The 113,796-nt window shown below is 72.2% G+C and carries 91 protein-coding genes, 1 tRNA gene, 1 other RNA gene and 3 pseudogenes (1 of these 96 running past the window's edge); 34 read left to right on the top strand and 62 right to left on the bottom strand.

The window, feature by feature from the left end:
* Positions 1 to 781: the 5' portion of an RDD family protein gene (locus ACIQGQ_RS07190; protein ID WP_402391720.1), read on the bottom strand. Its footprint begins 857 nt before the window's first position; 781 of the gene's 1,638 nt are visible here — the first part of the coding sequence; the start codon lies at positions 779 to 781; its stop codon lies beyond the left edge, outside the window.
* A gap of 211 nt (positions 782 to 992) precedes the next feature.
* Between ACIQGQ_RS07190 and ACIQGQ_RS07195 the strand changes: the two genes are divergently transcribed.
* Complete coding sequence (locus ACIQGQ_RS07195) at positions 993 to 1,469, top strand: SsgA family sporulation/cell division regulator (protein ID WP_402391722.1); 477 nt, start codon at positions 993 to 995, stop codon at positions 1,467 to 1,469.
* 53 nt (positions 1,470 to 1,522) lie between these two features.
* Here the strand turns inward: ACIQGQ_RS07195 and ACIQGQ_RS07200 are convergent, their stop codons facing one another.
* Positions 1,523 to 2,890 carry an FAD-binding oxidoreductase gene (locus tag ACIQGQ_RS07200; RefSeq protein ID WP_402391725.1) on the bottom strand — a complete coding sequence of 456 codons (1,368 nt, stop codon included), beginning with the start codon at positions 2,888 to 2,890 and terminating at the stop codon, positions 1,523 to 1,525.
* Positions 2,891 to 2,987: 97 nt separating this feature from the next.
* Here ACIQGQ_RS07200 and ACIQGQ_RS07205 point away from each other — a divergent pair, with 97 nt between their 5' ends.
* Positions 2,988 to 4,502 carry a tetratricopeptide repeat protein gene (locus ACIQGQ_RS07205; protein ID WP_402391728.1) on the top strand — a complete coding sequence of 505 codons (1,515 nt, stop codon included), beginning with the start codon at positions 2,988 to 2,990 and terminating at the stop codon, positions 4,500 to 4,502.
* Between the two features lie 176 nt (positions 4,503 to 4,678).
* Here the strand turns inward: ACIQGQ_RS07205 and hppD are convergent, their stop codons facing one another.
* Entirely contained in the window at positions 4,679 to 5,824 is a 1,146-nt protein-coding gene (hppD, locus tag ACIQGQ_RS07210) for a 4-hydroxyphenylpyruvate dioxygenase (RefSeq protein WP_402391731.1), read from the bottom strand.
* A gap of 135 nt (positions 5,825 to 5,959) precedes the next feature.
* On the opposite strand from hppD, the gene ACIQGQ_RS07215 reads away from it, so the two are divergent.
* From ACIQGQ_RS07215 to ACIQGQ_RS07250, 8 genes are all read left to right on the top strand, one after another.
* On the top strand, positions 5,960 to 6,433 hold the full coding sequence (locus ACIQGQ_RS07215) for an Lrp/AsnC family transcriptional regulator (protein ID WP_402391734.1): 474 nt from the start codon (positions 5,960 to 5,962) through the stop codon (positions 6,431 to 6,433).
* Positions 6,434 to 6,448: 15 nt separating this feature from the next.
* Positions 6,449 to 7,096 (top strand): ABC transporter permease, encoded by a 648-nt coding sequence (locus tag ACIQGQ_RS07220; RefSeq protein ID WP_352273710.1) that lies wholly within the window; start codon positions 6,449 to 6,451, stop codon positions 7,094 to 7,096.
* On the top strand, positions 7,089 to 8,396 hold the full coding sequence (locus ACIQGQ_RS07225) for an ABC transporter ATP-binding protein (protein WP_402391737.1): 1,308 nt from the start codon (positions 7,089 to 7,091) through the stop codon (positions 8,394 to 8,396). The genes ACIQGQ_RS07220 and ACIQGQ_RS07225 overlap by 8 nt, the downstream gene beginning before the upstream one ends.
* Positions 8,393 to 9,295, top strand: a complete 903-nt coding sequence (locus tag ACIQGQ_RS07230; RefSeq protein WP_402391740.1) for an ABC transporter permease — start codon at positions 8,393 to 8,395, stop codon at positions 9,293 to 9,295. Before ACIQGQ_RS07225 ends, ACIQGQ_RS07230 begins: the two co-directional genes overlap by 4 nt.
* Positions 9,292 to 10,287, top strand: a complete 996-nt coding sequence (locus ACIQGQ_RS07235; RefSeq protein ID WP_402391743.1) for a glycine betaine ABC transporter substrate-binding protein — start codon at positions 9,292 to 9,294, stop codon at positions 10,285 to 10,287. Before ACIQGQ_RS07230 ends, ACIQGQ_RS07235 begins: the two co-directional genes overlap by 4 nt.
* Before the next feature lie 118 nt (positions 10,288 to 10,405).
* Positions 10,406 to 11,014, top strand: coding sequence for a helix-turn-helix domain-containing protein (locus ACIQGQ_RS07240; RefSeq protein WP_402391746.1), 609 nt, complete (start codon positions 10,406 to 10,408; stop codon positions 11,012 to 11,014).
* 41 nt (positions 11,015 to 11,055) lie between these two features.
* Positions 11,056 to 11,253, top strand: coding sequence for a hypothetical protein (locus ACIQGQ_RS07245; protein ID WP_402391749.1), 198 nt, complete (start codon positions 11,056 to 11,058; stop codon positions 11,251 to 11,253).
* Entirely contained in the window at positions 11,250 to 12,584 is a 1,335-nt protein-coding gene (locus tag ACIQGQ_RS07250) for an MFS transporter (RefSeq protein ID WP_402391752.1), read from the top strand. Before ACIQGQ_RS07245 ends, ACIQGQ_RS07250 begins: the two co-directional genes overlap by 4 nt.
* Here ACIQGQ_RS07250 and ACIQGQ_RS07255 read toward each other — a convergent pair.
* From ACIQGQ_RS07255 to ACIQGQ_RS07275, 5 genes are all read right to left on the bottom strand, one after another.
* Positions 12,540 to 13,328 carry a S16 family serine protease gene (locus tag ACIQGQ_RS07255; protein ID WP_402391755.1) on the bottom strand — a complete coding sequence of 263 codons (789 nt, stop codon included), beginning with the start codon at positions 13,326 to 13,328 and terminating at the stop codon, positions 12,540 to 12,542. The genes ACIQGQ_RS07250 and ACIQGQ_RS07255 overlap by 45 nt on opposite strands.
* A 131-nt stretch (positions 13,329 to 13,459) precedes the next feature.
* Entirely contained in the window at positions 13,460 to 14,101 is a 642-nt protein-coding gene (locus ACIQGQ_RS07260; protein WP_366296345.1) for a helix-turn-helix domain-containing protein, read from the bottom strand.
* Positions 14,102 to 14,445: 344 nt separating this feature from the next.
* Positions 14,446 to 16,470 carry a hypothetical protein gene (locus tag ACIQGQ_RS07265; RefSeq protein ID WP_402391758.1) on the bottom strand — a complete coding sequence of 675 codons (2,025 nt, stop codon included), beginning with the start codon at positions 16,468 to 16,470 and terminating at the stop codon, positions 14,446 to 14,448.
* A 113-nt stretch (positions 16,471 to 16,583) separates the two neighbouring features.
* Positions 16,584 to 18,227 carry a hypothetical protein gene (locus tag ACIQGQ_RS07270; RefSeq protein WP_402391761.1) on the bottom strand — a complete coding sequence of 548 codons (1,644 nt, stop codon included), beginning with the start codon at positions 18,225 to 18,227 and terminating at the stop codon, positions 16,584 to 16,586.
* Between the two features lie 248 nt (positions 18,228 to 18,475).
* On the bottom strand, positions 18,476 to 18,607 hold the full coding sequence (locus ACIQGQ_RS07275; RefSeq protein WP_402391763.1) for a hypothetical protein: 132 nt from the start codon (positions 18,605 to 18,607) through the stop codon (positions 18,476 to 18,478).
* Here ACIQGQ_RS07275 and ACIQGQ_RS07280 point away from each other — a divergent pair.
* Positions 18,606 to 19,136: a hypothetical protein gene (locus ACIQGQ_RS07280; protein ID WP_402391765.1), complete on the top strand. Its 531-nt coding sequence runs from the start codon at positions 18,606 to 18,608 to the stop codon at positions 19,134 to 19,136. The genes ACIQGQ_RS07275 and ACIQGQ_RS07280 overlap by 2 nt on opposite strands.
* Positions 19,137 to 19,224: 88 nt before the next feature.
* On the opposite strand, the gene ACIQGQ_RS07285 is transcribed toward ACIQGQ_RS07280, so the two are convergent.
* A complete protein-coding gene (locus ACIQGQ_RS07285) occupies positions 19,225 to 21,006 on the bottom strand; it encodes a DEAD/DEAH box helicase (RefSeq protein WP_402391768.1) in 1,782 nt (593 codons plus the stop codon).
* Between the two features lie 216 nt (positions 21,007 to 21,222).
* Positions 21,223 to 22,704 carry an MFS transporter gene (locus ACIQGQ_RS07290; protein ID WP_402391771.1) on the bottom strand — a complete coding sequence of 494 codons (1,482 nt, stop codon included), beginning with the start codon at positions 22,702 to 22,704 and terminating at the stop codon, positions 21,223 to 21,225.
* A gap of 186 nt (positions 22,705 to 22,890) precedes the next feature.
* Here ACIQGQ_RS07290 and ACIQGQ_RS07295 point away from each other — a divergent pair.
* Positions 22,891 to 22,962, top strand: a tRNA-Cys gene (locus tag ACIQGQ_RS07295).
* Between the two features lie 164 nt (positions 22,963 to 23,126).
* On the opposite strand, the gene ACIQGQ_RS07300 is transcribed toward ACIQGQ_RS07295, so the two are convergent.
* Both ACIQGQ_RS07300 and ACIQGQ_RS07305 read right to left on the bottom strand, forming a co-directional pair.
* On the bottom strand, positions 23,127 to 23,705 hold the full coding sequence (locus ACIQGQ_RS07300) for an AAA family ATPase (protein WP_402391773.1): 579 nt from the start codon (positions 23,703 to 23,705) through the stop codon (positions 23,127 to 23,129).
* A 186-nt stretch (positions 23,706 to 23,891) separates the two neighbouring features.
* Positions 23,892 to 24,317: a hypothetical protein gene (locus tag ACIQGQ_RS07305; RefSeq protein ID WP_402391775.1), complete on the bottom strand. Its 426-nt coding sequence runs from the start codon at positions 24,315 to 24,317 to the stop codon at positions 23,892 to 23,894.
* Positions 24,318 to 24,548: 231 nt separating this feature from the next.
* On the opposite strand from ACIQGQ_RS07305, the pseudogene ACIQGQ_RS07310 reads away from it, so the two are divergent.
* Positions 24,549 to 24,821, top strand: a pseudogene (locus ACIQGQ_RS07310) (transposase family protein); the annotation flags it as partial.
* 218 nt (positions 24,822 to 25,039) lie between these two features.
* Here ACIQGQ_RS07310 and ACIQGQ_RS07315 read toward each other — a convergent pair.
* The 5 genes and pseudogenes from ACIQGQ_RS07315 to mycP all read right to left on the bottom strand — a co-directional run bounded on the left by ACIQGQ_RS07315 (position 25,040) and on the right by mycP (position 29,297).
* Positions 25,040 to 25,800 (bottom strand): annotated as a pseudogene (locus ACIQGQ_RS07315) (transposase).
* Positions 25,801 to 25,826: 26 nt separating this feature from the next.
* Entirely contained in the window at positions 25,827 to 26,249 is a 423-nt protein-coding gene (locus ACIQGQ_RS07320; RefSeq protein ID WP_402391778.1) for a DUF5959 family protein, read from the bottom strand.
* 300 nt (positions 26,250 to 26,549) lie between these two features.
* Positions 26,550 to 27,342, bottom strand: a pseudogene (locus ACIQGQ_RS07325) (IS5 family transposase).
* A 130-nt stretch (positions 27,343 to 27,472) separates the two neighbouring features.
* Positions 27,473 to 28,042: a hypothetical protein gene (locus tag ACIQGQ_RS07330; RefSeq protein ID WP_402391781.1), complete on the bottom strand. Its 570-nt coding sequence runs from the start codon at positions 28,040 to 28,042 to the stop codon at positions 27,473 to 27,475.
* A 106-nt stretch (positions 28,043 to 28,148) separates the two neighbouring features.
* A complete protein-coding gene (gene mycP / locus ACIQGQ_RS07335) occupies positions 28,149 to 29,297 on the bottom strand; it encodes a type VII secretion-associated serine protease mycosin (RefSeq protein WP_402391784.1) in 1,149 nt (382 codons plus the stop codon).
* Positions 29,298 to 30,180: 883 nt separating this feature from the next.
* Here mycP and ACIQGQ_RS07340 point away from each other — a divergent pair.
* A complete protein-coding gene (locus tag ACIQGQ_RS07340; protein WP_402391787.1) occupies positions 30,181 to 30,558 on the top strand; it encodes a hypothetical protein in 378 nt (125 codons plus the stop codon).
* A gap of 267 nt (positions 30,559 to 30,825) precedes the next feature.
* Here ACIQGQ_RS07340 and ACIQGQ_RS07345 read toward each other — a convergent pair whose 3' ends face one another.
* From ACIQGQ_RS07345 to ACIQGQ_RS07405, 13 genes are all read right to left on the bottom strand, one after another.
* The gene (locus ACIQGQ_RS07345) at positions 30,826 to 31,374 is read right to left on the bottom strand and encodes a hypothetical protein (RefSeq protein ID WP_402391789.1); all 549 of its coding nucleotides are present in this window, start codon (positions 31,372 to 31,374) and stop codon (positions 30,826 to 30,828) included.
* A gap of 325 nt (positions 31,375 to 31,699) precedes the next feature.
* On the bottom strand, positions 31,700 to 32,650 hold the full coding sequence (locus ACIQGQ_RS07350; protein WP_402391792.1) for a hypothetical protein: 951 nt from the start codon (positions 32,648 to 32,650) through the stop codon (positions 31,700 to 31,702).
* An 11-nt stretch (positions 32,651 to 32,661) separates the two neighbouring features.
* Positions 32,662 to 34,491, bottom strand: a complete 1,830-nt coding sequence (locus tag ACIQGQ_RS07355; RefSeq protein ID WP_402391795.1) for an alpha/beta hydrolase — start codon at positions 34,489 to 34,491, stop codon at positions 32,662 to 32,664.
* A 7-nt stretch (positions 34,492 to 34,498) separates the two neighbouring features.
* Positions 34,499 to 34,957 carry a hypothetical protein gene (locus ACIQGQ_RS07360; protein ID WP_402391798.1) on the bottom strand — a complete coding sequence of 153 codons (459 nt, stop codon included), beginning with the start codon at positions 34,955 to 34,957 and terminating at the stop codon, positions 34,499 to 34,501.
* Between the two features lie 476 nt (positions 34,958 to 35,433).
* Entirely contained in the window at positions 35,434 to 37,767 is a 2,334-nt protein-coding gene (locus ACIQGQ_RS07365) for a xanthine dehydrogenase family protein molybdopterin-binding subunit (protein ID WP_402391800.1), read from the bottom strand.
* Positions 37,764 to 39,602 carry a 2Fe-2S iron-sulfur cluster-binding protein gene (locus tag ACIQGQ_RS07370; RefSeq protein ID WP_402391803.1) on the bottom strand — a complete coding sequence of 613 codons (1,839 nt, stop codon included), beginning with the start codon at positions 39,600 to 39,602 and terminating at the stop codon, positions 37,764 to 37,766. Before ACIQGQ_RS07370 ends, ACIQGQ_RS07365 begins: the two co-directional genes overlap by 4 nt.
* The gene (locus ACIQGQ_RS07375; protein ID WP_402391805.1) at positions 39,599 to 40,495 is read right to left on the bottom strand and encodes an FAD binding domain-containing protein; all 897 of its coding nucleotides are present in this window, start codon (positions 40,493 to 40,495) and stop codon (positions 39,599 to 39,601) included. The genes ACIQGQ_RS07370 and ACIQGQ_RS07375 overlap by 4 nt, the downstream gene beginning before the upstream one ends.
* A 345-nt stretch (positions 40,496 to 40,840) precedes the next feature.
* Complete coding sequence (locus ACIQGQ_RS07380) at positions 40,841 to 42,505, bottom strand: beta-N-acetylhexosaminidase (RefSeq protein WP_402391808.1); 1,665 nt, start codon at positions 42,503 to 42,505, stop codon at positions 40,841 to 40,843.
* A 3-nt stretch (positions 42,506 to 42,508) separates the two neighbouring features.
* On the bottom strand, positions 42,509 to 43,348 hold the full coding sequence (locus ACIQGQ_RS07385) for a carbohydrate ABC transporter permease (RefSeq protein WP_402392011.1): 840 nt from the start codon (positions 43,346 to 43,348) through the stop codon (positions 42,509 to 42,511).
* Positions 43,349 to 43,353: 5 nt separating this feature from the next.
* A complete protein-coding gene (locus ACIQGQ_RS07390; protein WP_402391810.1) occupies positions 43,354 to 44,289 on the bottom strand; it encodes a carbohydrate ABC transporter permease in 936 nt (311 codons plus the stop codon).
* 2 nt (positions 44,290 to 44,291) lie between these two features.
* Positions 44,292 to 45,596, bottom strand: a complete 1,305-nt coding sequence (locus ACIQGQ_RS07395) for an extracellular solute-binding protein (RefSeq protein ID WP_402391813.1) — start codon at positions 45,594 to 45,596, stop codon at positions 44,292 to 44,294.
* 251 nt (positions 45,597 to 45,847) lie between these two features.
* Complete coding sequence (locus tag ACIQGQ_RS07400) at positions 45,848 to 46,135, bottom strand: DUF3039 domain-containing protein (RefSeq protein WP_026250415.1); 288 nt, start codon at positions 46,133 to 46,135, stop codon at positions 45,848 to 45,850.
* 30 nt (positions 46,136 to 46,165) lie between these two features.
* Complete coding sequence (locus ACIQGQ_RS07405) at positions 46,166 to 46,726, bottom strand: YqgE/AlgH family protein (RefSeq protein WP_402391816.1); 561 nt, start codon at positions 46,724 to 46,726, stop codon at positions 46,166 to 46,168.
* A 276-nt stretch (positions 46,727 to 47,002) separates the two neighbouring features.
* On the opposite strand from ACIQGQ_RS07405, the gene murA reads away from it, so the two are divergent.
* Positions 47,003 to 48,343, top strand: coding sequence for a UDP-N-acetylglucosamine 1-carboxyvinyltransferase (murA, locus tag ACIQGQ_RS07410; RefSeq protein WP_352273685.1), 1,341 nt, complete (start codon positions 47,003 to 47,005; stop codon positions 48,341 to 48,343).
* A 223-nt stretch (positions 48,344 to 48,566) separates the two neighbouring features.
* Here murA and ACIQGQ_RS07415 read toward each other — a convergent pair whose 3' ends face one another.
* The 8 genes from ACIQGQ_RS07415 to ACIQGQ_RS07450 form a co-directional block, all read right to left on the bottom strand.
* The gene (locus tag ACIQGQ_RS07415) at positions 48,567 to 48,848 is read right to left on the bottom strand and encodes an HU family DNA-binding protein (protein ID WP_003968811.1); all 282 of its coding nucleotides are present in this window, start codon (positions 48,846 to 48,848) and stop codon (positions 48,567 to 48,569) included.
* 344 nt (positions 48,849 to 49,192) lie between these two features.
* The gene (locus ACIQGQ_RS07420; RefSeq protein WP_402391819.1) at positions 49,193 to 50,629 is read right to left on the bottom strand and encodes an NAD-dependent malic enzyme; all 1,437 of its coding nucleotides are present in this window, start codon (positions 50,627 to 50,629) and stop codon (positions 49,193 to 49,195) included.
* Between the two features lie 475 nt (positions 50,630 to 51,104).
* Positions 51,105 to 53,492 carry a HelD family protein gene (locus ACIQGQ_RS07425; RefSeq protein ID WP_402391822.1) on the bottom strand — a complete coding sequence of 796 codons (2,388 nt, stop codon included), beginning with the start codon at positions 53,490 to 53,492 and terminating at the stop codon, positions 51,105 to 51,107.
* Positions 53,493 to 53,670: 178 nt separating this feature from the next.
* Complete coding sequence (locus tag ACIQGQ_RS07430) at positions 53,671 to 54,279, bottom strand: CGNR zinc finger domain-containing protein (RefSeq protein WP_402392014.1); 609 nt, start codon at positions 54,277 to 54,279, stop codon at positions 53,671 to 53,673.
* A 95-nt stretch (positions 54,280 to 54,374) separates the two neighbouring features.
* Positions 54,375 to 54,941 carry a GNAT family N-acetyltransferase gene (locus ACIQGQ_RS07435; protein ID WP_402391825.1) on the bottom strand — a complete coding sequence of 189 codons (567 nt, stop codon included), beginning with the start codon at positions 54,939 to 54,941 and terminating at the stop codon, positions 54,375 to 54,377.
* Positions 54,942 to 54,999: 58 nt separating this feature from the next.
* Positions 55,000 to 55,371 (bottom strand): DUF4259 domain-containing protein, encoded by a 372-nt coding sequence (locus ACIQGQ_RS07440; RefSeq protein ID WP_402391827.1) that lies wholly within the window; start codon positions 55,369 to 55,371, stop codon positions 55,000 to 55,002.
* 80 nt (positions 55,372 to 55,451) lie between these two features.
* Positions 55,452 to 56,573 carry a uroporphyrinogen-III synthase gene (locus tag ACIQGQ_RS07445; protein ID WP_402391830.1) on the bottom strand — a complete coding sequence of 374 codons (1,122 nt, stop codon included), beginning with the start codon at positions 56,571 to 56,573 and terminating at the stop codon, positions 55,452 to 55,454.
* 160 nt (positions 56,574 to 56,733) lie between these two features.
* Positions 56,734 to 57,744: a LysR family transcriptional regulator gene (locus tag ACIQGQ_RS07450; protein ID WP_402391832.1), complete on the bottom strand. Its 1,011-nt coding sequence runs from the start codon at positions 57,742 to 57,744 to the stop codon at positions 56,734 to 56,736.
* 105 nt (positions 57,745 to 57,849) lie between these two features.
* Here ACIQGQ_RS07450 and ACIQGQ_RS07455 point away from each other — a divergent pair, with 105 nt between their 5' ends.
* The gene (locus ACIQGQ_RS07455; RefSeq protein ID WP_402391835.1) at positions 57,850 to 59,136 is read left to right on the top strand and encodes an MFS transporter; all 1,287 of its coding nucleotides are present in this window, start codon (positions 57,850 to 57,852) and stop codon (positions 59,134 to 59,136) included.
* Positions 59,137 to 59,158: 22 nt separating this feature from the next.
* Here ACIQGQ_RS07455 and ACIQGQ_RS07460 read toward each other — a convergent pair whose 3' ends face one another.
* Positions 59,159 to 60,373, bottom strand: a complete 1,215-nt coding sequence (locus tag ACIQGQ_RS07460; RefSeq protein ID WP_402391838.1) for a beta-ketoacyl-[acyl-carrier-protein] synthase family protein — start codon at positions 60,371 to 60,373, stop codon at positions 59,159 to 59,161.
* 158 nt (positions 60,374 to 60,531) lie between these two features.
* Complete coding sequence (locus ACIQGQ_RS07465) at positions 60,532 to 61,224, bottom strand: TetR/AcrR family transcriptional regulator (protein ID WP_402391841.1); 693 nt, start codon at positions 61,222 to 61,224, stop codon at positions 60,532 to 60,534.
* Between the two features lie 179 nt (positions 61,225 to 61,403).
* Here ACIQGQ_RS07465 and ACIQGQ_RS07470 point away from each other — a divergent pair, with 179 nt between their 5' ends.
* The 3 genes from ACIQGQ_RS07470 (at position 61,404) to ACIQGQ_RS07480 (ending at position 65,440) form a co-directional block, all read left to right on the top strand.
* Positions 61,404 to 62,918 (top strand): APC family permease, encoded by a 1,515-nt coding sequence (locus ACIQGQ_RS07470; protein ID WP_402391844.1) that lies wholly within the window; start codon positions 61,404 to 61,406, stop codon positions 62,916 to 62,918.
* Entirely contained in the window at positions 62,918 to 64,018 is a 1,101-nt protein-coding gene (locus tag ACIQGQ_RS07475; protein WP_402391847.1) for an alcohol dehydrogenase catalytic domain-containing protein, read from the top strand. The genes ACIQGQ_RS07470 and ACIQGQ_RS07475 overlap by 1 nt, the downstream gene beginning before the upstream one ends.
* Before the next feature lie 87 nt (positions 64,019 to 64,105).
* On the top strand, positions 64,106 to 65,440 hold the full coding sequence (locus ACIQGQ_RS07480) for an NAD-dependent succinate-semialdehyde dehydrogenase (RefSeq protein ID WP_402391850.1): 1,335 nt from the start codon (positions 64,106 to 64,108) through the stop codon (positions 65,438 to 65,440).
* 57 nt (positions 65,441 to 65,497) lie between these two features.
* On the opposite strand, the gene ACIQGQ_RS07485 is transcribed toward ACIQGQ_RS07480, so the two are convergent.
* A complete protein-coding gene (locus ACIQGQ_RS07485; RefSeq protein WP_352273672.1) occupies positions 65,498 to 65,977 on the bottom strand; it encodes a TrmO family methyltransferase in 480 nt (159 codons plus the stop codon).
* Positions 65,978 to 65,993: 16 nt separating this feature from the next.
* On the bottom strand, positions 65,994 to 67,298 hold the full coding sequence (locus ACIQGQ_RS07490) for a Tat pathway signal protein (protein WP_402391853.1): 1,305 nt from the start codon (positions 67,296 to 67,298) through the stop codon (positions 65,994 to 65,996).
* A 130-nt stretch (positions 67,299 to 67,428) separates the two neighbouring features.
* On the opposite strand from ACIQGQ_RS07490, the gene ACIQGQ_RS07495 reads away from it, so the two are divergent.
* A complete protein-coding gene (locus ACIQGQ_RS07495; RefSeq protein ID WP_402391855.1) occupies positions 67,429 to 67,611 on the top strand; it encodes a hypothetical protein in 183 nt (60 codons plus the stop codon).
* Positions 67,608 to 67,952: a DUF6415 family natural product biosynthesis protein gene (locus tag ACIQGQ_RS07500; protein WP_402391857.1), complete on the top strand. Its 345-nt coding sequence runs from the start codon at positions 67,608 to 67,610 to the stop codon at positions 67,950 to 67,952. Before ACIQGQ_RS07495 ends, ACIQGQ_RS07500 begins: the two co-directional genes overlap by 4 nt.
* Before the next feature lie 212 nt (positions 67,953 to 68,164).
* Here ACIQGQ_RS07500 and ACIQGQ_RS07505 read toward each other — a convergent pair whose 3' ends face one another.
* The 7 genes from ACIQGQ_RS07505 to ftsE all read right to left on the bottom strand — a co-directional run bounded on the left by ACIQGQ_RS07505 (position 68,165) and on the right by ftsE (position 73,753).
* Positions 68,165 to 68,938 carry a glycosyltransferase family 2 protein gene (locus ACIQGQ_RS07505; RefSeq protein WP_402391859.1) on the bottom strand — a complete coding sequence of 258 codons (774 nt, stop codon included), beginning with the start codon at positions 68,936 to 68,938 and terminating at the stop codon, positions 68,165 to 68,167.
* 272 nt (positions 68,939 to 69,210) lie between these two features.
* Positions 69,211 to 69,735, bottom strand: a complete 525-nt coding sequence (locus ACIQGQ_RS07510) for a DUF1877 family protein (protein ID WP_402391862.1) — start codon at positions 69,733 to 69,735, stop codon at positions 69,211 to 69,213.
* Positions 69,736 to 69,873: 138 nt separating this feature from the next.
* Positions 69,874 to 70,243, bottom strand: a transfer-messenger RNA (tmRNA) gene (gene ssrA / locus ACIQGQ_RS07515).
* Positions 70,244 to 70,362: 119 nt separating this feature from the next.
* Positions 70,363 to 70,851, bottom strand: a complete 489-nt coding sequence (gene smpB / locus ACIQGQ_RS07520) for an SsrA-binding protein SmpB (RefSeq protein ID WP_352273665.1) — start codon at positions 70,849 to 70,851, stop codon at positions 70,363 to 70,365.
* An 18-nt stretch (positions 70,852 to 70,869) separates the two neighbouring features.
* Positions 70,870 to 72,054: a S41 family peptidase gene (locus ACIQGQ_RS07525; RefSeq protein WP_402391866.1), complete on the bottom strand. Its 1,185-nt coding sequence runs from the start codon at positions 72,052 to 72,054 to the stop codon at positions 70,870 to 70,872.
* Between the two features lie 68 nt (positions 72,055 to 72,122).
* Positions 72,123 to 73,040: a permease-like cell division protein FtsX gene (ftsX, locus tag ACIQGQ_RS07530; RefSeq protein WP_352273663.1), complete on the bottom strand. Its 918-nt coding sequence runs from the start codon at positions 73,038 to 73,040 to the stop codon at positions 72,123 to 72,125.
* 23 nt (positions 73,041 to 73,063) lie between these two features.
* Positions 73,064 to 73,753 carry a cell division ATP-binding protein FtsE gene (ftsE, locus tag ACIQGQ_RS07535; RefSeq protein WP_148838248.1) on the bottom strand — a complete coding sequence of 230 codons (690 nt, stop codon included), beginning with the start codon at positions 73,751 to 73,753 and terminating at the stop codon, positions 73,064 to 73,066.
* Between the two features lie 270 nt (positions 73,754 to 74,023).
* Here ftsE and ACIQGQ_RS07540 point away from each other — a divergent pair, with 270 nt between their 5' ends.
* A complete protein-coding gene (locus ACIQGQ_RS07540) occupies positions 74,024 to 74,224 on the top strand; it encodes a hypothetical protein (protein WP_366296415.1) in 201 nt (66 codons plus the stop codon).
* A gap of 113 nt (positions 74,225 to 74,337) precedes the next feature.
* Here ACIQGQ_RS07540 and ACIQGQ_RS07545 read toward each other — a convergent pair whose 3' ends face one another.
* From ACIQGQ_RS07545 to ACIQGQ_RS07560, 4 genes are all read right to left on the bottom strand, one after another.
* Positions 74,338 to 75,228, bottom strand: coding sequence for an LPXTG cell wall anchor domain-containing protein (locus tag ACIQGQ_RS07545; protein WP_402391870.1), 891 nt, complete (start codon positions 75,226 to 75,228; stop codon positions 74,338 to 74,340).
* Between the two features lie 364 nt (positions 75,229 to 75,592).
* The gene (gene prfB / locus ACIQGQ_RS07550; RefSeq protein ID WP_352273660.1) at positions 75,593 to 76,699 is read right to left on the bottom strand and encodes a peptide chain release factor 2; all 1,107 of its coding nucleotides are present in this window, start codon (positions 76,697 to 76,699) and stop codon (positions 75,593 to 75,595) included.
* A gap of 101 nt (positions 76,700 to 76,800) precedes the next feature.
* Complete coding sequence (locus ACIQGQ_RS07555; protein ID WP_402391873.1) at positions 76,801 to 78,039, bottom strand: serine/threonine-protein kinase; 1,239 nt, start codon at positions 78,037 to 78,039, stop codon at positions 76,801 to 76,803.
* 231 nt (positions 78,040 to 78,270) lie between these two features.
* Entirely contained in the window at positions 78,271 to 79,941 is a 1,671-nt protein-coding gene (locus ACIQGQ_RS07560) for a serine/threonine-protein kinase (protein ID WP_402391876.1), read from the bottom strand.
* Positions 79,942 to 80,493: 552 nt separating this feature from the next.
* Here ACIQGQ_RS07560 and ACIQGQ_RS07565 point away from each other — a divergent pair.
* From ACIQGQ_RS07565 to ACIQGQ_RS07580, 4 genes are all read left to right on the top strand, one after another.
* On the top strand, positions 80,494 to 83,859 hold the full coding sequence (locus tag ACIQGQ_RS07565) for an FHA domain-containing protein (RefSeq protein WP_402391879.1): 3,366 nt from the start codon (positions 80,494 to 80,496) through the stop codon (positions 83,857 to 83,859).
* A 194-nt stretch (positions 83,860 to 84,053) separates the two neighbouring features.
* The gene (locus tag ACIQGQ_RS07570; RefSeq protein ID WP_402391882.1) at positions 84,054 to 85,409 is read left to right on the top strand and encodes an ABC transporter substrate-binding protein; all 1,356 of its coding nucleotides are present in this window, start codon (positions 84,054 to 84,056) and stop codon (positions 85,407 to 85,409) included.
* A 4-nt stretch (positions 85,410 to 85,413) separates the two neighbouring features.
* Positions 85,414 to 86,811, top strand: a complete 1,398-nt coding sequence (locus ACIQGQ_RS07575; RefSeq protein ID WP_402391885.1) for a carbohydrate ABC transporter permease — start codon at positions 85,414 to 85,416, stop codon at positions 86,809 to 86,811.
* Entirely contained in the window at positions 86,808 to 87,731 is a 924-nt protein-coding gene (locus ACIQGQ_RS07580; RefSeq protein WP_402391888.1) for a carbohydrate ABC transporter permease, read from the top strand. The genes ACIQGQ_RS07575 and ACIQGQ_RS07580 overlap by 4 nt, the downstream gene beginning before the upstream one ends.
* A 72-nt stretch (positions 87,732 to 87,803) precedes the next feature.
* Here ACIQGQ_RS07580 and ACIQGQ_RS07585 read toward each other — a convergent pair whose 3' ends face one another.
* From ACIQGQ_RS07585 to ACIQGQ_RS07600, 4 genes are all read right to left on the bottom strand, one after another.
* On the bottom strand, positions 87,804 to 88,178 hold the full coding sequence (locus ACIQGQ_RS07585; protein WP_402391890.1) for a hypothetical protein: 375 nt from the start codon (positions 88,176 to 88,178) through the stop codon (positions 87,804 to 87,806).
* A gap of 85 nt (positions 88,179 to 88,263) precedes the next feature.
* Positions 88,264 to 89,781: a methyltransferase domain-containing protein gene (locus ACIQGQ_RS07590; protein WP_402391892.1), complete on the bottom strand. Its 1,518-nt coding sequence runs from the start codon at positions 89,779 to 89,781 to the stop codon at positions 88,264 to 88,266.
* A gap of 50 nt (positions 89,782 to 89,831) precedes the next feature.
* Positions 89,832 to 91,073: a glycosyltransferase family 39 protein gene (locus ACIQGQ_RS07595; protein ID WP_402391895.1), complete on the bottom strand. Its 1,242-nt coding sequence runs from the start codon at positions 91,071 to 91,073 to the stop codon at positions 89,832 to 89,834.
* A 237-nt stretch (positions 91,074 to 91,310) separates the two neighbouring features.
* Positions 91,311 to 93,278 carry a glycosyltransferase family 2 protein gene (locus ACIQGQ_RS07600; protein WP_402392016.1) on the bottom strand — a complete coding sequence of 656 codons (1,968 nt, stop codon included), beginning with the start codon at positions 93,276 to 93,278 and terminating at the stop codon, positions 91,311 to 91,313.
* A 299-nt stretch (positions 93,279 to 93,577) separates the two neighbouring features.
* Here ACIQGQ_RS07600 and ACIQGQ_RS07605 point away from each other — a divergent pair, with 299 nt between their 5' ends.
* The gene (locus tag ACIQGQ_RS07605) at positions 93,578 to 97,075 is read left to right on the top strand and encodes a CDP-glycerol glycerophosphotransferase family protein (protein WP_402391897.1); all 3,498 of its coding nucleotides are present in this window, start codon (positions 93,578 to 93,580) and stop codon (positions 97,073 to 97,075) included.
* 47 nt (positions 97,076 to 97,122) lie between these two features.
* Here the strand turns inward: ACIQGQ_RS07605 and ACIQGQ_RS07610 are convergent, their stop codons facing one another.
* Positions 97,123 to 98,382, bottom strand: a complete 1,260-nt coding sequence (locus ACIQGQ_RS07610) for a prealbumin-like fold domain-containing protein (RefSeq protein ID WP_402391900.1) — start codon at positions 98,380 to 98,382, stop codon at positions 97,123 to 97,125.
* 131 nt (positions 98,383 to 98,513) lie between these two features.
* Complete coding sequence (locus tag ACIQGQ_RS07615) at positions 98,514 to 99,119, bottom strand: TetR/AcrR family transcriptional regulator (protein WP_392279380.1); 606 nt, start codon at positions 99,117 to 99,119, stop codon at positions 98,514 to 98,516.
* A gap of 135 nt (positions 99,120 to 99,254) precedes the next feature.
* Between ACIQGQ_RS07615 and ACIQGQ_RS07620 the strand changes: the two genes are divergently transcribed.
* From ACIQGQ_RS07620 to ACIQGQ_RS07640, 5 genes are all read left to right on the top strand, one after another.
* Complete coding sequence (locus tag ACIQGQ_RS07620) at positions 99,255 to 100,199, top strand: ABC transporter permease (RefSeq protein ID WP_402391903.1); 945 nt, start codon at positions 99,255 to 99,257, stop codon at positions 100,197 to 100,199.
* Positions 100,192 to 100,992 (top strand): ABC transporter ATP-binding protein, encoded by an 801-nt coding sequence (locus ACIQGQ_RS07625; RefSeq protein ID WP_402391905.1) that lies wholly within the window; start codon positions 100,192 to 100,194, stop codon positions 100,990 to 100,992. The genes ACIQGQ_RS07620 and ACIQGQ_RS07625 overlap by 8 nt, the downstream gene beginning before the upstream one ends.
* Positions 100,993 to 101,186: 194 nt before the next feature.
* On the top strand, positions 101,187 to 102,200 hold the full coding sequence (locus ACIQGQ_RS07630) for a serine/threonine-protein kinase (protein WP_402391908.1): 1,014 nt from the start codon (positions 101,187 to 101,189) through the stop codon (positions 102,198 to 102,200).
* Positions 102,201 to 102,288: 88 nt separating this feature from the next.
* Positions 102,289 to 104,040 (top strand): protein kinase, encoded by a 1,752-nt coding sequence (locus tag ACIQGQ_RS07635; protein WP_402391910.1) that lies wholly within the window; start codon positions 102,289 to 102,291, stop codon positions 104,038 to 104,040.
* A gap of 184 nt (positions 104,041 to 104,224) precedes the next feature.
* Positions 104,225 to 105,361, top strand: coding sequence for an FHA domain-containing protein (locus ACIQGQ_RS07640; protein WP_402391913.1), 1,137 nt, complete (start codon positions 104,225 to 104,227; stop codon positions 105,359 to 105,361).
* Between the two features lie 65 nt (positions 105,362 to 105,426).
* Here ACIQGQ_RS07640 and ACIQGQ_RS07645 read toward each other — a convergent pair whose 3' ends face one another.
* Entirely contained in the window at positions 105,427 to 110,421 is a 4,995-nt protein-coding gene (locus ACIQGQ_RS07645; RefSeq protein ID WP_402391915.1) for an NAD-glutamate dehydrogenase, read from the bottom strand.
* 421 nt (positions 110,422 to 110,842) lie between these two features.
* Between ACIQGQ_RS07645 and ACIQGQ_RS07650 the strand changes: the two genes are divergently transcribed.
* Entirely contained in the window at positions 110,843 to 111,412 is a 570-nt protein-coding gene (locus ACIQGQ_RS07650; RefSeq protein WP_352273643.1) for a DJ-1/PfpI family protein, read from the top strand.
* 39 nt (positions 111,413 to 111,451) lie between these two features.
* Here the strand turns inward: ACIQGQ_RS07650 and ACIQGQ_RS07655 are convergent, their stop codons facing one another.
* The gene (locus tag ACIQGQ_RS07655) at positions 111,452 to 112,123 is read right to left on the bottom strand and encodes an HAD family hydrolase (RefSeq protein ID WP_402391919.1); all 672 of its coding nucleotides are present in this window, start codon (positions 112,121 to 112,123) and stop codon (positions 111,452 to 111,454) included.
* Positions 112,124 to 112,237: 114 nt separating this feature from the next.
* Positions 112,238 to 112,744: a DUF6912 family protein gene (locus ACIQGQ_RS07660; protein WP_402391921.1), complete on the bottom strand. Its 507-nt coding sequence runs from the start codon at positions 112,742 to 112,744 to the stop codon at positions 112,238 to 112,240.
* 291 nt (positions 112,745 to 113,035) lie between these two features.
* Here ACIQGQ_RS07660 and ACIQGQ_RS07665 point away from each other — a divergent pair, with 291 nt between their 5' ends.
* Positions 113,036 to 113,464 (top strand): Rv3235 family protein, encoded by a 429-nt coding sequence (locus tag ACIQGQ_RS07665; RefSeq protein WP_402391924.1) that lies wholly within the window; start codon positions 113,036 to 113,038, stop codon positions 113,462 to 113,464.
* Positions 113,465 to 113,796: the final 332 nt, after the last annotated feature.

Genomic DNA, 113,796 nt, shown 5'->3' on the forward strand with positions numbered 1-113,796 from the left:
CCGCGCCCGGGGGGACGGCGCGGATCGACATCGTCCCGTCCGAGGAGGCCGGTTCGGCGTCCCGGCGGGCGGGCCGGGTCATCCGGATCGCCACCGTGTGCTCGGGCGCCTGGGCCGCGGCCGGTCCGGGGGCCGGTTCCGGGGCCGGCTCCGGCGCGGGGGCCGGGGCCGGTACGACGGGCGGGGTGGGCCCGGCCGCCGCGGCGGGGGCGGGCGCGGGCGCCGGGGCGGGGGCGGGCGCCGGGGCGGGGGCGGGGGCGGGCGCCGGGGCGGCGGGCCGCCGGGGGTCGACCGGCGCCGCGGGGCCGTCAGGGGCGCCCGGGGCCACGGGGGTTGCGGGGGTCGCGGGTGCGCCCGGGGCCGGGGAGTCCGCCGTGCCGCCCCAGGAGACCCGGCGGTCGCGTTCCCCGCCGAAGCCGGTCTGCCGGGAGGCGTCGGCCTGCCAGGCGGTGGCCGGTTCCGGGCGGTTGTTCCCGGACGGCCCCTCGTCCAGGAAGACCGGACCGGTCTCCTCCACCGGCGCCGGGGCCGGCTCGGCCGTCCGCGCGGCGGACCCGGCGGCGGGTCCGGCAGCGGGCTCCGGCGCGGCGGGCCCGGGCTCGGGATCGGGCGCCTCGGGTGGTGTCTCAGGCATCGGTTCGCCCTGCTGGGGGGCGGGACGGCTCGTGCCGGGCACCCACGAGGCACCGTTCCAGTACCGGACATATCCAGGGATGGACGGATCGGGGTAGTACCCCTCGCGGGGGCGTTCTTCACCGGGTGCCGGGGTTGGGGCGCTCATCACCGTGGTCCCGTATCTCTTCGAGGCCTGATTGCAGTGGGTCCACATCTACCAGACACCCGCGTACCGCTGGGCCACTCCGGGGCTTTGGCCGCTCTCCGGCCGCCCGGAAATTTTTTCCGGAAGTCGCGTAATGGATCGCGGGAAGGGCGCTCTCTCCCTGTGCGGGCCGGTCAGAGGACCGGCCCACCGGCACCGGAAGGACGTACTCATGCACACCGTCGTGGAACGCGAACTGGAACTCAAGCTGGTCCTGTCGCCCGAGCGGAGCATCCCCGTACCCGCCCGGCTGATGTACCGCGCGGCGGACCCGTACGCCGTGCACGTCACCTTCCACATCGGCTCCGACTGCCCGGTCCACTGGACGTTCGCCCGCGATCTGCTGGTCGAGGGGGTCTTCCGGCCCTGCGGCCACGGGGACGTGCGGATCTGGCCGACCAAGGTCGACCGGCGCAACGTCATCTTCGTCGCGCTGACCTCGCCCGACGGCGACGCCCTGCTGGAGATGCCGTCGGCCCAGGTGGCCGCCTGGGTGGAGCGGACGCTGCGGGTGGTCCCGCCCGGCACGGAGGCGGAGCTGCTCGGGCTGGACGAGGCCCTCGCCGAGCTCCTCGCCCCGCTGCCGGCCGACGACCTGTGGATGCGCGACCCGTGGGCCTCGGACGAGTCGCAGGACGGCGAGGCGTGAGGAGCCGGCGGCGGGGGGCGGACGGTGCGCGGGGTTCCGCCCCTGCGGGCCCGTCAGAACACCTTGCCCGGGTTGAGCAGGCCCAGCGGGTCGAACGCCTGCTTGATGCCCCGGTGCAGTTCGACGCCGACCTCGCCGAGTTCGCGCGCGAGCCACTCCTTCTTCAGGACGCCGACGCCGTGCTCCCCGGTGATCGTGCCGCCGAGTTCCAGGCCGAGCGCCATGATCTCGTCGAAGGACTCGCGGGCCCGCCGGGACTCGTCGGCGTCGGTGTGGTCGAAGCAGACGACGGGGTGGGTGTTGCCGTCGCCCGCGTGGGCGCAGACGCCGATGGTGAGGCCGTACTTCCCGGCGATGGCGGCGGTCCCCTCCAGCATGGCGCCGAGCCGCGAGCGGGGTACGCAGACGTCGTCGATCATCGTGGCCGAGCTGACGGTCTCCAGCGCGGTGAGCGACATCCGTCGTGCCTGGAGCAGCAGTTCGGACTCGGCGGTGTCCTCCGCCGGGACCACCTCGGTGGCGCCCGCCGCGGCGCAGAGTTCGGCGACGGCGGCCAGGTCGGCCGTGGGGTCGGGGGTGTCGAAGGCGGCGAGCAGCAACGCCTCGGTGGTGTCGGGGAGGCCCATGCCGGCCATCCGGTTGACGGCCTGGATCGTCGTGCGATCCATCAGTTCGAGGAGTGACGGAGTGTGACCGCGCTCCATGATCCGGCAGACCGCGTCGCAGGCGGTGGCCGAGCTCGGGAACTCCGCGGCCAGGACCAGCTGGCGCGGCGGCCTGGGCTTCAGCGCGAGCACGGCCCGGACGACGATGCCGAGGCTGCCCTCGGAGCCGACGAAGAGCCGGGTGAGGTCGTATCCGGCGACGCCCTTGGCCGTGCGGCGGCCGGTGGTGAGCAGGCGCCCGTCGGCGAGCACGACCTCCAGACCGAGCACGTACTCGGCGGTGACCCCGTACTTCACGCAGCACAGGCCGCCGGACGCGGTGCCGATGTTGCCGCCGATGGTGCACATCTCCCAGCTGGAGGGGTCCGGCGGGTAGTACAGGCCGTGTTCGTCGACCGCCCGGGAGAGCACCGCGTTGACGACTCCGGGCTCGACGACGGCGATCCGGTCGACCGGGTCGATCTCCAGGATGCGGTCCATCTTCACCAGGGACAGCACGATGCAGCCGTCGGTGGCGTTGGCCGCCCCCGACAGGCCGGTCCGGGCCCCTTGCGGGACGACCGGGACGCGCAGGGCGGTGGCGGTGCGCATGACGTGCTGGACCTGCTCGACCGTGCGCGGGAGCACGACGACCGCCGGGGCGCCCGCCTCGCAGAAGCTCGCCATGTCGTGGGCGTAGGAGGCGGTGACGTCGGGATCGGTGACCAGGGCTTCGGCAGGCAGCCCGGCGCGCAGTGCTTGGAGAAGTCCGTTCATGATCCAAGCGTGGCATCCGGGCCCATTGGTGTGAACCCGTCTGCCGTGCCCTTCGCACACCATGGTGTGCTCGTATGACTGACGCAGAGTGATCGGCATGGATGTCATGCCGCAGCAGCCTCCGCGCCCCTCCGACCCCGACCGTCCCCCTCTCGACGCCTCCGCGTTCTCCGGCGCCACCGCGCTCTCCGCGCTCACCGGTCCGCCGTCCGAGCCGCCGCCGCTCACGCTGCGTACGGCGCTGCGCAGGACGGCGCTGGGGGTGGTGGCGGGGGCGGTACTGCTGACGGGGGCGGTGGTGGCCGTTCCGGACGGCGGGGGGCCCGCCACCGGCACCTCGCCCGTTCCGGGCGGGCCGGTCTCGCGGGCGATGGCGGCGGCCGCCGCGGGCGCGCCGGCCTCGCTCTCCGATCTGACGGCGCTGATCGGGGACCGGCAGCGGTGGGTGGAGGCGCACCCCGCCGACGCCGCGTCCTGGGCGGTGCTCGGTACGGCGTACGTGGAGTGGGGGCGGCGTTCCGCGGACTCCTCGTACTACGGGCGGGCCGAGCGTGCGCTGGAGCGCTCGCTGGAGGTCCAGCCGGGCGAGCGCGGCAACACCGCGGCCTGGGCGGGGCTCGCGGCGCTCGCCGACGCCCGCAACGACTTCGCCGAGGCCCGGAAGTGGGGCGAGGCGGTGCGGACCCGGGAGCCGGAGCGGTGGACGGTGTACCCGGCGCTGATCGAGGCGTACGACGGCCTCGGGGACCGGCGGGCGGCGGACGCGGCGGTGGCGAGGTTCGCGGCGCTGCGCGCGGGGACGCCCGCGCTGGTCCGGGCCGCCCGGACGGCCCGGGACCGGGGCCGGACCGCGGAGGCGCTGGACGGTGCGCTGGCCGCGGCGGGCCGGGCGGCCACGCCCGCGCAGGAGGCGGAGTGCCTGTCGCTCCTGGGTGAGCTGGCCCGGGACCGGGGCGAGCCGCAGGAGGCGCTGGCCCGGTACGACGCGGCGCTGCGGGCGCAGCGGGACCACGATCCGGCGCTCGCGGGCCGGGCCGGGGCGCTGGCGGCGCTCGGCCGTACCGAGGAGGCGCTGCGCGCCTACCGGGCGGTGCTGGCCCGGCAGCCCCGGCCCGCGTACCTGCTGGAGCTGGGCGAGTTCTACGAGTCGCTGGGGCGCCACCGGGAGGCCGACGAGGAGTACGCGCGGCTGCGGGACGCGCTCGACCGGGACGAGGAGCGGGGCGTGGACGACGCGCTGCTGCGGGGACGGTTCGAGGCCGACCACGGTGATCCGGACGCGGCGGTCGGGCTCCTGGAGGCGGAGTGGGCGCGCGGGCACCGCAGTGCCGCGGTGGCGGACGCGCTGGGCTGGGCCCGGTACCGGGCGGGCGACCCGTCGGGTGCGCTGGAGTACGCCGGGCGCGCGGTCGACGCGGGCGGGGGGAACGCCTCGTACGCGTACCACCTGGGGATGGTCCACCGGGAGTTGCGGCAGTACGGGCCGGCGCGCCGCAGTCTGGAGCGGGCGCTGGGCGCCGGTCCGGGGTTCTCGCCGCTGGAGGGGCCGGCCGCCCGGAAGGCGCTGGACGACCTGGCCGCTCCGTCGGCGGACGGCCCGCAGGACATGTAGGCCGCCCGGCCGCCGGGCCCGTTCGCGGGGAGGCTCAGGGGCTCGGCGGGGTGGGGTCGTTCGTGGAGTGGATATGGCATCCGGGCAGGAACCGGCGGGGTGGGGTCGTTCGTGGACGTGACACTCGGCGCGGGAGTGTCACGTCCGAACGACAGGGGTACCCCCGCCGCGAGGCGTCAGAGGTTGCCGCGCTTCTCCTGCTCGCGCTCGATCGCCTCGAACAGGGCCTTGAAGTTGCCCTTACCGAAGCCCATCGAGCCGTGGCGCTCGATCATCTCGAAGAAGACGGTCGGACGGTCCTGGACCGGCTTGGTGAAGATCTGGAGCAGGTAGCCGTCCTCGTCGCGGTCGACGAGGATCTTCAGCTCGCGCAGGATCTCGACCGGTACCCGGGTCTCGCCCGCCCACTCGCCGAGGGTGTCGTAGTACGAGTCGGGGGTGTCCAGGAACTGCACGCCCGCCGCCCGCATCGCCCGTACCGAGGCGACGATGTCGTTCGTGGCGAGCGCGATGTGCTGGACACCGGCGCCGCCGTAGAACTCCAGGTACTCGTCGATCTGGGACTTCTTCTTGGCGATCGCCGGCTCGTTGATCGGGAACTTCACCTTGAGGGTGCCGTCGGCGACGACCTTCGACATGAGCGCGGAGTACTCGGTGGCGATGTCGTCGCCCACGAACTCCTTCATGTTGGTGAAGCCCATGACCTTGTTGTAGAACTCGACCCACTCGTTCATCCGGCCGAGTTCCACGTTGCCGACGCAGTGGTCGATGGCCTGGAAGAAGCGCTTGGCGGGCGGCTCGACCATCGGGTCGGCGACGTCGAACCCGGGCAGGTACGGGCCGCTGTAGCCGGAGCGCTCGACGAGGGTGTGGCGGGTCTTGCCGTACGTGGCGATCGCGGCGAGCACGACGGTGCCGTGCTCGTCCTTGACCTCGTACGGCTCGTCGATGCCGCGGGCGCCGTGCTCGACGGCGTAGGCGTAGGCCGCGCGGGCGTCCGGGACCTCGATGGCCAGGTCGACGACGCCGTCGCCGTGCTCGGCGACATGGTCGGCGAGGAAGCGGCCGCGGTCGCCGGCCGCCTTGATGACGGAGGTGAAGACGAAGCGCGCCGAACCGTTGGTCAGCACGTAACTCGCCGTCTCGCGGCTGCCGTTCTCCGGTCCGGAGTAGGCGACCAGCTTCATTCCGAAGGCCGTCGAGTAGTAGTGCGCGGCCTGCTTGGCGTTGCCGACGGCGAAGACGACCGCGTCCATTCCCTTGACCGGGAAGGGGTCGGCCTGCCGGGCGGATTCGGGGGTGGTGTGCAGAGTCTCAGTCATGTCCGAAGGCTCTCCTCGCTTCGCAAGGTGCGCAATAGTTTGCGTTTTCTCTGGTCAATCTGTACAGCGAATGAGCATGATGGCCGGACTATCTGTACATGATGACCATCACGTCGACCTTCCGGGAGATGACTCATGACGATCGATCGTCTGGACGGGCGGCTCATCGTGCTGCTGGCCCACGAACCCCGGATCGGCGTGCTGGAAGCATCGCGCAGACTCGGAGTGGCCCGGGGGACGGTGCAGGCCCGGCTCGACCGGCTTCAGTCGAACGGAGTCATCCGCGGCTTCGGCCCGACCGTCGATCCGGCGGCGCTCGGATACCCGGTCACCGCCTTCGCCACCCTGGAGATCAAACAGGGCCAAGGCGCCGACGTACGGGCCCACTTGGCGGGCGTTCCGGAGGTGCTGGAGCTGCACACCACGACCGGGCACGGCGACATGCTGTGCCGCCTGGTGGCGCGCTCCAACGCCGATCTCCAACGGGTGATCGACCGGGTTGTCGGTTTTGATGGCATCGTCCGAGCCTCCACGGCCATCGTCATGGAGAACCCGGTGCCGCTGCGGATCATCCCGCTCGTCGAGCAGGCCGCGGAGGACCACGACTGAGCCGAGGAGTGGCGCGTGAGCTTCTGGGAGTACCTGGGCAACCGGCACCAACAGCTGCTCGTCGACGCGTACCAGCACGTCAGCGCGGTGTTCCAGTGCATGGTGATCGCCACCGTGCTGGGCATCCTGATCGGGGTCGTCACCTATCGCAGCGGCTGGGCGGGTTCGCTGGCCATCACCTCGACGGCGGCGGTGCTCACCATCCCGTCCCTCGCCGCGATCGGCCTGCTCATCCCGCTGGTCGGCCTCGGGGTCGCCCCCACGGTGATCACCCTGACGCTGTACGGGCTGCTGCCCATCGTCCGCAACTCCATCGTGGGGCTGCGCGGCGTCGATCCCGCGCTGGTCGACGCGGCGAAGGGCATCGGCATGTCGCGGCTGGCCCGGCTGTGCCGGGTGGAGCTGCCGCTCGCCTGGCCGCCGATCCTCACCGGCATCCGGGTCGCCACGCAGATGCTGATGGGCATCGCCGCCATCGCCGCGTACGCCTCGGGCCCCGGCCTCGGCAACGAGATCTTCCGCGGCATCGCCTCGCTGGGCAGCGCCAACGCGCTCAACCAGGTCCTCGCCGGCACGCTCGGCATCGTCGTCCTCGCCCTGCTCTTCGACGCCGCGTACGTCCTGCTGGGGCGGCTCACCATTCCGAGGGGGATTCGTGTCTGAGACCGCCAACGGGAGTGCCCCCGGCGGGAGCGCCGTCGCGGGGAGCACCGCCGCCGACGCCTCCGGTTCCGGTTCCGGGAAGACGGCTTCCGGCGCCACCATCCAGCTGGAGAACCTGACCAAGCGGTACCCGGGCAATCCGAACCCCGCGGTGGACAGCGTCTCGATGGACATCAAGGCCGGCGAGACGGTGATCTTCGTCGGCCCGTCCGGCTGCGGGAAGTCCACCACGCTGAAGATGATCAACCGGTTGATCGAGCCGTCGTCCGGGCGGATCAGGATCGGCGACGAGGACGTCACCGACATGGACCCGGTGAAGCTGCGCCGGAAGATCGGGTACGCGATCCAGTCCTCCGGGCTCTTCCCGCACATGACGGTGGCGGAGAACATCGCGCTCGTACCGAAGATGGTCGGCTGGTCCAAGTCGCGGGTGAAGGACCGGGTCGAGGAGATGCTCGACCTGGTGGGGCTCGATCCGCGCGAGTTCCACGGCCGCTACCCCCGCGCGCTGTCCGGCGGGCAGCAGCAACGGGTGGGCGTGGCAAGGGCGTTGGCGGCCGATCCGCCGGTGCTGCTGATGGACGAACCGTTCGGCGCGGTCGACCCGATCACCCGCGACCACCTCCAGGACGAGCTGATCCGGCTCCAGCACGAGCTGCACAAGACGATCGTCTTCGTCACCCACGACTTCGACGAGGCGATCAAGCTGGGCGACCGGATCGCGGTGCTGCGGGAGCGTTCGCACATCGCCCAGTTCGACACCCCGGAGGCGATCCTCACCAACCCGACGGACGACTTCGTCTCGGGCTTCGTCGGGGCCGGTGCGGCGCTGAAGCGGCTCAACCTCACCCGGGTCCGGGACGTGGAGATGGCCGAGTTCCCGACGGTGACGGTCGACGACCCGCTCCAGTCGATCTTCAACAAGCTGCGCAGCGGCCCGCACAACGAACTGCTGATGCTGGACCGCAGGAACCGCCCGTACAAGTGGCTGCGCCGTGGCGACCTGATGCGGGCCCGGGGGTCGCTGGCCCGGGCCGGGCAGCTGGTGCACGACACGGTGACGCGCGACGCGACGCTGCACGACGCGCTGGAGGCGGTGCTGACCGACAGCGGCGGGCGGGTCGCGGTGACCGGGCGGCGCGGGGAGTTCATCGGGGTCGTCGACATGCAGACGCTGATGAACTCCGTCCACGAACTGCTGGAGGCGGACCGGCTCGCCGCCATCGAGCACCAGCACGACCTGGAGGAGCTGCGCAGCCACCAGACGTCGGAGGAGCTGGAAGGCGGTGCGGGCGCATGACACCCGGCTCGCCGCTGGACTCCGGCTCCCCCCGGCGGAGCCGCTCGGCGCCGCCGGGGCCGTCCTCCGACAAGGACCGCCCGCCCGGTGAGCACGACGTCAAGGGCCATGCCTTCCGGGACGAGGAGGAGGAGCCCGCACCGCCGCAGGCCGGGCCGCCGCGCCGGTTCACCTGGCGCAAGCTGCTGGTGATGCCGCTGGTGCTGGTGCTCGTACTGGTGGTCACGTACCTGTGGATCAGCAACATCCATCTCGACTCGATCGCACGGAACTCGCTCACCGGCGGGAACGTGCAGCTGCGCTGGTGGCAGCATGTGCGGCTGACCGCGATCTCGACGTTCTGGGTGCTCGTCATCGCCGTTCCGCTGGGGATCGCGCTGACCCGGCGCGGGCTGAGCAAGGGCGCCCCGGTGGTCACGGCGGTCGCCAACATCGGGCAGGCGACCCCGGCGATCGGCCTGCTGGCGCTCCTGGTGATCTGGCTGGGCATCGGGCCGACCACGGCGATCATCGGCATGGTGATCTACGCGGTGCTGCCGGTCTTCTCCAACACCGTGGCCGGGCTCCGGGCGATCGAGCCGAATCTGGTCGAGGCCTCGCGCGGCATCGGGATGTCGGGGGTGTCCACGCTGACCAGGGTCGAGCTGCCGCTCGCCGTCCCGCTGATCCTCGCCGGGGTGCGTACCGCGCTGGTGCTCAACGTGGGCACCGCGACCCTGGCCACGTTCGTCGGCGGCGGCGGGCTGGGCGACCTGATCACCTCGGGCATCCAGACGCAGCGGATGCCGGTGCTGGTGCTCGGTTCCGTGCTGACGGTGGTGCTGGCGCTGCTGGTGGACTGGCTGGCCTCGCTGGTCGAGGTGGCGCTGACACCGCGCGGACTGGAGGTGGAGCGATGACGGCCGGGGCCGGGGGCGGATGGAAGGCGCGTACGGGGCTGCTGGGCGTGCTGGCGCTGGCGGCGGTGGTCTCCGGGTGCGGGCTGAAGAGCGGCTCGCCGATGGTGGACGACGTGGTGCCGGGCTCGGTGGGGCGGGGCGAGCCGCTGCGCGGCGCCTCGCTGACCGTCACCTCGAAGAACTTCAGCGAGAACATCGTCCTGGGCCAGATGATCGGGCTGGTCTTCAAGGCCGCCGGTGCCGAGGTCCTGGACCGGACGAACCTGCCGGGCTCGATCAGCGCCCGCGAGGCGATCGTCAAGGGCGACGCCGACGCGATGTACGAGTACACCGGCACCGGCTGGATCACGTACCTCGGCCACGCGAAGCCGATCCCCGACCCGCACCAGCAGTGGGTGGCGGTCCGGGACGCGGACCGGCGGAACGGGGTGACCTGGCTCGCCCCGTCGACCCTCAACAACACCTACGCGCTCGCCATCAGCCGCGAGAACAACGCCAAGTACCACCTGCGGACGCTCTCCGACGTCGCGGCGCTGTCGAAGAAGGACCCGTCGGCGGTGACGGTCTGCGTGGAGAACGAGTTCGCCTCGCGCGACGACGGACTGCCCGGCATGGAGAAGGCGTACGGGATGTCCCTCCCGGCCTCCAGCATCAGGAAGATGGACGCCGGGATCATCTACACCCAGGTCTCCAAGTCCGGCTCCTGCCTGCTGGGCGAGGTGTTCACCACGGACGGCCGGATCAAGGCCAGGGACCTGGAGGTGCTGGTCGACAACAAGCACTTCTTCCCCAACTACAACGCGGCGCCGGTCGTCCACACGAAGACCTTCGACAAGTACCCGCAGATCGCCGCACTCCTCGACCCGGTCAGCAGGAAGCTGACCACCTCGGTCGCCCAGACCCTCAACGCCAAGGTGGACGTGGACGGCCAGGACCCGCACGAGGTGGCGAAGGACTGGCTGATCCAGGAGGGCTTCATCAGGCAGCGCTGACCGGGCGGAGACGGGGGCGGAGGCGGGCCGGGCCGGGTGCCGCGCGGCGAACAACATGCAAAGAAGATGTTGCAAAAAACCTGTTGCAAAGAAGGCTTTGCACGCTTACGGTTCCCATGTGCCCGAAACACCGGACGACGCCGCGTCCCCCACCGAAGCCCCGGACCTCCACAAGGTCGACGCCCGCAGCCTGCGCGCGCTCGCCCACCCCCTGCGGCTGCGGCTGCTGGCCGCACTGCGGGAGTACGGTCCCGCCACCGCCTCCGCCCTCGCCGCCCGGCTCGGCGAATCCAGCGGTTCCACCAGCTACCACCTGCGGCAACTGGCGGCGTACGGGTTCGTCGAGGACGACCCGGAGCTCGGCAAGGGGCGCGAGCGCTGGTGGCGGGCCGTGCACCGGGGCACCGTCTTCGACAGCGGCCGGTTCCTGGACCATCCGGACCCCGAGGTGCGCGGCGCCGTCGGCGTCGTGCTCCACGAAACGGCGGACGCCCACGCCCGGGAGCTGAACACCTGGATCGGCACCATGCACGAATGGCCCGAGGAGTGGCGCCACGGCTGGGACATCAGCAACTTCAAGATGCTGCTGACCCCGGAGCTCGCCGAGGAACTCATCGGGAAGATCCACGCGCTCGTCGACGGCTACCGGGACCTGGTCCCGGAGGGCACCGAGGGCGCGGCCACCGTCCGCAGCCATGTGCATCTCTTCCCACGCCCGGCGGAGTAGGGCCCGACCGAGGCCCTCCGCCCGACCAGAAGGACACCGCCATGCACTCCGACACGCATCTGCTGCTGCACCGCCTGCGCACCACCGAACCGCACTGCCGCATCGCGGAGTTCACCCTCCCGGCCCCCGCGCCCCGCCCCGGGGTGCGCACCCGGCTGGGCTGGGCCCTCGTCGAGCTGGGCCTGCGCGTCCTGCCCCGGCAGGCGGCCCGCCCGTTCACCGCCCACAGCCCGGCGTGACCGTACCGGAGCACCGCACCCGCGTACCGCTCGTCGCCGTACTGACCGCCAACTCCATCTCCACGGCCGGCACCTCGCTCACCGCGATCGGGGTGCCGTGGTTCGTCCTGGAGACCACCGGGAGCGCCGGCCGGGCCGGGGTCGTCGCCTTCTGCGCGACCCTGCCGATCGCGCTCTCCGCCCTGGTCGGCGGGCCGGTCATCGACCGGATCGGGCGGCGCCGGGTCTCGGTCGGCTCCGACCTGGCGTGCGGCCTCGCCGTCGCCGCCGTTCCGCTGCTGTACTACGCGGGCGCCCTCGCCTTCTGGATGCTGTGCGCGCTGATGGCGGCCGTCGGGCTGCTGCACACCCCCGGCTCCACCGCGCGCTACGTCCTGGTGCCGGACATCGCCGAGCACGCCGGGACCACCCTCGCCCGCGCCGCCAGCCTCTTCGACGCCGTCTCGCGCGGGGCCAGGATGGCCGGGGCGGCGCTGGCCGGTGTACTGATCGCGCTGGCCGGCGCGGAGAACGTGCTGCTGCTGGACGCGGCGACGTTCCTGACCTCCGCGCTGCTCGTCTCGCTGGGGCTGCGCAGGGTGGCCGCCGCCGCGCCGAGCAGGGCCGCCGCGCCCGTGTCGGCACGCGCCTACGGCACCGAACTCCGCGAGGGCCTCAGCTACTTGACGGGCCATCGGCTGCTGCTCGCGGTCGTGGTGACGGTCCTGTTCGTCAACGGCGCCGACCAGGGCTGGAACGCGGTCCTGCTGCCGGTGCACGCCTCCGCCGAACTCGGCGGCGCCACGGACATCGGGCTGCTCGCCGCGCTGTACGGCGCGGGCGGTCTGGCCGGCGCACTGCTGTACGGGGCGTTCGGGCACCGCTTCTCCCGGCGGGCCGTGTTCACGGTGTGCCTGCTGCTGTGCGGCGCGCCCCGGTACACGGTCGCGGCACTGACCGGGACGACCACGCCGCTCGCCGTGACCATGGCGCTGAGCGGGGTCGCGGGCGGGATGCTGAACCCGATCCTGACGACGGTGATCTACACGGCCGTCCCCGACGCGCTGCGCAGCCGGGTCTCCGGGGTGCTCACCGCGGGCGGCGAACTGGCCATGCCGGTGGGCGGACTCGCGGCCGGGCTCCTGGTCGAGGCCGCCGGTGCGGACGGCGCGCTGCTCGCGATGGGCGGGGTGTACCTGCTGGCGGCGCTGGGGCCCCTGGTGTTCCCGGCCTGGCGCGGCATGGACGGCCCGGGGAGGGCGAAGACGGAGGAGGGCGACGGGGGCGGCGTACCGCCCCCGAGGGGCTCAGCAGCTCGGGACCTTCCCGTTCCCGGCCAGGGCCCGCAGTGAGCCCACCGCGTCCTTGAGGGTGGTGACCGGGATCAGACGCAGCCCTCCGGGGAGTTCGGCCTTCGCCTCCCGGCACTCCGCCTTCGGCACGAGGAAGACGGTCGCCCCGTCGCGGCGCGCGGCCTGGGTCTTCAGCGAGACGCCGCCGACCGCGCCGACCTCACCGTCCGGCTGGATCGTGCCGGTGCCCGCGATGGTGCGGCCGCCGGTGAGGTCGCCGCCGTGGCCGTCGCCGTCGAGCTTGTCGACGATGCCGAGGGCGAAGAAGAGCCCGGCGCTGGGGCCGCCCACGTCGGCGAGATGCAGGGTCACGTCCACCGAACCGGGCTTCCTGCCCAGGTAGTTCAGGGCGGCCCCGACCGCGTCGTCCTGCGACTTCACCATGTCGTCGAGGTTGTGCTTCTCGATCTCCTTCTCGGAGCCGCCGGTCGGGTAGACGGAGTCACGGGGCAGGACCGCCCGGTCCGTACGGAACCAGCTGTCGACCACGTCCCCGATCCCGACCTCGGCCGTGGGGCCGGTCGCGACGATCGTCGTCATCCGCAGCTCGCCCCTGGTCGGGCGGGTCGGCGCGCCCTCGATGCTGATCACGGGCGTGCCGTGGTCGCTGCCGAGCACGTTCGCGGTCGTACCGGGCTGCGCCAGGGTGAAGGGCAGCGGCGCGAAGGCCGCCACCCCGAACAGGGCGAGGACGGGCACGGCGCACAGGGCGAGGGCACGGGGGCGCGAGAGACGAGTGAGCACCCGCCCAATCTAACCGGCCCCCGTGACGACCCGGACATCCCGGCGCCGGGGCCCGTCGGCACCGGCACCGGTGCCGGTCCGCGTACGCGGACCACCGCCCCCGTACGCGGGCCGCCGCCGCGCCCCAGGAGCTACCGCAGCGCCTCGGCCACCTCGCGGGCGGCGTCCACCACCCGGGGGCCGACCCGCTCGGGCACCGAGTCGGCGAGCATCACCACACCCACGCTGCCCTCCACCCCGGTCACCCCCATCAGCGCGGCGGCGGCCCCGCTCGCCCCGGTCTCCAGCTCGCCGTGGGTCAGGGTGAAGGCGGTCTCGACGACCGGCTTCTGGCGGGCGGCGAGGATCGCCCGGCCCGCGGCGCCCCGGTCCAGCGGATGGCGGAATCCCGCCCGGTAGGCCACGTGGTAGTCGGTCCAGGTCGGCTCGACGACCGCCACGGCCAGCGCGTCGCTCCCGTCGACCAGGGTGAGGTGGGCGGTGGCCCCGATGTCCTCGGCCAGCGAGCGCAGCGCGGGCAGCGCGGCCTCCCGGACGAGCGGGTGCACCTGTCGGCCCAGCCGCAGCACCCCCAGCCCGACCCTGGCCCGGCCGCCCAGGTCCCGTCGGACCAGGGCGTGCTGCTCCAGTGTGGCGAGCAGGCGGTAGACCACGGTCCGGTTGACCCCGAGCCGGTTGGACAGCTCGGTGACGGTCAGGCCGTGGTCGGTGTCGGCTAGCAGTTTCAGGACCCTGAGGCCCCGGTCGAGCGTCTGGGAGGTCTCCGCGGTCACGACGCCCTCTCCCTCTTTAGATGAGCGGCGGCGGCTGGTCCCCACGGAATGTGAGCCGCCGGTCCCAGCGGCGACGCACGGAGAGGCCGCCCGCCTGGCCAGGCAACGGCTGCGCCCCGGAGCGGCTCTGCCACGGGGCGTTGGGGCGTTTGTTTCGGGGACAGTAGCGAGCGAGTCCGCTCAGCGGAAGGCCTCGTCCAGAATCCGGGCGTTGTCCGGAACAAGGTTGGCTTGAAGCCGCATAAGGGCCGGTCAGCGGCGCATCGGCCGACCCGGGACGATCTACGCGCGTCCAGGTCGGCCGACGCCTTCGCGGCACTTCCCGTGCCGGGGGTGAACGGTCCTCAGGTCACGGTGAAGGACTGCTGCACGATTTTTCCGTTGACGAGCACCTCGCAGGCCCGGATCGACCGGGTCGCCGGGTCGCGGACGGTGAAGTCGAGGGCGAAGGTGCCGTCGAGTCCCACGATCCGGGTGACGTATCCGTCGGAGGTCTGCTTGCCGTCGGCGGTGCGGCCGGTCACCGAGACGGTGGCGACCGGGGCGAAGCCGCGGCCGGTCACCTGGACCGCCGTGCCGGGCGGCCCCTCGGGCGGTGAGAGGGCGAAGGCCGGCCCGGTGGGCGCGGTCCCGTCCTGGACGGTGAACGCCGCCGTCTCGGTACGGGGGTTGACGAGAACCTCGCGGACCCGGAGGGCGACGGTGTCGGCCGCGTTGACCTTGAAGGTCTGCGAGAAGGCCCCGTCCAGGCCGACCACCTTGGTCTTCGCCGCGTCGGAGGTCTGCGACCCGTCGGCCCGCAGCCCGACGATGGAGACGGTCGCCACGTGCGCGAAGCCCTGCCCGACCACGGTGACGGAGGTGCCGCGCGGCCCGGCCGAGGGGGTCAGCACGATGAAGGACGGGGCGACGGTCAGCGGGGTGCGGGTCTGCGCTCCCCCGGCGGTGACCTGGAGGGAGTAGTCGGCGCGCGGGGTGGAGGAGGCGACGGTGACCGTGCCGGAGAGCGTGCCGTCGGCGCCGATCCGGAGCGTGGAGCCGGTGATCCGCGCGCTGTCGCAGCTGCCGCCGTCGGCCCCGCAGAGCGCGGCGGTGGGGGTGGTGCCGCTGGGCCAGTCGCCGCCGGAGACGGCGATCGTGCCGCCCGGCCGGACCTTCGCCGTGCCGGCGTCGAGCGTCGCGGAGGCGTCGGTGACGGTGAACGGTGTGGTCAGCACGGTGGCCGGATCATTGCCCTCGTCGACCTGGATCGCGGCTATGGCCGGGTCGGAGACGGTGAACTCGGCGCGGAACGTGCCGTCGGAGGTGCTCTTCGTGTAGACGGCGGTGTCGTCGAGGGTGGCCCCGCTCGCGTCCAGGGCCACGGTGTTGACCCACCGGTCCTGGAAGTAGTTGGTGCCGGTGACCTGGATGACGCTGCCGAGCGGTGCCGCGGCCCGGGAGAGCACGACGGACCGGGGGCCGGCCGGGACGAAGGCCTTCACGGTCAGCGGCGCGGTCGCCTCCTTCGTGCCGTCACCGACCTTGACCAGGTACGAGCCGTCGGGGACGGCCCCGGCGGCGGCCAGCACCGCGGCTCCGGTCAGCTCCCCCGAGGCGCTGATGGCGAGCGTGCTGGAGGCGAACTTGCCGGGGTCGCAGCCGCCGCCGTCCGCCGCGCAGAGCGAGGGTACGGGGGTGGCCCCCGCGGTCCACAGGCTGCCGGTCAGGGCGACGGCGGTGGACGGGCGGACGGCGGTGGCGGGCGCGTTCAGGGTGGCCGGGTGGCCCGCCGTGCCCTCGGCGGTGACCGTGCCGACGGAGCCCCCGCCGCTCACCACGTCGCAGGGGGTCTCGTAGGTGGAGCCGAGCACCTTCGTACGGGTCAGGTTGCGCACCGGGGTGAAGGTGATCGGGCCGCTCGCGTTGGCGGGGAGCAGGAAGTCGCCCTCGTACGGCGGGATCTCGATGGGCTTGCCGGACGGGATGTTCAGGTTGATCTGGGGGCCGGTGACGGTGACCGTGCCGGTGGCGCCGCCGGACATGGCGAGGTCGATGCTGGGGGTGGTCGGCACGTCGTTCAGGCTGAGCCCGCTGGTGGCGGGGGACGGGCCGAGGGTCACCTTGGCGTGCACCTTGCCGCCCGGGTCGACGATCGAGGGCGACAGGTCGACGCTCATCTGCTGCGGCCCGGTCGCCTCGCCCTGGCCGGCGGGCAGGGAGCAGTGGACGGTGGGGGTGACGGTGCCGGCCGCGGCGGCCGGTGCGAGGGCCACGGTGCCCCCGGTCCAGACGAGTACGGCCCCGGCGGTGAGGGCGACGGCGCGGCGCAGCGCTCCACCCGGCCGTGGCCTTCTTTCCGGTGGCGGGGTGGACGGTCTGACGGACATACGGCTCCTCCAGGGGGATTCGTGCATTCGGAACGAAGGCGCCCGCCCGCTCCGACGCGATGCGGAGCGGGCGGGCGCCTCCGGGACTTCCTGTCGTTCCCCTCGTCCCCGGGTCAGAGAAGGGTGAGGGTGAGGGTGGCGCTGTAGTCCCCGGGCCGGGTGGTCCCGGGAACGGTGAGGGTGAGATCGGCGTCGGCGTCGAACCGGCCGGCGGTGAACGGGCGGCTGCCGTCCGGGTCCATCCGGCACAGGCTCGCCGCCGTGGAGCCGAGCGCGGTCGGCGATCCGGCCACCGGCACGCCCACACTGCCCTGCTGAGCCGTGCACCTGGGCGTCCACCGCACGGCGTCGGCCGGGATGGTGGCGCCGCCCGCGGCGGTGAAGCCGGTGAGGGTGGCGGTCAGCGACCAGCCGCTGTCGACGCCGCGGGCGTCCTCCACCTCGACCCGGTTGAGCCGGGAGCGCTGCACACCGCTGCCGGTGCCCAGGACGGTCGTGCCGAAGTCGACCGTGTCACCGTCCTGGACCATGGACAGGGTCCCGGCCCGGACCGAGGTGGTCAGCTTCTGGTCGGCGCTGGAGCCTTCCTCCCCGCCGCCGTCGTCCGCGACGGTGAACGGGGCCGTGCGCACGGTCGCCGGGTCGTTGCCCTCGTCGGCCTGGACGGCGACGACGGCGTCGGAGATCACCGTGAACTCGACGGAGAAGGTGCCGTCCGGGGCGCTCTTGACGTAGACCGCGCTGTCGTCGAGCCCGGTGCCGCTCGCGTCGAGGCCGATGACGTTGATCCAGCGGTCCGGGTTGTAGTTCCGGCCGCTGACGGTGATCACGCTGCCGACCGGGCCGCGGCTCTTCGAGAGGGAGATCTCCCGCTCGCCGGCCGCGACGGCCTTGACGGTGAGGGGGGCGGTCGCCTCCTTCGTACCGTCGTTGACCTTCACCTCGTAACGGCCGTCGGGCACCGCGCCGGACTCCGCGAGGGTGGCCGTGCCGTGCAGGGTGCCGTCCCCGTCGACGGCCAGGTCGTTGGACCTGAACTTCAGCGGGTCGCAGCCGCCCCCGCCCTCCGCGCAGAGCGAGGGCACCGGGGTGGCCCCCGCCGTCCAGCCCGAACCACCCAGTTGGACAGCGGTATTGGGGCGTACGGGGTCGGCGGGCGCGGTCAGGGTGGCGGGCGTGGAACCGGTGCCCTCCACGGTGACGCCGGCGACGTTCGCCCCGCCGTCGACGACGTCGCACGGGGTCTCGAAGACCGAGCCGAGCACCTTGGTCTGGGTGAGGGTGCGGGCGACGGCGAACGAGACCGGCCCGGAGGCGCTCGCGGGCACCAGGAAGTCGCCCTCGTACGGCGGGATCTCGATGGGCTTGCCGGACGGGATGTCCATGGTGATCTCGGCGCCCCGCACCGTGACCGTGCCGCTCGCCCCGCCGGACATGGTGAGGTCGATGCTCGGGATGGTCGGTACGTCGTCCAGGGGAAGGCCGCTGGTGGCGGGGGACGGGCCGAGGGTGACCTTCGCGTGCACCTTGCCGCCGGGCGCGACGACGGCGGGCGACAGCTCGACGGTCATGTCCTGCGGCCCGGTCGCCTCGCCCTGGCCCGCGGGCAGGACGCAGTGGACGGTCGGGGTGATCGTGGTGGCGGCGGGCCCGTCCGCGAGCGGGGCGGCCTGGGCGGTGGCCCCGGCGCAGCCCAGCGTCAGCGCGAAGCAGGCCGCGAGCAGACCGGTCGCACCGGGTCTTCGTCGTCGTATCACCAGACACCCCTCCATGGCCGCACGGCCGCATGGCCCATTGATTGCGCACATTGAGGGGGCCGGGTGCAGAGAAGTCAAGAGCGAACCGATTGATCCTTGGGAAGCCGATTGATCCAGATCTGAAATGCCCGAAAAGCATTTCCACGGGAAATTCAAGTGCGTCTGTCGGCCTCTCTTGACTTCTCCGAGGGCCGCCGTTTCACTGCACCGACATGCCGGTCCCGGAGGAAAGATCCGGTCCGCTCCGATCAGCCCGCATCGAATCCTCGGTACACCCGCGGTGCGTCGGCAGCGAAATGAATGAGCAGCGGATCGACCTCGCACCATCCGCGCGCCACCAGCGCATCCACGTAATTCATCGCCGAAAGGGTCTCCGCCATGCCTTCGAACCGCAGACGCCTCCCACTCGCCCTGGCCGCGGCCTGTGCCGTGGCCGGCGCCCTCGCCCTGGCCCCGTCCGCCAACGCCGTGACCCCGCTCATGGCCACGGCCACGTACGACTGCGGCACCTGGGGCAGCGGCCTGGCCACCCTGACCGCCGCCGACTCGGGCACCGCCAAGACCATCAAGATCACGTCCAGCGCGATCACCATGCCGGCCGGCACCACCGCCGACCCGAACAGCATCACGACGACGCTCAAGCTCACCAAGACCTCGGGCGGCGCCACCAGCGAGGTGCAGTTCTCCGGCAAGACCAACCCCGGCATGAGCGGCGGCAACCCGATCACCCTGGGCCCGCTGAAGCTCACCTCCGGCACCCTGGCGGCGGGTGACAGCACGAACTCCAAGGTGCTGTCCTCGCCCCCGAGCGCCACCAACTGGTCGCTGCAGATCGTGGCGTCGTCCCCGACGTCGGCCACGGTGCCGTGCGTCGCGACGGTCGTCCAGTCCGCACCGCACGTCTGGTAACTCCGACGGACCGACCGGGCTCCCCGGGAACGCCACGGGCCCGGGGCGGGGACCGCTGTCCCCGCCCCGGGCCCGTACCGGGTGGCGCCTACCTCATCCGGGTGGCCCACTCCTGGACCTTCTTGATCCGCTGCTGGATCTGCCCGGCCGTGGCCTCCGCGCTCGGCGGGCCGCCGCACACCCGCCGCAGCTCGGTGTGGATCACGCCGTGCGGCTTGCCGCTCTGGTGGGTGTACGCCGACACCATCGTGTTGAGCTGCTTGCGCAGGCCCAGCAGCTGCTTGTGCGTGACGACCGGCCGCGCCTCGGCCGGCTTCTCCAGCAGGTCGGCCTCCTCGGCCGGCCTCTGGCGGCTGTGCGCGATCTGCCGGGACTGCCGCTTCTGGAGCAGCAGCTGCACCTGGTCCGGCTCCAGCAGTCCGGGAATCCCCAGGTAGTCCTGCTCCTCCTCGCTGCCGGGGTGCGCCTGCATGCCGAACTCGGCACCGTCGTACAGCACCCGGTCGAAGACCGCGTCGGACTCCAGCGCCTCGAAGGGCAGCTGGTCCTCGGTCTCCTCGTCCTCCAGCCTCTCGGCGTCGGCGAGGAGCTTGTCCTCCTCCGCGAACGGGTTCTCCTCGTCGCTGCCCTTCTTGGGCTTGTCGAGGACGTGGTCCCGCTCGACCTCCATCTCGTTGGCGAAGTCCAGCAGCATCGGGATGGTCGGGACGAAGACCGAGGCGGTCTCGCCGCGCCTGCGGGAGCGCACGAAGCGTCCGACGGCCTGGGCGAAGAACAGCGGCGTGGAGATGGTGGTGGCGTAGACGCCCACGGCGAGGCGTGGCACGTCGACGCCCTCCGACACCATGCGGACCGCGACCATCCAGCGGGAGCCGTCCTGGCTGAACTGGTCGATCTTCTTCGAGGCGGCCTTCTCGTCGGAGAGGACCACGGTGGCCTTCTCCCCCGTGACCTTCTTGAGGATCTTGGCGTACTCGCGCGCCGAGTCCTGGTCGGTGGCGATGACCAGCGCACCGGCGTCCGGGATGCCCTTGCGCACCTCGGTCAGCCGCTTGTCGGCGGCGGCCAGCACATTGGGGATCCACTCGCCGGTGGGGGCCAGCGCGGTGCGCCAGGCCTGCCCGATGGCGTCCTTGGTCATCGGCTCGCCGAGCCGGGCGGCGATCTCGTCCCCGGCCTTGGTGCGCCAGCGCATGTTGCCGCTGTAGCTGAGGAAGATCACGGGGCGGACGACGCCGTCGGCCAGCGCGTTGCCGTAGCCGTAGGTGTAGTCGGCCGAGGAGCGCCGGATGCCGTCGTTGCCCTCCTCGTACGTGACGAAGGGGATCGGGTTGGTGTCGGAGCGGAACGGGGTGCCGGTGAGCGCGAGCCGCCGGGTGGCCGGGTCGAACGCCTCCAGGCAGGCCTCGCCCCAGGACTTCGAGTCACCGGCGTGGTGGATCTCGTCGAGGATCACCAGGGTCTTGCGCTGCTCGCAGCGGTTGCGGTGCAGCATCGGGCGGACGCCGACACCCGCGTAGGTGATCGCGACGCCGTCGTACTCCCTGCTCAGCGGGCCCGCGCTGTACTCGGGGTCGAGCTTGATCCCTATCCGGGCCGCCGCTTCGGCCCACTGCTTCTTCAGGTGCTCGGTCGGCGCGACGACGGTGACCTGCTGCACGACGTGGTGGTGCAGCAGCCATGACGCGAGGGTCAGCGCGAAGGTGGTCTTCCCCGCGCCGGGGGTGGCGACCGCGAGGAAGTCGCGCGGCTGCTCCTGGACGTACTTCTCCATGGCGCCCTGCTGCCAGGCTCGCAGCTTGCCGGCCGTGCCCCAGGGGGCGCGGCCGGGAAAGGCGGGTGAGAGGTGATGGGAGGCGGTAGTAGTCACGGTCTCCGATTCGAGGCACTCGGGTACGTGGGGTGGCTGCCGGGGCGCACGGATCGGACGCGCACGCGATACGACAACCGGGCCACCTTACCGGGGGCCGGACGGAACCCCGCATGGACGAGCGGTGGTTCGGGCCCGCTGAGACCCTCTTCACAGACCGGCGCCGGACGCCGCGGGCCCGGCAGGGCCGGAAAGCGGCTCGTCGAGGGACGGCCCTCAGGATTTGGCCCGCACCCTCGACGACACCCACGCCCCCGCCAGGGCCACCAGCGCCATCGGGAGGAAGATCGCCGCGAAGGCCGCCGGGTGCGATCCGGTGGCGTCCGACGAGGCCGCCACGTCGTGGACGGCGCCCAGCGTGCCGCCGCCGAGGGCCGCGAAGGCGGCCCCGCCCGCCGCGAGGAGCAGGACGTTCGAGAGCCCGTCGGAGATCTGGAGGGCCGCCGAGTTCGCCCCGGCCTCCTCCGGCGCCGACAGCTTCAGCAGCAGCACGCTCGTCGAGGCGATCACCACGCCCATGCCCAGGCAGCCGAAGGCCCAGGCCACCGCCACGGTCCAGACCGGCACCGCCTCGATCAGCACGGACGGCGCGGCCGCGATCGCCACGGCGACCAGTACCATGCCGCCCACCATCAGCCGCCCCCGGTACGGCTCCAGACGTGGCCGGGACTGGATGTACGAGCCGAGCGCCCAGGTCCCTCCCCCGGCGGCGAGCGAGAAGCCGGCCATCGTCGGGCTGAGCCCGCGCTGGGTCACCAGCATCAGCGGAACAAACGATTCGGCGGCGATGAACGAACCGGCCGCCACCCCGCGCAGCAGCACCACCGCGGGCAGCCCGCGCGCCGCCCGCACCGTGCCCGGGGGCAGCAGCCCGCGTACCGCGGGGACGAGCAGCGCGAAGCCGGCCGCCGCCGGGATCAGCGCGAACCAGTTCAGCTCCCGCCCGGCGTACTGGAGCAGCGCCGCGCCCAGCGAGATCCCGAGGGCGAGCCGGATGCGCCGCCGGTCGTACGGTTCGGCGGCCGCCGCGGGGTCGGCCGACCCGGAGGCCCGCTGCCGGATCTGGGGCAGCGCGAGGGCCAGGGGGAAGACGACGAGGACGGGGATGCCGACGAAGACCCAGCGCCAGCCCAGGTGCTCGGTGACGGTCCCGGCCGCGAGCGGCCCGACCACCGAGGGGACCACCCAGCTCGCGGCGAACGCGGCCAGGATCGAGGGCTGCAGCCGCTCCGGGTAGGCCCGGCCGATCACCACGTACAGGGCCACGATCACCAGCCCGCCGCCCAGTCCCTGGACGGCCCGCCCCGCGACGAAGACCCACATGCTCCCGGCGGTGCCGCAGAGCAGCAGCCCCAGTACGAAGGCGCTCATCCCGGTGGCGAGCGGCCCCAGCGGACCGCGCCGGTCCGCCCACTGCCCGGAGAGCACCATGGCGAAGAGGCTGGTCGTGAAGTACGCGGAGAACGCGAACGCGTACAGCCCGATGCCGTGCAGGTCGCGGGCGGCGACCGGCATCGCGGTACCCACGGCGGTCGCCTCGAAGGCGATCAGGAAGACGACGGAGACGATGCCGATGCTGAGCGCCCGGTAGCCGCGGCCGAGCACCCCGCCGGCCGGTTCCGAGTCCGCAGCGGTGACCGGGGACTGCGCGGCGAGCGGGGGAAGGTCGGTGTCGTCACGCGGTTCCAGGGCACTCATGAGCCCAAGAGTAAGGGCCGGAATGCCGCCCGGACCCTGTCGTGGGGTGGGCCCGTGCTCGTCCCTTGGACGTAGGACCACCCGCGCGAACGTGAACGGGGCATGGCAGTCGCGTTGCGCACCGGGCCGCGCCCTTGAGACCCCGGGGCGCCCGGACCTACCGTCGAAGCACGCCGAGGGCGACCCGGCCGTGTGCCCGAGTGGTTCAGGGGCTCGACTGCAACTCGAGTTACACCGGTTCGAATCCGGTCACGGCCTCCGAGGACGAGCCCGCCCGCCCTGCGAAGATCCAGGACGGGCGGCTCTCCGATTCCGGGGCCCCTGCCTACGGGATGCCACTGCCCGATCCGCCCGTGATCGTCCGGGCATCCCGGAACGGGGCCTCGCCTCGGCCTCCGCCCCGAAGCCGCTCCCAGTCGGGCTCAGACCCTGGCCCGGTCCAGCCCCGCGAGCACCGCGTCCACCGTCTCCGCCACGGTCTGCTCCGAGGTGTCCAGCCAGAGTCCGATCCGCGGCGTCTCCTCCCGCAGCACCCGGTCGAGCGACTCCACCGTCCATCCCGCCCCGTAACCGCTCTTGCCACGCCCGGCCTCACGCTCGGCGACGGCCCGCGGCCCCGGGTCGAGCACGACGACGTGGAGCGGCCGGGTACGGACGAGACCGACGTACCGGGCCAGCTCCTCGCCCAGCACCACGTCCTGGACGACCGCGGTCCAGCCCGCGTCCGCGTACGTGTCGGCCGTCATCGCGGACAGCCGGTACCGGAGCCGGAGCTGCGCGACGGCCTCCGCCTCCGCCCCCGGCACCGTCTCGGCCCGCCCGGACACCACCATCCGCCGGAAGACGTCGCCCCGCACATGGACGGAGCTCGGCAACCGCTCGGCGAGCGCCTGCGCCACGGTGGACTTCCCGGAGGCCATCACCCCGGTGACGAGCACGACGGCGGGCCCCGGCCCGCTCCCGCCCAGCGCCCTTTCCCGCTCCCCGCCCGCAGCCATCATCGGATCACCCTCCTGCTTTTCCTCGGGGCCCTCGGCTCCCGTGCTCGTCAGCAGATAGTTGGCTTCACACGATGCACCTTCTCCGATCCGAGCCGATCCATCAGCGCTTGCACCTGATTCCCCACGCCTCATGGACCTTCTCCGTATCCGACTCCACGGCGGGACAGAAAGGGCCATCCGCCTGGATCAAACGCCCCTCAAATCCGACTCAGGAGGGTTTCGAATTCCCCCCACCCTCAGCAGCGCATCACCAAAATTTATCCCCGGAAGCAAACTAATCACACGGGTCGGGGATTCCGAATACGCCCATGATTCATGCTTTGTAAGCATTTCGTGGACCTCACCCACCGGCACTAGGCGCCCCGCCTCATGAGCGGGCCAATCTTCACCTTCATAAATCCCGAGATACCCTCTTTCGACCCAGGATTCCATCACCGAGGCAAAAGCGGACTCAGACCCGACCCACGCTTCTTCGTCTTCGGACCCGGTCCAGTCCGCCAGCACGGACCACAGCGAGGACATCTCCCGCGCATTAATTAGGATGCACTCTTCTATTTCGCTAAGGCGTTCCACAATGACACCAATCAATAATCTGACATCGATACGCCGCACCCACTAACCTGGGGTGTGTCAATTTAACGGCTGGCTTTGGTTGTTGAGGTTCAGTTGTTGGCCGGAACGAGTCGGCCCTCGAAGGCGATCTGGAAAGCGGCGTTCAGTGAGCCTTTTTCAACCTGTCGGTGTGGCCTGGCAGTTGGCGGACTGCACAATTCGATGAAGGTCCTGGTAGACGAGTTCACGACCAAGATCTCCAGTATCCACCTGCACCGCCTCGCCGGGCATCTCACGGTTCGCCGTCGCGAGACCGGCCCCCATGGCGCCGCGTCACGCAGGGCCGTCAGGCTCTGCTGGTCCTGGCCCATCTGCGGTGCGGCGACATCTACGCCCGGCTCGCCGCCGGGTTCGGCATCGGGATCGCGACGGTCTACCACTACATCCGCGAGGCGATGGAGGTCATGGCCGCACTGGCTCCCGGCCTGGCCGGGGCGATGCGGACCGCAAGCCGTCTGGACCTACGTGATCCTGGACGGGGCGCTGCTGCCGATCAAGGCCGTCCTCGACCTTCACCACGCCTCAGCGCGAGGTTGGAAAAGGCTCAGTGCTCGTTGATTCCTTTCTAAGGGCCTGCCGGGAAATAACTTGCGTGTTCTGGCTCTTGACACTCCAGCTCAGTCAGGGTGTTCGAGAGCAAGTTATTTCCCGGCAGGCCCTAAGGGCTGTCCCGCAATGATCTCCTGGGTATCGAGAACACCGCAGTCCCGCAAGTCCGTTGGCTAGCCGACGAGTGTGAGATTATGCAGGCGGGCGATGCCGAGTATGGCGTGGTGCACGCCATCGCCCTTGAAGCGGCATTCAGGGAGGATCTTCCAGCTCTTCATCCGGGCGAAGGTGTGCTCGACGCGGGCGCGGACCTTACGGTGTGATCGGTTGTGCTCCTCTTTCCAAGCTGGGAGTTCGGCTTGGCCAGGTTCGCGCCGGTGCGGGATGACCAGGCCGGTTCCGCGGTATCCGCCGTCGGCGATCACCGTGCTGTTCCCGACGGAGTCCTTCGCCCCCGACAGTTCCAGTCGTTTCGGTTGCCGGGCAGGGGCCGACCAACCGTGACGACCAGGCGGCTATCAGCGTCGATAACGACCTGGTGGTTGGCGGAATACCGTTAGTTCTTGGACTGCTCGGCCACCGAGTGGTCGCGCGTGGGCACGAGGGTTCCATCCACGATGAGCACCGTGTCCTTGCGGAATCGTTTGCGGGGTTGGAGGGCGAGCAGGGGCCCGAGATGGTTGATGACTCGGTCGGCAGCGGAATTCAAGATCCCAAAAAATAGGCCGAGCTGCCGCATCGTCAAGTTCATTCGCCAGTACGCCGTGACCAGCAGAACCCGATCCTCCAGTGCCAGGCCCCATGGCCTTCCCCGCCGGGCCGGCTCCGCTCCTTCGCGCCGCAGCGCGGTGACGAGGTTGCGGAAACTCCGCAGGCTCGCCCGGGTGACCGGGCCTATCCAGGACGACTGCGACGCCGTGATCACACCAGTCACACGAAGATGATCACACCTGGTGGGCTCTATGAGGGGCGCCTGACCGCCTCCCGGACACCGGCCAACCGCAGCCGGTTCTCCTGCAGCCACTCCGAGCCGGCATCGATCGGCACACAGACGGCGATCTGCGTCGACGGCGAGTCGTGCACCGTCACCTCCACCGGGTCTTCCGGAACCACCTCCAACCAGGCGCTACGGCCACCCGCTGGCCACGCGGCCCCCTCCTCGGCCTGAAGGGCATCGAGACACCGCTCCCACTCATCCAGGTCCCCCAGCGACACCTGCAGCCCAACCCGTCCGCCAACGAAGCCGCTCTCCACAACGATCTCGGCCGCGTAGTACCGCTCTTCCCCCATCAACAGAGGCTCACCACATCTCACCTCAACGGAGACACTCTGAACCGGATCTGCGACCCGGAAAAGTTCGACCGCCCTCGCTTCGTCAACCACAGCTGCCTCTTGAACACTCGATGGACCCAGTTTGCTCTAGATCCTCTCGCACGCACTGTCCCGGACGACGGCTTCACAAGGCACATGTGGGACAGCCCTTAGGGCTTGCCGGAGAACAACATGTGGGCCAGCAGCACGCTGACCTGCGAGCCCAGGTCGCGAAACCCATAGGTTGATTCCCGGCAAGTCCTTAGGGCCTGCCGGGAAATAACTTGCGTGTTCTGGCTCTTGACACTCCAGCTCAGTCAGGGTGTTCGAGAGCAAGTTATTTCCCGGCAGGCCCTTAGTTCAGACGTTGTCTCAGTTGGTACAACGGCGATAGCAGATGAGGGTGCTCCCTATGAAAGCGAGGAAGTGCCCGGCCTTGCGTTCGTAGCGGCGATGCAGACGGCGGCAGCCATTGAGCCAGTACATGGTTCGTTCAACAACTTAGCGATGCCGACCCAGGCGGTTGGAAGGTTCGACGCTTCGACGGGCGATGCGAGGGGTGGTCTGGCGGCAGCGGAGCCGCGCCCGCAAATGATCGAAGTCGTATCCCTTGTCTGCGTGCAGTTTGGCCGGGCGGCGACGTCTCGGTCCACAACGAGAGCGGATCGGCAGAATGCCGCGCATCAGAGGGATCAGGGCCTGGCTGTCGTGCAGGTCGGCACCGGAGACGCCCACCGAGACCGGTAGACCGTTGCGGTCACAGATGACGTGAATCTTCGAGCCGAGCTTCCCGCGATCGGTCGGACTCGGTCCGGTCAAAAGGCCGCCTTTTAACGCCCGAACACTTGCTGAGTCGATCGCGCACCGGGTCCAGTCCAGCTCGCCGTTCGCACTGAGCCTATCCAGCACCGCCCGGTGCAACTTCGCCCATACCCGAGCCTTGGACCATCCAGCAAAACGCCGGTGAACCCGTTTGCCAGGAGGCGCCGAAGACTGGTGGCAGCTACCGCCAAGTGCAGCCTGCCCTGGCGACGAAGAGAATCGCTGCCAGGGCTGCCCAATCGTCACACCGCCGCCGACCACCCCCTTGGGCGCGCATCGGCGCCTCTGGCGCCACATCCTGGAAGAGCTCCCACAGTCCATCCGGCACCAACTGCTCAACTATGCCCATGCCAGAGCAACGAGCCTTGGGCCCACCAGGCACCGTTCATCCAGGTGCCTGCCCCCTCACGATCCTCCGTCCCCTGCCTGTTGCCGCCGGCTCACCGCATAGGTCCGTTCTCACCTGGCCGAAGTCAGGGGACCTGTCCGTGGTGCCAGACCTCAGCCGGCGTAATGTCCCAAGAGGTGCCCGTGATTCCCGCCGTGTTGAAGAACGAAGCCCAACTCACGACCGCATCGCCCGCGCGCTGTGCGCCTCGATCGAACTCGAAGCCAGGCCAGCTGAGGTCTCCCCCGAGGCAATACCAAATACCCAAGCCCCGCTCCAGCGCATGAGCCTCCATCTCCGCATCCAGCTCAGACGGCACACGACCTATCAGACGGACCCCTTGGAAGACGACTTGAGGGCCACACAACCCATCAACGAGCACGCACGTCAATCCCAATCCTTCGACGAAATAGCACTTCACCGCAGGTCGTCGATCGTCCGATTCAGCCCTGCGGAACTCGACCCGCCACTGAGCACACTGGGGGTTCCAGCGCTCGATCTCGCTTTCCGCAGCTGAAAATCCATGTTCTGCCATGGCCGTGACGGCCTCATGGCGCTTGCTGCCGAAGCTGAGCGGTCCCAGAGTCTGGCGAGGCACGTACCCCCACTGTTCCCGCTCCGTATCCGCGAGCATCACCCAGTAGTCCGTGTTCACCGCCTGATGATCGTTCACACGAGGCTCGCGGCACAACCCGATCCGAGAACGCCGCCTTGGCCCGCTTCCGGCTCTGCTCCCTTTCGCCTCCAACTGAAAGGACCTCTCAGTCGGCTCCCCTCGGAACGGAACGCCCGCGGGAGCGGATGAACAGGGCTGCCGAGATCGCGCCGACGAGAGCGATCGCGCCAATGCCCAAGCGGATCCACAGGCCCGCGTCGCCGCCGTCACCGGAAGCCGGGGCTGCCGCGGGCGACGTATCGGAGTCCTCCGGAGCATCGGCCGCCCCGGACGGCTTGCCGGCCGGGCTGGGGCTCGGGCTCTCGGCGGCCGCGAGGTCCGGGAGCGGGTACACGTCGGGCGGACCGGGGTCGCCCGGGGTCTTGAGGGCGATGCGGGGGCGGACCGCGCCGTAGCCGACGTAGTCGTTGCGCTCGGCGCCGCTCTTCGGCTTACCGGCGGTGTTCAGCATGACCCGGAGGACCTGGTTGTTGGTCCAGTCGGGATGCTTCGACCAGATGAGGGCGGCGGAGGCGGAGGCGATGGCTGAGGCGGCGCTGGTTCCGCTCGTCTCGCACAGCTGGGTCCCTCCCTTACAGGGATGCACCATGTCGATCCCCGGAGCCGTGAGGTCGATCTGGGGCCCGTACTGGGACTCTTCGGTCTTCTTCACATCGTGACCGACGGCACCCACCCCAACGACTCCGGGCGTCTTCGCCGGGTATTCGGGCATGTTGGCCCCGTCCCCCCGGTTTCCTGCCGCCGCGAAGATCAACGAGCCCTTCGCCAGGGCGTACTTCACCGCGTCATTGAGCGCTTGTGAGCCGCTCTGCGACCCCATGGAAATGTTGATCACCTTCGCGCCGCGATCCGCCGCGTAGCGAATGGCCACGGAGACGACCTTGTTGAACTCGGCCTCCCCCACCGCCTGGGTCTCCCCGACTCCCGTCTCCGGCATGCGGATCGGGAGGATCCTCGAACCTGGCGCGAGTCCGAAGGCGCCGTCCCCTCCATGGCTCCGACCCGTGCCCGCGATCAGACCCGCCACGCCCGTGCCGTGACCCTGGTAGTCGGTGCGCTCGTCGCCCGGGACGTCCGGTTCCAGGTTCTTCCCCTTGAGGATCTGCCCCACCAGATCCGGGTTCTTCTCATCCACGCCGCTGTCGATCACAGCGACGACCACGCCTTCGCCCGTGCTCGTCCGCCACATCTCGTCCGCCTTCATGGCGTCGAGATGCCACTGCTTGGACCGCACGGAATCAGCGGATGCGGACGTCGCTGAACCGGCCACTAAGAGCACGCCCAGTACGGCCGCCGTCGCGGGTCGCCAGCGCTTCGGTCCTTCGCCTCTGATGCGCATCCCAGTCCCTCGTGAGTTCGTTGCTGATCAGTCGATGACCGGTGGGACAACGCGGCGAACGCCCTGCTGCCACGTCTCTTCGTCCTCGACCAGGTAGTCCGGCCGGTCGCGCCGCTCGTCCCGTCCCGCCCTGTTCGCCCCGGAGCCCACACGCGCTGCTCCACTCACCGGTCCCCGGCCCTGCTGTTGATGCCCGCCCACCGCACCACCCGTGATCGGAGGGACCCGGGAAACCCCGCCGCCCATGCCCGGGGTTCGCCCCACGGGCGCCGCACCACGAGCGCTCTCGCCGCCGATGACCGTTCCGCGCGGCATGCCCACGGTGGGGCGCGCCGGTCCGGGAGGTACCGCGTGGCCCCCGACGATCCCGTTGGCCCCCGGAGGACGCCCTGCCGGTCCGGGCCCCGGCGCGGTCGGCCCGGGGGCAGACACCGGCGGACGTGGCAGGCCCGTCGTGCCACCCGCTCCGGTCGTACCGCGCGGCCCGGCGGGACCGATACGGGACGGAGGGACCGGTGGAACGGCACCCTGCACCGGGGAGGGGGGACTGTCGGCCCTCGGACCGACCGGCGGCACCGCCGGATTCGTGGCCGGTGGGGACGAGGCGTCCGGCAGCGCGGCGACTCCGTCGACCTCCATGCCCACCGCGTCCGGGGCAGAAGGCCGCGCCACGTACGAAGCCGCGCCTGCGCCCGCCACGCTCCTCGAATGTCCGGACCCGCCGGAGACTGCCTCCACGCCGTTCTCGGATACGGCGGAGCGCCCGACGCTCCCGGAAGTGGAAGCCCCCTCTTCTCCCGGCGAGACACTCCTGTGCTGTTGCCCGTCACGCCCCAACGATCCCTGCGAGACCATCGCCTGCGGGATCGCCGGAAACACCGGCTTCTCCAGGGACGCGAGCTGCGACGACGACATGGCGTACGTCTGCGACAGCTTCCTCATCTGCGCGGCCGCCTCCTCGCGGTTCCGCTTCCCCGTCTCGATCAACTCCGCCGCGGACTTCCTCGCCACGTCCGAGGCATCGGGGTCGTTCCGCGCGGCGAGGGCCGCCTCCAGGTTGGCCCGGGCGCCCGCCTCCGTCCGGGGAATGGACGCCTGTGCCGACGCGACCGCGTTCGACGCCTCGCCGAGCCACTTGGAGACGCCCTCGCTGTAGTCCCCCAGGCGCAGCGTCGCATTGGCCAGATCTGCACTCCAGGTACGGAACGCGTCGGCCCCCTGGCCCTTCCATTCCACCCACTGCGGACGGACCTTCAGGTCCTCGGCGATCCGGCGGATCTCGGAAGCCGCGCTCAGGAGACGGTCCGCCGCGCCCTGGATCTCGCCGCTCCTGGCCTCGTCCAGCCACTTCAGCATCTGCTCGTGGCTCATGTTCTCGAAGGTCGGGCTCATACAGCCACCTCTTCCGCGCTCATGTGCCCGGTCACAGTTCCTCGCCGCCGGACGTGTCCTCCGGTGCGGTCGTCGGCCGCTCCTGACGGTTCGTGCGGCCGTCGCCGTGCTCCGTTGCCGTCGGGGGCACCTCGGGCCCGCACTGGGCGTTCACGCGGTCCTGGATCGCGCTCATACGGTCCCGGATGTCGAGGTCGACGTTCTGGTAGCCCTTATGGGCGCCGAGTACGGCGATACTCATGCCCTCGATGCAGTCGGAAAGCAGCCGGGACAGGCCCTCCAGCTCGTCGACGACCTTGGCGTACGCGCCGTGCAGGGCGTCCGCCTCTGTCCACTCGCCCCTGCCGCCGCCGAACCGGTCGCGGCCCACCGTGTCCGCGCCGACCCTGCCCGGACCGGCCGGGGAGGCCGCGAGGTCCTGGAGGAGGCGGTCGACACGGTCGCGGAACTTCGTGAACGACGAGAGTTCGGTGACCAGTTCACTCGCGGCGCCCGGGGAGACCGCACCGACGGCTCCCACGGCGCCGATGACGCCCCATGGGTACGACGGTAATCCCGTTCCCGGCTCGTTCGATCCCACAGTGCCCTCCCCCGTTGGACGGCAGCCGGCCGGCGGTCGGCTCCCGACTTCGGGGCCACCTTAGTGAGGGACGGTGACGGAGCGCATTCCCAGGTTGCAGATGCAACCCGGATCACGCCACCCGCACGGGACTCAGGAGTTGTGCGCGGCAACGGCGGGCTTGGCGCCGAAGGGAGCCATCACGTCCCGCTCCTCGATGCGTTTGGCGATGCGGATCCCGGGGCGTCCAGGACGATCGGGAGGGTGTAGCCGGTGGGGGGCGGATCAGGCCGAGTGAGCCCCGAGGAGGCCTGGCGTCCGCCCCGACGGGCCCGTAGGACAACCATCACACGTCCGAGGACGCCGGTCCGTCGGCAGGCGTGGTGATCGCGACGCGCACCGCACCGGTGGTCGAGGCTGCGACCTGCGCGATCGTGCCTTCTTCGGGGTGGCGGGCGACGACGGCGGGGGTGCCCTCGCGCGTCGGAACGTGACGCACACTCCATCCCGCGCTCCGGAAGTACCCCTGCGCGCGTGCCAGGGCCCGTACCTTCACGTCCTCCGGCAACGGCCGCGTCGACCAGGTGTGATGAACCGAGACCCCGGACTCGCCCCGGACCACGCTGAGGCCTTCCCCCGGCTGCGTGGGCGCCGACCCGGCCCGCAGGGCATCGTAGACACGGCTGGAGTGGCCGAGGACCCGATGCCGGGCGGGGTCGTCGGCCTGTGGCTCCTCCAGTGCGGCGGGATCGGCCTCGGTCGACGCCGAGGACTTCTCCGGCGGGAGGAAGCAGGGCGATGTCACCTTGAGAGAGGCGAGACCCTCACCCTTGGCACGATCCAGGACACCGGTCACGGCGTCCATCCAGAAATCGTCGGACTCCGTGCGCATGTAGATCGCAGGAAAGGCACCGGCCCAGTCGACCTCGCCAGACGGGCTGTACTTGTATCCCTGTTTGAGCCAGGCATCCCGTGCCTGGCGCACAAGACTCCGGGCTTCGAGCCCCGGAACATCGGTCAGCTTGTACATGAGGGTGACCTGTACGCGGTCATCGGGGCCGTGGTCGTCCCTGGCGATACAGGGGCCGACGGGCACAGGGCCCATGCGCTCCAGTGTCGGCTTGGGTGACATGCCGTTCACCGCGTGGTTGATGATTTCCTCTGCCCGGTCGATCGCCTGCTGCTCATCCATCGTGACCTGCTTCGATGCTCTTCCGCCGGATTGCTGCCCGTCCTCCTGCGCCCCGCACGCGGTCACCATGGCCGTCATGACCAGCAGTGCGGCAGCAGAAATCACTCTGCGGAGATTCACGGGCGTCCTCCGACAACAATCTTCGCCAAGCTGCCGAGGGGCTTGTCGTCCCAGTACTGGGAGTGCGCGGGCATCATCTCGCCACCAGAACCCGGGAGCTTCCCGGTGGGGACATCGAAGACCACACCGCCGAAGTCGTCGGAGACCGGGTCGGTTCCGTGGACGATCGAATGGTCGTCGAAAAGCTCCATGTACGCCTTCGGATTGAGAGGGGCCAGGGGGCCTGCCGGCGGCGGGGCGAGGTTGATGAGGTCGTTCTTGGCCGTGGCCGCGAAGACATGGTCCGCCGGAATGTTCAGGTCCTTCGCGTGATCCACGCCCACGCCCGGGCTGCCCACCATGATCGCGTTGTCGACCGGCAGGTCGATGTGGGTGCTCATCGTCCGGCCTGCCACCAAGGACCCGTAGCTGTGGCCCAGCAGCGTCTGATTCACATCGCGATGGTTGGCTTCCTCAACGCCCTGCAGGAAGTTACCCAGCGGCTCCTCGGCCTGGTCGGCCCATTTGGTCTCCGCCGCGTCGGTCGCGATGGCCTGCGGGGCGTCGTAACCGAGCCACACGATCGACGCCGTCGTGTGGACGGGATCCTGACGCTCCGCCTCTGTCTGAAGCGCCACGGCCCTGCCGAGGTCTCCGTCGATGGACTCCAGCTTGGCGAACGTTCCGGGCACATACGTCACCACGTTGTCGGCAGTGTCAGGATTTCCGATGGAAACGATGGCGCGCCCCATGTCGTTGCCGTCGAATCCGAGTAAATAGGGGCGACTGCTCTCGCTCGTGTAGCTGTCGAAACGCCTCTGGATATCGTCCATGCCCTTGAAGCCGCCCTCAAACTTCTGTTTCTTCTCGTTCCACTCCTTCCACTCCTCGGTAGGGACCATCGCACCCTTCACCTCGCGACCCGTGAGGGGGCTGATGTAGGGCTTGTACTGCTCCGGCTCCTTCTTGAGCCAGGCGTCGTACTCCACCTGCTTGGCGCCGCGTTGTTCCGCAAGCACGGTGCGATTTGCTTCGTCGCGCACGTCGGAGGGGAGGCCGTCGAGCGCTCCGACACTTGCGGGGTGCATGGAGACATAGGCTGCGCGCTGCTCCTCGGACAGGCCCTTCCACCAGTTGGCGTTGTCCTGTGGCCAGTCGCTCCTGGGCGGTGGCTCGATCGTGTCGAGGTAGGCATCGGCCGCCCCGCGCACACCTGCCGTGTCTGACGTGACGTCCGCCCAGTCCCGGGCGGACACGGTCAAGTCGTCATCAGCCTTGAGGGCCCTTATCCTCGGCGCCCACTTCTTGTCTGCGTCCGCGGCTTCCTCGAGCGCGTCAGCGATCCGGTTCGCGTATCCCGCCGCTTTTCCGTAGTTCGGGTTCGGGTGGATGCTCGCCGCCTGGCGCTCCAGGGCATCGGAGACCGGACCGCCTCCGGCGCTTCCCGTCACCGTGCCGCCGTCAGCGGCCTTCTCCTCGCCCGGCCTCCGACCCGCCGGATATGTGACCGATCCGTCCGCGTTCACCGTGCAGCCGTCCGCCTGGGCGTCCTCGATCGCCGCGTTCAGCTTGCGCTTGGCAGCCGCCATGTCGTGGGCGAAGCCGTTGAGCGCCGTGCTGATCACGCCGCATTCGGTCAAGGTGTAGTGCAAGTTCTGCGCCAGGGCTCGAAACTGCTTCTGCGCCGCCTCCGCGGCCTCGCCCTCCAACGTCTCGCGCATGCCCGCCGCGACGGTGTTCTCCAAGTGCTCCTTGGCCTCCTGAGCCACTTTGCCCGCGGAGCGGTACCCGTCGGCGGCGTCCTCGAACTCGGTTGGCTCCAAAGCCTTGAGCGTGGCGTAGTCCATCCCGATGTCACTGGCCCTTCGCGTGGCCGCCGACGGCGCCCGTGTCCGCGTACTTGAGGTTCAGCTTCCGCATCTCGCCCTTGACGGCGTCATCGGTCGACAACAGGTCATGGCCCACCTGCTCCAGAATCCCCTGAAGTGCGCCGCACCGCTCGCCGACTCCTTCGGCGTACTTCTTCCAGGAGTCGTACACCTCTTTCTGCGCGGCCGCACTCAGACAACCCGTGGCCGCACCGAGCCCCGCCTGGCCGTTCTCCAGCCGGGTCAGCGCGGTGCCGATGCTCCGGCGAAGCGATCCCACCTCTTCCCCGGCCGCGACCCACGCCTTCTTGCTGGACTTCAAACCACCTGTTACGGCGCCGGGGCCAGCGGGTGGTGGATCCATCGGAACGTGGTTGACCCGCATCGCCACGGACTGCCGATCGGTCACCTCGGATTTGATCTGCTCCCACTCGTCCCACGCCATGCGCGGCCCTCCGTTCCCCCTGCCGATCTCTCCGACCAGGAACACTACATCTCACCGTCAGTACGCGAGCCACTCCCATCCGTGCCCATGCCGGGGCGAGTTGGCGGGCGCGCCTTCGAGTCCTTCGCGATCTCGCGGATCCCCGCAGCGTGGCGAAGCTGTCCGTCGCCGGCTCCCCTTGCCTCCGTCGCGCCCGGACTCCGAGCCACCGCTCTCAGCCGTCAGAGATCACGGATGCTCTTCCGCGCACCGCCATGCGGCTGCCGCGACCCGTCATCGCCGACCGGCCGCTCCTCCGGCGCCTGTGCGACCACGTCGTGGCGACCGTGTTACTCCACCACATCGTTCTTGCCGAGAGCCGAGAGCTGAGAGCTGAGAGCCGAGAGCAGCGCGGACAGCCGCTCCAGGTTCGCGATGACGTCGCCGTGCGCCTCCGGGCCGAGTCCGCAGCCCGGAGCACACCACGCGTGCGGGACTCAGGAGTTGTGCGCGGCGACGGCCGCCTGGGGGCGGATCGGGAGGCGGTTGACCGGGCGGCCGGTGGCCGCGCGGACGGCGGCCGCCACCGCTGCCGGGGAGGTCACCACCGGCACCGCCGAGGCGGGCTTGGCGCCGAAGGGGGCCACCACGTCGCGTTCCTCGACGAGTTCGACGATCCGGATGTCCGGGACGTCCAGCGTGGTCGGGAGCGCGTACCCGGTGAGGTCCGGGTGGCGGACCAGGCCGCGGGCGGTGCGGAGGTTCTCGGTGAGCGCGGCGCCGATGCCCTGGGTGACCCCGGCCTCGATCCGGGTCGCGAGCTGTGCCGGGTTGAGGATCCGGCCGACGTCCTGGGCGACCGCCATCTCGACGACCCGGACGGAGCCGATCTCGATGTCGACGTCCACCACCGCGCGGATCGCGCAGAAGGCGAGGCCGACGAAGGCGTCGCCCTGGCCGGAGGCGTCCAGCGGCTCGGTCGGGTGGGGGCGGCACTGGGCGGTGGCCCACAGCTCCTTGCCGTCCATCGCCTCGGTGACCGTGGTGGACAGCACCCCGTCGTACGAGGTGATCTTGCCGTCGGCGATCTGGAGCAGCTCCGTGGACATGCCGAACTTGTGGGCCAGCGGCTGGAGGAGCTGGGTGCGGACCATCTTCGCGGCGCGCTCCACCGCCCCGGCCGACACCCAGGTGTGGCGTCCGTGCGTCGCCGGTCCGGCCGGGGGCTGGTCGGTGTCGACGGAGGCCACGTGGACCTCCTCGATGCCCAGGGTCTCCTGGACGACCTGGCGGGCCAGGGTCGAGAAGCCCTGCCCGGTCTCGACGGCGGCGCAGATGACGGTGGCGATGCCGTCGTGGACCCGGACCGTGGCCGTGGACACCTCGTCGGCGCCCTCCGCGCCCAGCATGTGGACCATGCCCAGCGCGTAGCCGACGCCCCGGCGCACCGCACCGGGCTCGCCCGCGCCCTCCAGGCCGCCGGGCAGCAGCCAGTCGCCCTCCGGAGTGTCCTTGGGCAGCGCGGGGAGCGGGAAGTCCCTTACGGCGGTGAGGAGTTCGGCCACCGGGGCGGGGCAGGTCACCGTCTGGCCGGTGGGCAGGATGTCGCCGGTGGACAGGGCGTTGCGCAGCCGCAGTTCGGCCGGGTCGATGCCGAGCTTGGCGGCCAGCTTGTCCATCTGGCCCTCGTACGCGGCGCAGACCTGCATCGCGCCCTCGCCGCGGACATGGCCCGACGGCGGGTTGTTCGTGCGGACCGCCCAGCCCTCGATGAAGGCGTGCGGGACGACGTACGGGCCGCAGGCGAAGGCGACGGCGGCGGCCAGCGACTCCGAGGAGGACTCGGCGTACGGGCCCGCGTCGAGCAGGATCTGCGCCTCGACCTTGACCAGCCGCCCGTCGGCGTCCGCGTGGTGGCGGTAGCGCAGCAGGGTGGGGTGGCGGTGGGAGTGGCCGAGGAAGGACTCCTCGCGGGTGGCGGCCAGCTTGACCGGGCAGCCGGTGCGCAGGGCGAGCAGGCCGAGCGGGAGCTGGAAGCCGGGCTCCTCGCGGTCGCCGGTGGCGCCGGGGACGCCGGTGACGACGATCTTCACCCGCTCGGGTTCGAGGCCGAAGCAGGCGGCGGCGAGGTCGCGGTCGGCGTGCGGGTCGGTGGAGGCGGTGTAGATCTCCACGCCGCCGTCCGGGCGGGGCACCGCGAGCCCGGCCTCGGCACCGATCGGGGCCGGGTCCTGCCGACCGATGCGGTACAGGCCCTCGACGACGACCTCGCCGGTGACCTCGGGGTCGCCGTACTGGAGCGGGATGTGGCGGACCAGGTTGCCGTCGGGGTGCAGCGGTTCGGCGGCGAACGCCTGCTCGGGGTCGGTGACCGGTTCGAGGACCTCGTACTCGACGGCGATGGCCGCGGCGGCGAGCCGGGCCGTGTCGGGGTGGTCGGCGGCGACGGCGGCGATCGGCTCGCCGTGGTGGCGGACCAGGTCGGAGGCGAACACCGGGCGGTCGACGACCCGGCGCCCGTACAGGCTCTCGCCGGGGATGTCCGTGTGCGTGATGACGGCCCGTACGCCGGGCATCGCGGCGGCGGCCGAGGTGTCGACGGACCGGATGCGGGCGTGCGGGTGCGGGGAGCGCAGCACGGCCGCCCAGAGCAGGCCCTCGGCCCACAGGTCGGCGGCGTACGGGAAGGTGCCCTCGGTCTTCGCGCGGGCGTCGGCGGGCGGCAGGGAGACGCCGATGCCGAGCACGGGCGGTTCGGCGGGGTTGTCGAACGCCGGGGTGGTGATCCGTGTGCTGGCGGCGTTGGCAGCGGTGGCTGCGTCGTTGCTCACGCCATGCCTCCGTCCTGGGCGTGCGGCTCGCTACCGGCCCCGGGGGCCGCCTGGTGCGGGATACCGGCCTCGTCGGGCTCCGGGGACGTGGAGTCCGACGAGGCGGGGGCGTGGAGCGCCTCGCGGCCCGCGATGACCTCGTTGACGGCGTCGAGGACGCCGCGGTAGCCGGAACAGCGGCAGAGGTTTCCGCAGAGCGCCTGGCGCGTCTCCAGTTCGCTGGGGGCGTGGTTGCCCTCCAGCAGGTCGTGCACGGTCATGGCCATGCCGGGGATGCAGAAGCCGCACTGGACGGCCCCGCACTTGGCCAGGGCCCGCTGGACGTCGGAGGGTTCGCCGTCCACGGCGAGGCCCTCGACGGTACGGACCTCGCTGCCGGCCGTGGTCGCCGCCGGGACCAGGCAGGAGGCGACGAGCCGGCCGTCCACCTGGACGTTGCAGGCGCCGCACTCGCCCTGCGAGCAGCCGTCCTTGGCCCCGGCCAGGCCGAGGCGCTCGCGGAGCACGTAGAGGAGCGATTCACCGATCCAGGCGTCGCTGACCGGGCGGTCGGCGCCGTTCACGTGCAGGACGTAGGAGACGGCGGGGTGCTCGTCGGGGAGGCCCGGCTGCACCTGGGGGTCGGGGGCCTCGGGGGCCTCCGTGTCCGCCGGGGTCTCCGGGTCGTCCGCCGACGTCTCCGGGGCGTCCTCCGGGGGCGTGGCGGGTTCGGCCTCCGCCTCGGGCTCCGGTACCTCTTCCGGTGCTGGCTCGGCGGGGGCCTCGTCCACGGCCGGTGCGGGCCCGTCCCCGGGCTCCGCCGCAGGGTCCGCGACGGGCTCGGGAGCAGGCACGGAAGCGGCCTCCGGCGCGGGGTCCGCGACCGGCTCCGCCACGGGCGCCGCCTGGGCGACCGCCTCGGCCGTGGGGGCCGGTTCGGGTTCCGGTTCGGGTTCCGGTTCGGGTTCCGGTTCCACGACGGGTACGGGTTCCGGTTCCACGACCGTGGCCGGTTCCGGCTGTGCGACGGGCTCCGGCTGTACGACGGGCTCCGGCTGCGCGACGGGCTCCTGCCGCACGGCCGGTTCCGGCTGCGTCGCCCACGGGGCGGGGGCGCCGCCGGGCAGCGTGGCCGAGGGGCTCTCGTTCCCGTACCACTGCGCGGCCAGTGCCGAGGCGGCGAACTCGCCGGACTCCTCGGGGAGTTCGCCTTCGGCGACCGGGATCGTCCACTGCCCGGTGTGCCCGCCGTGGCCCGGGTGCTCGCCGGCCGGGGCGGCGTGCGGCGCCTGCCCGGCGGGGAGGCCGTACTCCGCCGACTCGGTGAAGTTCCACTGTCCCGTGGCCTGTTGCCCCTCCCCGTACCGCTCCGGAGGAAGCTGCGCGAACGGGTCGTGCGGAGGCTGAGGTGCGTGCGGGGTCCGCGGGTCGTGCGGTACGTGCGAGGTCTGCTGGGTGTGCTGGGTGTGCTGGGTGGTGTGCGGGGCGACGGCCTGCGGGTACTCGTAGCCGTAGTCGTACGGCCCCTGCTGCTGGTTCGGGTCCGGCCAGTGCACCGCGCCGCCCTGGGACGGCTGCTCCGCGGCGCCCGCCTCCGGCTGTTGGTCCGGCTGCGCCCAGGTGCCGGTGGCCGTCGGGTCGAGCCCGGCGGCGGGCGTCAGCGGCACGATCATCGGCGGGACGTAGCCGTGGCCGGGGGCGGCCAGCGGGATGTTCGCCAGGTCCTCCGGCGAGAGCTGGACGAAGGCGGTCGCGCCGTCGTCGTACTCGCCGCCCTGCGGCGTCGGCTGCCAGCTGCCGTGGCGCAGGTGGTCGTCCTGGCGGCCGTGCTCGTCGTTGCGGTCCTCGGTGGTCACGACAGTGCCCTCCCCAGCGCGCGTCGGGCCAGCGCGGCGACGGTCCGCCGCAGGTGCAGTACGGCGGGGGGCAGCGGTGGCGCCTCTCCCCCGTCGGCGGGCGGTTCGTGGTCCGGGACGCAGGCCGCGGCGACGTACTCGCCGAAGGCGGCCAGCGCGTCGGGGGCCAGTCCCCGCTCACCGTCCCAGTCGATCAGCGAGGCGATCCAGTGCTCGGCCTCCAGCGGGCGCAGCGGCATCGGCGCGATGGCGCCGACCGCGCAGCGCACCCCGCGCCGGGCCGGGTCGAGGACGATCGCGACGGAGGCGGTGGCCCGGCCGGGGCCGGTGCGGCCGGTGGCCTTCAGGAAGACCTGGGGGGCGTGCAGCAGCGGCACCCGGACGAAGCCGATGAGCTCGGCCGGTTCGAGCATCGCGCGGCCGGCCAGCAGGTGCGAGACGGGGATCTCGCGGCGGGTGCCGCCCGGCCCGGCGACAACCAGCTCGGCCTCCAGCGCGGCGAGCACCGGCAGCGCGTCGCCGGTCGGGGCCGCGGTGGCGATGTTGCCGCCGAGCGTCCCGGCGTTGCGGATCTGGGGCGGGCCGGCGGCGCGGGCCGCGGCGGCCAGGGCGGGGATGAGGGCGGCGAAGTCGGGGCGCCCCATGCGCGCGTGGGTGAGTCCGGCGCCGAGCAGGGCGTGGCCGTCCTGGTAGTGCCAGCCGCGCAGCTCGCTGATCCGGCCGAGGCCGACCAGGCCGGAGGGGCGCAGCAGCCCCTTGTTGACGGCCGCCATCAGGTCCGTTCCACCGGCCACGGGAACGGCGGCGGGCATGGCGCCGAGCGCCGCCACGGCCTCGTCGAGCGAGGCCGGCAGCGTCACCGACTGCGGCGCCTGCGGTGCGTGCGTGGTCAACCCAGCTGCCCCTTCCCGGTGTCCCGGCTGTCCGGCTGTTTGGCCGTACGGTACGTGCTCGAAGCCCGGACGTGGCAACTCTGGCACATCTTCGGATCGGACCGGCGCGAGGGTCCGCGAAGGGCGCATCCCTCCTCGATCGAGGGAATGTTCCTGTTTCGGACTGATTCGGTGTGGAGTGTGAATTGCCGCTGTTCGTCGCTGCTTGTCGCGGTTGGGACGGGGTGGTGTCCCCTCGCGCCACGCCCGTGCGGCAGGGCGAGTTCCGGACAAAAAACCGCCGGCCGACGCACCCGCCCGGGGTGCGTCGGCCGGGGCCGGGGCCGGTCGGGCCGGCGGCCGGGATCACACGTTCGGGGGTGGTCCGTCGAGAGGGCGGCCCAGCACTCCGGGTCGCTTCTGCCGGGGCAGCGGTCCGTCCGGGCGCCGGTAGTCGACGCCGAGGGCGTCGAGCCGGGGGTAGTGGGCGGTCATCCGGCGCTCGAAGTCCGCGTAGTCCCGTTCGGCGGGGGCGGGCAGCGGGGACCAGGCGACCTCGGCGAAGGCGGCGAGGCGCGGGAAGACCTGGTAGTCGACGCGGGCCCGGTTCTGCATCACCTCGGTCCAGACGTTGGCCTGGGTGCCCAGGATGTGCCGGGCCGCCTCCTCGGAGAGGCCGGGCGGTACGGGCTCGAAGCGGTAGACGTCCTCCAGGGTGCGGACGAAGCCGATGGGCATCGGCTCGTCGGGGCCGCCGTCCTGACGGTGGTCCAGGTAGACGTGCTGCTCGGGGCACATGACGACGTCGTGGCCCGCCTCGGCGGCGGCGACGCCCCCTCGGTAGCCGCGCCAGGAGGAGACGGCGGCGCCCGCCGGGAGGCCGCCCTCCAGGATCTCGTCCCAGCCGATCAGCCGGCGGCCCCGGGCGGTGAGCCAGGCGTCGAAGTGGCGGATGATCCAGGACTGGAGCTCGTCCTCGTTGGCCAGGCCGAACTCCTCGATCCGGGCCTGGGCGGCGGGCGAGTCCTTCCACTGCTCCTTGCGGCACTCGTCGCCGCCGATGTGGATGAACGGCGAGGTGGCGGCGGGGAAGAGGTCGAGGACCTCTTCGAGGACGCCCTCGAAGAAGCGCAGGGTGCTGTCGGTCGGGGCGAGCACGTTGGCGTTGATGCCCCAGGTGTCCCAGACGGAGAGGGCGGCGGTGTCGACGACGTCGGCGTTGCCCAGTTCGGGGTAGGCGGCGATGGCCGCCTGCGAGTGGCCCGGGATGTCGATCTCGGGGACGACCCGGATGTGCCGCTCGGCGGCGTACGCGACGATCTCGCGGATGTCGTCCTGGGTGTAGTAGCCGCCGTGCGGGGTCTCGTCCCACAGCTCGGAGGCCCGGTGGCCGTGCTTGGTGCGGGGCCGCCAGGAGCCGATCTCGGTGAGCCGGGGGTGGCGCTTGATCTCGATGCGCCAGCCCTGGTCGTCGGTGAGGTGGAAGTGGAAGACGTTGAGCTTGTGGGCGGCGAGGAGGTCGAGGTAGCGCAGGACGTCGTCCTTGGGCAGGAAGTGCCGTGCCACGTCGAGCATCAGGCCGCGCCAGGGGAAGCGGGGGTGGTCCTCGATCCGTACGGCGGGGACGGAGCGCGGCGCCCCGGGGGCGACGGGGGCCCGGCGGAACGCCTCCGGGCCCAGGAGCTGGCGGAGCGTCTGGGCGCCCCAGAAGACGCCCGCGGGGCTGCCGCCGGTGATCTCGACGTACTGCCCGGTCCCGGTGGTCAGGCGGTAGCCCTCGGGCTCCAGCGCCGGGTCCAGGCGCAGCCGTACGGAGTTGTCCCCCGCGTCCCCCGCGTCCTCCGCGTCCCCGGAGCCGCCGGGGGCGAGGGCCAGTCCGAAGGCGGCGCCGAGCGTGGAGCGCAGCCAGCGTTCGGTGTCCTCGGTGCCGGGGGCGGCGGAGATGGTGGTGGACGGGTCGAACAGGAAGCCGTACCGCCCGTCGCCACCGGTGTGCACGGGAGCGGGGATCAGGTCCTTGTCCAGGTCCATGAGTCAGTCCTTTGTCGCTCCGCCGAGTCCGGAGACCAGGCGGCGCTGTACGAGTACGAAGAAGACCAGTACGGGGACGGTCATCACGGTCGATGCCGCCATGATCCCTCCCCAGTCGTTCTCATCGGGTTTGAAGAAGACCAGCAACGCCATCGGCAGGGTCGACTGGGAGGTGTCGCTGATGATGAACGACTTCGCGAACAGGAAGTCGTTCCAGGTGGAGATGAACGAGAAGACGCTGGTGGCGACGAGGCCGGGGAGGACCAGCGGGAAGAGGATCTGCCAGAGGAAGCGGGTGCGGCTCGCCCCGTCGAGGTACGCGGCCTCCTCCAGCGCCTCGGGCACCGCCCGGACGAATCCGCGCAGCATCCAGATCGCGAACGGCAGCGAGAACGCGAGGTGCGGCAGGATCAGCGCGCCGAGGGTGTTGAGCTGGCCGAAGTCCCGCATCAGGAAGAACAGCGGGATGGTCAGCGCCTCGACCGGCACCATCTGCGCGATCAGGAACATGATCAGCAGGGTGGTGCGGAAGCGGAACCTGAACCGGGTGACCGCCGTCGCCGCCAGGAAGGCGACCAGCGCGGACGCGATGACGACCGTGCCGGCGACGATCAGGCTGTTGAGGAAGTACCGCCCGAAGTCCTGCTGCTCGAAGACCCGGCGGAAGGAATCCAGGGACGGTGCGAACGTCCAGGGGCGGGGGTTGGCGGACTGGATCTCCCCGGCCGGTTTGAGGGCGGAGAGCACCATCCAGTACAGCGGGAAGGCGACGGCGGCGGCGATCAGCAGGGCCGCCGCCTCGGCGGCCAGCCGGCCGGGCCGGCGGATCCGGAAACCGCTCAGGGCGCTCACAGTTCCTCCCCCTGGCGCCGCACCAGGCGCAGGTAGACCAGCGTGACGGCCAGCAGGATCAGCAGCATCACGACGCCGATGGCGGAGCCGAGGCTGTACTGCGAGGAGGCGAACGCCTTCTGGTACGCGTACACGTTGAGCACCAGGTTCTGGCCCGCGATGCCGCCGCCGTTGGTCATGACGTAGATCTGGGTGAAGACCTTGAAGTCCCAGATGATCGACTGGATGGTGACGACGACGAGGATCGGCCGCAGCATCGGGGCGGTGACCGAGCGCCAGATCCGCCACTGCGAGGCGCCGTCCAGCGCCGCGGCCTCCAGCACCTCGGTGGGGATCGCCCGGATGCCCGCGTACACCGTCACCATCACGAACGGGAACGAGCACCACAGGACTTCCAGGAGCACCAGGGCGAAGGCGCTGTAGCGCCCGTACGTCCAGGAGAAGTCGCCGAGCCCCAGCACCCGGTTGACCGGGCCGAAGTCGGGGTCGAAGAGAAACACCCAGACGGTGGACCCGGTGATCGCGGGCGTCGCCCACGCGCCGAGCGCGGCCGCCATCAGGACGAGCCGGGGCACGGCCCTGATCCGGGTCAGCAGGACGGCGAGCGCGCAGCCGACGAGCAGGGTGGAGACGACGCAGGCGGCGGCGAAGAGCACGGTCGCCAGGAGGACCTGCCAGAACTGGCCGTCGCCGAAGAGTTCGGCGTAGTTGCCCAGGCCCCGGAAGGTGGTCGGTTCGCCGCCGCTGACCTGGGCCTGGGTGTACTCCAGGAAGGAGATCAGGCCGAGCTGGTAGATCGGGTAGACGAGCAGCCCGCCCAGCAGGACGAGCGCGGGCAGCAGATAGAGCCAGGGGGTCCAGCCGGAGCCGCGCGCCCGGTGCGCGGCCCCGGCCTTGGCGGTGGTGCGGGGTGCGGTGCTGATCGTGGTCATCGTCAGCCCGCGTCGGTGAACGCGGCGTCCATCTTCTTCGCCGCGTCGTCCGACGCCTTCGCCACGTCCTTGCGGCCGCTGACGATCTCCTGGAACATCGTCGGCAGCACCAGCGAGGCGTCTATCCGGCCCCAGCCCGGCGAGGCCGGGACGAACTTGGCGCCCGCGCCGAGCGTCCGGACGAACGGTTCGACGAACGGCTCCTTCTTCGCGGCGGTCTCCCGCACGTCGGTGTAGGTCGGCAGGAAGCCCATCGCGTCGAACATCTTCTCCTGCGTCCGCTTGCCGGTCAGCGCCTTCATCAGGTCGACGGCCAGGCTCCGGTGCACGCTGCTCTTCAGTACGCCGATGTTGTTCCCGCCCGCGAACGCGGGGGCGACCGAGCCCGCCGTGGTGCCGGGCAGCGGCACCACCGCGTACTTGCCCTTCACCGAGCCCGCCTCCACGGCGGCGTGGCTGAAGTCGCCGCCGATCGCCATGGCGGCCTTGCCGGAGGCGAAGGCGGTGACGGTCGCGTTGCCGCCCATCGCGGCGCACTTGGCGGCCGGGCAGTTGTCGTCGCCGAAGAGCGAGGTGTACGCCTCGATGCCCTTGCGGGCCTTGTCGCTGTTGATGGCGGACTTGTACGTGCCGCCGTTCTCCTCGGCGAGTTCGCCGCCGGCCGCCCAGATGAACGGCATGGCGCCGTAGGTGTACGCGCCGCCGACCGCCAGCCCGTACAGGTCCGGCTTCTTCTTGTGGACCTTCTTCGCGGTGGAGATCAGCTCGGCCTGGGTCTTCGGGGCCTCGATGCCCAGCTCCCGGAAGACGTCGGTGCGGTAGTACAGCGCCCGTACGCCGACGAAGAGCGGGGCGCCGTAGACCTTGCCGCCGACCGTCACCGACTGGCGGGCGACCGGGTCGGTGTCCGCGGCCTCGCCCCAGGCGGCGAACTCCTCGCTGATGTCGGCGAGTCCGCCGTCCTTGACGTATCCGGCGGTGTCGGTGTTGCCGTACTCGATCAGGTCCGGAGCGCTCTTCGGGTCGTTGAACGCCGCCTTGATGCGCTGGGCGCGGGTGTCGACGGGGATGTACTCGATCTCGGCCTTCGCGCCCTTGTGGGCCTTCTCGAACTCGGCGACCGCCGCGTCGACGACCTTCTCCTTGGGCTTGTTGCCGACCTCCTGGAACAGCCAGACCCGCAGGGTGCCGGTCTTCGCGTCCCCCTCGGCCTTGTTGTCGGACGTCTGCGGCGCGCAGGCGGTGGCGGTGAGTCCCGCCAGGACGAGCGCCGCGACCGGGGCGGCAATTCGGGCAGACAGTTTCATCCGGGAACCCCTACCGGTAGGTGTTGCAACATACGCAACGCGCGTTTCGTACTGCACAACTGGCAGGAGAGTAGGTGCGCACGCAGATGCCGACAAGTGGTCTCAACCACTCTGTGACCCGGTGGAGCAGCCCGTGCAACGCGGCGGACCCGCGGCCGGGGACGCGCCGGGCAACGCGAAGGCCCCCGGGGTGCGTGTGGGAACGCACCCCGGGGGCCCGGAGCGATACGGCCGGACGGCCGGGAGGACCGCTACTTCTTGTCCTTGCCGCCCTTGTCCTTGTCGCCGCCGGCGCCCATGGACTCGTAGATCTCCTTGCACATGGGGCAGACGGGGTACTTCTTGGGGTCACGCCCCGGCACCCAGACCTTCCCGCACAGTGCGACCACGGGGGTGCCCTCCAGGGCACTCGCCATGATCTTGTCCTTCTGGACGTAATGGGCGTAGCGCTCGTGGTCGCCGTCGCCGTTCGACACCTGTGGCGTCGGCTCCACGAGGGTTCCGGTACCTGCCCCGCGCTCGGGCTCGAGAGTGCTCATAACCGCCAAGGGTACCGACCGCCAGGGCCTTCAGTTCAGCGACGGGTCGTCGGGGTAGGTGGCGATCATCGCCAGCTCGCTGCGCTGACGGCGCAGGACCGCACGCCACAGGCGCTCGGGGCGCGGGGAGGAGACGTCACCGGGTTCCGACTCGACCACGTACCAGGCGCCCTCGGTCAGTTCGGCCTCCAGCTGCCCCGGGCCCCAGCCCGCGTACCCGGCGAAGATCCGCAGCGAGCCGAGGGCCGCCGCCAGCAGCTCCGGCGGCGCCTCCAGGTCCACCAGGCCGATCGCCCCGTACACCCGGCGCCAGCCGAGCGGGCCCTCGTCGCCCGGGATGACCGCCACGCCGAGCGCCGAGTCCAGCGAGACCGGGCCGCCCTGGAAGATCACGTCCGGCTCGCCGGTCAGGCCCGCCCAGGGCATCAGGATGTCGCGGACGCCCACCGGGGTCGGCCGGTTCAGGACCACGCCGAGGGAGCCCTCCTCGTCGTGGTCGAGGAGGAGCACCACGGCGCGGTCGAAATTCGGGTCCGCGAGCGCGGGTGTGGCCACGAGCAGTCGCCCTGTGAGCGAGGACACCTCGGTCATGGCAGAAATGATCCCGCATCTTCGCCCCGCGCGGGCACCGGGCGGGGCGCCCCACCACCCGGCAGGACGCGGCGCAGCTCAGGGCGCACGGGTGCACGGGGAGCGCGCCGTGCGGAGGGCCATGCGGACGGTGACACTCCGCAAGACCCGGGGAGCAGAGCGTGTTGTGGCGGATTCATGACGTTCGTACACCCCCCGTTCTCTTACGGAGAGGGGGTGGCGGGCCATTACTCTTTCGTTTGGCCCCCTGCCCGACCACTCCGGAACGCGAGATTCATGACCGGCACAGACGATGTCCTGCTTGTCCACGGCGGAACCCCGCTGGAGGGCGAGATCCGCGTCAGAGGCGCCAAGAACCTGGTGCCGAAGGCAATGGTCGCCGCGCTGCTCGGCAGCGGGCCCAGCCGGCTGCGCAACGTGCCCGACATCCGGGACGTGCGGGTGGTCCGGGGGCTGCTGCAGTTGCACGGGGTGACGGTCCGTCCGGGTGACGAACCGGGCGAGCTGATCCTGGACCCGACCCATGTGGAGAGCGCGAACGTCGCCGACATCGATGCCCACGCGGGCTCGTCGCGCATCCCGATCCTCTTCTGCGGCCCCCTGCTGCACCGCCTCGGCCACGCCTTCATCCCCGGGCTGGGCGGCTGCGACATCGGCGGCCGGCCGATCGACTTCCACTTCGACGTGCTGCGGCAGTTCGGCGCGGTCATCGAGAAGCGGGCGGACGGCCAGTACCTGGAGGCCCCGCAGCGGCTGCGCGGCACCAAGATCCGGCTGCCGTACCCGTCGGTGGGCTCGACCGAGCAGGTGCTGCTGACGGCGGTGCTCGCCGAGGGCGTCACCGAGCTGTCCAACGCGGCCGTGGAGCCGGAGATCGAGGACCTCATCTGCGTACTGCAGAAGATGGGCGCGATCATCTCGATGGACACCGACCGGACCATCCGGATCACCGGTGTGGACCGGCTGGACGGCTACACGCACCGGGCGATCCCGGACCGCCTGGAGGCGGCCTCCTGGGCGTCCGCGGCGCTGGCCACCGAGGGGAACATCTACGTACGGGGCGCGCAGCAGCGCTCGATGATGACCTTCCTCAACACCTTCCGCAAGGTCGGCGGCGCCTTCGAGATCGACGACGAGGGCATCCGCTTCTGGCACCCGGGCGGCCCGCTGAACGCCATCGCCCTGGAGACGGACGTGCACCCCGGCTTCCAGACCGACTGGCAGCAGCCGCTGGTGGTGGCCCTGACGCAGGCCACGGGCCTGTCCATCGTCCACGAGACGGTGTACGAGTCCCGGCTCGGCTTCACCTCCGCGCTCAACCAGATGGGTGCGCACATCCAGCTCTACCGCGAGTGCCTGGGCGGCTCGGACTGCCGCTTCGGCCAGCGCAACTTCCTGCACTCGGCGGTCGTCTCCGGCCCGACCCGGCTGCAGGGCGCGGACCTGGTCATCCCGGACCTGCGGGGCGGCTTCTCGTACCTGATCGCCGCGCTGGCGGCGCAGGGCACCTCGCGGGTGCACGGGATCGACCTGATCAACCGCGGCTACGAGAACTTCATGGAGAAGCTGGAGAAGCTCGGCGCGAAGGTCGAGCTGCCGGGCGGCCCGCTGGTCTGAGCGCGGGCGCGGGAGGACTTCCGACGGGGGTCCGGGACACTGTCCCGGGCCCCCGTTCCCGTGTTCCCGGGGCCGTGCGGGCCGGGGCGGGCCCGACGCGGCGCCGGGCGGGCCTTCGCAGAGGCACAGAACGGGGCCCTGGCGGCCGGTACGCCGAAGGGCGGCCACCCGGGATGGGTGACCGCCCTTCGTCGCGCCTGTGGGGCGATGAGGCTGTGAAGCCTTACTTGCCCTTGGCGGCTTCCTTGAGCTTCGAGCCCGCGGAGACCTTCACGCTGTAGCCGGCCGGGATGTTGATCGGGTCGCCGGTCTGCGGGTTACGAGCGGTGCGAGCGGCACGGTGGGTGCGCTCGAAGGTCAGGAAGCCGGGGATGGTGACCTTCTCGTCGCCCTTGGCGACGATCTCACCGACGGTCTCGGCGAGCGCGGCCAGCACGGCGTCGGCGTCCTTGCGAGTCACCTCGGCGCGGTCGGCCAGGGCGGCCACCAGCTCACTGCGGTTCATGTTTGTTACTCCCGTGTTCTTCTTGCCTGTGAGGCGTGAGATCGAAGCCGATGCTGCCAGGGCCCTCGGACAGTCCCCGGACCCGGGTCTGTCGTCAGACCCTCGCGCCCGATTACGCATCCTGCCCCCACCTGCGGCGGTAACGCCAATCCGGCACCCTCCGGAGTCACACGAAAAGCGCCAGGGCCTCGCCGTGGTGACGTTCCGTCGACTCGCCGGAAGCGTTCCGCAGTGGGTGCGGGGCTCACCGGTTCGCGCCGCCCGCCCACCCTAAAGGGGCGTTTGGGGCGGCACGTCCCGCGACGCGCCGTGGGCGGGGGCCCGCCGGGTCGGGGCGGCGCGGGTCAGACGCGGTCGCCCGCGCCCTTCGTACCACCGGCGGCCGCCCGCGCGGCGTTCCGGACGGCACCGGCGACGGCACCGGCGACCCGGTCGTTGAAGACCGACGGGATGATGTAGTTGGCGTTCAGCTCGTTCTCGGCGACGACGTCGGCGAGGGCGCCCGCGGCGGCGAGCATCATCTCCGTGTTGACCGTCCGGGACTGGGCGTCCAGCAGGCCGCGGAAGACACCCGGGAAGACCAGCACGTTGTTGATCTGGTTCGGGAAGTCGGAGCGGCCGGTGGCGACAACCGCGGCCGTCTCGCGGGCGATTGCCGGGTCCACCTCGGGGTCCGGGTTCGCGAGCGCGAACACGATGGCACCCTCGGCCATCGCGGCGACGTCCGCGCCGTCCAGCACGTTCGGCGCGGAGACGCCGATGAAGACGTCGGCGTCGACCACGGCCTGCTTGAGCGTGCCGGTGACGGACTCCGGGTTGGTGTTGTCGGCGATCCAGCGCAGCGGCGAGTCGGGCGCGGCGGAGACCAGGTCCTCGCGGCCGGCGTGCACCACGCCGTGGATGTCGGCGACGACGGCGTGCTTGACGCCCGCGGCCAGCAGGAGCTTCAGGATGGCCGTACCGGCGGCTCCGGCGCCGGACATGACGACCCGCACGTCCCCGATGCCCTTGCCCACCACGCGCAGCGCGTTGGTCAGCGCGGCCAGGACGACGATCGCGGTGCCGTGCTGGTCGTCGTGGAAGACCGGGATGTCCAGGGCCTCGCGCAGCCGCGCCTCGATCTCGAAGCAGCGCGGGGCGGAGATGTCCTCCAGGTTGATGCCCGCGAAGCCGGGGGCGATCGCCTTGACGATCTCGACGATGGCGTCGGTGTCCTGGGTGTCCAGGCAGATCGGCCAGGCGTCGATGTCGGCGAAGCGCTTGAAGAGGGCCGCCTTGCCCTCCATCACCGGCATGGCGGCCATCGGGCCGATGTTGCCGAGGCCGAGGACGGCGGAACCGTCCGTCACGACCGCAACCGTGTTGCGCTTGATGGTCAGGCGGCGGGCGTCCTCGGGGTTCTCGGCGATCGCCATGCAGACCCGGGCCACACCGGGGGTGTAGATCATCGAGAGGTCGTCACGGTTGCGGATGGGGTGCTTAGACGCCATCTCGATCTTGCCGCCGAGGTGCATCAGGAACGTACGGTCGGAGACCTTGCCCAGGACGACGCCGTCGATGCCGCGCAGTCCCTCGACGATCTCGTCGGCGTGCGCGGTGGAGGTGGCCGCGATGGTGACGTCGATCCGCAGCTTCTCGTGGCCGGAGGCGGTCACGTCGAGACCGGTGACCGATCCGCCGGAGGACTCCACGGCCGTGGTGAGCTGGGAGACCGCGGTACCGCTCGCGGGCACCTCCAGCCTGACCGTCATCGAGTACGAGACGCTGGGCGCCGTTGCCATGGCCGAGACCTTCGCTTTCCTTAGCTTCATTGCTACGCGGCCGGGGCGCTCACCTCGGACACGCTTTCCGATCGTCGCACCTACTGGCGGGTAGCCGGTAATCGACTGCCGTACTTCGGAAACCTTTTTCCACCATACGAGAATTCATGGCCTCAGCGGAAGCCCCGGCCGGAAACCGGCCCGCGAGAACCGGCCCGCGCAATCACCGCCGGGCGCGTCCCGCAAACGAGAACAGACCCGCGCCACCGGAAGGTGACGCGGGTCTGTCGTCGAGCTGTACGACACCGGCCCGCCATGCTCGCCTCGCGGCAAGTGGTCGCTCGAAGCGACGAAGGTTGGGCCCGGGGGCTTGGATCGAGCCGGTGCCGACACCAGGCTAACAAAGACCGCGCAGAAGCGATTCCCCACGGCGCGGGTCGGTAGGCGGAACGGTCCGTCCGCCCGGAGGACGTCCCCCGGGCGGACGGGTCGGCGCTCAGTCCCTCAGCAGGTCCGGGACCCCGTCCCCGTCGGGCAGGTCCCGCGCCCCCGACACCACCGTGAGCTGCTGCGTCGCACGCGTCAGCGCCACGTACAGCACCCGCAGGCCGGCCGGGGACTCGTCCGCGATCTCGGCGGGCGAGACCACCACCGTGGCGTCGTACTCCAGGCCCTTGGCCTCCAGGCTGCCCAGCGCCACCACCCGTTCGCCCAGCTCGGCGAGCCACTCGCGGGCCTGCGCGCGCCGGTTCATCGCGACGACCACGCCCACCGTGCCGTCGACCTCGGCGAGCAGCCGCCGCGCCTCCTCGCGCACCGTCGCCGCCAGGTCGCCGTCGCCCGCGGTCGCGAAGCGGGGGCGTACGCCGGTGGAGCGGACCGCGGCGGGCGACTCCATTCCGGGCATCGCCAGCGCCAGCACCTTGGCGGCCAGCTCGGCGATCTCGGCGGGGTTGCGGTAGTTCACCGTGAGGGTGAAGCGGCGGCGCGGCCGGTTGCCGAGCGCCTCGTCACGGGCGCGGGCCGCCTCGTCCGGGTCCGACCAGGACGACTGGGCCGCGTCGCCGACGATCGTCCAGGTGGCGTGGCGGCCCCGGCGGCCGACCATCCGCCACTGCATGGGCGTGAGGTCCTGCGCCTCGTCGACGATGACGTGCGCGTACTCGGTGCGCTCCGCGGCCAGCCGCTCGGCCCGCTCGCGCTGGGTCTCCTCGCGCTGCGGCATCAGCTCCTCCAGACCGGTGAGCTGGTCCAGCGGGTCGGCCTCGCGCTTCCTCTTCGGCCGGGGCGGGGCGCCGAGCAGGGTCTGGAGCTCGTCGAGGAGCGCCACGTCGTGGACGGAGAGGGGGCCCTTGCCGTCGGGGCCGAGCCGCTTCAGGGAGCGGGCGAGGCGGCGCGTCTCGCCCTGGTTGAGGACCCGGCGGGCCCAGCGGCCGAGCCGCTTCTCGTCGGCCATCGCGGCGAGCACCCCGCGCGGGGTCAGTTCGGGCCACCAGGCGTTCAGGAAGTCGAGGAAGTCCGTCTCGGTGGAGACGTCCTCGTCGAACGAGGACCGCAGCTCGGCGGCGAGCTCGGAGTCGGTGTAGCGGCCCCGGCCGGAGGACTTGTTCCACAGGGCGTCCAGCAGCATCCGGCGGGCGCGCGGGCGCAGCAGGTTGACCGGGGCGGTGCCGCCGAGCACGGACTGCCGGATGCGGCGCAGCTCGTCGGCCTCCAGCTCGATCCGGGCGCCGAACGCGACGACCCGCAGCCGGGCCGGGGTGACCGGGGCGGCGGTCCGCTCCGGCTCCTCCTCGCCGAGGGCGAGCTGGCCGCCGGTGTCGCGGCGCGGGCGGGAGGCGCCGGGCTGCTCCAGGGCGCCGCGGGCGGCCTTGCGCAGGACGGCGAGCATCCGCGAGGAGCCCTTGATCCGGGCGACGGCGGGCTCGTCGTAGGTGGTGGCGCCCTCGACGCCGGCCGCGTCGTCGGAGAGCGAGCCGACCGCGCGGATCGCGACCTGCCCCTCCTCGCCGAGCGAGGGCAGCACGCCCTCGGTGTACGCGACCAGGAGCGGGGTCGGCGAGACGATGAGGATGCCGCCCGCGTACCGCCGCCGGTCCTGGTAGAGGAGGTAGGCGGCGCGGTGCAGCGCCACGGCGGTCTTGCCGGTGCCGGGGCCGCCGGAGACCTCGGTGACGGAGGCGGCGGGGGCCCGGATCACCAGGTCCTGCTCGGCCTGGATGGAGGAGACGATGTCCCGCATGGTGTGGCTGCGGGCCTGGCCGAGCGCCGCCATCAGGGCGCCGTCGCCGATCACCGGCAGCTTGTCGCCGTCGAGGTACGCGGTGAGCTCGGGGCGCATCAGGTCGTCCTCGACGCCGAGGACCTTGCGGCCCTTGGAGCGGATGACCCGGCGGCGTACGACCCGGCCGGGGTCCTTCGGCGTCGAACGGTAGAACGGGGCGGCGGCCGGGGCGCGCCAGTCGATGACCAGCGGGGCGTAGTCGGCGTCGAGGACCCCGATCCGGCCGATGTGCAGCGTCTCCGCGATGTCGGCCGTGGCGTCGTCGCGCACCGCGTCGTCGGCGGCCTCGACGGAGGTGTACGCGCCGTCGGGGCCGCGTTCGCCGTCCTTGCCGAGCAGCAGATCGATCCGGCCGAAGAGGAAGTCCTCGAACTCGCTGTTCAGCCGGTTGAGATGGATCCCGGCGCGGAACACCTGGGCGTCTCGCTCGGCGAGCGCCCCGGGCGTTCCGACCTGGCCGCGCTTGACGGCGTCGTCCATGAGAAATTCCGCCTCGTGGATCTTCTCCTCAAGGCGGTGGTACACCCGGTCGAGATGTTTCTGCTCGACACCGATCTCCCGGTCCCGCAACGAATCGACAGCGGCATCCTGCGCGGCCACCGAGGCCCCTTTCTGATGTGCATTTGGGCAGCCGTCAACCTTAGGCGAAGCGATGCCCGCCGCGCACCTGCCCCGCATGCCGGAAATGGTCCGCCGGGGGTTCCGGCCGGGCAGATCCGGGCCCCGTACGCAGGGGGAACGCCCGGGAGGCCGCACCGGCGGACCGCACCCGGTCCGCTCAGGACACGCCCGCGCCCGCGGCCCGGGCCGCCGCCCGGCGCCGGTGCCTGGCCACCCGTTCGCGGTTGCCGCACACCTCGCTGGAGCACCAGCGCCTGCGGCGGCCCCGCGAGGTGTCGAGATAGAAGCGGCGGCAGCCCACGGCCTCGCAGCGGCGCAGCCCGGCCCGCGCCACCGGGTCGGTGAGGAGGTCCACCACGTCGCGGGCGACGGCGGCCAGCAGCTCCCCGCACTCGGGATCGCCGCTGAGCGCGCGGACCAGTTTGCCGCTCCGGCCGCGTACCGCCCGTACCCCCGGCGGTGCCCCGGCGGCGAGCGCGTTGACCCGCTCCAGGGCGTACCGGTCGCCCCGGCCGCCCAGCTCCGCCGTCAGCAGCCGGTCGACACCGGCCCGTAACTGCCGGAAGCGGACCACCCAGCTCTCGTCCACGGCGTCCAGCCCGGTGCCGTCCGGTACGAGCCCGGTGGCGACCAGCCAGTCGGCGAGCCGCTCGGCTCCGTCCAGCAGCTCGCACGAGCCGGTGGTCCCGATGCCCGTCGCCACCAGGTCGAGGCAGGGCCGGCCCGCGTCGAACCGCCAGTCGTACGCGCTCTTGCCGGTCATCATGGGCATGCCACCGCCTCGGGTCACCGGTCGGGTCTCCCCCAGGGTGCCCCGCCGGCGGCCCGCCCGGAACCCCTGCTGCCCGCGCCGGGGACGGTTCAGCCGCGCGGCGGGCCGTCGTGCAGGATCCGCTGGAAGAGGCGGTGGTCGCGCCAGTCCCCGTTGATGTGGAGGAAGCGGGGCGCCATTCCGTACTGCTCGAAGCCGCACTTGGCCAGCACCCGCTGCGAGGCGACGTTGTCCACCATCGTCCCCGCCTCGATCCGGTGCAGCCCCAGCCCGTCCCTGGCCGCCTCGCAGATCCGGCGCACGGCGGCCGTGGCCAGCCCGCGCCCCGCGCACTCGACGTCCACCCAGTAGCCGAGCGCGCCGCTGCGCAGCGGGCCGAGCACGATGCCGTTCAGGTTGAACCCGCCGACCGCGCGGTCCTCCGCGTCGGCCAGCACCCAGCCCTTCGCCCGGCCCGCCCCGCAATCCGCCAGCAGCCCCGTCAGCCGCTCCCGCTGCCCCTGCTCGGTGTAGAAGTGGTCGGGCCGGATGGGCTCCCACGGCTGCATGTAGGCGCGACTGCGGGCCAGCGAGTCGGCGAGGGAGGCCGCGTCCCTCAGCTCGACGGGGCGGAGCCGTATCTCCGCGTCGAGCTGGTAGATGTCGTTGTCGTCCATCCCCGCACGGTATCCCGGCAGGCCACGGCGCCCACGCCCTTTCCCGGGCGCGGCCCGGTCAGTGCGCCTGCTCCGCGAGGGCGGCCAGCCGGTCGAAGGTGCGGAGCAGCTCGGCCCGTCTGCCCTCCTTGTACTCCGGGGTGGGCTCCAGATCGTCGATGGTCCGCTCCCACACGGGCATGAACGTCTCCCGCCAGCCCGCGACCACCACCGGCTCCGGCACGCCCGCGCCGGCGTACCCCTGCTCCGCGATCAGGCAGAGCAGTTCGATGTCGCACGGAACGGTGACGCCCTCGTACTCGTCGGGCTCCAGGCAGACCGGGTCACCGGCCATCGCCTCCGCGATCCGCGCGACGAGCCGCCCGGTGATGCCCGAGAGATGGTCCGCCGCCGCGTCGCTGTCGAAGTTGCCACTGCCCCAGGTACCCATGGAGTCCCCCTGTCCGCCCGCCCGCTGCCACTGCGTCCGTTGTAGCAGCGGGCACTGACAACGCGGGCCCCGTCAGCTCCTCAGCGCGGTTCCAGCGCCAGCCGGTAGCCGCGTTTGACCACCGTACGGATGAGACCGGGGTCGCCCAGTGCCGTGCGCAGCCGGGCCACGGCCGTCTCCACCGCGTGCTCGTCCCGGCCGCCGCCGGGCAGCGCGCGCAGCAGTTCGGCGCGGGACACCACCCGGCCGGGGTGCCGGGCCAGGGCGTGCAGCAGCGCCATTCCGGCGGGCGTCACCCGGCGCGGCCCGCCGTCCACGAGCACCGCGTGCCCACGGACCGCCACCCGGTGTCCGGCGATCTCCAACTCCGTTCCACGGGCGGGCAGTTCGGCGCACAGGAGTTGGACGAGCGGGGCGAGCCGGAAGCGTTCCGGCTGCACGGTGCCGATCCCTCGTTCCTCCAACGGCCGGGCGGTGACCGGTCCGACGCAGGCCACGAGCACGTCCTCGCGCAGCGCGCCCAGCAGTTCCGGGAGCAGCCCGCGGCGCTCGGCCCGCCCGAGCAGCGCCGTGGCGGCCGGGGCACTGGTGAAGGTGAGGGCGTCCAGGCCACGGGCGACGGTGAGGTCGAGCAGCCGGTCGAGCGGGGAGATGTCCTCGGGTTCCGTCCAGCGGTAGACGGGTACGGGGCGGACCTCGGCGCCCGCCGCGCGCAACGGCCCGATGAACTCGGCGAGCGAGTCGCCGTGCAGCTGGACGGCGATGCGACGGCCCGCGACGCCCTCGGCCAGGAGCCGTTCCAGCACCTCGGGCATGGCTTCGGAGGCGGCCGACCACGTCTCGGTGAGCCCGGCTCCCCGGACGGCGCCCTTGGCCTTGGGGCCGCGGGCCAGCAGTTCGGCCCCGTCCAGCGCCGTCAGCAGCGCGTCGGCGAGGCCCCACTCCCCGGCGGCGCCGATCCAGCCCCGGAAGCCGACCGCGGTGGTGGCGACGACCACGTCGGGCGGGGCGGCGATGATCTCCCGGGTGGCGGCGCGCAGTTCGCGGTCGTCGGCGAGCGGCACGGTCCGCAGGGCGGGGGCGTGCACGACCGAGGCGCCCCGCCGTTCCAGTAGTGCGCCGAACTCCTCCGCGCGGCGCGCGGCGGTGACCCCGACGGTGAAGCCCGTGAGGGGTCCGTACTCCTCGTCGTCCTGGTGCATGTGGTCGGCCCGACTCCCGTCCCGTTTCCGCCCCGTTGGCGCTTCCCGCGGCCGCCCATGATGCGCGGGGCGCGTGACGGGGCCGGTTCACCCGTGTTTCCCGCCGGTTACGCCGTGGGTTCATCTCCCGGCCGTGTCCGGCGACGGTATACGCATCCGGTCACCGCCCGCCGCGCATCAGGGCCGCGTCGGGTTCGGGCAGCCAGCTGCCGGGCGGGCGCACCAGCCACCCCTCCTCGGCCCCCAGCAGCTCGGCGGCCTCGCACAGCGCGTCGAGCCCGGGGTGGCGCAGCCCCTTGCGCCAGACCAGCAGCAGCGGCGAGAGCGGTACGGGGTCGGCCAGCGGGCGCACCACGGTGTCCGGCATCGGCGGGAAGTCGTCGACGACCAGCACCGGGTTCCGGGACTTCGCCATGACCCGCTGGAACTCGGCGACACCGATCGCGAGCGGGGCGGGCGGCGCCAGTTCGATGCCCCATTCGGCGAAGAGCAGCCGGGCGAACTCCGTCCACTCCACCGTGCGCGGATTGCCGGCGCCCGCGTAGACGGTCTCCCCGGCCAGGTCGCCGAGGGCGACGGTCTCGTGCGCGGCGAGCCGGTGGTCGTCGGGGAGCAGGACGGCCATCGGCTCGTACCGCACCGGCCGCATGCCCAGCCGGGCCCGTACCGCCGGGGCGAGCCCGGCCGCACGGCCGAAGGAGACGTCGAGCCGGCCGGCCAGGATCTCGTCGGCCGCCCAGGTCAGCCCGCTCTCGAAGCGCGCCATCAGCTCGCACCGGGGGGCCAGCTCGCGGGCGCGGGCGAGGACCCGGGCGGCCGTCATGCCGTCGGTGTTGAGGTCGACGAAAAGGGGCAGGTCCGCCCGGTCGGTGAAGGCGGCGGCCAGCTCGGTGTGCGCGTCCAGCACCCGTCGCGCGTACGGCAGGAGCCGCTCCCCGTCGGCGGTGAGGGCGACCTGCCGGGTGGTCCGTACGAACAGCTCCACGCCCAGCTCGCGCTCCAGGCGGCGGACGTCGCGGCTCAGCGCCTGCTGGGCGACGTAGAGGCGGGCGGCGGCCCGGGTGAAGTGCAGCTCCTCGGCGACCGCGACGAAGACGCGGAGGAGGCGCGGGTCGGTGTGGGGGCGGGGGTGCTGCGTCGGGGCGCCGGATCCGGCGGCGGAAGAGACCACACCGGAACCTACAACACAGGTGCGTCAATATTCACAACACAGATGCGTGAATCGGTGCGGAGAAGGTGTTGGACCCCGGGGGCCGCCCGCCCGGACGCTTGCTCCATGCCGTACGAGACCGCTCCAGCCCCGTCGCCCCCCTCCTCCCCCTCTCCGTCATCCCCCCTGCTCGCCGTCTCCGGGGGCCAGCTGGTCATCGCCCCGCGCACCGCCCCCGTCCGGCGGGCGTCCAGCAATCCGTACGTCCGGCTGCTCTCCACCCCGGGCGCCCGCGCCTTCACCGCGGGCAACCTGATCGCACGGCTGCCCAGCGGGATGTTCAGCGTCAGCGCGGTCATCATGATCGCCGGGACGCGCGGCTCGTACGCCCTGGCCGGGGCCGTCACCGCGACCGGACTCGCCGCCACGGCGGTGGTCGCCCCCTGGACGGCCCGGCTCGTCGACCGGTACGGGCAGGCCAGGATCGCGGTGCCCGCCACCGCGATCGCCGTGCTCGGCGCGCTGGCGCTGCTGCTCTGCGTGCACTACGACGCCCCCGCCTGGACCCTCTTCGCCGCCTACGCCGCGACCGCCACCACCCCCAACACCGGCGGGATGTCCCGGGCCCGCTGGGCCCATCTGCACCGGGGCGACCCGGCCGCGCTGCACACCGCGAACTCCTTCGAGCAGGCCGCCGACGAGCTCTGCTTCATGCTCGGCCCGGCACTGGCCGCACTGCTGTGCGGGGCGCTCTTCCCGGAGGCGGGGACCCTGGTCTCGGCGGTCCTGCTGATGACCGGCGTACTGGTCTTCGCCGCCCAGCGCGCCACCGAACCCCCCGTCGCCCCCCGCACCCGCACCGGCTCCCCGCTCCGCACCCGGGGCATGCCGCCGCTGCTCGCCGCCTTCCTGGCCACCGGGGCGGTCTTCGGTTCGATGGAGGTCGTCACGATCGCCCACGCGGGCGGCGCGGTCCTGGCGCTCCAGGCGGCCGGCTCCTGCGTCGCCGGGCTGCTCTACGGCTCGCTCCGCCCGGCCGCGAGCATCCGGCGGCGTCTGCTGGTCTGCCTGACCGGGATGACGGCCCTGATGTCCCTGCCCCTGGTCGCCGCCGCCTCGACCCCCTCCGTCCTCGCCCTGGCGGCCGCGCTGCTGCTGGCCGGCGCGGCGACGGCACCGACCATGGTCACCGGGATGACCCTGATCCAGCGCCTCACCCCGGAGGGCCGGCTGAACGAGGGGATGACCCTGGCCGTGACCGCGCTGCTGGGCGGCATCGCGGTCGGCTCGGCGACCGGCGGCTGGTTCGTGGAGCACATCGGCGGCGTCCAGGGCTACGCCGTGCCGATCTGCGCGGCCGCCCTGGCCCTGGCCCTCGCCGCGGCGGGCGTCCGGGCGCCCCGGGAGCGCTGAGCCGCGCGGCCGCCCGTCACGGTCAGCCGGTGAGGACGAGGCTGACGTTGTGGCCGCCGAAGCCGAACGAGTTGGCCAGGGCGGCCGTCCACCGGCCGGTGCGGGGTTCGCCGCGCACCAGGTCCAGCTTCACCCGCGGGTCGGGTTCGTCGAGGTTGCGGACGGCCGGGAGCGTGCCGTGCCGGAGCGCGAGGAGGGCGACCATGGCGCCGACCGTTCCGGAGGCGCCCAGCATGTGGCCGGTCATCGACTTCGTCGCCGTCACCGCGGCGTGGTCGCCGATCGCCCGGGCGACCGCATCGGCCTCCGCCAGGTCGCCGGACTCGGTCGAGGTGGCGTGGGCATGGACGACGCCGATGTCCGCCGGGGCCAGACCGGCGTCGCGCAGCGCCAGCTCGATCGCGCGGACCTGGCCCTCCGTGTCGGAGGCCGTGATGTGGTCCGCGCTCGAACCGACGGAGCCGCCCGCCAGCGCCCCGTAGCCGCGTACGGAACGGGCGCGGGCGAACTCCTCGCGTTCCAGCACCATCATTCCCGCGCCCTCGCCCATCACGAAGCCGGAGCGCCCGACGTCGAACGGCCGGGACACCGCCTCCGGGTCCTCCGACCGCGTCGACAACGCCTTCATCTGGGCGAACGCCGCGAGGGTGAAGGGGTGCAGGCAGGCCTCCACGCCACCGGCGACGACCACGTCCACCCGCCCGCTCCGGATCAGGTCCTGCCCCAGGGCGAGGGCCTCGGCCCCGGAGGCGCAGGCGCTCACCACCGTCCGGGCGCCGCCCTTCGCGCCCAGGTCCATGCTCACCCAGGCGGCGGGCCCGTTGGGCATCAGCATGGGCACCGCGAACGGCGAGAGCCGGCGGGCCCCGGCGCGCTCGAAGATGTCGTCCTGCCCCAGCGTGGTGAGGACGCCCCCGGTCCCCGTACCGAGGACGACGGCGAGCCGCTCCGGCTCCACCTGCGGCGCCCCGGCGTCCCGCCAGGCCTCCCGGGCGGTGAGCAGGGCCATCTGCTCGCCCCGGTCCAGCTTCCTGGCCTCGGTCCTCGGGAGCAGCGAGGCGGGGTCCGTGGGGAGTGCGGCCGCGACGTGCACGGGCAGGTCCTCGGCCCACTCCTCCGTCAGGGAGCGCACCCCCGACCTGCCGTCCAGCAGACCCGCCCACAGCGCCGCCGCGTCGTCCCCCAACGGTGTCATCGCACCGATGCCGGTCACCAGCACACGTTCGCCACGGGTCATACGGACCTCCTCGAATTGTGCGGGTACCACACAGCACCCGACTCACTCCATGAGGATCATCCCAGCTGGGACAAGGGGAATCAGGAGCACAAGCCACCAATTCGGAGGCGGGACTTTATGAGACCTCCATAAACCGGGGCGCCAGGGAGAGGGGTGCGTCAGGGCAGCCGCAGGCCGCCGGCCGCCAGGCCCAGCTCGGCCTCCGCGAGCCTGCGGGCGAGGTCGGCGAGGGGTTCCGTACGCCGGTCCGCGCTGGTGTTGATGTACGCGCTGGCCCCGTCGACGACGGCGAGGATGCGCACGGCCGACGCCCACGGGTCCTCGCAGCGGAACTCCCGCTCCCGCACCCCGCGCGCGATGATCTGCTCGATGCGGTGGCACCAGCGCAGCTCCTGGCTGACGACCTGGCCGTGGAGCGCGGGGCGGTAGCGGGACAGGTGCCGCGCGTTGAGCCAGAGCTTGCTGACGTTGTCGAACTCGGCGCCCGATATGAGAGTGAAGAAGCGCCGGAAGGCATCCAGGGGCCCGCTCCCCCCGGGCCCGGCCATCCCCTCGAGTCCGGCCGCCGGCTCCGACCCGTCCGCCGCCCCGGCCCCGGCCGCGGCCTCGGGCAGCAGGCCGTCCAGCTCCGCCGTGGTGGCCCGGGCGAACGCCTCCGCCACCAGCTCCTCGACCACCGGGAAGTAGTGGTGGATGAGTCCGGACTGGACCCCGAGGCCGTCGGCGATCCGCTGCCGGGTGACGCACTCCAGGCCCTCCTCCAGCCCGACCCGCGCGGCCGCGGCCACGATCTCGCGGCGCCGCTCCGCCGCCGATTTGCGCACTTGTTTCCCGGTACCCCTTGACGCCATGGCGAAGATGTTATTGGCTGTGCAGCCAAATAACAATTGGCTCTACAGCCAATAAATGGTCGCCCCTCGAACGACCACCGTGGCACCGGCCTCGTGGCCGGTGGGAACGGCAGGCCGGCGACCGACCTCCACCTGTGGGCGCCGCCCGACGCGGGCCCTAGCGATGCCAGGAGTACAACGTGGACCACAACCGCGCCGATGCCGGCGACCTGGCTGAGTACGGCTACCAGCAAGAGCTGAAGCGCACCCTCTCCCCCTGGGCCGTATTCGCTCTCGGCTTCGCGACGATCTCCCCGGTGGTCGGCATCTACGCCGTCGTCCAGCTCGGGTTCGTCTTCGCCGGACCCACCTGGATCTGGGCGGTCGTCGTCGCCTTCCTCGGACAGCTGCTGGTCGCCACGGTCTACGCCGAGCTCTCCTCGCAGTTCCCGATCACCGGCGGTGTCTACCAGTGGGTCCGCCGGCTGGGCGGGCCCCGGCTGGGCTGGCTGGTGGGCTGGATCTACCTCGCCTCGGCCATCGCGTCGCTGACGACCGTGGCGTACCTCGGTTCCAGCTGGCTGCACATGCTCTTCAGCGACGCGGAGCTCTCCCCCGCGGCCCACGTGCTGCTCGGCGTGGTCTTCATCGTCGTGGCCCTGGGCATCAACCTGCTCGGCGTCAACCCGGTCAAGCACTTCCTCAACGCGGGCATCGTCGCGGAGGGCGTCGCCTCCATCGCCATCAGCGTGTTCCTGCTGCTCTTCGCCCGCAACAACGGCTTCGGCATCCTCTTCGACACCCTGGGCGCGGAATCCGCCTCGGGCGGGTCCGCCGTGGCCGGGTTCGTGACGTGCCTGGCCGTGGCCGGCTGGGCCTTCCTGGGATTCGACGCGACCACGCAGGTCGCCGAGGAGACCGAGCAGCCGCGGCGCAGCGTGCCCCGGGCGCTGCTGCGCAGCTACGTGTTCGTGGCGTTCACGGTGCTGCTGACCTCGGTCGCGGTGACGTTCTCGCTGCGCCGCCCCGAGGACGCCGTCTCCGGCAAGACCGTGGACCCGGTCTTCGACGCGGTGACGCAGAGCCTGGGCGGCTGGAGCGAGAAGCCGTTCGTGGTCGTGGTCCTGGTCGCGTTCTTCGCCTGCGCCATCTCGATCCAGACGTACATCGGGCGGGCCGTCTTCGCCTTCGCCCGCGACCGGCAGCTGCCCTGCTCCACCCAGCTCGCCAAGGTCGGGGAGCGCCAGATCCCCTGGGTCTCGCTCACCGTCACGGCCGTCCTGGCCGGTCTCGGCCTGCTGCTCGGGCTCAACGGCAACGCGGCGGCCACGCTGATCTCCTTCGGCTCCGGCGGCTTCTACCTCATCTTCCTGACCGTCGCCCTCGTCGCGCTCTACGCACGGCTGCGCGGCCGGTGGAACCCGGCGGAGGGCGAGTTCCGCCTGGGCCGGGCCGGCCTGGTGGTGAACGTCCTGGCCGTGGTGTGGCTGCTCTTCGAGGCGGTCAACATCGCCTGGCCCCGCGCCGAGCTCGCCCCGCCGTCGGGCAGCTGGGTCCAGGTCTGGGCCGTGATCGTGGTCTTCTCCGCGCTGCTGGTCGTCGGCCTGGTCTACATCGCCGTCGCCAGGCCCCACACCCGCCTCGCCCCCTCCGGGCCCGGGAACACCCGCGCCTCCGACAACACCTCGCCGTCCGAAGAAATCAAGGCTCTCTGATGTCCGCGAACCTCTCCCCCGCCATCGCCTACGACCCCGTCGCGGGCCTGCACACCCGCCAGGTCTCCCACCGGCCCGCCGGACCGGGCGAGGTGGAGATCGACGTCCGCGCCGCCGGGGTCTGCCACTCCGACCTGCACATCCTGACGGGCGACTGGCCCAGCGACCGCCCCCTCGTCCTGGGCCACGAGGCCGCCGGTGTGGTCACGAACGTCGGCGCCGGCGTCAGCTCGGTGAAGCCGGGCGACCACGTCGTCCTCTCCTGGTTCGCGCCCTGCCGCCGCTGCCGCAAGTGCCTGGCCGGAATGGCCTGGCTCTGCACCGGCACCCAGGCCGTGGCGAACACCCTGCCCGACGGGACGACCCCCATCACCGACGCCGACGGCGAGGAGGTCTGGCCGTACCTCGGCCTCGGCGCCTTCACCAGCCGGGTCGTCGTACCCGAGTCGGCCGCGGTCAAGGTCCCCGACGAGCTGCCGTTCGGCATCGGCGCCCTCCTGGGCTGCTCCATCTCCACCGGCATCGGCGCCGCCATGAACACCGCGGGCGTCCGCCCCGGCGAGTCCGCGGTCGTCATCGGCGCCGGCGGGGTGGGCCTGTCCGTGGTGATGGGGCTGCGGCTGGTGGGGGCCGACCCCATCGTCGCCGTCGACCTCTCGCCCGAGCGCCTGGCCGCCGCCGAACGCTTCGGGGCGACGCACACCCTCGACGCCGCCACCACCGACGTGGCCGCCTGGTGCCAGGAGAACCTCGGCGGTGCCGACTACGCCTTCGAGGCCATCGGCAGCCCCAAGGTCATCGAGACCCTCCCGGCCATGCTCACCTCCGGCGGGGCGGCCGTCCTCGTCGGCATGGCACCCGTCGAGGCGACGGGCTCGTTCAACCTCTTCGACCTCGCCGACCAGGGCAAACGTATCCTCGGGTGCAACTACGGCTCCAGCGTCGGCGCGATCGACATCCCCAAACTGGCCCGCCTCTACCTGGCAGGCCGGCTGCCGCTGGACGAGCTGATCGGCAACGTCCGCCCGCTCGACGAGGCGGCCGCCGCGTTCGAGGACCTGAAGTCCGCCGTCGGCGCCCGGACCATACTCGAACCGTAGGACTTCGCCGTACCGGCCCCGCGCCCCACCCGGACGCGGGACCGGCCACGGCACCGGCACCACTCCCCCGCACTTCCTGGAGACCCGATGTACGCCGTCACCGACCCCTCCACCGGCACGACCGCCCAGACCTACCCGACCGCCACCGACGCCGAGGTGACCGCGGCCGTCGACGCCGCCCACGCCGCCACCGCCTGGGGGCGCTCCACCACCGTCGCCGAGCGGGCCGCGCTCCTGCGCCGGCTCGGGGACCTGCACGCCGAGCACCGCGCCGAGCTGGCAGCGGGCATCGTGCGCGAGATGGGCAAGCCGCTCGACGAGGCGGAGGGCGAGATCGACTTCTGCGTCGACATCTACCACTACTACGCCGACCACGCCGAGGGCTTCCTCGCCGACGAGGAGCTTCCCGTCACCTCCGGCCCCGGCCGTGCCGTCGTGCGCCGCGGCCCGGTGGGCGTCCTGCTCGGCATCATGCCGTGGAACTTCCCCGCCTACCAGGTCGCCCGGTTCGCCGCCCCGAACCTCGCCCTGGGCAACACCATCGTCCTCAAGCACGCCCCCCAGTGCCCGGCCACCGCGGCGCTGCTGGAGCGGCTCGTCGCCGAGGCCGGCTTCCCCGTCGGCGCGTACGTCAACGTGTACGCCACCAACGAGCAGATCGCCGAGGTGATCGCCGACCCGCGCGTCCACGGCGTCTCCCTGACCGGCTCGGAGCGCGCCGGTGCCGCCGTCGCCGAGATCGCCGGGCGGCACCTGAAGAAGGTCGTCCTCGAACTCGGCGGCTCCGACCCGTTCATCCTGCTCTCCACCGACGACCTCGACGCCGTCGTGGACTCCGCCGTCGCCGCCCGCCTCGACAACACCGGCCAGGCGTGCAACGCCGCCAAGCGGTTCGTCGTCGTGTCCGACCTCTACGACACGTTCGTGGAGAAGTTCACCGCCGCGCTCCTCGCCCGCCAGTCCGGCGCCCCGCTCTCCTCGGTCGCCGCGGCCGACACCCTGGAGCGCCAGGTGGCCGCCGCCGTCGCGGAGGGCGCCACCCTCCACACCGAGGGCGAGCGCGAGGGCGCCCGCTTCCCCGCCGGAGTCCTCACCGGCCTCACCACCGAGCACGCCACGGCCCGCCAGGAACTCTTCGGCCCGGTCGCCATGGTCTTCCGGGCGGCCGACGAGCAGGACGCCCTGCGGATCGCCAACGACACCCCGTACGGCCTCGGCTCGTACGTCTTCACCACCGACCCCGCGCAGGCCGCCCGCGTCGCCGACGGCATCGAGGCCGGCATGGTCTTCGTCAACGGCGTCGGCGCCGAGGGTGCCGAACTGCCCTTCGGCGGCATCAAGCGCTCCGGCTTCGGCCGCGAGCTGGGCCGCCCCGGCATCGAGGAGTTCGTCAACAAGAAGCTCATCCGCACGGTCGCCTGACGCGACCGGGCCCGGAACACCTCCGCCCCGCGAACGGTCTCGCGGGGCGGAGGCCGGTCAGTCCTTGGCCGGGGCGTAGTAGTCGCCGAGCATGTCGCTGACCCACCGGGGCTGCCGGACCTCGCCCCGTGGCCCCATCTCCTCGAACCACGGCTTCACCTCGATCACCGGGGTGCCGTCCACCGCGTCGAGATCCTCGACATGAAGGTCCAGCCCGTCCACCCCGACCAGCCGGCAGCGCGAGACGCCGAGCCGGTTCAGGCGACGCATGTTGCGGTGCCCCACGAACCCGACCTCGGGCCAGGCGGGATTGTCCCGGGGCCGCCGGGCCCGGAGCGGAAGATCGGCCGGGTCGGTCAGATGGAAGCGGAAGACCACGTCGAGGTGGGAGAACTCCTCCAGCCCCTTCGTCGCCTCCACCGGCAAGGAACCGTCCAACCGGATGATCGCGCGCGTACCGCCCCAGTAGTCGTCGGTCGGCTCGCCCCGCCCCCCGACGACGTACCCCAGAGCCTCGACCTCGAACTTCTCTGCCATCAGGTTCCTTTCGCTGTCAGGCGGTAGCGGTCAGGTACGCCGAAGCCCGCGTGTGCACAGTGGTAACAGAACGGATGCCACGCCCGAGCAGCGGGGACAGCGCGGCCCTCATGTCGGCGGCCGCCCGGCGCGTACGCGCCGAACGAACTCCGTCCATGGCGTCCAGCGACTCGGACCATGTCGTACACGCCTCCTCGACGCGGTGCCGACGCGCCTGAACATCGCCCAGGTAGCCAAGGGTCACGGCGTGGGTCCGGGTGAACTTGTCGGCCTTGCGCGTGCGGACGGACCGGCGGAGCTGCCGTTCGGCGCCGTCCAGATCCCCCATGTCCCGAAGCGCCAGCGCGGTTTCGTGGGCGAGGGACGCCTCCTGGAAGAAGAAAACCCGGCTCGGCTCGTCGCCCCCTCGCCCTGCCCCGGCAAGATCGTCCTCGGCTCGTAGCAGTGCCCGCGCGGCAGCCCGGTTCGCACCGGTGGAGGCGAGGGTCCGTGCATGGACGACACCGAGCAGGGCACGCTCGCGTGGACTGGCCTCCGCATACCGTCGCCCATCGACGGAGGCAGCCGCGAGGTCGAGAGCATGCTTGGGATGGCCGAGGTCGTTCGCTTGATGCGCCATGGCCCTGAGCACATGCGCGGCCATCGAGGCGTCATCGGCTTCGGCAGCGAGCTTCACCGCTGCGGTGAAGTGCCTCTGCGCAGTGTGGTGTTCGCCATTGTCGAACGCCATCCACCCTGAGAGGTAGGCGAGTTCCGCAGCAGTGGACAACATGCCGCGCCGCACGCCGTCGTCGGTGAACGTGCCCTTCAGACGGCCGACGACCTCCGTCGTGAGGTAGCGGACCACGGCGGTACGGGCATGTCCCCCTCCGTGCCTCTGGTCCATGGTGGAGAACAGGGCGGCCATGTCACGAGCGGCCCGCAGATCCCCCCGGCCGACAGAACGCCCCGTGTCACGCCGCTCGTTGCCCCGCTCCGCCATGCGCGCCCACCAGACGCCGGGAGGCAGAGCAAGGGCGGTGAGCGAATAGGCAGCGCCCCCCACGACCTGCCTGCGGTCCAAGTCCACGGTGTCGGTCCTCCCGAGAGCGACAACACGGCCCAGACGACGCGAAAGCGCTTCGGCCAAGTACCGTCCCGCGCTTCCGGACGGTTGCGCGCCACAGCGAACCCAGTGGGTCACTGTGGACTTGTTCGTCTGGATGACTTCGCCATTCTCTGCCGCCACACACCGCACCGCATGGGCCAGAGCCTCATTGGCCATACCCGCCTCGGCAATGACATGGGCCAACGCCTCGTTGGGTTCACGCACAGATGCCATAGCGCTCCCTGCTCCAAGCGGTAAACCACTTAAACCACTGTGAGTAGTCGACACCGTACTCCCGGCAGCCTTCTGGCGGTTCACTAATCGCAACCGCCCGCATCGGAAACCCCGGCTACCGGAGACCTCAATGACCGACCTCACGGAGAGCGACCAGCCTCTCAGCACCGGCGTGGACAAGCCGTGCTGCCACCCGTCCGCCGAACTGCTCGCCCGGGCCCAGTGCGGCTGGGACACCTTCCTCGCCCGCACCGGGCCGCTGCCGGGCGAGGACATCGAACACGGCCGGTACGACGAAAGCGCCGAACGATGAGTGCCGCGCCCGCCACTCCCCCGACCGCGACCGACATGGCCCGGGACGTGGACCTGGCACTCGCACTCGCCCGGAGCCGGCCGACGGGGCCGGTGGCCGGCGAGGTCCGCAAGCGGCTCCGCTCCCACCTCGGGCTCCTCACCGACCCGGCCGAGGAGTACGCGAAAGGCCTGGCCGACTCCCGAGCCCGGGACATCGCCGTCGCCACCGTGACCCACGCCCGCGGCCTCCTCCGCGACCGGGACGGCGACCCCGCCGCCATGCTCCGGCTCCTCGCCAAGGCCGTCGACCACCTGATGCGGTACGCCTCTCACACCCGGCGGCACGGGCACCGGCCGTGATCGGCCCGGTCCGCCGGAACGCTGCGTCGGGCCGGGTACTGGCTCGGGCAGGTCTGCGACGAGATCGTCATGGACGCGATCGCACCGGAATTCGACGGCCCGTCCGCCGTGAAGAAGCTCTTCGCTCCGTGAGCCCGGCGTACGGCCCGCCCCGCCGGTACAGGGAATGCCTCCGCCCCGCGAACCGTCTCGCGGGGCGGAGGCGGAACGGATCAGATCCGCGAGTTCCGCAGCGACTGCCACACCGCGCCGGTCAGCGCCCGCGTCGCCCGGGGCACCGACAGCCCCTCGTGCTCGCGGTACAGCGCCCAGTTGTACTGGACGAGCGACAGCTTGTTGGAGGACAGCGAACCCGCCTGGTGGGCCCGGTACACCGCCAGCGGCTCGGTCAGCCCCCGGGCGTCGGCGCCGTCGCGCATGATCGACAGCCACAGGGCGTAGTCCTGCCGCTTCCGCATCTCCGGCATCAGCCGCGTGCCGAGGACGTTGCGGTCGTACATGGCGGTCAGCGCACCGATGTAGTCCCGGACCAGCATCGCCCGGTAGTCCACATGTCCTCTCGCCCGGATGATGCGACCGTTCGGGACGAAATCGACGCTTTCCCCGGCGTAATCGGCGTCCATCTTGTAATACGAGGTGAACGTCAGCGGCGCATCACCTTCCGCGGCGAACGCGATCTGCCGCTCGGCCTTCTCCGGAAGCCACATGTCGTCGCTGTCGAGGAAGGCGATGTAGTCACCCCGGGCCCGCTCGATGGCAAGGTTGCGCGCCCGACCGGCACCACCCTGCTCGGGCGCCGACTCCGGCAGTACGCGCTCGTCCTGCCGGGCGAACTCCATGAGCATGTCCATGGAGTCGTCGGTCGACTTGTCGTCGGTGATCAGCAACTCCAGGTCGCTGTGGGTCTGCGTGAGCACCGACCGCACCGCCGCACCGAGAGTGGCCGCCGAGTTGTACACGGGCATCACGACGGATACCAGGGGCACTGCGCTTCTCCTTGCTCGCCAGGAACGTCTTCCCATTCAAGCACTGCGTTCGAACAGGGGCGGCCACACATGTCGCTGTCACCGTCCGTCACCTTCTCAGTGCCCTCGCGGTGGGCTCCCGGCCTCCGGGCCCGGCATGGCATGGCATGGCTTCCCTCTTGTTCACCATGGTCCGGGGTGTTACATGGCCACTGGCTCTTCGCAGGTCGGGTCCCAGGCGGAGGTTCACACATTCTCCCAGCTGACCTGAGCCGTCGATGACGCGATCCGCGTCAGTCCCACCAGAGCACGACGAGACACTGCCGTTGGGATGCACCACGATAGAACTCGCGCACGGCGTCGAAGTGCCCGAGCAGGTACGCCTTCGGGCCACCGACGATCTTGTCCGCGCCGTTGCCGATCAAGACGGCGGCCTCTGCTTCATCCGTCGGCAGAGCGGCCAGGAGGGCCGGAAAGTCGATTTCCCCGAGCAGTTCCGCAACGCGAGCCACTTGAGCCGCTGAGAGCGCTGTGGGGTCTGGCCCGAAGGGGCTGATGGCATGCGGATGCGTGTTGAGGAAGACGAGGTCGATGACGGTCTCGCCGTCGAGAGCCTGCCGGAGAGCATTCCGATGGATGTCATCGAGACCTCCCATTTCACAGACCCGTTCGATCAGGAACGGCGCCCAGTCCATATCGAGGACGTCCGCCGACGGTGGATCCCAGAGAGGATCTCCATCCGGCGATGCGTCGGCTGACCGGCGGCAGGAGGCGAGGTACTCCGCCGGGATGCGGGCGAGCTGCTGAGTGACGGCCATGACGGCAGTATCCCGACGACGTCCACCGGCTTTCTCCAGCTCGACCGAACTCGAAGCGGCACGCCCCCGCCCTGCGGGCAGGCATGAAAAAGCCTCCGCCCCGCGAAAAATCTCGCGGGGCGGAGGCTCACATGGGAATTGTGGAGATGGCGGGAATCGAACCCGCGTCCAACGGTGCAGAACCAGGGCTTCTCCGTGTGCAGTCCGCTGCGATTTTCTCGGCCCCGGAGATCACGCGGACAAGTCTCCGACGGGCTCAGTCACTGTTTGATTTCCTTCTAGGCCCCGTGACCGGGTCTAGAAGTTTAGATCCCTTGATGATGCCAGGATCCGGGTCGGGATCACCCCCGGGCTGACACTTCGCAAGTCGCTACTTAGGCAGCGAGGGCGAAGGAATCGCGCTTGGAGTTGGCGATTATTGGTTGCGACATATGGTTTACGAGATCATTGCCGCTTCCTCGACACGCTTCCCCTGCTTCGACATCCGCTGTCGAAACCGATCATCCCCATGTTGTTTTTTCAAATGCGCGCACCCGCTGTGGAGTGCGTTGCCATCGTACGTGACCAACGTGCGACGATGCCAGCCTATTCCTGACGAGGCCCGATGGAGCCCCGCAGGCGCGGGTCTCAGGCGCTGCGCTGGCGGCGGCGGGCGGCGGAGATCGCGCGGTTGGTCTCGCGGAGGTCCTGCTTCTCGCGCAGGGTCTGCCGCTTGTCGTACTCCTTCTTGCCCTTGGCGAGCGCGATCTCGACCTTGACCCGGCCGTCCTTGAAGTACAGCGCGAGCGGGACGATCGTGTGGCCCGTCTCGCCGGACTTCGACTCCAGCTTGTCGATCTCGGCCCGGTGCATCAGCAGCTTGCGCTTCCGCTTGGCCGAGTGGTTGGTCCAGGTGCCCTGCACGTACTCGGGCACGTGGATGTTGTGCAGCCAGGCCTCGCCGCCGTCGATCTGGACGAAACCGTCCACCAGGGAGGCCCGGCCGAGCCGGAGCGACTTGACCTCGGTGCCCATGAGGACGAGACCGCACTCGTAGGTGTCGAGAATGTGGTAATCGTGCCGCGCCTTCTTGTTCTGCGCGATCATCTTGCGACCGGTGTCTTTTTCCTTAGCCATAGTGCGGCCATTTTCGCACTACGAACCGCCCCCGAGGCCACTCAATACTGTCTCCGCCCGCTGCTCGGCCCGGGAGCCGACCGCGAGGTCCGGGGTGATGCCCCGGCCGTCGACGCCGCGCCCCGCCGGGGTGCGGTAGTGGCCGACGGTCAGCTCGGCCACCCCGCCGCCCGGGAGCCTGCTGGGCATCTGGATCGAGCCCTTGCCGAAGGTCCGCGAGCCCACGGTCACGGCACGGCCCCGGTCCTGGAGCGCGCCGGTGAGCAGCTCGGCGGCGCTCATCGTGCCGCCGTCGACGAGGACGACGAGCGGGCGGGAGGTGTCGCCGCCGGGCTGCGCGTAGAGGGCGCGCTGCTCGCCGTGCACGTCGTACGTGGCGACCAGGCCGCCGTCCAGGAACGCGGAGGCGGCGGTGACGGCCTCGGTGACCAGCCCGCCGGAGTTGCCCCGGAGGTCGAGGAGGACCCCGGCGTCGGCGGGGGCCGTCCGGACCGCGTCGCGGACCTTGGTGCCCGAGCCCTTGGTGAAGGAGTCGACCTCGATCAGTACGGCCTCGGGCCCGGGTCGCCCGGCGCCGAGCCGCCGTATGGTCACGGCCTCGGTGGTGAGCCTGGCACGGCGCAGCGTCTCGGTCCGGGCGCCGCCGGCTCCCTCGATGCCCAGGGCCACCGTGCTGCCCTCGGTGGCCTCCGCGCCGTCGCCGCGCAGCAGGGCGACCACCTCGGCGACGGGGCGGCGGTCGACCCGGTGGCCGTCCACGGTGCGCAGCAGGTCGCCCGGCTCGATGCCCGCCCGGGCGGCGGGGCTGCCGGGCTGCACCCGGGCCACCTCGACCCGCCCGTCCTCGGTGCGCCGCGCGGAGATCCCGACGCCGGTGTACGTACCGTCCAGCGCCTGCTCGAACTCCGCGTACTGCCGCTCGTCGTACACCGCGCCCCAGCGGTCCCCGCTGCGGCTGACGACCTTCTCGGCCGCCTCCTTGCCGGACTTGCCGTCGGCGACGGCGCGCGCGGCGGCGGCGGTCACGTCCTCGCCGTTGACGGTGGAGGCGACGGAGCGGGTGGCGAGCGCGGCGGGGGCGTGAGCGTCACGGGGCAGTACGCCGGTGGCGGCACCGGCCGTCAGCACACCCGCGAACACCAATGTCAGGGCAGCCCCGCGGCGCACGCCACGGGGCCCGAGACACTGTGTGGGGCCCGACATGCCGCCGAGTCTAGGACAACGCCCCCTGGGCGCACGGCTTGTTGGCCGCGCGCCCCAGGGGGCGCATGTCACACCTTGAGGTACTTGCGGAGCGCGAAGAGCGCGGCGACGGCGGGCATCAGCAGGCCGATCGCCAGGACCAGGGGCAGCTTGGTGAAGACCGCGTCCCAGCCGATGAACTCGATCAGGTTCAGCTTGCTCTGGAGGGCCAGGCCGCCGTCGATCAGGAAGTACCGGCCGGCCAGCAGCATCACGCAGGCCAGCACGCCGCCGATGAGTCCGGCGAACGCGGCCTCCATGATGAACGGCATCTGGATGTAGAAGCCGGAGGCCCCGACGAGCCGCATGATCCCGGTCTCGCGCCGTCGACTGAACGCGGACACCCGGACGGTGTTCACGATCAGCATCAACGCGATGACGAGCATCAGCGCCATCACGAAGAGGGCGGCCACGTTCATGCCGTTCATCAGGCCGAAGAGGTTGTCCAGAATGCTTCTCTGGTCCTGTACGGACTGCACCCCGTCACGGCCCGCGAAGGCGGTGGCGACGACCTTGTACTTCTTCGGGTCGTGGAGCTTGACCCGGTACGACTCCTGCATCTGGTCCGGCGTGATGTTGCTCGCCATGGGCGAGTCGCCGAACTGGTCCTGGTAGCGCTTGTACGCCTGGTCAGCGGACTCGTAGCTGACCGTGTCGACGACGTCCATCTTCTCGAGGTCGCTCTTGATCTGCTGCTTCTGCTCGGTGGTGACCGCACCCTTGGCGCACTTCGGCGTCGAGGTCACATCGGCCTTGCTGCAGAGGAAGATCGAGACGTTGACCTTGTCGTACCAGTAGTCCTTCATCGTGCTGACCTGCTCGCGCATGAGCAGCGCGCCGCCGAACAGGGCGAGCGAGAGGGCGACGGAGACGACGACGGCGAAGGTCATCGTGAGGTTGCGACGGAGGCCGACGCCGATCTCCGACAGGACGAACTGGGCGCGCATGGCGTCCTTTCAGTGCTCGGTGCTCAGTGCTGGTAGCCGTAGACGCCGCGCGCCTGGTCGCGTACGAGACGGCCCTTCTCCAGCTCGATGACGCGCTTGCGCATCTGGTCGACGATGTTCTGGTCGTGCGTCGCCATGATCACGGTGGTGCCGGTCCGGTTGATCCGGTCCAGCAGCTTCATGATGCCGACGGAGGTCTGCGGGTCGAGGTTGCCGGTCGGCTCGTCCGCGATCAGCAGCATGGGACGGTTGACGAAGGCCCGCGCGATCGCCACGCGCTGCTGCTCACCACCGGAGAGCTCGCCGGGCATCCGGTCCTCCTTGCCGCCGAGGCCGACCAGGTCGAGGACCTGGGGCACCGCCTTGCGGATCTCGCCGCGCGGCTTGCCGATGACCTCCTGCGCGAACGCCACGTTCTCCGCGACGGTCTTGTTGGGCAGGAGTCTGAAGTCCTGGAACACCGTGCCCAGCTGGCGGCGCATGTGCGGCACCTTCCAGTTGGACAGACGGGAGAGGTCCTTGCCCAGGACATGGACCGCGCCCTGGCTGGCGCGCTCCTCGCGGAGGATGAGTCGCATGAAGGTGGACTTGCCGGAGCCGGAGGAGCCCACCAGGAAGACGAACTCGCCCTTCTCGATATCGAGGGACACATCCCGCAGAGCGGGGCGGCTCTGCTTCGGGTATGTCTTGGAGACGTTGTCGAATCGGATCACGGATGCACCACGGTCGGCCGGGAGTAGGTGTGCGTGACCATACGCGAACCGGACTCAGGCGTGCAGGCGCACGTCCGGGGATGGGCGATTTGTGTCAGAACGGGGCCGCCCGGACGCAGGACGTAAGTATGACGGAACAGGTGATCTCCGGCGGGCCGCGCCGAAACCCGCGCGAGCTGGCACAGTGGTAGGGGAACGGTTGCGTTTCCACGAGCGTTGTGCGGAGCGTCCAGCGGGTTGCGGCTCCGCCGCGCGGGAGGAGGAAGGCGCATGACCTACGACCGACTGGTGTGCGCGAACTGCGCGGCGCCCGTCAGCGAGGGCCGGTGCCCCGTGTGCCGGGCGAGCCGTGAGCGGCTTCAGCGGGAGCAGGGGCAGGGGCTGTTCGCCGGGCTGAGTCCGGTGATGCTGGTGGCCCTGCTGGTGGTGCTGGTGGGCGCCCTGGCACTGCTGGCGCACCAGGGCGCGTAGGCCCTCGCCCCTTCCGGGCGCGGTACGTACGTCGAGGGGCCCGGGATGCCGAATGGCGTCCCGGGCCCCTCTGTGCCTGTGCGCTGGGCGCTGCCCGGCGCGGACGGCGGTCCTTAGACGGCCGCGCGGCCGCTCATCAGGCGCGGCAGGATGCGGAAGCCGATGCCTCCGGCGATCATCGTCGCGGCACCGACCACCAGGAAGGTGGTCTCGGCGGCGCCGGTCTCGGCGAGCTCGTCCTTGCCCTTGCCCTGCTCGACCGGCTGGTTGCCGGCCGAGTCGGGGGTGGTGTTGTCCGCGCACTTGGCGCCGTCGAGGTCGACGGTGCAGGAGTCGTCGCCCCCGCCGGTCACGGAGCCGCCGGTGGAGCCACCGTTGCCGGTGGAGCCGCCCTGGGTGCCACCGTTGCCGCCGGTGGAACCGCCGTTGCCGGAGGTGCCGCCGTGGTTGCCGGAACCGCCGGTGGAGGAGTTACCGCCGGTGGAGGAGTTGCCTCCCGTCGACGAATTGCCGCCCTGGCCGCCGGTGGACGAGTGACCACCGGTGGACGAGTTGCCGCCGTCCGACGAGTTACCGCCGTCGGAGGAGTTGCCACCGTCGGAGGAGTTACCGCCGTCGGAGGAGTTGCCACCGTCCGACGAATTGCCACCGTCGGAGGAGTTACCGCCGTCGGAGGAGTTGCCACCGTCGGAGGAGTTACCGCCGTCGGAGGAGTTACCACCGTCGGACGAATTGCCGCCGTCGGAGGAGTTACCACCGTCCGACGAGTTACCGCCGTCCGACGAACTGCCACCGTCGGTCTCGTTGCAGCGCGGGTCGATCGGGCTGCACTCGCCGTCGCCGTCCTCGCCGCCACCGTTGACCTCGGCCTTGGCCGACAGTCCGGCGACGTTGACATCGACGCCGACCGCCGAAGCGACGCCGGCGGCGGTGAGCGAGGCACCCGCGGCGATGACCGCACCCGCGGCGATCCGCGCGACGCGAACTCGCGTCTTCTTCGTCATGTGCTGCTACCCCCAGTAGCTGATCTCGTCAGTGGAGCAGCCATATGCGGGCCCCGGTTCTCCGGAGTTCGCTCCGAACGGCGCCCCACAGAGTCATGGTCATGCCGTCCGCCCCCGTTCACACCCGTCCCAGACATACGCATGCTGCCCTAGCACCTTGGCCACGGTTAAGGACTACGTCAAGGCCGTTCCGTGCGCTATGCGCCGGTTTGATCGCAGTTGGTCACCATACAGAGGCAGGACTGTGACGCACTCACCACGGCGCCCGCACGAGCGGCGGCACCAACTCCCCCACGAGCAACGGAAAACGGCGGTGCCGGAGACCGCTCGGGTCTCCGGCACCGCCGCGAAGGCTGTGCGCCGACTACTTCTCGCGCTGCTTGCGCCAACGGATACCGGCCTCCAGGAAGCCGTCGATCTCACCGTTGAAGACCGCTTCCGGGTTGCCCATCTCGAACTCCGTACGCAGGTCCTTGACCATCTGGTACGGGTGCAGGACGTACGACCGCATCTGGTTGCCCCAGGAGTTGCCGCCGTCGCCCTTGAGGGCGTCCATCTTGGCCTGCTCCTCCTGGCGGCGGCGTTCGAGCAGCTTCGCCTGGAGGACGTTCATTGCGGACGCCTTGTTCTGGATCTGCGAACGCTCGTTCTGGCAGGAGACCACGATGCCGGTCGGCAGGTGGGTCAGCCGGACCGCGGAGTCCGTGGTGTTGACGCCCTGGCCGCCGGGGCCCGAGGAGCGGTACACGTCCACGCGCAGCTCGGACTCGTCGATCTCGATGTGGTCGGTCTGCTCAACCACCGGCAGCACCTCGACGCCTGCGAAGGACGTCTGGCGGCGGCCCTGGTTGTCGAAGGGGGAGATCCGGACGAGCCGGTGGGTGCCCTGCTCGACGGAGAGCGTGCCGTAGGCGTACGGCACCTGGACGGCGAAGGTGGTCGACTTGATGCCGGCCTCTTCCGCGTACGACGTCTCGTAGACCTCGGTCTTGTAGCCGTGCCGCTCGGCCCAGCGGATGTACATGCGCTGGAGCTTCTCGGCGAAGTCGGCCGCGTCCACGCCACCGGCCTCGGCGCGGATGTTGACCAGGGCCTCGCGGGCGTCGTACTCGCCGGACAGGAGGGTACGGACCTCCATCTCGTCCAGCGCCTTGCGGACCGCCTCCAGCTCCGCCTCGGCCTCGGCCAGCGCGTCGGCGTCGCCCTCGTCCTCGGCGAGCTCGAAGAGGACTCCGAGGTCGTCGATCCGGCCGCGGAGCGCCTCCGTCTTGCGGACCTCGGCCTGGAGGTGGGAAAGCTTGCTGGTGATCTTCTGCGCCGCCTCGGGGTCGTCCCAGAGGGAGGGCGCGGCCGCCTGCTCCTCAAGCACGGCGATGTCCGCCCTCAGCGCATCCAGGTCCAGGACGGCCTCGATCGACCCCATGGTCGAGGAGAGGGACTTCAGCTCTTCGGAAATATCGACGACTGCCACGGGTCCAGCGTAACGGCTGTCGGCGCGGACATTCCTCGGGCCGTCCGTTTCATCCCGCAATCAGCCGCGCCGGACGCCCCGAGCCCCTTCCGGGGACCGGGTCAGGGCGCCTCCGGCGCCGAGGTTCCCGGCTTCCCGTCGGGGGCGTCCGTGTCGTCGCCGCCCAGTGCCAGCGCGCCGCCCACGCCGAGCGCGGCCAGCAGCACCAGGGCCGCGGTGCCCAGCACGATGCGGCGCTTGCGGACCGCGGCGGACTTGTTCCGGGCCGAGCCGGGGCGGGGGGCGCCCGGGGAGCGGGGGGCCCGCGCGGTGCCCCGGGGGCCGCCGGAGAGCTCGTCGGGGGCCGGGACGCGCATGCTCGTGTGGGTGTCCCGGTTGGCGTCGGCGGACGAGCCGGGGACCAGCGGGACCGCGCCGCGGCGGCGGGGCTCCTCGGCGGCGGGGGCGTACTCCCGCTCGTCGTAGGCACCGGCCTCCGGCTCGGCGTCCGGCTCGTCCACGTCGAGCGGCGGGATGCCGGCCAGCTGCGGGAGCTGCTCGCGCAGCCGGGCCGCGAGCTCGGAGGCGCGCAGCCGGGAGGCGGGGGCCTTGGCCAGGCACTGGACCAGGAGCTGCCAGAGTTCCTCGGGGATGCCGGGGAGCGGGACGACCGTCTCGGTCACGTGCCGCCGCAGGACCGCCCCGGGGTGACCGCCGCCGAAGGGCGTGAAACCGGCGAGCAGTTCGTACAGGACCGTGGCGAGGGCGTAGATGTCGACGGCGGCGCGCGGCGGCAGCCCCTCGACTATCTCGGGCGCCAGATAGTCCGGCGTACCGATGATCTTGCTGGACTTGGTGCGGCGCGGGGTGTCGATCAGCTTGGCCACGCCGAAGTCGGTGAGCAGCGCCGGGTGCGCGCCGCCGGGGCCGAGCGGGCCCTCCATGTCGAGCAGGATGTTCTCCGGCTTGACGTCGCGGTGGACCACCCCGGCGGCGTGCGCGGCGGCGAGGCCGTCCGCGACGTCCGCGATGATCGCCACGGCCGCCTCGGGGGCCAGCCGGCGTTCGCGGTCCAGGCGGGTGCGCAGGTCGGTGCCGCGCACCAGGTCCATGACCAGGGCCAGGTCGTTGCCGTCGACCACGAGGTCGCGGACGGCGACGACGTGCGGGTGGTCGAGACCGAGCAGGGCGGTGCGCTCCTGGACGAAGCGGCCGACGAGCTCCTGGTCGGACGCGAGGTCCTCGCGGAGCAGCTTGATGGCCACCGGGCCGTCGGGCCCCTCGCCGAGCCAGACCGTGCCCGCGCTGCCGCGCCCCAGGATCTGGTGTGCGGTGTACCGGCTGCCGATATTCCGTGCCAAGACTGCTCCCTCAGCGGCTGGCGATGAACCGTCGCTCATGACCCCCGGTCGACAAAGTTACGCGTCGGCCGGGGTGTTGAGTGCCCGGGATGGCGCCAGGCCTCACTTCCGCGGGCGATATGCGGTGGAAACTGGCCCGCGGAAGTCGACATAGCTACAGAGTTGATGGGGTCGCGGCCGCATCGGCGGCCGGTGCGGCGGCCGTTGGGGGCCGCCGCGTGCGGTGGTCGCTCAGGGGTTTCCGGCGCCGCTGCTTCCGCCGTCGCCGCCCAGCTTGGAGATCCAGTCGCCGATGGTGGAGACCGTGTCGCTGATCGCCCGCCAGTAGCTCTTGCCCTCGCCGATCCAGTCCTGCAGCGGGGTCAGTTCCCAGATCAGCCAGCCCGCGACGAAGAGCAGGACCAGCGTGAACAGGCAGCCCTTGAGGCAGCCCAGGCCGGGGATCCGCATCGGGTTGGCGCTGCGCTGCCTCGGTTCGCGGGGCGGGCGCGGGGCCGGCGGCTGCGGCTGCTGGGGCGCCGGCTGCTGCGGGGGCGCGTACTGCTGGCGCTGCTGCTGCGGCTGGGGTTGGTACTGCTGGTGCTGGGGCTGGTACTGCTGCTGGGGGTAGTGCTGTTGCTGCTGGTACTGCTGCTGCGGCGGCTGGCGCCTCTGCTGATGCTGCGGGGGCTGCTGCTGCGGCTGGGGGCGCTGGGGGCGGCGACGGAGCGGGTCCTCGCTCGGGTCCAGGTACTGGACCTGGGTCGGCTCGTTGCGGTCGCGGGCGGCCCGGAGCTGGGACTGCCAGGGGTGCGGCTCCTCGGGCTGCGGAGGACCGTCCGGGCGCGGGGGCACCGGGGGCAGGACCGAGGTCGGGTCGGCGTGTCCGCCCGCGCCCGGCCCGGTCTGCGGCAGGACGCTGGTGGCGGCGGCCGGGTCATACGAGCCCGCGTTGCTCGGCAGCACCTGGGTCGGGTCCGCCGCGCCCGGGGTGCCCGGGACGGCCGCGGGGGCCGGGTCGGGGGCGAGCAGGGCGCCCACGCCGTCGGCCGCGGCGATCTGGGCGGAGGTGGCGTGCACGCCGATGCCCTCGGCGACGACGCGCAGGCCGCGGGCCAGGTTCTCGGCGCTGGGCCGCCGGTCGGGGTCCTTGCTCAGGCAGCGGTCTATCACCGTCCACAGCGGGGCCGGGACGTTGCCGGGGCGGACCGGGTCCTCGCTGAGGTGCCGCTGCAGGACTTCGAGGGCGGTGCCGCCGGCGAACGGCGGGCGGCCGGTGACCAGCTCGTACAGCAGGATGCCCGCGCCGTAGATGTCGACGGCGGAGGTCTGCGGGCGGCCCTCGGCGGACTCGGGCGCCACGTAGGCGGGCGTACCGACGAACTCGTGGGTGCGGGTGAGCCCCGGGGAGTCGGCGAGCCGGGCGATGCCGAAGTCGGTGAGCATCGGGCGCATCCCGCCGCCGGTCTCGTCCAGCAGGACGTTGGCGGGCTTCAGGTCGCGGTGGACGACGCCGTCGGCGTGGCTGGCGGCGAGCGCGTCGGCGATCTGCGCGGTGAGCAGGGCGGCGGCGACCGGGGTGAGCGGGCCGTTCTCGCGCAGGTAGCGGTGGAGATCGGGGCCGTCGATCAGGTCCATGACCAGGGCGAGGAGATCGCCCTCGACGACCAGGTCGCGGGTGCGCACGATGTTCTCGTGGGTGAGCCGGAGCAGCACGGAGCGCTCCCGGAGGAAGCGCATCACGACATCGGCGTCGTTGGCCAGCTCCTCCTTCAGGACCTTGATCGCCACGGTCTCGCCGGGCTCGCCGGCGACGGCCGCCTCGGCGCCCGCGGTCTCCCGCTGGCGGGCCCGCCAGACGGTGCCCGTGGCGCCGCGTCCCAGCGGCTCCTCCAGGAGGTACTTGCTGCCTACCGGCCGCACGTCATGCGCTCCCTGCAGATCGTGGTGCTTACGGTTTTCCCGGTTTCCGCCCGGGAGTTCCGGCTAACTCTAAGGGGTGTCCCGTGGACACCCCTTGGCCTCTCGTCAAACTGCCGCCGTCGGTCACGGGGCGACGGTTTCCGGACAGATCCCCGGCACGGTTCCGGGCCCCCCGCCGGCCCGTACGCCCTGGTGGCACCCCTCGGAAGGACAGGGACACTCCCGGAACAAGACGCCCTTTCCGGGCCGATGGTTGCCGTACTCACGTTCGAGATGTCGCTCCACAGGCACTTCCGGAACGGCTCCGCCCCCACGAGCGCCGCTCCAAGCAGGCACTTATGGGCGCACAGCCGACGTTTCAAGATCGTTAAGCGGTGACCCGCGGGCGCGATGTCAGTGGCAAGTGCGAGGATGCCTCCAGCACGGACTGTGGGGTCGGGCCCCTCGGTGCGTGACGAACCCGTACCGGACGACGCGTCCGTGGCGGGCGGGGGGAGTCACAGGGCGTTTCCCCTGCTCGGCGCAGCGCGCAGAAGGGACCGCTGAACGGCGATGCAGATCCGGCTGACCGTCCTCGCGCCGCGCAGCGGCCAGACCCCGGCGCGCGCGTGCGACGTGCTGGTCACCGCCCCGCCCGGGACGGCCCTGGCCACCGTGGCCTCCCAGCTCGCGACGGCCGTCCTCGGGCCCGAGGGCCAGCTCGGCGGCGGCGCGGTGGTGCTCTACGCCGGGCGGGAGCGGCTCGACGGGCAGCGCTCCGCGCTGGGCGAGCCGCCGCTGGTGGACGGCGCGGTGCTCTCGCTCCAGGTCCCCGGCGAGGACGAGGCGGTGGACGACGCCGTCCCGGCGCGGCTGCACGTGGTCGCGGGGCCGGACGCGGGCGGGGTCCATCTGCTGCACGGCGGCCGGATCCGCATCGGCCGCTCCGCCGACGCCGACGTTCCCCTCGACGACCCCGACGTGTCCCGGCTGCACTGCGCGGTGACGGTCCTGGGCGACGGCACGGTCTCGGTCGCCGACCTGGGCTCCACCAACGGCACCCTGCTCGACGGCGCGGCGGTGCACGACCGCCCGGTCCGGCTGAAGCCCGGCGCGCTGCTGCGGCTCGGCGAGTCCACGCTCCGGCTGACGTCGGGCGCGCCCACTCCCGCCCTGCCCACCGCCCCCGACGGCGAGGGCCACCTCCGGGTCTCCGGCACCGCCGACGGCCCGCACCCCACCGCGCCCGCCGCCGCCCCCTCCTCCGGCGCCCCCGGTTCCTCGGGGCCCGGCTCCCCCGATCCCGGTCCGGGGTACGACGACGACGCGGCCCAGGCCGGTGCGGCCGGTCCGGCCGCACCGGACGGCGGGGCGCCGCGCCGGGGCGGGATCGGCGCCTGGGCCCGCCGCCTCGCGGGCGGCCGGGGCGAGGCCGCCCAGTCCGCCGACGGCCCGGGAGGTCCGGGCACCTCCGCGTCCGGCCCCGCCCCGGTCCCGCCGGGCGGCGCGGAGCTGAGCGCCTGGCCCGATCCGGCGGAGGTGCTGCTGACCGCGCTCGGCCCGGGCCCCCGGCTCTGGGAGCGCGGCGCCGGCCACCCCGAGGCGCTCGTGGTGCGGCTCGGCACGACCGACCGGGCGGAGCTGCCCTCGGTGCCGGTGACGGTGGGGCTGCGGGAGGCCGGTTCGCTCGGGCTCGCCGGGCCGCGGACGAGGCTGGCCGGGCTCGCCCGGTCCGTGGTGGCGCAGCTCGCCGCGCTGCACTCCCCGGCCGATCTGGAGATCGTGCTGATCAGCGTGGACCGGGCGCGCGGCGCGGAGGAGCGCAGACGCGAGTGGGCCTGGCTCGGCTGGTTGCCCCATCTGCGCCCGGCGCACGGCCAGGACTGCCGCCTGCTCCTCGCGCACGACCGCGACCAGGCCACCGCCCGGGTCACCGAGCTGGTCCGCCGGCTGGACGACGGCCCGCTCGGGCCCGGCTGGGCCAGCCAGGACCGGGCCACGGTCGCCAAGGCCGCGGCGCGGTACGCGGGTCCGTACACGGTGGTGGTCCTCGACGGCGACCCGGGCTCGGCCGCGCTGCGGGAGAACGCCGCCCGGCTGGCCGCCGCCGGTGCCGCGTCGGGCATCCATCTGATCTGTCTGGCCGAGACCCCGGCCGCCACCCCCACCTCACCGGTCGCGGCGACGTACGAGGCCGCCTGCCACGCCTCGATCCCCTTCCGCGAGTGCGGAGCGGTGGCGATGCTCAGCGGCGACGTGGCGACGGCGCTGCGGTTGTTGCGGACGGCGGACGGGCAGGCCGCCGGGCGCGGCACGGTCGCCGCGGTGGACGCGGTGTCGGCGCACTGGGCGGAGCGGTTCGGCCGGGCCCTGGCGCCGCTGCGCGCGGAGGGGGCGGCCCCGGCGCACGGCCGGTCGGCGGCCGCGCTGCCGACGACCGCCCGGCTCCTGGACGAGCTGGGGCTGGCCCGTGCCACCCCGGCGTCCCTGATGGCCCGGTGGGCCTCCACCGCCGACGATCAGCCCGGCGCCCCGGTGCGCGGCGCGGGCCGTCGGCCGGACGGCGGCCCCGCCCCGGAGGGCCGCGACCCGGACCGTACGGAGTACCCGCGCGCGGCGGGCCCCCGGGTGGGGGCGCAGCGGGTGGGCGGCGCCCCGTTCCCCGGCAGCGAGCACGCCACCCATGTCGGCGCCCCCGGTCATGTGCTGCTCCCCGGGGACGGGCTGGACGCCCCCGGCTCCGGGCGCACCGTCGCCGGGTCCGGTGGCCCCCGTGCCGCCGCGTCCGGGCCCGGCTCCTCGCGCCGGGTCAGCGGGGAGCGCGGCGTGGACGCCCCCCGGATCTCCACGGCTGCCCCGGCCGCCGCCTCCGTCGACGGCTCCGCCGCGTCCGAGGGGTCCGTGACGGTCGGGCGCCCCATGGTGGTGCTCGGGGCCGGGCCCCGGGGCCCGGTCGGTGTCGACCTGTCCGAGGAGGGCCCGCACCTGCTGATCGAGGGGCCGGCCGGCAGCGGGCGTACGGAGCTGCTGCGGGCCGTCGCCGCCTCGCTCGCCGCGGCCGCCCGCCCCGATCAGCTGGGCCTGATGCTGGTCGACGGCGCGGGCGGTGACCGGGGCGAGGGCCTCGGCCCCTGCATGGAGCTGCCGCACGCCTTCTCCCATCTGGTGGCCTCCGATCCGGTGCGGATGCGGGAGTTCGCCCAGGAGTTGAGCGGTGAGCTGAAGCGCCGGGCCGAGCTGCTCGGTCCGTACGACTTCGCCGAGTGGCACCACCGGCAGGAGGTGGCGCGGCGGCTGGTCGGTCAGCGCCCGGCGTCGGCCGCGGAGCAGCGCGGTGACGTGGACGCCCCGGCGAGCGGGACGCTCCGGCTCCGCTCCACCCCCCGGCCCGCCGCGCCCGGCCCCACCCCGCTGCCCCGGCTCGTAGTGCTGGCGGACGACTTCGACGCGCTGGTCGCCCCGGCGCTCGGCAGCCCGGGGCGCCCCGCCGCGGGTTCGGTGGTGCGGGCCCTGGAGGCGGTGGCCCGGGAGGGCGGGCGGCTGGGCGTCCACCTGGTCGCGGCGTCCGCCCGGCCCGACCGCACGGAGGACACGGACCTGGCCCACGGGGCCCGGCTGCGGATCGTGCTGGACTCCCCGGCGGTGCCGCGCGCGCCGGAGGGCCCGGCGCCCGGCCGGGGCCGGCTCGGCCATCCGGACGGGCGGGTCACCCCCTTCCAGGGCGGCCGGGTGACGGGACGCATTCCGCGTACGGCCACGCTGCGCCCCACCGTCGTACCGCTGGAGTGGGAGCGGATGGGCGATCCGCCGACCCGGCGCCCGGTCCGCGAGCTGGGCAACGGGCCGACCGATCTGGCCCTGCTGGCCAGTGCGCTGGAGTGGGCGGCCCGCTCGGTCGACGCCGATCCGATAGCGCCGCTCGGCCCCGTCCCCTCCTGACCGGACCGCACCCTGCGCCCGCCGGGTGCGGTCCCCGGTCCGTCCGAGCCGGGTCCGGACATGCCCCGACAATGCTCTGACCTCACGTCACGAGCCCATCACGATAAGGGAGTTGGGGCAGAGAGCGGTATTGCGGGCCCCCGGCACCGGGCGTAGGACTGTGCGCACACGACGATGTGAGAGACGGGGAAGCAATGCGCACAACCCTTCGAATCAGCAGGGCCGTCGCGGTGGTCACCGCCGCCGGCGCCCTCGCCCTCACCGGGTGCAGCAACGGGAACGACCACAGCACACCGAGATCGGACAGCGGCAAGGGCGGCTCGTCGAGCGTCACGCTGCCCAAGCTGGACGGCGAGAAGCTCTCGGTCGCGGCGGTCTGGACCGGCGCCGAGCAGGCCAACTTCGTCAAGGTCCTCAAGGAGTTCGAGAGCCGCACGGGCGCGGAGGTCACCTTCGTCCCGGCACAGGACCCGATCGTCAACTTCCTCGGTACGAAGATCGCGGGCGGTCAGCCGCCGGACATCGCGATGATCCCGCAGGTCGGCGCGGTCCAGCAGGCCGCGCGGAAGAAGTGGGCGAAGCCGGTCGGCCCCGAGGCCAAGGCCCAGCTGACCAAGAACTACTCCCAGGTCTGGCAGGACCTCGGCACGGTGGACGGCACCCAGTACGGCGTCTACTTCAAGGCCGCCAACAAGTCGCTGATCTGGTACAACGCCAAGGCGTTCGAGAACGCGGGCGCGAGCGAGCCGAAGACCTGGAAGGACTTCCTGAAGACCGCCGAGACGGTCTCCGCCTCGGGCGTCACCCCGGTCTCGGTCGGCGGCGCGGACGGCTGGACCCTCACCGACTGGTTCGAGAACGTCTACCTCTCCCAGGCCGGTCCGGAGAAGTACGACCAGCTGGCCCAGCACAAGATCAAGTGGACGGACCCGTCCGTCAAGGACGCGCTGACCACGCTGGCCGAGCTCTTCGGCAAGCCGTCGCTGATCGCGGGCGGCGCCGACGGGGCGCTCCAGACGGAGTTCCCGGCCTCGGTCAACCAGACCTTCACCGGGGGCGACCAGCCCAAGGCCGCGATGGTCTACGAGGGCGACTTCGTGGCCGTCAACATCGGGCAGACGAAGGCGAAGATCGGGACCGACGCCAAGGTGTTCCCGTTCCCGTCGGTCGGCGCCGAGGCGCCGGTGGTGACCGGGGGCGACGCGGCGGTGGCGCTGAAGGACGGCAAGGGCGCCCAGGCGCTGCTGACCTGGCTGGCCTCGGCGGACGCCGCGAAGATCATGGCCGAGCAGGGCGGGTTCATCTCTCCGAACAAGGGCCTGGACGACGCCGCGTACCCGAACGAGGTGCAGCGCACGATGGCGAAGGCGCTGATCGGGGCCGGTGACGCGGTCCGGTTCGACATGTCCGACCAGGCCCCGCAGTCGTTCGGCGGGACGCCCGGCAAGGGCGAGTGGAAGATCCTCCAGGACTTCCTGAAGAACCCGAAGGACATCGCGGGGACCCAGGCCGCGCTGGAGTCCGCCGCGGCCAAGGCGTACAAGAGCTGACGCGATGACGACAGCCGCAGCGGGGGGCGCCGGAGCGGTGCCCCCCGCCGACACGCACACGTCCGACGATCCGGCGCCCGACGGCCGGTCCCCCGGCCTCCGGCCGCGCGGCCGGAGCGTGACCGGGACCCGCCGGCTGGTCGCGGCGCTCTTCCTGGCACCCGCGCTGGTGCTGCTGGGCGCGCTGGTGGTCTATCCGATCGTGTACTCCGTCTACCGGTCGTTCCTCGACCAGGCGGGTACGGGCTTCGCCGGACTCGACAACTACAAGGCGCTGTTCACCGACGACACCATCCGTACGGCGGTCAAGAACAACGCGATCTGGGTGGTGGTGGCGCCCACCGCCTCCACCGCCCTCGGGCTCATCTTCGCGGTGCTCACCGAACGCATCCGCTGGGGCACCGCGTTCAAGCTGGTCGTCTTCATGCCGATGGCGATCTCCATGCTCGCCGCGGGGATCATCTTCCGGCTGGTGTACGACGCCGCCCCGGAGCGCGGGGTGGCCAACGCCGTCTGGGTGGGGGTGCACGACACGTTCAACGAGTCGTCGAGCTTCCCGAAGGCGCATCCGCTGCCCGTGCACCCGGTCAAGGCGGGCGGGGGCGGTTCCTTCGTCACCAAGGAACCGGTACGGGCCGGGCGGCCGGTCCACCTGCCGCTGGTGGGTGTGGCCCCGGCGGACATGCCGAAGGACGCGGAGCCCGCGAAGGAGGCCGCGGCGGGCGGCGGCGCGGTCTCCGGCACCGCCTGGCTGGACTTCACCCGGGGCGGTGGCGGGCGGCCCGATGTCATCGACGCCAAGGAGCTGGGCCTCAAGGGGCTGAAGGTCGAGGCGGTGAAGGACGGGAAGGTGGTCGCCTCGGCGACGGCGGCCGCGGACGGCACGTTCACCCTCCCCGCGGCGGCGGACGGCGCCGTGCTCCGGCTGCCCGCCTCGAACTTCGCGGAGCCGTACAACGGGGTGGAGTGGCTGGGCCCGGCGCTCGTCACGCCCGGGATCATCGGCTCGTACGTCTGGATGTGGGCCGGGTTCGCGATGGTGCTGATCGCGGCGGGGCTCGCCGGGCTGCCGCGTGAACTCCTCGAAGCGGCCCGGGTGGACGGGGCGAACGAGTGGCAGGTGTTCCGCCGGATCACGGTGCCGATGCTGGCGCCGGTGCTGACGGTGGTGCTGGTCACGCTGATGATCAACGTGCTGAAGGTCTTCGACCTGGTCTTCATCATCGCGCCGGGCTCCTCGCAGGCCGACGCGAACGTACTGGCGCTCCAGCTCTACCGCTCGTCGTTCGGCACGGACGCGGATCTGGGGATCGGCAGCGCCATCGCCGTACTCCTGCTGCTGCTGGTACTCCCGGTGATGTACGTGAACATCCGCCGGATCCGGAAGGAGGGGCGCCGATGACGACACCGTCGACCACGGCAGCGTCCACGGCCACGCGCACGACCGCCGGGGACGCCCCGGCGAAGGCCGGGCGGTCGCTCGGCGCCCGGATCGCCGCCCGTGCGGGCGGCGGCGCGATGCGGGTCTTCCTGGTCCTGGTGGCCCTGTTCTGGCTGATGCCGACGGTGGGGCTGCTGCTGTCCTCGCTGCGCGGGGCGGACGACATCGCGTCGAGCGGCTGGTGGAAGGTCTTCACGGCCCCCTCCCAGCTCACCTTCGACAACTACGCCCGGCTGCTGGAGAACTCCACCATCACCGGCTCGCTCCTCAACACGGTCATGATCACGGTTCCGGCGACGGTGCTGGTGGTGGTGATCGGCTCGCTGGCCGGATACGCCTTCGCCTGGCTGGACTTCCCCGGCCGCGACTGGTGGTTCCTGCTGGTCGTGGGGTTGCTGGTGGTGCCGGTGCAGGTCGCGCTGGTCCCGGTCTCCAAGCTGTTCGGTGCGGTCGGGATCTTCGAGACGACGCTCGGGGTGGTCCTCTTCCACACGGCCTTCGGCCTGCCGTTCGCGACGTTCCTGCTGCGGAACTTCTTCGCGGAGATCCCCCGGGAGCTGCTGGAGGCGGCCCGGCTGGACGGGGCGGGCGAGATCCGGCTCTTCACCCGGGTCGTGATGCCGCTGGGCGGTCCGGCGATCGCCTCGCTCGGGATCTTCCAGTTCCTCTGGGTGTGGAACGACATGCTGGTCGCGCTGATCTTCGCGGACTCGGGCTCGCCGCCGATCACGGTCGCCCTCCAGCAGCAGGTACGGCAGTTCGGCAACAACATCGACGTGCTGGCGCCGGGCGCCTTCGTGTCGATGGTGATCCCGCTGGCGGTCTTCTTCGCCTTCCAGCGCCACTTCGTCTCCGGAGTGATGGCGGGCGCGGTGAAGTAGCGGCAGGAGCGGCAGGAGCGGCGGGGGCCGTACGGGTCCGGGGGCGTCCCGGGGCCCGTACGGCTCCCGCCGTCAGCGTTGCTGTCCGGCCATCACCGTGACCAGGCCGACGACCACCAGCAGCGAGCCGCCCCAGGTCCACATCGAGGTCCGCTCGTGCAGCACGGTCGCCCCGGCCAGCACGATCAGCAGGTATCCGAGGGCGTTGAACGGATAGGCGATGGAGAGCGGCACCTTCGCCAGGGTCGCCATCCAGGCCAGCGCGGACACCGCGAAGACCAGCAGCCCGAGGACGACCCAGGGGCTGGTCGCCGCCCGCATCGCGACGGAGCCGCCGCCGTGGTCCGCGGCGGCCGCGGCGGTCTTCATCCCGTGCTTGAGCATGATCTGGCCGCCCGCCGAGGAGAACACGGCGAACAGCAGCAGCGTCAGACTGGGAAGGGTCAAGGTCCTGCTCCTGACTGCGGGGCCCGGCGGCCGCCGCTCCGGCTCCGGCGCCCGGGGCGCGGGGGTGGGACGGGGTACGGCGGGCTCAGACACCGACCCGGTCGGCGGCCGGGACGTACTGTCGGTTGAGGATGTCCTGAACATCGACGTGCTCTCCAGCGATGATCGTCTCGGCCGCATGCGGGGTGAGCAGTGCGACGTGCTGATAGCCGAACAGCGTCGGCCTGATCCGGGTGAGCAGCTTGGACGCGCCGCCCAGCGCCCCGGCGAGCGGACCGCCGCCGAGCAGTGACCAGAACGGCGCCCCGGTCGAGGCGAGTTCGAGGACGTCGTAGCCCGCATCACGGACCGTGCGGCGCAGGCTGGCCCGGGTGAAGAAGCGCAGATGCGTTTCGTCGAGGATGCCGCGCCGGTCGTAGCCGAAGGCGCCGAGGGCGACCCGCATCCGGGAGTACCAGTGGCTGAAGTTAGGCACGGAGAGCAGGACCCGGCCGCCGGGCCGCAGGACGTCGGCGATCCCGGCGAGCACCCGGTCGGGCCGGGAGAGGTGCTCGATGACGTCGCCGGCGACCACGTAGTCGTAGTCGGTGCCGAGCTCGGCCGGCAGGCCCTCCTCCAGGTCGGCGAGGTGGAAGTGGGTGCAGTTCTCGCGTACGCCGGGGACCTCGACGTAGTCGACGCCGGTCACCTCGTGGCCGAGGGCTTCCAGCCGCCGGCCGAACAGGCCGCCGGAGCAGCCGAGGTCGAGGACCCGGCCGGGCGGCAGCGAGCGCATCCGCTCCAGGATGACGGCGTGCGAGGAGCCGTCGCCCTCCTTGAAGGCGTACTCGACGGGCTTGGGGATCCAGCCGCAGGTGCCGAACCCCTTGACGGCGAGCCGGTATTCGAGGACGTCCTTGACGACGTCCTTCGCGTACTTCATGCCGTTGACGTAGCAGATCTCGTCGCCGTAGTAGGTGGGGACGGGGATCTCCTTGATCCGCATCCCGGCGTCGAGCAGTTGGACGATGATCTGGGTGTCGAAGTCGAAGGCGTCGGTGTTGCGGTGGATCGGCAGTTTCCTGAGCGCGGCGACGCTGTAGGCGCGGTAGCCGGAGTGGAATTCGGTGAGCCGGGAGCCGAGCAGGGTGTTCTCCACCCGGGTGAGAATGCGGTTCCCGAGCCATTTGTACATCGGCATGCCGCCCTTGAGGGCGGACCCGGATTTCATCATCCGTGAGCCGAAGACGGCGTCGCATTCGCCGCGTTCGATCGGCGCGACCATGTCGGGGAGGAATTCCGGGGCGTACTGTCCGTCGCCGTGGAGCAGGACGACGATGTCGAGTCCGTGCTCGGCGGCCAGGGCGTATCCGGCTTTCTGGTTGCCGCCGTACCCGAGGTTCTTGGTGTGCCGCATGACGTAGGTCCGCGGCATTCCCTCGGTCTGCGACCAGCGGCAGCCCGCGGTGAAGGTCGCGTCGTGGCTCGCGTCGTCGAGGATGAGGATCTCGGCGATCCTGGACCGGAAATCCGCCGGAATGCGGTCGAGGGTCCGCTCCAGTGTCGTCTCGGCGTTGTACGCGACCACCAGGATGCCGATCCTGGGGCTCGGGCTTTCCGTCACGGGGCGTTCTCCAGTCGCTCGGGGTGCGTGGGGGGATGCGTGGGGGAGGTTCAGTTGACGGTGGAGCCGGTGGGGTGGGAGGTGCGCGGGGCGGCGAGGCGGCCCTCCCCGGCGGGCGGTTCGCCGGGCCGGTCCGGGCGGGCGGCGAGGACCGTGCGTACGCCGACGGCCAGGGCGGCGGCCAGCACCAGCCAGCCGAACTCGGCGAAGTGCAGCACCGTTTCGTTCCAGCGCACGGCGGAGCGGCCCCGGTAGCCGAGGACCGCGGTCACCCCCAGCGCGCAGCTGTACGCGGCGCCCGGCCAGAAGCCGACGACGAACAGCCCGGCGGCCGGCCAGGTCAGGTACTGGAGCGCGGAGGCGGTGGAGAGCAGGAGCAGCAGGCCCATGACGACGCCGACGACGACGGGCGCCTGGGCGGGGCGCAGCCAGGCCAGCCAGACCCCGGCGGCGACGCAGGCCAGGACGAAGAGGAAGTGGCCGTCGCCCTCGATGAAGGTGGTGAAGGAGTCCGGCAGCCCGAACAGGTCGGCGAACCGCACCAGCCCCCAGAGCCGGAAGCCGCCGCCGGCGTACTCCAGCACGTTCTCCTTGAGACTCTCCGGCACGGTCGCCAGGACCGGCCCCCAGACCAGGGCGAACAGCGCGGTGAAGCCCGCGGTGAAGCGGAGGAGCGCCGGCCGCCCCGCCCGCAGCGCGACGACGAACAGCGCCGGGACCACCACCACGGGGACGAACTTGACGCTGATCGCGAGCGCGGCGGCCACCCCGGCGAGCAGCGGCGCCTTCCGGTCCACCAGCAGATGGCCGGCGAGCAGGGCGAAGGTGATGGCGACCTCGTCGGTGTTGCCGTGGTAGCCGGAGGTGGCGATCAGCAGGGGGCTCGCGGCCACGCCGATCCCGCAGGCGACGGCGGTGCCGAGGGAGGCGCGGCGGCGCACGATCTCGAACACGACGAGTGCGCAGAAGAAGTCGGCGATCGAGGCGGGGGCCCTGATCAGCGTTCCGAAGGGGATGCCCGCTTCGGAGAGTTTGTTGAGGCCCAGCAGCATCCATCCGGCCAGCGGCGGGTGATTGTAGACGGGCAGTCCGGGAAGCGGCTGTTCGTAGATCCGAATGGGACCGTACTGGACGATGGCCCGCGCGAATCCGCGAAAGATGTGCACATCGGCCGGGCCGCGCATATTCGCCGCGATCAGCATGCGGATGAGGAGACCGGCGGCAGCGGCCACGAGTACCGCCGCTCTCGCGCGGGGCACGTTCCAGGTCTCGTATCGCGTTCGGATACCCATGAAAGCAGAACGTAGCAACCCGAGGACGCTGAGCGATGTATCGAAGGCCGCACTTGTGCGGACCATTACGTGAATGCACTGGACGTCCGCATTCCCGCACGGTGAGCGTCACCCGAATGGTTCAGTGCGGCGCGGAAAGGAATCCAGGGTCCGTCCCTCGTGAATCCCTTACGGCGTCCTTATGAATTCCTTACGGCGGCTTTGTGGCGCGGGAATCGGGCGGTTCCTGAATCCGGCTCAGTGCGGCCGTACCGCGTGGTCGTCGATCAGCAGGTCGCCCCGGTCCCCGGCGGCCAGGCCGAGGGCGCGCGGCCCGTCGTCGTCACCGGCCAGCGGGTAGTCGCCGGGGAGGACCGGTCCGGGAACGTCGAGCGGGGTGCGGCGGCCGTCCGGCCCGACGAGCCGCAGCCGGTACGGGAGCCGGGCGCGGTCGGCCCCGGGCGCGGGGGCGGGCCGGGCGGCGGCGAGGGCGGCGAGCGGGAGGTCCGTGGTGAAGCGCCGCCAGCCCGCCGCCGAGGGGACGGCTCCGTCGTGCACCGTCACGGGGCGGTGGAGGACGGTGCCGGAAGGGCGGTGGGTGAGGGTGAGGCGCAGGGGGCCGGGGCCGAGGCCGTCGCGGACCATTCCGTCGATGACCACGGTGGCGGTGGCGTCGTCGGCGGTGCCCGCGCGGTGCGTCTCGAAGCGGGCGTCGATCCGCTCGGCGTGCAGCACCAGCGCGCCGTCGTCGTCGAAGGCGGGCACGATCCGGTGGTCGCCGTCGGGGCGGTGGACGGGCGGCGGTGGCGTCGGGCGGTCCGCCGTGAGCGCGGCGCGGCGCAGCAGTCCGGGGCCGGCGAGGCCGATCTCCGGGTACCAGGAGGTCCGTTCGCGGCCGCCGGGGCGGGGGCGGATCCGGGCGGGGTCGACGACGGCCTCGAAGGCCGCGCGGTCCCGGCCGTACGGGTGTCGGCCGGGCGTCCGGTCCGTGCGCAGCCGCAGCGGCACCGGTGCGTGGTGCGCGGCCCGGAGCCAGCCGGTCCGGACGCCGCCGGGCCCCGGTCCGCCGGGGAGGTGGGTGTCCCCCGTGAGGTGGAGGCGGCCGTCCCGCCAGTGGGCCGCGCGCAGCCGGGCGGTGAACGGCAGGTCCCGCGCGCCGAGCCGCAGCAGGGGGCCGGGGACCGGCCGGACGAGGGCCGGGTAGCGGGCGGTGCGGCGGACCGTGCCCCGGACGGTGAACGCGCCCGGCTCGGCCCGCTCGTCGGCGATCAGGGCCAGCAGCTCGCCGGTCCGCCGTTCGCGCACCAGGTGCCACAGCAGCCGGGCGGGCAGCGGCAGGGCGCCGAGGACGGCCGGGTCGACCTGGTCGGTGAACTCGTTGGCGTAGGTGAGGAAGGCGCGCCGGTACGCCTCGTCGCCCTCGGGGAGCGCCGCCATGAAGGGGGCCAGCTCGTGGGTGAGCGCATGGGTCTCGTAGCGCCGTTTGTCCTCGGGGCCGCGGTGCTCGTCGAGGAAGGCGGAGACGGTCAGCAGCTGGGTGATCCGGTCCTGGAGGCCGCGTACGTCGGCGGGCCGGCCGGTGGTGTCCCGCTCGCGCCAGTGGTGGACGGGTTCGCCCCGTACGTCGACGGCGCGGGCCAGGAAGTGGGCGGGCAGCACGACGGGGAGGTCCTCGGAGCGGGTGCCGGGCGGGAAGGCGAAGGCGTGCTCGTCCCAGAAGGAGCGGCGGAAGACCTTGTTGCAGACGGTACGGTCGGCGGCCAGCTCCCAGTGGCGGGAGATGTGGGTGCGCAGCCGGGTGGCGGCCGGGGCGCGCCGGGGGCCGGGTGCGGGGCCGAGCGCGCCGTCGGCCGTCAGCCGCAGGACCTGGCCGGTGGCGAGGTCGGAGCCGGTCCGGTCCAGGGTGGCGGTGAGCAGTTCGTACGCGTGGGGCGGCAGGACGTCGTCGCCGTCGGCGAAGGCGAGGTGGCGGGCGCCGGGGTCGCAGTGGCGCACGCCGGTGTTGCGGGCGTGCCCGGGGCCGCCGTTGCCCTGGCTGACCAGCCGGAACCGGCCGTCCCGGGCGGCGAAGGCGGCGGCCAGGGCGGCGCTGTCGTCGGTGGACCCGTCGTCGACGACGACCACCTCCAGATCGGCCAGGGTCTGCTCCGCGAGGGACCGCAGACACTCCGTCAGCCAGGGCGCGACGTTGTGGACGGGTACGACGACACTGAGCCGTGGCGGCATGGCGGGCACGTCCGTTCCTCGGGGCCTGGGGTCCGTACCTCTCAACCCCGCGGCGGCCCGGGGGTCACCACCGAGGGGTGGCGGTCTTTCCCGAACGGGTGATGCCGGTGGCGCCCCGGTTGCCGTCCCGGACCGGCTCCGCGCGCCCCCGGAACCGCCGTGGCGCACGGGTGACGTGGCCCTCGGCCCATCGGGGCGCATCGGCCGGGCGCGGTCGCGCGGCAACCTCGCGCCTTTCGCGCCGTCACCCGTTCGGGTCAGTGCCGGTGACCCGGGGCGTTCGCCCGTGTTGTCCGTGCATGAAGCCGCGCCTCAGTGTCGTCGTCCCGGTCCACCACCACGCGGACCATCTGGAGGACTGCCTGCGTTCGGTGGCCGAGCAGTCGGTCACGGACATCGAGGTGGTCGTGGTGGACGACGGCGCGACGGAGCGCGGCACGGCGGTCGCCGAGGGGTTCGCCGCCCGTGACCGGCGCTTCCGCCGGATCTGCCATCCCGGCGGCGGTCCGGGCGCGGCCCGCAACACGGGGGTGCGGTTCACCACGCCGGGCGTGCCGTACCTGGCGTTCGCCGGGGGCGACGGGATCGTCGTGCACGACGCCTACGCGCGGATGCTGGCCTCGCTGGAGTCGACCGGCTCCGACCTGGCGACCGGCAATGTGTGGTGGCTGACCGAGCAGGGGCGGCAGCAGGCCCGCCCGTACCGCTGGATGACCGACAGCCGGGCCCGGACGCACATCGGGCGGGAGCCGAGGCTGCTCGCCGACCGCCCGTCCTGGAACAAGGTGTTCCGCCGCTCGTTCTGGGACCGGCACGGCTTCGCCTTCCCGGAGGGCCGGTCCCACGAGGACCCCCCGGTGATCATTCCGGCGCACTATCTGGCCAGTGCGGTGGACGTACTGCACGAGCACGTCCACTACTGGCGGCTCCGGGAGGGCCGGACGGTGCGGCGGCGCACCGACGCGCCCGACGTACGGGACAGGATCGCGGCGTGCGAGCAGGTCAGCGCGTTCCTGGCGGGCCGGGGCGGGGTGGCGAACGCGGCGGCCCGGCGCCGCTACGACCTCTCGTGCCTGCGCGACGACTTCGCCTGTCTCCTGGAGGAGCTGCCGCTGGGCGGGGCGGGGTACCGGCAGGCGTTCATGGCGGGGGCCGGGGCGTTCCTGGACCGGATGGAGCGGATGGACGGGGCGGGCCGCGCGGACCGGGGAGTGGCGCACGAGCTGCCGGTGGAGCTGAGGGTCAAGTGGCAGCTGGTGAAGGAGCGGCGGCTGCCGGACCTGCTGGAGCTGCTCGCCTTCGAACGGGGCAACGGGGCCGGGACGTTCACGGTCGGCGGGGTGCCGGGGCGGCGGCAGGCCGTCTTCCCGGCCGTCCCGGACACCGCCCGGCTGACCCGGGCCGACCTCCCGGCGGTGGCGCGGCTATCGGAGGCGCGGTGGAGCGAGGACGGGAAGCTGCGGCTGCGCGGCTACGCGTACGTCCGCAATCTGCCGGCCGCCTCGCCGCGCCAGTCGATGCGGGTGGGGATGGTGCGGGCGACCCGGGGGCAGCAGCTGCGGACGGTGCCGGTGCGCGGGGTGCCCGCCCCGGAGGCGACCGTCGAATCGGGCCAGCAGGTGCACGGCTACCAGCACGCGGGCTTCGAGATGACGCTCGATCCGCGCCGGCTGCGGCCGGGCGGCTGGCTGGTGGGGATGATGGTGGCCGCGCAGGGCACGGCCCGCCGGGTGGCGGTGCGCGCGGCCGGGCCGGCGGCGGGCCTGCCGCTCGTCCACGACCTGGGCGACGGGCGGCGGGCGGTGCTCGACCACCCGGACGGGCGGCTGCGGCTGACCCTGGCCCAGCTGCCCGCCCGGTGCGAGTACCACCGCTTCGGCCGCGACCTGGAGCTGACCGGCCGGCTGTACGGGGACACCCGGCCCACGGCCCTGGTGCTGAGCTGCGAGGGGGTGGAGGACCAGGAGTTCGGCCACCCGGTGGAGTGCCGCCCGGACGGCCGTTTCACGGTGCGCGTCCCGCTCGCCGATCTGGCCGGGATGGCGGCCGTGCCCCCGGCCCCGCACCGGGCGCCGCGCGAGGTGGAGCCGGAGCCCTTCGGGCGGTGGCGGGCCCGGCTGGTGCTGGCCGACGGGGCGCGGGTGCCGCTCGCGGCGGCCCCGGAGTCGGCGCCGCCGGTGGTGGCGGACGCGATGGGCGAGCTGGTGCTGGACCTGAGCGGGCAGCCGTTCGTGGACGCCGCGGTGTGGACGCCGGACGGGGCTCTGCGGGTGGAGGGGGTGACCGGTGCCGGGACCGGATTACGCCAGGAGGAGGGGCCGGACCGGCTGGTCCTGCGGCACGCGGTGCTGCGGGAGACGGTGTCGGTGCCGGTCACCCACGGGGAGGCGCGGGACGGGGGCGGTGGCGGGCGCCGGTTCACCGCGTTCCTCGCGCCCTCGGTCGCGGCCGGGCTGCGCGAGGGGCACTGGGAGGCGGCGCTGGGCGGGCGGCCGGTGCGGGTGCTGACCTCGCTCGCCGCCCGGCTGCCACTGCGCCGGAGCGGGCCGGTGGCGGGGGCGCTGGTGCCGGGGCGGGAGTTCGCCCTGGACCGCTGCTCGGACGACCGGCTGGCGGTGCTGGCCGGGCCGGTGCTGGCGCCGGGCGACCGGGGCGCGTACCGCGGGGCGGAGCTGCGCGGGCGCCACTACCCGTCGCGGCGCGCGATGCCGATGCGGGACGCGGTGCTGTACACGGGCGGCGACTCCCCGCGCGCCGTCCATGCCGAGCTGCTGCGCCGGGGCGTGGCCTCGGAACAGCTCTGGGTCACCGACGGCGTACACAGAAACGTCCCGCCGACCGCCGTCCCCGTCGTCGAGCACAGCACCGCCTGGTACGAGGCGCTGGCGCGGTGCCGCCGCATCGTCACCGCCGACCAGCTGCCCGAGTGGTTCGAGCGGCGGCCGGGCCAGACCGTGGTGCAGACCTGGCACGGCGCCCCGCTCGGCCGCTTCGGCACGGATCTGGCCGGCACCCCGTACGCCGACCATCTGGAGCTCGCCACCCTGGCGCACCGCTCGGCCCAGTGGTCGGTCCTGGTCTCCCCCAGCAGCCACGCCACCGGGCTGCTGCGGCACGCGCTCGGCTACCGGGGCGAGGTGCTGGAGGCCGGTTCCCCCGCCAACGACCTGCTCTTCTCGGCCGACCGCGACCGGATCGCGAAGCGGGTGCGGCGCAGGCTCGGCATCCCGGACGGCCGCCGGGTGGTGCTGTACGCGCCGACCTACCGCGACCAGCTGATCCACCCCGGCCCGGGGCCGGGCGGGCGGCCCCACTACCGCTGGGCCCCGGCGCTGGACCCGGCCGTGCTGGCGCGCCACGTCGGCGGTGTCCACACGGTGCTGGTGCGCCGCCATCCCCGGGTGGTCGGGAGCGTGCCCGAGCGGCCGGACGTCCTCGACGTGTCGGCGCACCCGGACACGGCGGAGCTGCTGCTGATCGCCGACGTGCTGATCACGGACTACTCGGGCCTGGTGTTCGACTTCGCGCTCACCGGCCGGCCGATGGTCTTCCACACCAGCGATCTGACGCACTACCGCGACACGGTGCGCGGTTTCTGCCTGGACTTCGAGGAGCGCGCGCCGGGCCCGCTGCTCGCCGGTGCGGGGGAGATCGCCGCGCTGCTGCGGGACCGGGGCGCGCTGGAGGCGTCGGCGGCGCGCCACGCGGCGGCGTACGGGAGTTTCCGCCGGGACTTCTGCGATCTGGACGACGGTTCGGCGGCGGCCCGGGTGGCGGACCGGCTGCTGGCCGAGTAGGCGGTGGTCCGGCCCAGGAGGCGGGCGCCTCCCGGGCCGGGCCGGGGTCACTTGCAGCTCTTGCCCTCGCAGGGTTCGGGCCGGGTGTTGGCGACGGTGGTGGTGAGCTCGGGGTGGGCCTCGGTCAGCTCCAGGGGGCCGGTGACGGGGTCCCCGGGCAGCTCGTACCCCTCGGGGACGGCGGTCTCCTCCAGGTAGAACGTCCCCGGTTCCAGGTCGCCGAAGGCGCACAGGCCCTGTGCGTCGGTGGCGCAGGCGCCGCCGATCCGGGTGTCGGGGTCGGGGCCCGTGGTCTGCAGCCCGTCGATGCCGTTGGTCTCCCGCCACAGCTGGAAGACCGCGCCCGGCAGCCGCTGCCCGGTCTCCTCGTCGGTCTTGGTGACGGTCAGCCGGCCGGGCGGGACGGGGCAGGGCTCCCACTGGAGGACGGCCTCGCCGTCGCCCCGGCGGGCCCCGGTGACGAAGGTGGCGTTCGCGGGCCCGGTGCTGGATCCGCCGCCGCCTCCGGCCCCGCTGTTGTGGTCGGTGGGGGACGCGGCGCCGCCGCCCCCGCCGGTCGCCCCGCCGCCGCCCCCGCCGCCCACGCCGCCGTGCGGGTCGCCGGTGTTGTCGCCGCCGCGTCCGCCGACCGGCCCCACGGCCGACGAGCCGTTCCGACCGTTCGGATCGGGCCTCGGGACGTTGATGCCGCCCTGGCCGCCCTCTCCGCCGGACCGGCCGGGCTTGCCCTCGTCGTCCCCGGGCAGTCCGGTGCCGGGTTCGCCGGTCCTGCCGCCGCTCCCGCCGCCGATGGCCGAGGAGAAGAAGGACCCGCCCCCACCGCCTCCGCCGCCCGCCACGATCAGCGGGACCGCCCCGCTGCTGATGACCGTACGACCGCCTCCGCCGCCGGCGGCGATCCCTCTGATCTCGCCGTCCACCCGGTAGGCGCCGCCCATGCCGCCGCCCCCGTGGCCGCCCAGGGTGGGTGCGAGGGGGTCGGCCCCGCCGTGGCCCGCGCCCCCGACGTCGACGGTGAGCACCTGCCCCGCCGTCACGTCCAGGGTCGCGGCCACCTCGGCACCGCCGCCGCCCGGTACGTCGTACTGGCCGGTGCCGCCGGCCGCTCCGAACGCGGTGACGGACAGCGAGCAGACGTCCTCGGGGACGGTGAACGACTCGGGGGCGCCGGTGAAGACGAAGGTCCGCGACCCTGCCTGTCGTGCGGTCGGCGAGCCGGTCGCGAAGGCCGGGGCCGAGGGCGTGAGGAGCAGCGCCGCGGAGACCGCCAGCGCCGCGCCCGCGAGGCGTGTACGGGGAAGTGTCATGGTCGCAACGTATGCATGGCGGCCCCCGTACCCGGGCGAGGCGGCGGCAGCGGCACGGCGGCGCGACCTGAACGGCCGCGTTCCTTCACCGGACTGCCTCGCCGGGGACCGGGCGCACCGGCCCGGGGCGGTCAGCTCCGCAGGGCGGCGACGGCGGCGGTGGCCAGTTCGTCGAGGTAGCCCGCGGGGAGCGGGGTGCGGACGACGGCGAGCCGCCAGTAGAGCGGGCCGACGATCAGGTCCAGCGCCCGGTCGGGGTCGCTGCCCTCGGGCAGCTCGCCCCGGGCCACGGCGTCCCGGACGACCACGGCGGCGATGCCCTGCTGCGGGTCGAGCAGGGCGGCCTTGATGGTGTCGGCGATCTCCGGATTGCGGGCCGCCTCGACCAGCAGGTCCGGGATGACCTGCGAGGCGACCGGGTGGCGCAGGGCGTACGCGGCGAGTTCGAGCACGGCCCGGACGTCCCCGTGGAGCGAGCCGGTCGCCGGGGCGGGCATGCCCTGGACGGCGACGGCCGAGACCAGGTCGAGGACGAGCGCCAGCTTGGACTTCCAGCGGCGGTACACGGCGGTCTTGCCGACGCCCGCGCGCCGGGCGATCCCCTCCATCGACATCCGGGCGAACCCCACCGCGGCCAGCTCCTCGAAGACGGCTCGGCGGATCGCGTCGGTGACGTCCTCGCGCAGGACGGCGGCTCCGGCGGGGGCGCGGCGGCGGGGGCGCGGGTCGGTGGTCATGCCGGAAATCATAGTCCGTTACGACGGAACGGTTGCGTTGCGACGTGAGCACGTCCTACCCTCGGCGTTGCGACGATACGGTCCCGTCCCGTCGAAAAGACTCCCCCTTCCCCACCCCTTTCCTCGAAAGCGATCGTGGTGAGCCAGACAGCAGCCCCGGCGGCCCCGCCCGCCGACAGCCCCGTACCGACCCCCCTCCCGGTGTACGCGCCCGGCGAGCTCGCCGCGCTCGCCGCGCGGCACGGCCTCACGACGAGCGGCGCCCGCCCCTCACTGCCCGCGTACGTACGGCAGTTGTGGGGGCGCCGGCACTTCATCACGGCGTTCGCCACCGCCAAGCTGACCGCCCAGTACAGCCAGGCGAAGCTCGGCCAGATCTGGCAGATCATGACCCCGCTGCTGAACGCGACGGTCTACTACTTCATCTTCGGCGTGCTGATGAACACCAAGCGCGACGTCGAGGACTTCGTGCCGTTCCTGGTCACCGGCGTCTTCATCTGGACCTTCACCAGCAGCTCGATCACCGCGGGCACCCGGGCGATCAGCGGCAACCTGGGCCTCGTACGGGCGCTGCACTTCCCGCGCGCCTCGCTGCCGATCGCGCTGGCCCTGCAACAGCTCCAGCAACTGCTGTTCTCGCTCGCCGCGTTGGTGGCGATCCTGATCGGCTTCGGGCAGTACCCCCGGCCGTCCTGGCTGCTCGCCGTTCCGGCGCTGTTCCTCCAGGCGCTGTTCAACACCGGGGTCTCCATGGTGGTGGCGCGGCTGGCCGCCCGGACCCCGGACATCGCCCAGCTGATGCCGTTCATCCTGCGGACCTGGATGTACGCCTCGGGCGTGATGTGGAGCGTGGACAGGATGCTCCAGGGGGACCGCGTCCCGCACGCCGTGGTGATGGTCCTGGAGTGCAACCCGGCCGCCGTCTTCATCGACCTGATGCGGTTCGCGCTCATCGACAGCTTCGGCGCGAGCCACCTCCCGCCGCACGTCTGGGCGGTCGCCACCGGCTGGGCGCTGGTCTGCGGCATCGGCGGATTCGTGTACTTCTGGCAGGCGGAGGAGCGGTACGGACGTGGCTGAGACGACGAACGACACCCGGATCCCCACCGTCGTGGTGGACGACGTCCACATCACGTACCGGGTCAACGGCGCCCGGACCGGGCGGGGCAGCGCGACCTCGGCGCTCAGCCGGATCGTCTCGCGCCGCCAGGTCCCGGGCGTCCGCGAGGTGCACGCCGTGAAGGGCGTCAGCTTCGCCGCGTACCGGGGCGAGGCCATCGGGCTGATCGGCTCCAACGGCTCGGGCAAGTCGACCCTGCTCAAGGCCATCGCCGGACTGCTGCCCGCGACCCGGGGCCGGGTCCACACCCAGGGCCAGCCCTCGCTGCTCGGGGTCAACGCGGCGCTGATGAGCGATCTGACCGGCGAACGCAACGTGGTGCTCGGCGGCCTCGCGATGGGCATGACCAGGGCCCAGGTGCAGGAGCGCTACCAGGGCATCGTCGAGTTCTCCGGCATCAACGAGAAGGGCGACTTCATCACCCTGCCGATGCGCACGTACTCCTCCGGCATGGGCGCCCGGCTGCGGTTCTCCATCGCCGCCGCCAAGAGCCACGACGTCCTGCTGATCGACGAGGCGCTCTCCACCGGCGACGCCCGCTTCCAGCGGCGCAGCAAGGAGCGGATCGCCGAACTCCGCGAGGAGGCCGGCACGGTCTTCCTCGTCAGCCACAGCAACAAGTCGATCCTTCAGACCTGTGACCGGGCGATCTGGCTGGAGGCGGGCACCCTGCGGATGGACGGCCCGGCGGACGAGGTCGTCGCGGCGTACGAGCGGTTCACCTCCGGCAAGAAGAGCCCGGCCAAACGGTAGACTCCGCTGCCGCGCTAAGGGCCTGCCGGGAAATAACTTGCGTGTTCTGGCTCTTGACACTCCAGCTCAGTCAGGGTGTTCGAGAGCAAGTTATTTCCCGGCAGGCCCTTAGGCCCGACGCACACGGCGAGTTCGACGGCAGGCCCCGGCGCCGGGGGGACGGAGCCGGGCGGTCGAGGAGTTCGGGGGAAGACATGCAGGACGGGATACCCGGGCCGCTGCGGGCGGACGACCCCCGGGAGGTCGCGGGCTACGTCCTGCGGGGCCGGGTGGGCGAGGGCGGCATGGGCACCGTCTACCTCTCGCACACCCGCGGCGGCCACCCCGTCGCCCTGAAGGTGATCCGCCGGGACCACGCGTGCCAGCCGGAGTTCCGGACCCGGTTCGCCCGCGAGGTGGCCGCCTCCCGCCGGGTCTCCGGCTACCACCTGGTGGCGGTGGTCGACCACGACGCGGACGGCGAACGCCCCTGGCTGGCCACCCACTACGTCCCCGGCCTCCCACTCAACGCGGTGCTGGCCGCGCACGGGCCGCTGCCCACAACCGCGGTCCTGAGGCTGACCGGCTGCCTCGCCACCGCGCTGGACGCCGTCCACGCCGCCGGGGTCATCCACCGGGACGTCAAGCCCGGCAACCTGCTGCTCGCCGCGAGCGGCCCCTGGCTCCTCGACTTCGGGATCGCGCGGGCGACCGACAACCCGACCCTCACCACGGCGGGGCGGCTGGTCGGCAGCCCCTCCCACATGTCGCCCGAACACGCCCTGGGCCGGCCGCTCACACCCGCGTCCGACGTGTTCGCCCTCGGACTGCTGGCCGCCGAGGCCGCCACCGGGCTCCATCCGTACGGGCGGGGCAAGGGCCTCGCCCTCGCCATCCGGATCGCGGGCACCGACCGCGAGCCCCCGGAGCTGGACCACCACCCCTCGCCGCTGCGGGAGTTGCTGGCGCGCTGCCTGGCCGCCCGGCCCGAGGACCGCCCGTCCGCCCGGGAGGTCGCGGAGGTGTGCCGGGAGGGGCTCGGCGGTCCCGGCCTGCGGGAGTTCACCGGGTGGCTGCCGGATCCGATGGCCGCCGCCGTGGGCCGGATCGAGGCGGCGACCCGGCCGCGCCCGTCCGGGTACACCCCCACGTACGTGCCGACGGTGCGCGATCCGATGGCGGCCGAATGGAACCGCCGGGTGCGAGGAAATCCCTCTCCGCACAGCTGATTTGACGGTTCGCGGGCTGCCGTATTCTCGTTCCGCAGATGTGCAGTGACGAGCGGGGGAGGCTCTCATCAGTACCAGCGGCGGCGACGTGCTCGCACCTCTTGGCCCGCGGGATCCGCGCGAGATCTCCGGCTACCGGCTGCTCGCCCGGATCGGCGAGGGCGGCATGGGCACCGTCTACCTCTCGCACACCCGGGGCGGCCAGGCCGTCGCGCTGAAGCTGATCCGCCGCGAGTTCGGCGACGACCCGGAGTTCCGCCGCCGGTTCGAGCAGGAGGTCCAGTCCGCCCGGCGCGTCCAGGGCTACCACCTGGTGCCGGTCGTCGACCACGACACCTCCGGCCCGCTCCCCTGGCTGGCCTCGGCGTTCGTGCCCGGCCTGGCGCTCCAGGCGGCCGTCGGGGCACACGGCCCGCTGCCGCTCACCGCCGTCTTCCAGCTCGTCGGCTGCACCGCGCGGGCACTCGTCGCCATCCACGCGGCCGGGGTCGTCCACCGCGATCTGAAGCCCGGCAACATCCTGCTCGGCGCCACCGGCCCGTACGTCATCGACTTCGGGATCGCCCGCGCCGCCGACGCGACCCAGCTCACCGGCAGCGGGGTCATCGGCACACCGCAGTTCATGTCGCCGGAGCACGCCCTCGGCGAGCCGGTCGGCCCGGCCACGGACGTCTTCTCGCTGGGGCTGATCGCGGCCGTAGCGGCGACCGGACGGCACCCGTACGGGGCTGGCGGCGCCCTCACCGTCGCCGCCCAGATCGCCAACACCGAGCACCGCCCGCCCCGGCTGGACGGCTACCCGGACGAGCTGCGCCCGCTGCTGGAGCGCTGCCTCACCGCCGACCCGGGCGCGCGCATCGCCCCCGCCGAGCTGGCCGCCCTGTGCGAGCGGGCCGCCGGACGGCCGCTCCAGGAGTTCGACGGCTGGCTGCCCGCGCCGCTCACCGCCCTGATCGCCGAGCGCGAGCGGGCCGCGCAGCTCCCCACGGACCCGGCGGCCCAGCCCACCTATCCGCCGGGCACGGTTCCGCCACCGGCCGGAACCACCGTCCCCGGCGCCCCGGTCCCGCCGGACGGCCGATCCGGATACGGGACGACCCAGGCACCCAGCGCCCCCGGCATGCCTCCCGGCGCCACCGTGCCCACCGTCCCCCGGCACCCTCCCGTGTACGGTCCGGCGCCGGCAGCTGCACCCGCCGCGAAGTCCCGCGGACCGGTGCGGGTCGTGGTGGCCGCCGGGGTGGCGCTGCTGCTGGTCGCGGGGACGTGGGTGATCGCCACTCACGGCAACGACAAGGGCGACGACACCGCGCGCGACTCCACCCCGACCAGCGACACCGAGCGCGACGACCGGCCCTCGTCCCCGGGGCCCGACCAGGACCGGCAGCCGTCGGACACCACCACCCCCACGCAGCAGAGCGGCTACGAGGTGATCTTCAAGGACCGGCCGTTCGCCCTGCGGGCACCCGCCGAGCCGAATGTCATCGGCATCGACCTCGACGAGCCGAGGGTGTCGGGCCCCGGAGAATTCACCGACAGCGACGACGAGTTGGAGCTGAGCGAGGTGTCGGGCGGCAGATGGACCTTCCGTACGCCGATGGGCAAGAGCACCGGAGCAACCCCCAAGCAGTGCCTTCAGGGCTCACAGTCCGACGTGCTTCCGTCCGAGATCGAGGAGGGCGAACTCCAGCTCGGCCGCACCCTCCCGGTGGGCACCCGGCTGTGCACCGTGACGTCCGACCGCAACCTCGCCATGCTGAAGATCACCAAGGTGGAGAGGCGCTCCACCAACGATCTGCCGGACTACTTCACCGAACTCACCCTCTGGCGGCAGCGGTAGGCACCACGTCTCCCGTCCCCGCCCGCCGTCCCGCGGGAGCGCGCGACCGCTCCTGCGCCCGCCGGAACTCCGGGGCCGTCGAGAACGTCGGTCCCATCGCACCCGTGTCAGGGTTCATGTGCCGTCGACCCCTCTTCGGGAAGTGCCCGTCCCGATGAGGGGACTTCCCGGAAGGCGACCCGTAATGGAAGAGCACCTCACCACGGACTTCGAGACGGCCTGCTTCCTGGTGGACCTCTCCAACGTCGTGCGCCACCGCGCGCTGGGCGGGCCCGGCGCGCGCTCGCTGCACCGGCTGCGGCTCGTCCTGGACGCCGCGAAGGAGCTGGCCCGCGACCCGGACGTCAAGCTGTACCTGGTCGCCGACGCGAGCCTGCGGGATGGCGGGCGGCGGGAGTTCACCGACCCCGACGACGTACGGCGGCTCGGCCGCTGGGCGTCGCTCGGCCTGATGGAGGAGTTGCCGGACGCCGACGACCGCCTCCTCGAACTCTGCGAGTACACCGGCATCCCGGTCATCACCGGCGACCGCTTCCGGGGCCACCGCGACACCCACTCCTGGCTCCAGGGCAACACGGACGACTTCCTGGAGCCGGTCCCGGCCCCGGGCGGCACCGTACGGCTGGTCCCCGTCGATCTGGAGGTGGCCGGCGCACCGGCCATCTCCCGGAAGATGGAGGACGACGTGCTGAAGAAGATGGGGCTGCTCGACACCGGCCGCTCCCCGCGCCTGGACGTGGTCGGCCGGGACTGGCGCTGCGTGGACGACCGCTGCACGCTCTACGACACCCGCCGGGGCACCGCCGCCCTGCTGCCGCGCGTGATCAAGGGCGTACCGCGCTGCCAGGCCCACGGCGGCCGGCTGGTCGACGTCGGCCCGCGCACCCTGACCGTTCAGCTGAAACTGCTGGTGGACGGCGTGCTGACGGCCCGGTTCACGCTGGAGGACGGCTCGACGGTGAAGGTCGGCCGGGCGCCGGGCGAGGGCGGGCTGTCCCTGCACGGGCTCGTTCCCGAGCGGCACACGGCCGGGCTCAGCCGCACCCATGTCGAGCTGCGGGTGACCGGCGGCATCGTCCACGTACGCGACCGCAGCACGTACGGCACCCGGTGGCGCTCGGCGGCCGGGAAGGCGGGTCCGGGCCCGTGGCGGCGGCTCGGCGACGACGAGCGGCAGTACCGCGGCGGGGACGAGCTCCAACTGGTCGACGGGGTGGTCCTGGCCCGCAGCGGGCGCCGCTTCCCGACCGAGCTGGCCCGGTCGTGGCAGAGCCGCCCGCCGCTCCCGCCGGAGGCGGCGGGCGACACCCGCCTGCGCTGACGGCCCCGCCCGGGAACGCCGGAGGGGCGGCCACCGGAGTCCGGTGACCGCCCCTCCGCACGGGATCAGGCGTGCGTACGCAGCAGCGTGCGCATCGTCCGCATCGCGACCGACAGGTTCGCCAGGTCGAACGCGTCCGAGCTGCGGATCTCCTCCAGGGTGGAGCGCGACCGGGTCAGGATCGCCGCGTTCTTCTCCTCCCAGTCCTCGAACCGCTCCTCGGGCGTCGAGGTGCCGTTGCCGACCGACAGCACGTCCGCGGTGAGCGCGGCATGCGCGGCGTACAGGTCCTCGCGGATGGAGGCGCGGGCCATGGACTGCCAGCGGTCGGACCGCGGCAGCTCGATGATCCGGTCCATCAGCTGGGTGATGCCCAGCCGGTCCGCGAGGTCGTAGTACACCTCGGCGACGGCCAGCGGGTCCTTCCCCGTGCGGTCCGCGATCGCCACGACGTCCAGCGCCGGGAAGGCGGAGGAGAATCCGGCGACCCGCTGGGCCAGCTCGTCCGGGACGCCCGCCTCGCCGAGCTCGTCCAGGATCGACTGGTACCACTCCAGGTCGGCGCCCTTCAGCATCTTGGGCAGCTCGCCCCAGACCTGTTCGACGCCCGTCCGGAAGAAGTCGACCGTCTCGGCGATCTCCAGCGGCTGCGGCCGGTTGCCGAGCAGCCAGCGCGTACCGCGCTCGACGAGCCGGCGGGAGTGCAGCCGGATGCGGGTCTGGACGTCGGCGGCGACCTTGTTGTCGAGCGCCTCGACGGCGTCCCAGACCTGGCCGAGACCGAAGATCTCGCGGGCCGCGAACTGCGCCCGGACGATCTCCTCGATCGAGGCGCCGGTCTCCTCCCGCAGCCGGTGCAGGAAGGTCGAACCGCCGCTGTTCACCGTGTCGTTGACCAGGACGGTGGTGATGATCTCGCGGCGCAGCGCGTGCCCGTCGACCGCCTCGGGGAACTGCTCGCGCAGTTGTGCCGGGAAGTAGGCGTGCAGCAGCTGCTGGAGGTGCGGGTCGTCCGGCAGGCTGGTCCGGATCAGGTCGCGGGCCACGGTGATCTTCGTGTAGGCGAGGAGCACGGCCAGCTCGGGCTGGCTGAGCCCCTTGCCGCCGTTGAGCAGCTCGCGGATCTGCCGGTCGTTGGGCAGGAACTCCAGGCCGCGGTCGAGGTCGCCGTCCCGGCCCAGGCGGCGCATGAAGCGCTGGTGGGCGTGGAGCAGCGAGGCGGACTCGAAGGTGCCGTTGGAGAGCGCCACGTTCTGCGCGTAGTTGTTGCGCAGCACCAGGCGGCCGATCTCGTCGGTCATGTCGGCGAGCAGCTTGTTGCGCTGCTTGACGGTCATGTCGCCGTCCCGGACCAGGCCGTTGAGCAGGATCTTGATGTTCACCTCGTGGTCGGAGGTGTCCACACCGGCGCTGTTGTCGATCGCGTCGGTGTTGATCCGGCCGCCGCCGCGGGCGAACTCGATCCGGCCGAGCTGGGTGGCGCCGAGGTTGCCGCCCTCGCCGACGACCTTGGCCCGCAGGTCCTCGCCGTTGACGCGGATCGCGTCGTTGCCCTTGTCGCCGACGTCGGCGTTCGACTCGGCGGAGGACTTGATGTACGTACCGATGCCGCCGTTCCACACCAGGTCCACGGGGGCCTTGAGGATGGTCTGCATCAGGTCGGCGGGGGTCATCTTGGTGACTCCCGGCTCGATGCCGAGCGCCTCGCGGATGTGGGCGTTGACCGGGATCGACTTGGCGGTACGCGGGTGGATGCCGCCGCCCGCGGAGAGCAGGTCCTTGTCGTAGTCGGCCCAGGAGCTGCGGGGCAGCTCGAAGAGGCGGCGCCGCTCGGCGTAGGAGGTGGCGGCGTCCGGGGTGGGGTCGAGGAAGATGTGCCGGTGGTCGAAGGCGGCGACCAGGCGGATGTGCTCGGAGAGCAGCATGCCGTTGCCGAACACGTCACCGGACATGTCGCCGACGCCGACGACGGTGAAGTCCTCGGTCTGGGTGTCGTGGCCCAGCTCGCGGAAGTGCCGCTTGACGGACTCCCAGGCGCCCCGGGCGGTGATGCCCATGCCCTTGTGGTCGTAGCCGGCGGAGCCGCCGGAGGCGAAGGCGTCGCCGAGCCAGAAGCCGTAGCCGACGGCGACCTCGTTGGCGATGTCGGAGAACTTCGCGGTGCCCTTGTCGGCGGCGACGACCAGGTAGGTGTCGTCCTCGTCGTGCCGGACGACGTCCTTGGGCGGGACGACCTCGCCGGCCACCATGTTGTCGGTGATGTCGAGGAGCGCCGAGATGAAGGTGCGGTACGAGGCGATGCCCTCGGCCATCCAGGCGTCGCGGTCGGCGGCCGGGTCCGGGAGCTGCTTGGCGACGAAGCCGCCCTTGGCGCCGACCGGCACGATGACGGTGTTCTTCACCATCTGCGCCTTGACCAGGCCGAGGATCTCGGTACGGAAGTCCTCACGCCGGTCGGACCAGCGCAGACCGCCTCGGGCGACCTTGCCGAAGCGCAGGTGGACGCCCTCGACGCGCGGCGAGTAGACCCAGATCTCGAAGGCCGGGCGGGGCGCCGGGAGGTCCGGGATGGACTGCGGGTCGAACTTCATCGAGACGTAGCCGTGCGGCGTGCCGTCCTCGCCCAGCTGGAAGAAGTTGGTGCGCAGGGTGGCCTTGATGACGGTGAGGAAGGAGCGCAGGATGCGGTCCTCGTCGAGCGAGGCGACCTGGTCCAGCGCGCCGTCCAGCTCCTCCAGGAGGCCGTCGGTCAGCTCGGTGCCGGCGCTCTGCCGCTCCGGGGACATCCGGGCCTCGAAGAGCGAGACCAGCAGCCGGGTGGTGTGCACGTTGTTGCGGAGCGTGCTCTCCATGTAGTCCTGGCTGAACGTGGAGCCGGCCTGGCGCAGGTACTTCGCGTAGGCGCGCAGCACCATCGCCTGGCGCCAGGTCAGCCCGGCGTCGAGCACCAGCGTGTTGAAGCCGTCGTTCTCGGCCTCGCCGGTCCACACGGCGGCGAAGGCGTCCTGGAAGCGGTCGCGGGCGTCGTCGGCGAGGTAGTTGCCGTTGCCGACGGCCTGCGGCATCCGCAGCCCGAAGTCGTAGATCCAGGCGTGCGTGCGGTCCGCGCAGCGCAGCTCGTACGGGCGCTCGTCGACGACCTCGACGCCGAGCCGCTGGAGGGCCGGGAGCACGGCGGAGAGGGAGACCTGCTCGCCGGTCCGGTAGATCTTGAAGCGGCGCCCGCCGGGGCCCGCGCCGACCGGCTCGTACAGGCTGAGGGCGAAGTCCTTCGCGTCCTTCTTGAGCGCTTCGAGGTGGACCAGGTCGGCCACGGCGGCGCGCGGGGAGTGGTCGGCCTTGTAGCCCTCGGGGAAGGAGTGGCCGTACTGGCGGAGCAGCTCGGCGGCGCGCTCCTCGCCGCACTCGGCGCCCAGCGCCTCCTGGAAGCCGTCGGCCCAGGAGCGGGCGGCCTCGACGAGCCGGGCCTCGATGCGGTCGGCCTCGGCGTCGGTGAGGTCGGGCAGCTCGGTGCCGGGGGCGACCCGGACGACGAAGTGCAGCCGGGAGAGAATCGATTCGGTGTTCCAGGCGGTGAAGTCGACGCTGGTGCCGCCGAGCTCCTCCTTCAGGATGTCGATCAGGCGCAGGCGCACGCCGGTGGTGTACCGGTCGCGCGGCAGGTAGACGATCGCGGAGTAGTAGCGGCCGTACTCGTCCTGGCGCAGGTAGAGCCGCAGCCGGCGGCGCTCCTGGAGGTAGAGCACCGAGGTGACGATGGAGCGCAGCTGGTCGACGGGCGTCTGGAAGAGCTCGTCGCGGGGGTAGGTCTCCAGGATCTGGAGCAGGTCGCGGCCGTCGTGGCTGTTGGGCGAGAAGCCCGCGCCCTCCAGCACCTCGGCGACCTTGCGGCGGATGACGGGCACCCGGCGCACGGACTCGGTGTAGGCGGCGGAGGAGAACAGCCCGAGGAAGCGGCGCTCGCCGATGACGTTGCCCTCGGCGTCGAACTTCTTCACCCCGACGTAGTCGAGGTAGCTGGGGCGGTGGACGGTGGAGCGGCTGTTGGCCTTGGTGAGGACGAGCAGCTTGCGCTCGCGGGCCTTGGCGCGGGCGTCGGCGGGCAGCCGGTCGAAGGAGGGGCTGACCGGGTGGGCCTCGTCGACGCTGTGGTGCGGGTCGGAGCGCAGGATGCCGAGGCCGGTGCCGGGGACGGCGGCCAGCGCGTCGGTGTCCTTCAGCTCGTACTCGCGGTAGCCCAGGAAGGTGAAGTGGTCGGCGGCGAGCCAGCGCAGCAGCTCGCGGGCCTCGTTGACCTCGTCGTCGCCCAGGCCGTCGAGCGGCTCGCCGGGCAGGTCGTCGGCGATGCGCAGCGCGGCCTCGCGCATCTTCTCCCAGTCCTCGACGGTCTCCCGTACGTCGGACAGGACGCGGAGCAGGTCGGCGGCGATCTGCTGGAGGTCGGCGCGGTCGGTCTCGCGGTCGATCTCGACGTGGATCCAGGACTCGACGAGCGCGTCGTGCGGCAGCCGGGCCTTCGCGTCCTTGGCGCCCATGCGGCTCGCGGTGACGCCCTCGCCCTCGGTGAGGACCTCGATGAGCTTGCCGGTGACGTCACGGCGTACGACGACCTGCGGGTGGATCACGACGTGGATGCCGCGCCCCTGCCGGGACAGCTCGTTGGTGACGGAGTCGACCAGGAACGGCATGTCGTCGGTGACGACCTCGACGACCGTGTGGCTGCACGTCCAGCCGTTCTCCTCGACCGTCGGGGTGTGCACCCGGACGTTCGCCGTGCCCTGCGGGCGCGTCTCGGCGAGGCGGTAGTGGGACGAGGCGGCACCGAAGACGTCCACCGGGTCACGGCCCGTGATGTCCTCGGGAGCGGTGTGCAGGTAGTAGCGCTGGAGGTAGGAGAGGAGCACGTCCCGCCCGGGGCGTTCCTGCGCGTCCCCGGTGCCCGCGACACGGACCGGGGAACTTCCGCCCGGCCCGCCGACACCACCACCCGGACTGTTGTCAGCTACCTTGGCGGCCCGTTCGAGCAGCTCGGCCTTGGCTTCGTCCAGCTTGGTCTGCATGTCCTCTGACTCCTGTCGCGCGCCGTTGCGTGACGTAGGTGAGAAAAGCGACGTACCGCCACGACACGGGGTATCCGGTCGGGATCGACGCTATGCCGCTATGAGAGACGCCCGGGACCATATTGGCCATTTTTGACAGTCGGTCCGTGTGGCGGGAATCAGCGACGGCCCGGGTGCGGTGGCACTCCGGGCGCAGGCCGGGGGCTTCGATGCCCCCGAGGCATATCGCGCTGATCACGGGTCCAGGCTATATCGCCCGCCCCGGTGACCGTCACGAGCCGTTTGTGTAAAAAGATGCGTCGGAACTTTGACACTCTGGACAGCGCGCGGGGGCGCGGTGCCGCACTCTGGGTACACGTAGGTACGCATGCGGGTACGCATGGGTACGCGCACCAGGCCGACGAACCGCGGGAGCCCCGTCATGGCACCGAAGATCCTGATCGTCACCGGCGACGCCGCCGAGTCGCTGGAAGTCCTCTACCCCTACCAGCGGCTGCGCGAGGAGGGGTACGACGTCCACATCGCCGCCCCGGCCCGCAAGACCCTCCGGTTCGTGGTCCACGACTTCGAGCCCGGCTTCGACACGTACACCGAGAAGCCGGGCTACACCTGGCCCGCCGACCTGGCCTTCTCCGAGGTGGACCCCGGGGAGTACGTGGCGCTGGTCGTGCCGGGCGGCCGGGCGCCGGAGTACCTGCGCAACGACGGGGAGCTCCGCAAGATCGTCAAGGCGTTCTTCGACTCGGACCGGCCGGTGGCCCAGATCTGCCACGGCCCGCTGATGACGGCCGCGGTCGGCGCGCTGGCCGGGCGGCGGGTCACCGCCTATCCGGCGCTGGAGCCCGACATGCAGACGGCGGGCGCCGCCTTCGAGGACCACGAGGCGGTCGTCGACGGCACGCTGGTCTCCTCCCGGGCCTGGCCGGACCACTCGGCGTGGATGCGCGAGTTCCTCAAGGTGCTGCGCACCAAGGCGCCGGTCACCGACTGACTCCCCGGCGCCCGGCGGGCCGGGCCCCCGCCCGGGGCTCTACCCGGCCAGCTCCTCGGCGAGCCGCGCGGCCTCGGCCAGACTGTCCACCACCGGCACCCCGGCCGCCTCCAGGCTGGTCCTGCTGTGCGACCCGCCCGTGTACAGGACGGCCCTGGCCCCGACATGGGCGGCGGCCACGGCGTCGTCCACGGCGTCACCGATGACCACCGTGCGCTCGGGGGATATCCCGTCCAGCGCGGCGAGGTGCCGCTCCATGTGGCGGGCCTTGCTGCCGCCGGACGGGCCGGTGCGCCCGTCGACCCGCAGGAAGTGGCTCTCGATGCCGTACCCCCGCACCACGGGAACCAGGTCGTCGTGCGTGTACATGCTCAGGAGGGACTGGCTGCGCCCGGCCAGCCGCCACTGGGCGAGCAGTTCCTCGGCGCCCTCGGTCAGCCCGCAGGCGCCCCGCTGCTCGGTGTAGTACTGATGGAAGATCCCGTCCATCCGCTCCCACTCGGCGTCCGTGGGCATCCGGCCCATCAGCCGCTCGTAGAAGCGCGGGATCGGTATGCAGTACATCTCGCGGTACTGCTCCAGCGTGATCGGCTCCAGCCCGACCTCGCCGAACGCGGCGTTCGTCGCGCCGACGACCGCGACGTTGTCGTCGAACAGCGTGCCGTTCCAGTCCCAGACCAGATGCGTGCGGTGGTTCCCGTGCGTCCCCATACGGAGAAAAATACCCGCCGGGTACGACATCCGTTCGACGATAGGCCGAACCACCGCCCCGCGGGCCGTGCGACGAGGACGGGTCCGCGACCCGCCCCGCCCCGCCAGGGGTGCTCAGCCGATCAGGTTCGGGATCTCCTGGATGCCGAACCACAGCAGCTCGTGGTCCTCGGCGCCGTCCACGACGAACTGCGCGTCGTCGTCCCCGAGGTCCGCCGCGCCCAGCGCCGCGGCCGCCGCCGTGACGTCCTTCGTCGCGTCGTCCGCGTCGACGTGCACCGCGGCGGCCCTGGCGAGCGCCACGGGCGCGGCGATCCGCACCTCGCCGAGCGAGGACGGGTCGAAGGCGTGGTCCGGGTCGGCGACGGCCGAGCCGTCCGGCACCTCGACGGCCACGACGACGCGCCTGCGGACCGCGTCCGGGTACCGGGCGATCATGCGCAGCGAGGCGGAGGCGGCCCGGTTGAGCGCCGCGTACTCCAGCTCCTCGATGTCGTCCGAGACGTACCACTCGCGCAGTGCGGGGGTCACCGCGTAGGCGGTGAGCGGGCCGGGGCCGATCTCGCCCGCCCCGTGCGCCGCGGCGAGACCGGACAGGGTCAGGGGGACGTACACGCGCATGGCCGGGCCGCTTTCGTAGTCGGAAACGCCCTCAGGATACGTGCGACGTCCCCCTTCGGAGTCACCCGCACCACCGTCGTCCCGTCCACCCGGCGACCGTCCCTCACCCTCCCCGCACCCGCCCCGCGCCCCGCCCGCCCCCGGGCGCACCACCCGGATAGGTGATACCTCCCGGTCGGCCCCGGCACGCCGACGCGGCTTGCGGCCACCCGGCCGTCGCCGTACAAGGTCCCCAGCAGAAGTTACCGCCCGGTATCCATCCGGGCCTCTGAAGCACGGGGGCGATCATCGATGAGCACGAACAGGACCAGGCCCGGCGGCCGCCACGACCAGCGCAGGCCCGCCGTACCGCCGCAGCGGACCCGGCCGACCCGGCGTTTACGCCCGCACGACTGGTTCGCCGAGCGTCTTCTGGCGGTCCTCAGCGGCCGGCGCCCGGTGCACTGGATGCTCGGGCACACCATCGGCGAGGCGTACGACCAGCTGGCCGAGCTGGCCCCGCACACCCCGCTCCGCGCCCGCGGGGCGCGTCCCGTCGTCCGCATGTGCCACGGCGCCCAGCCGGCCCCCGGGGTGGTGGAGGCCTGCGCCAGCATCGCCGCGGGCGAGCAGGTACGGGCCATGGCCTTCCGCCTGGAGCAGGGCAGCGATCTCCGCTGGCGCTGCGCGGCGGTGGAGCTGGGCGGCGAACGCCTCCCGGTAGCCGCGCCGCCCCGCTGACCGCCCGCCCGCCGACGGAACGGCACACCCGGCCCGTACGGGCCCCCTCCGGGCCCAGGAAGGCGCACACGGGCCCCGGAGGGGGCTCCTCCCGGGAGAGGCCGCAGGGCCACGGCCTGAAGGCCCCGCCTCCGGCCCCGGGGCACCCTCCGGTCCCACCCCGGAACGCGACGAAGCCGGGGCCGGACGCGTTACGCACGCGTCCGGCCCCGGCCCCGATCCGGGGGCCCCCCCCCCCCCCCCCCCCGGCGCGGGGGGGGGGGCCGGTGAACCCCACACATCTTTGGGCGCCCGCCCCCCCGCGTGTTCGCCATGGGCCCCCCCCCCCCGGG

It is taken from the genome of Streptomyces sp. NPDC092952 (assembly GCF_044754785.1).
Lineage (GTDB): Bacteria > Actinomycetota > Actinomycetes > Streptomycetales > Streptomycetaceae > Streptomyces.

Excerpts from the sequence above, each read along its gene's own strand:
- ACIQGQ_RS07200 (WP_402391725.1), bottom strand. The coding sequence starts at position 2,890 with ATGAACGGACTTCTCCAAGCACTGCGCGCCGGGCTGCCTGCCGAAGCC.
- ACIQGQ_RS07665 (WP_402391924.1), top strand. The coding sequence starts at position 113,036 with ATGAGCACGAACAGGACCAGGCCCGGCGGCCGCCACGACCAGCGCAGG.
- ACIQGQ_RS07400 (WP_026250415.1), bottom strand. The coding sequence starts at position 46,135 with ATGAGCACTCTCGAGCCCGAGCGCGGGGCAGGTACCGGAACCCTCGTG.
- ACIQGQ_RS07545 (WP_402391870.1), bottom strand. The coding sequence starts at position 75,228 with ATGACGAAGAAGACGCGAGTTCGCGTCGCGCGGATCGCCGCGGGTGCG.
- ACIQGQ_RS07195 (WP_402391722.1), top strand. The coding sequence starts at position 993 with ATGCACACCGTCGTGGAACGCGAACTGGAACTCAAGCTGGTCCTGTCG.
- ACIQGQ_RS07275 (WP_402391763.1), bottom strand. The coding sequence starts at position 18,607 with ATGGCGGAGACCCTTTCGGCGATGAATTACGTGGATGCGCTGGTGGCG.
- ACIQGQ_RS07500 (WP_402391857.1), top strand. The coding sequence starts at position 67,608 with ATGAGTGCCGCGCCCGCCACTCCCCCGACCGCGACCGACATGGCCCGG.
- ACIQGQ_RS07595 (WP_402391895.1), bottom strand. The coding sequence starts at position 91,073 with ATGGGTATCCGAACGCGATACGAGACCTGGAACGTGCCCCGCGCGAGA.
- ACIQGQ_RS07510 (WP_402391862.1), bottom strand. The coding sequence starts at position 69,735 with ATGGCCGTCACTCAGCAGCTCGCCCGCATCCCGGCGGAGTACCTCGCC.
- ACIQGQ_RS07640 (WP_402391913.1), top strand. The coding sequence starts at position 104,225 with ATGGAAGAGCACCTCACCACGGACTTCGAGACGGCCTGCTTCCTGGTG.
- murA (WP_352273685.1), top strand. The coding sequence starts at position 47,003 with ATGACCGGCACAGACGATGTCCTGCTTGTCCACGGCGGAACCCCGCTG.
- ACIQGQ_RS07475 (WP_402391847.1), top strand. The coding sequence starts at position 62,918 with ATGTCCGCGAACCTCTCCCCCGCCATCGCCTACGACCCCGTCGCGGGC.
- ACIQGQ_RS07430 (WP_402392014.1), bottom strand. The coding sequence starts at position 54,279 with ATGATGACCGGCAAGAGCGCGTACGACTGGCGGTTCGACGCGGGCCGG.
- ACIQGQ_RS07600 (WP_402392016.1), bottom strand. The coding sequence starts at position 93,278 with ATGCCGCCACGGCTCAGTGTCGTCGTACCCGTCCACAACGTCGCGCCC.
- ACIQGQ_RS07655 (WP_402391919.1), bottom strand. The coding sequence starts at position 112,123 with ATGGGGACGCACGGGAACCACCGCACGCATCTGGTCTGGGACTGGAAC.
- ACIQGQ_RS07415 (WP_003968811.1), bottom strand. The coding sequence starts at position 48,848 with ATGAACCGCAGTGAGCTGGTGGCCGCCCTGGCCGACCGCGCCGAGGTG.
- ACIQGQ_RS07435 (WP_402391825.1), bottom strand. The coding sequence starts at position 54,941 with ATGGACGACAACGACATCTACCAGCTCGACGCGGAGATACGGCTCCGC.
- ACIQGQ_RS07610 (WP_402391900.1), bottom strand. The coding sequence starts at position 98,382 with ATGACACTTCCCCGTACACGCCTCGCGGGCGCGGCGCTGGCGGTCTCC.
- ACIQGQ_RS07290 (WP_402391771.1), bottom strand. The coding sequence starts at position 22,704 with ATGAGTGCCCTGGAACCGCGTGACGACACCGACCTTCCCCCGCTCGCC.
- ACIQGQ_RS07615 (WP_392279380.1), bottom strand. The coding sequence starts at position 99,119 with ATGACCACCGACCCGCGCCCCCGCCGCCGCGCCCCCGCCGGAGCCGCC.
- ACIQGQ_RS07580 (WP_402391888.1), top strand. The coding sequence starts at position 86,808 with ATGACGACACCGTCGACCACGGCAGCGTCCACGGCCACGCGCACGACC.
- ACIQGQ_RS07575 (WP_402391885.1), top strand. The coding sequence starts at position 85,414 with ATGACGACAGCCGCAGCGGGGGGCGCCGGAGCGGTGCCCCCCGCCGAC.
- ACIQGQ_RS07395 (WP_402391813.1), bottom strand. The coding sequence starts at position 45,596 with ATGAAACTGTCTGCCCGAATTGCCGCCCCGGTCGCGGCGCTCGTCCTG.
- ACIQGQ_RS07630 (WP_402391908.1), top strand. The coding sequence starts at position 101,187 with ATGCAGGACGGGATACCCGGGCCGCTGCGGGCGGACGACCCCCGGGAG.
- ACIQGQ_RS07245 (WP_402391749.1), top strand. The coding sequence starts at position 11,056 with ATGCACTCCGACACGCATCTGCTGCTGCACCGCCTGCGCACCACCGAA.
- ACIQGQ_RS07360 (WP_402391798.1), bottom strand. The coding sequence starts at position 34,957 with ATGGCGTGGGACGAGTGGGAGCAGATCAAATCCGAGGTGACCGATCGG.
- ACIQGQ_RS07465 (WP_402391841.1), bottom strand. The coding sequence starts at position 61,224 with ATGGCGTCAAGGGGTACCGGGAAACAAGTGCGCAAATCGGCGGCGGAG.
- ACIQGQ_RS07565 (WP_402391879.1), top strand. The coding sequence starts at position 80,494 with ATGCAGATCCGGCTGACCGTCCTCGCGCCGCGCAGCGGCCAGACCCCG.
- ACIQGQ_RS07660 (WP_402391921.1), bottom strand. The coding sequence starts at position 112,744 with ATGCGCGTGTACGTCCCCCTGACCCTGTCCGGTCTCGCCGCGGCGCAC.
- ACIQGQ_RS07300 (WP_402391773.1), bottom strand. The coding sequence starts at position 23,705 with ATGATGGCTGCGGGCGGGGAGCGGGAAAGGGCGCTGGGCGGGAGCGGG.
- ACIQGQ_RS07380 (WP_402391808.1), bottom strand. The coding sequence starts at position 42,505 with ATGGACCTGGACAAGGACCTGATCCCCGCTCCCGTGCACACCGGTGGC.
- ACIQGQ_RS07460 (WP_402391838.1), bottom strand. The coding sequence starts at position 60,373 with ATGACCCGTGGCGAACGTGTGCTGGTGACCGGCATCGGTGCGATGACA.
- ACIQGQ_RS07405 (WP_402391816.1), bottom strand. The coding sequence starts at position 46,726 with ATGACCGAGGTGTCCTCGCTCACAGGGCGACTGCTCGTGGCCACACCC.
- ACIQGQ_RS07490 (WP_402391853.1), bottom strand. The coding sequence starts at position 67,298 with ATGGCATCTGTGCGTGAACCCAACGAGGCGTTGGCCCATGTCATTGCC.
- ACIQGQ_RS07445 (WP_402391830.1), bottom strand. The coding sequence starts at position 56,573 with ATGCACCAGGACGACGAGGAGTACGGACCCCTCACGGGCTTCACCGTC.
- ACIQGQ_RS07525 (WP_402391866.1), bottom strand. The coding sequence starts at position 72,054 with ATGTCGGGCCCCACACAGTGTCTCGGGCCCCGTGGCGTGCGCCGCGGG.
- ACIQGQ_RS07390 (WP_402391810.1), bottom strand. The coding sequence starts at position 44,289 with ATGACCACGATCAGCACCGCACCCCGCACCACCGCCAAGGCCGGGGCC.
- ACIQGQ_RS07235 (WP_402391743.1), top strand. The coding sequence starts at position 9,292 with ATGACGGCCGGGGCCGGGGGCGGATGGAAGGCGCGTACGGGGCTGCTG.
- ACIQGQ_RS07570 (WP_402391882.1), top strand. The coding sequence starts at position 84,054 with ATGCGCACAACCCTTCGAATCAGCAGGGCCGTCGCGGTGGTCACCGCC.
- ACIQGQ_RS07485 (WP_352273672.1), bottom strand. The coding sequence starts at position 65,977 with ATGGCAGAGAAGTTCGAGGTCGAGGCTCTGGGGTACGTCGTCGGGGGG.
- ACIQGQ_RS07495 (WP_402391855.1), top strand. The coding sequence starts at position 67,429 with ATGACCGACCTCACGGAGAGCGACCAGCCTCTCAGCACCGGCGTGGAC.
- ACIQGQ_RS07230 (WP_402391740.1), top strand. The coding sequence starts at position 8,393 with ATGACACCCGGCTCGCCGCTGGACTCCGGCTCCCCCCGGCGGAGCCGC.
- ACIQGQ_RS07355 (WP_402391795.1), bottom strand. The coding sequence starts at position 34,491 with ATGGACTACGCCACGCTCAAGGCTTTGGAGCCAACCGAGTTCGAGGAC.
- ACIQGQ_RS07645 (WP_402391915.1), bottom strand. The coding sequence starts at position 110,421 with ATGCAGACCAAGCTGGACGAAGCCAAGGCCGAGCTGCTCGAACGGGCC.
- ACIQGQ_RS07420 (WP_402391819.1), bottom strand. The coding sequence starts at position 50,629 with ATGGCAACGGCGCCCAGCGTCTCGTACTCGATGACGGTCAGGCTGGAG.
- ACIQGQ_RS07605 (WP_402391897.1), top strand. The coding sequence starts at position 93,578 with ATGAAGCCGCGCCTCAGTGTCGTCGTCCCGGTCCACCACCACGCGGAC.
- ACIQGQ_RS07280 (WP_402391765.1), top strand. The coding sequence starts at position 18,606 with ATGCCTTCGAACCGCAGACGCCTCCCACTCGCCCTGGCCGCGGCCTGT.
- ACIQGQ_RS07440 (WP_402391827.1), bottom strand. The coding sequence starts at position 55,371 with ATGGGTACCTGGGGCAGTGGCAACTTCGACAGCGACGCGGCGGCGGAC.
- ACIQGQ_RS07265 (WP_402391758.1), bottom strand. The coding sequence starts at position 16,470 with ATGTCCGTCAGACCGTCCACCCCGCCACCGGAAAGAAGGCCACGGCCG.
- ACIQGQ_RS07650 (WP_352273643.1), top strand. The coding sequence starts at position 110,843 with ATGGCACCGAAGATCCTGATCGTCACCGGCGACGCCGCCGAGTCGCTG.
- smpB (WP_352273665.1), bottom strand. The coding sequence starts at position 70,851 with ATGGCTAAGGAAAAAGACACCGGTCGCAAGATGATCGCGCAGAACAAG.
- ACIQGQ_RS07205 (WP_402391728.1), top strand. The coding sequence starts at position 2,988 with ATGGATGTCATGCCGCAGCAGCCTCCGCGCCCCTCCGACCCCGACCGT.
- hppD (WP_402391731.1), bottom strand. The coding sequence starts at position 5,824 with ATGACTGAGACTCTGCACACCACCCCCGAATCCGCCCGGCAGGCCGAC.
- ACIQGQ_RS07540 (WP_366296415.1), top strand. The coding sequence starts at position 74,024 with ATGACCTACGACCGACTGGTGTGCGCGAACTGCGCGGCGCCCGTCAGC.
- ACIQGQ_RS07480 (WP_402391850.1), top strand. The coding sequence starts at position 64,106 with ATGTACGCCGTCACCGACCCCTCCACCGGCACGACCGCCCAGACCTAC.
- ftsX (WP_352273663.1), bottom strand. The coding sequence starts at position 73,040 with ATGCGCGCCCAGTTCGTCCTGTCGGAGATCGGCGTCGGCCTCCGTCGC.
- ACIQGQ_RS07215 (WP_402391734.1), top strand. The coding sequence starts at position 5,960 with ATGACGATCGATCGTCTGGACGGGCGGCTCATCGTGCTGCTGGCCCAC.
- ACIQGQ_RS07455 (WP_402391835.1), top strand. The coding sequence starts at position 57,850 with ATGCCGTACGAGACCGCTCCAGCCCCGTCGCCCCCCTCCTCCCCCTCT.